Below are 113,085 nucleotides of genomic sequence, written 5' to 3'. Positions count from 1 at the left end.
TGCATCTGCTGGCCACCGCCATCGAGGAGGGCCGGGACCTGTCCTCGATGAGCGGCATCCTGGCCGACAGCTCCTATCGTCTGCTGCCGGCCTGACGGCCCGGCCTCACTTCAGGTGCCGGGCGAAGAACCGGTTCCCGTCGTCCCCCTCGAACTGCGGGACGCCGGTGTGCCCGCCCATATTGGCGTGCAGCGTCTTCTCCTTGGAGCCGAAGGCGTCGAATAGGTCCAGGGCCAGCTGCCGGTCGTTCCCTTCGTCGTCCCACTGCAGCAGGACCTGCAGCGGAATGGTGACCTGCCGGGCCTCCTCGAACATGGTGCGGGGTACGAAACTCCCGGCGAACAGAAGGGCGGCCGAGATGCGTGGCTCGACCACCGCCAGCCGGAGGCCGATGGCGATCACCCCTCCCGCGTACCCGACCGGGCCGCCGATCTCGGGCAGCGAAAGGAGGGCGTCCAGGGCGGCCCGCCATTCCGGGACCGCCTTTTCGACCAGCGGGAGGACGAGCCGGTCGACGACCTCGTCGTCGACCGGCTCGCCGGCCTCCAGCGCCCGGTGCAGGTCGGCGCGGGCCTCCTCTGCGGCGGCGAAACGGGGCCGGTCACCGCCCCCTGGGAGCTCGATGGTGGCCGCGGCGAAGCCCTCCGCCGCGGAGTGCCGAGCCCGGGCCACCAGTCGGGGGTACATCTTGTGCAGTCCGCCGGGGTGGCCGACCAGGATCAGCGGCGCCGATGCGGATGCGGATGCGGATGCGGGCGTCCACAGGATGCCGGGGATCTCGCCGAGGGTGAATTCGCGCTCGAGGACACCGTCGTCGAGGCGCTGTTCAGAAGTGAATCGCACAGTCGTGCCTTTCGGGAGTGCTCTTGAACGGCACTCCCGGACGACCTATCGCCCGACCGTGACCCCGGAGGGGAGCACCCATGTCGATACGTTCACGGGTACCACCTCCTCGGTCTCTCGCACGGCCTCCGGAAAACTAGCAGTGGTCGCCGTGGTCCGCCAACAGGTTTTTGCGGAGGCTCCGTGGCCGGATGCCACGGAGCCACTCGCCTAAAGGCCAAAGCCGTGTAGTTGAGGGCTTTGGGCCTGTGACGTGATCGCAACTTGGCGAAATCGGAACACTACGCAGAGCTACTCGGGGTCTCATCGCAGCTTCCCGAGTGGAGGGCCGTTCAGTGCATGATCCGCTCGTTCGTTGGGGTTCGGCGAAACCTCGTTGGACGGTCCCTGGGTCTGGCTAAGGTCCGGTCGTGTTCGTCGTCCCCGTGCGGACCATCAGCGCGGCGCCATCGCCGAAGTACTTCGGGTTCAAGCGCGGCATCACCTGGCTCAACGCCGTCAAATGGGCCGAGTTGCATCGGATACAACGTGCTGAATGTCCGTTGTGGGGGATGGCTCGGCCTGGTTAAACGTGGTTGTCCTTTGGCTTCGCAGCCGGAACCGGAGGATTGCCCAGGTTCGTCTCAGCCGCTGATAGTTGGCGGCTGAACGGCGAACGCCTGGCCTTGTAGGGGCCAGGCGTTCGGTGCGGCACTGAACTGATGTCAATGCGCTGGGTCAGATCACGCATGACATCAGCTTTCGGGTCGCGATGCAAATTAGACCCGGAGGGGGGTGTTGATCATTCCAAAGAATCCTCGTCAGACCGGCGCAAAGGCTGCTTCAGCCGCTGCTAAGGCCCTGACCAGCGCGAATGCGACCAAGGCGGAGAAGTCCGCTGCGGCCAGCGCACTGTCGCAGGCTCCCAAGAGCACCGGCCAGACCGGCGCGAAGGCCGCTTCGGCCGCCGGCAAGACGCTGGCGAACCCGAATGCGACCAAGGCGGAGAAGGCTGCCGCAGCCAGCGCGCTGGCGCAGACGCCGGTCCGCCCGAAGAAGAAGTAGCACGCGGCTGCTCGGGGCCTACACCCGGGCAGCCGCCCCGCTGAACGCCGTCTCCGACGGCTGCTCCGCATACTCAGAGCTTGCCGTGTCCTTGTCTTTTGATCACATCAACCACAACAATGTTGCGGTGAATACAACGGAAGCTCGTGAGGGTCATGTCAGCCGCTTGGCCGGGTCCGCCGGCTTGGAACTCGTCGATGGAGTGGTCCACCTCGACCCTTCAAGCGCGGTGTTCGAGGCGATGCTGCTGGGCTGGGCACGCCAGCAACGCACTCGTTTCCTCAACGAGGAGGCGACGATCAAACCGCGGATGTCGCTGGTGCGGCGTTTGGCTGACTTCACGAACCAGTACCCGTGGCAGTGGCAACCTGCCGATGGTGAGGCGTTCATAGCTCACCTGCGGTCCCCGAACCGCAAGAAGCCGGTCGTTCTGTCGACAGGGCGGGGCTACGAGACCACCCTCGCTCTGTTTATGGACTTCATCACCGACCGCCGCTACGGATGGGCGGCGGAGTGCCTGGAGCGGTTCGGACAGACCCCGCAGCAGATCTTCCACGAGGACAATCGTGTCGCCCACGTGGCCGAATACGAGGGCCAGCCTGATCGCCGCCCGTTGACCTACGACGAGGTCCAAGCCCTGTTCGACGCCGCCGACAGCCGAGTTGAGGAGGCCCAGACTCGGGGCCGCAAAGGCGCGTTGACCGCGATGCGCGACTCCGCCCTGCTCAAGACGGTCTACGCCTACGGGCTGCGGCGCAACGAGGCGCGGATGCTCGACCTCGCCGACCTTCGGCGGGCTCCGAAAAGACCGCAGTACGGCAAACACGGCGGCCTCTACGTCCGCTACGGCAAGGCCTCCAACGGCAGTCCGCCCAAGCGCCGCACGGTGTTCACGGTCAAGGAGTTCGACTGGATCGTTGACGTGCTCGACCACTGGTGCACCGAGGTCCGCCCCGCCTTCTCACCTGGCAAGCTCGCCGCACTGTTTGTCACCGAACGCTCCAGCCGCATGTCCCTGCGCGGCGTCAACATGGCTTTCACCACGGCCAGAGACGCCGCTGGCCTACCGCCCGAACTGGATCTGCACTGTCTGCGGCATTCGTACATCACGCACCTCGTGGAGTTCGACTATCCCGAGAAGTTCGTGTCCATGCAGGTCGGCCACAGCTACGCCAGCACGACCGCGATCTACACCGGTGTGTCCGACGAGTACCGCAACCGGGTGATCCAGCGCGCCCTGAAGGACCGCCACCCTGACCTCTGGGAGAGTCAATGATCAAGAAAATGGGGATCACCTGGAACCTGCGCAAGCTCATGGCCGACCGCGACATGTTCCAGACGACGGACATGGTCCCGCTACTCGCCGAACGAGGCGTCCATCTCTCCCGCGAGCAGGTCTTCCGGTTGGTCACCCAGCCCCCGCAGCGGCTGTCGATGGACACCCTCGCTGCGCTCTGCGACATCCTTCAATGCACCCCGAACGACTTGATCGAAGTCGAGACGGTCAATGCCCAGGTCAGCAAGGCTGTCGGAGACACGGACCGTCCTGCGCCGCAGGTTCGGCGGACCACGATCCGTCGACCGGGCCAGTGAGCCGCACCCGCGACGAGCGCAGAGTCGCAGAACGCCACGAACGACGCGTCCGGATCATCAATGCGCTCACCACCCGCCTGCCTGACCTGGACGCGGAGGCCGCGTCGGACGCACTGCTGCAGGCGCGGGCCGAACGCGGCGTCGCCCAGCGGGAGCTCGACGAGCACTTGGCCGCGCATCCGGACGCGCTCACCTCCGGCGATCCACGTTGCCCGGCCGTGATCGTGCGCCTCGCGCAGGCCCTGCTCGCCGCCGGACACACCGGTGTCACCTCGCCCGGTTGCTCGGAATGTCGACGCACCGGCATCACGCTGCCCCGCAGCGGCCCGGGCGGCCGGATCTGCCAGGCATGCGCCGCACGAAGCTCCCTGAACAAGAAGCCGTGCGGGCGCTGCGGTCGCACCGCCAGGATTTCCGCTCGGCGCGACGAAGGTGGCATCTGCTATTCCTGCTACCGCAAGGATCCGCAGGTCACCGAGGACTGCGCGGGCTGCGGACGTTCGCGGATGCCCGCCACCCGGCGCTCGGATGGCAAGCCGCTCTGTGAAGCCTGCTGGACTCCGCCCGCGCATACCTGCACCGCCTGCGGTCGCGTCGGCCGCGCCCATTCCCTCGGCTCGGCCGGGGCGCTCTGCCCGACCTGCTACCGCCACCTTGCCCAGCCTCGCCGGACCTGCGGGAACTGCGGCAGGCACCAGCAGATTGTCCGCCGAGCCACTACCAACAGCCCTGACCTCTGCTGGAACTGCGCGACCCCGGCCGCAACCCCGTGCTCAACTTGTGGGCAGGTCCGCCCCTGCACCAAGAACTCTCAAGGGCGGCTCGTCTGCCGCACCTGTCGGCCCCGGCCCACCAGTGTGTGCTCTGCTTGCAGCCAGGTTCGCCCCGTGCACGCCCACTGGCCCCGCGGACCGGTCTGTGGCGCCTGCTATGTCCGCATCCTCGACCACTCCGATGAGTGCCACCTCTGCCACGAGCAGCAACCTCTGATCGCAAGGGACGACAGCGGTCACAACATCTGCGGCCCATGCGCCGGCATGCCCGGCATCTACACCTGCCTGGCCTGCGGCAAGGGCGGACGCCTCTACGCTGATGGCCGCTGCCCCCGCTGCGTGCTCTTGCTCCGCCTCGAAGAACACCTCGCTGGACCCGATGGCCAGGTCTCCTGCCAACTCCGTCCGCTGCAGGACGCGCTGGCCGCCGCAAACGACCCCCGCGGTGTCCTGTGCTGGCTGCGGCGAAGCCCGAACGCACACCTACTGGGCGAACTTGCCGCAAGCGGAAAGCCGCTTAGTCACGACCTTTTAGACGAACTCCCGCCCAGCCGCTACGAGCACTACGTCCGGCAGACTCTGGTTCACACCGGCGTGCTGCCCGAACGCCACGAAGACCTCGACCGGATCCCCGCCTGGCTGGATCAACTCCTGGCCGACCGGCCTACCCAGCACGCCGCCCTGATCCGACCGTTCGTCCACTGGTTCCTGCTCAAACGGGCCCGCCGCCGAGCCGCCCACCGGGGACGACCCGCCATGGCGGGCACCTACGTCCGCACCCGGGTCCGCGTCGCCCTGGAACTGCTGACCTGGCTCGACGAGCACCGACTCGCGCTCGGGGACCTCACCCAAGACCGCCTCAACCAGTGGCTCGCGGACGGCAGCACGCGCAACTACTCCATCCGCTACTTCCTAAGCTGGGCCGCCAAACGCGACCTCCTGCCGGAGATGACCATCCCGTCCATCCCTCGCCAGGATCCAACGCGGATCTTGGACGAGGATGAGCGCTGGCACCAGCTCAGCCTCTTGCTGAACGACGCCACACTGCCGCTGGACGTCCGGGCCGCCGGCGCTTTGGTGCTGCTTTTCGGGCTTCCGACCTCACGCATCCGGCATATCCACACCGGGCACCTGCACGAGCATGACGGTCAGATGCACCTCAACGTCGGCTCACCTGCGTTGCTGATCCCGCCCAAGCTGGCCAGGCTGTTGAGCCAACTCGCTGAAGGCCAGAGCCGACAAGCCAGGATCAAGACCGACGGCCCCGGGCAGCGTTGGCTCTTCCCCGGCCTGCTACCAGGGCGCCCAGCCGCCCCGTCTGGGTTCAGCCGCAAGCTCCTCGACCACGGGATCGACGCTCGGCCGGCCCGCAACGCGGCCCTCATCGCGCTCCTGGAGGATGTTCCGCCCCCGATTCTGGCCGATCTCCTCGGCCTCCACATCAACACCGCAGTTCGATGGGCCAACATCGCCAGACGCGACTGGACCGACTACCTTGCCGCCCGCGACCAGGACACGACGAATACCGCACCCTCTGAATAAGTGCACGTCCCCAGTAAACGACCAGGTCGCGGGCATCGGGCAGATGGTCGTGCCCGGCACCCCGCGCGACTCCCTGCACATCCTGGACGCACTGCTGAACCTGGACGGCGGGGTGAAGCCGGAGATGGTGGCCACCGACAACGCCTCCTATGTTGTTACATGGACACCTCTCGTCCCACAAGCCCAACTAGTAACTGGATTCAGCCAGTTCGCCAGCCGTGTGGGACCTCATCCCTGGAGGTGTCGATGCGGGTCCGGAAGCAGCGTTTGGAGAACGGGACAGTCCGGGTCGAACTGCTCGACGAGGCTGGTGAGCCAGTCGAGATCGTCTCGAGCTTCCTGCGGTCGCTGGCGGCCCGGGACTACTCGCCCAACACACTCGTCGCCTACGCCCACGACCTTCGGCACCTGTGGTGCTTCTTCGACCGCGAGGGCCTGACCTGGCAAGAGTTCGCCGCTCCGCAGGCGCTGCGGTTGCTGGAGCACTTGCGGTCCGTCCCTTCACGCAGGCCTCGGCAGCGGATGACGTTGACCGTCGCCACCGTCGATGAGGACGGGCCGGGCACGAAATTGGCGCCGACCACCGTGAACCGCGTCCTGGCCGCCATCTCCTCCTTCTATGAGTACGTCATCATGGCCGGGCAGTTCGACCGGGCGAACCCGATTGAGAAGCGGCCCGACCCGGCTCTGCAGCGGGTCTCGGAACGACACCGCCCGTTCATGGGCCGGGCCAGTCGACAGAAGCCGATCCGCCGCAGCGTGCGCGTCAAAACCGTGCAGCGGATCCCGCGGCCGCTGGACGAGGACCAGGTCAAAGCGCTGTTAGCGCAGCTCAAGCGGCTGCGTGACCGGGGCATCGTGCTGCTGATGCTCCAAGGCGGCCTGCGTCCTGGGGAAGTTTTGAGCCTGCACCTGGAGGACATCGCCTACGGCCGTCGGCGCGTGATCGTACGCCACAGGACCGACCATCCCAAGGGCGCCCGTTCCAAGTCCCGGTTCGAGCGGGTGGTCGACCTGCACGAACCAGAGACGCTGGCGATGCTGAGCGCCTATGTGATGCAGGAGCGTCCCGCCGACTCTGACAGCCCGCTGGTGTTCCTCATCGGCGGGGGCGGGATGCGGAGGCTGGAGGCGCTCAGCTATGACGGGCTGGTGCGGATGTTCTCCCGAGCGGCCGCCAAGGCTGGGATCCGCCAGCCGTGGGTGACCCCGCACGCCTGCCGCCATACACACGCCACGCGCATGTGGGAAGACGGGATGCGGGAGCTGACCTTGCAAAAAAGGCTTGGCCACGCCTCGCCGGAGTCGCTGCGGATCTATACCCGGGTCTCCGACCCCGAGGTGGTCGCCGACTACAACCGCGCCCTCGGCCAGGGCGAGTCCGGCCTGGGCGTGGGCGAGACACGGTGAGCGCCGGTCACGTGTCGGCCGCCGCTCTGGCAGCGTCCGCGCCGAAGGTCGAGCGCCCCAGCCCAACGCACTGTCCGGTGGCGCACTATGTCGATCATCTACACGATCATGGCCTGCACCCGCAGTATCTGAGGGCGAGGCTGCGCTTCTATCGGGCCTTCACCAACAGGTGGCCGACGTTGGCCGACTGGTTCGACGAACCGTTGGTGGAACGGGTCGGCCGCCTGCCTGGGGAACCGAGCCATCAGCCGTCCTGCCCACTGTCGTTCCGCGCCCGCCGATACCTGATCTACCTCGCACTGCACGGCTACACCACGCTCGACTACCCCTTTACCCTCGCAGCCGGCCAGCTGCGCGTCGTCGACACCGCCGCGGCGCTGGGCATCGACATGGGCGTCGAGGCCCTGGTCGAGGAAGCCGTCACGCTCGGTTTCCACCGCGAATCAGCGCGGCAGGCGATGACCTGGACCGTCGCCCGCATCGCGTTGCGCACGGGCATCCTGCACGCCGACGGGATCACCGAGGAGCACATTAACGAGGCGCTGGAAGCCGTCCGCCTGTTTAGCGAACGCGACGACCTGCGCTTCTTCTATCCCTCGGCGCAGAAATACCGCGACAACGCCCAGAAAATGTGGGTCACCCACCTGCATCAGCTCCACGTCGTGCTCTTCCACCGCGGCCAGGTCCCCACCCGGCCACGCAAGAAGATGCCCGACCGCAAGCCGCCGCTGGCACTACCGCCCCGGATGCAGGCGGTCGCCCAGAGGTGGCTGGCCGCGCGGCGGCTGACCGATGCCCCCTCGACGACCGAGCAGCTGGAGCTGGCGATCCGCAACTTCGGCGACTGGCTCACTGAGCGCCACCCCGGCATCATCTCCTGGACGGAGGTGACCAGGGACCACTGCCTGGAGTGGATCGAGTATCTGGCCGACTCGCCGTCGAAGGTGACCGGCAAGCCGCTGGGCGTGATCTCCCGCAAGCAGCGCGTCTCGGGGCTGTCCCAGCTGTTCCGGGAGACCGCTGCCTGGGAGTACGACGACGTCCCAGGCTACGCCCTCATCAGCGTTGGTGACGCTCCCAAAGCGCCGCAGCGGGTACCGCGATTCATCCCCGGCCACGAGCTCGATCAGCTGATGCCGGTCATCGACGAGCTCACCTGCCCGTTCCAGCGCGCCGCGCTGTTGGCGGTCCGCTGGTCCGGGGCTCGCCGGGATGAGATACGTCGGCTCCCCATCGACTGCCTGGACCGCTACCCCGACGGGACGCCTCGGCTGCGTCTCCCTGCCCGCAAGACTTATAAGGAACGGATGGTGCCGCTCCACCAGGACGCCGCCGGCGCGCTCCAGAAGGTCATCGACCTTCGTAAACAAGGACGCGACCGCCCGCTCACCGACGAGCGCACCGGCGAGCAGATCCGCTACCTGTTCGTCCGCCACGGCAAGCTCATCTCCAGCACCTACCTGTTCGAGGATCCGCTGCAGAAGGCAAGCAAGGCCGTCGGGCTGGTCGGCCCGGGTGGCTGGAACGGCAAACAGCGCGGCACCGTCTCGGCGCACAGATTCCGGCACACCGTCGGAACCCAGCTCGCCGAACGCGGCGCCAAGTTGCACACCATCATGAAGCTCCTTGGCCACTCCTCGGTCTCTATGGCATTGGTCTATGCCCAGGTCAGCGATCGCGAAGTGCTGCGTGACTACAAGTCCGTCCTCGAACCCGGCGCCGTCATTGCGGGCCCTGCCGCTGAGGAGCTGAAGTCCGGGACGCTGCCGGCTGAGGCCGTTGACTGGCTGAAGAGCAACTTCCTCAAGACCGAACTCGAACTCGGCCACTGCCTGCGCCTACCCGCCGAAGGCCCCTGCGAGTGCGACCTCTATCTGACCTGCGCCAAGTTCGTCACCACTCCCGACTACGCCCCGCGCCTGCGAGCCCGGTTGGAGGTCGAGCAGCAACTCGTCCAGGACGCCAACGAACGCGGTTGGACCCGCGAGATCGAACGGCACACCGCCGTGGCCCGCCGTCTCACCGGCCTGCTCACCGACCTCGGCGAGCCCACCGATCCGGGTGACAGCAACTCTTCAGGAAGGTCATCATGCACGTCGACGGACTGGGCGAGCCGCTCAGTCCATTGCACAGCCCACCGCGTGCCCGATGCGCAGCGCCGACGAAGGAGGCGTTGCGCGGCGATCGCCCCCAGCCTGGCAGGCGGGCACCGAAGTGATGGCGATCGGTCGGCATGAGCAGGCGACAGCCCTTGACAGTGTCCATATAAACTCCGACATGGTGTTCGGCCTGTTCAAGATCCTGGGCTACAACTTCTCCCCGCGCTTCCGCGACCTTGACGACCAGCGGTTCTGGCGCGCGTCGATGCCCGGGGTGGAGACGGGGACGTACGGGGTGTTGGAGGACCTGGCCCGCAACCGCGTGAACAGGGACCGCGTTCTGCAGAAGGCGATCAGAACACCATCGCGAGCAGGTCGGCGAACAGCTCCTGTTCGTCGATCTCAAGCCCGCGGTTCGTGAACCACGTGGCCATGTTGTGGCAGTCGCGCATCAGGAAGTCCATGCCCTTCGGGTTGCCGACGATGTCGACGACCTGGGGCAGGTCGATCATCACGATCCGCTCGGCCTGCGCGAGGACGTTGTACTGCGAAAGGTCGCCGTGCGCGAGCCCCGCGCGGGCCAGTTCACGCATGCCGTTGCGGAGCTGCTCGAAGTACACGCCGAGCAGCTCCTTCGACGGCCGGACCTGGGCGAGCCGGGGCGCGGCACCGCCCTCGCCGTCGTCGATGAACTCCATCAGCAGCTCGGTGCCGTCCACCTGCAAGGGATACGGCACCGGGACGCCGGCCTTCCACAACCGGTTGAGGGCGTCCCATTCGGCGTATGCCCACTGACCGGCCGCGACACTGCGGCCGTGCGAGGTCTTCTTCGCCATCGCCCGGCTGTCGCGGCTGTTGCGGGTACGGCGGCCTTCAACGTACGACGTACTGCGGTGGAAGGACCGGTGCTCCTCGGTGCGGTACCGTTTCGCAGCCAGCAGCGAGGACTTCGCCGGGGTGTCGCCGATGGCTTCGACGGCCCGTTCGAGCAGGAAGACGTCGGCTTCCTTACCGGTTTTGAGGACGCCGAGCTCAGTATCGATCGCAGCCTGTTCCGTGACGACCCACGAGGGTCGTGGTTCCGGGCCGCGAGAGCCGCGCTCGACGTCCAGCCAGGTGGACCACCGCTGATCCGGGCCCAGCTCCTCATCGACCGAATGGAACTTGAAGACGAAGGCTGCGGCCGGATCTGGCTGGGACTCGTCACCGGTGAATTCGGACCGGCGGGAGTCGAGGTCGAAGTAGGTATCAGAGAGTTCGTACTCGGAAGACAACGGGTGTGCTCCTGAACAAAGAGGTGGGACTGATGCGGACGTGCCGCAGCGCAGTGATGGCCATCCGTCAGCCCTCCTTAGTCCAGGCAGCGTTCGCCGCCGCTCGATCGACCCAGCATGCCCGCCGGTTCCGGACCCCGCAACGTATTTACCGGAACTGGGACCGCGTGGTCGGGCTCAGCCGGAGCTCCTGCATCGGCTTCGCGGATCGGCAGACCAACTCCGGCAGCACCTGCTCCCGCCAGCCCCAGCGCCTTCCGCTCCCAGTCCCGATCCCTGTGCGGATCGGTGAACCTTCGACGCGCTTCCCGAGGCCTTGGACCATCATGACGTGGGTTCCCGGCGAGCCACTCGACTGCACCTCGATCAGCCGCGGCGACCCACGCGGCCGACACTCTGGCGGGCTTCCTCAGGGCGCTCCATGTGGAGGCGCCCGCCGAAGCGCCGACCAGTTCGGACCGCGCTGCTCACCCCAAGAACTGCACGGACAGCTTCAACACGTTCTTGCAAGCCGTTGCCCTCGGCGGCATCGCCGCCGGTGTCCGGGCCGTCTGGGACGCTGCCGTTGCAGCCCCCGAGTGGGAGGGCCCGCCAGTGTGGCTGCACGGTGACCTCCATCCCGCGGATGTCGTCGTCTCGGACGGCACACTCTCGGGCGTGATCGATTTCGGTGACATGTTCGCCGACGATCCGGCGTGGGACCTCGCCACCGCGTGGGTGCTCCTTCCCCCGGGCACGGCCTCACGATTCTTCGACGCGTACGCGCATGCGGACGGGGCGACGATCCGGCGCGCCGGAGGGTTGGCTGCTCTGAAGAGCCTTTTCCTCGTCCTCATGGGCCAGAACGGAGAACGGGGCCCTTCCGGCTACAGCCGGACAATGATCGTTCTCAGCACCAACGGCTGTACCGATGTTTCCCACGGCCGAGCAGGGCGGCGAGGTCACCACGGAGGATCTCGATGTCGCCGCCGGTGAACTCGCCGGGCATGACCGCCAGCCGCCTGCCGTCCGCGTCGACGATGGTCTGGTCGATCCCGCCGGTCTGGCACCGCCGCACCTCCCGGAGGATTCCCATCCGCTCCAGCACGACGCGGTGGGTCTCGCCCTTGAAGTCCCTGGCCGCCGGGACGGAGCACGGGCGCCTTCTCGACGACGGTGACGGTGTGGCCGGAGCGGCTCAGCCAGTAGGCGAGCGCGGGTCCGGCGATGCTCGCACCGGAGATGAGGACCGTGCTGTTCTGCATGGTCACGAACTTCGGGGAGAGCGCTGACAGCTCACCGACCATCGGCTGACAGTCGGGCGCCCTCGGCGTCGTGCACCGTCAGCCGTCTTCGGCGCCGAACGCTTTCAGCCGCCCTCGGGATTAGGGCCCCGGCGTTGATTCGTTATGTCCAGTTCCGGCATGTTGATCAGATGTTGTAGACGGCGAATGCGGCATCGTGGTCGAGGAGGTCGCGGCGAGCGTGGGCGATGTTGGCTCGATCGGCCAGACGCATGGCGCTGATCGCCAGATTGCGGAAGCCGGCCAGGGCTCCGGGCGCGGTACCTGTCCCGAGCTGGGAGTGATCTTCCTGGAAGGTTACGTTCCGGACCCGGTGGAGACGGTTTTCCACCGACCGGTGCGCCCGCTCGTAATGGTTGAGGTGAGTGGGCCCGGCCATGTCGGCGGGCAGACCGGTGATGCCGTACATGATCTCTTTGTCGGTCCGGGCGCCGTCCAGGTCACCGACGTCGCGGCGGAGCCGGAAGGTCTGTCGGGCGCCGGGGAACAGCGTGTCGTTGGCCTGCACAGTGCGGATGGTCCGGCGTTCGGTGCGGTCGTGCCCGTGATCGTCGTCGATTGACGATCTTCGGATTGGAGACCTGAAAGATCGCCAGAAGTTGCGCTCTTTTGCATTCCACCTGCCGAAACCCTCAACCGCGCCATACCGCATCGGAACTCAGGAACGCCGGGGCACTGCAGGAGACTGGGGGCCTTTCTCGGGTTATGGGGCTAAGGCGGCACCTTGGCCGCCGAAGAGAGGTCGCGTCCGCGCAGGTGGTGTACGAGTGTTTGAGATCGGTACCCGCGTCGGGCCTGGCTGATCGCCGTTGAAAAGCGCGGCGTCGTCCGTGGGGAAAAGCGCGGCGGGGGTGGTGGAGTGGTTGGGGGCCGCGCACCGGTAACGCGTCGTGCGGGGTGGAAGGTCAAAAGCGCGGCGAGGGCGGTGGAGTGGTTGGGGGCCGCGCACCGGTAACGCCTCGTGCGGGGTGGTGGCGGGCGTTGGGCGGGTGTGGGTGACCGGGGGCGGGCCGGTGGAGCTCCGGGAGGGGGCAAAGCGGGTCATGGCGGGCGTGGAGGCGGGGCCGTGGTGGTGACGATCGGGGATTTTCCATGATCTGGATGAGTTGGCACGCTGGGGGCGTGCGGATTCACCCAGATCAAGGAAGGCGCCACTCCCCGCCCCTCGGGGTGGGCCGCTTTTCGTGGTGGAAGGCCCGATTCGTCCCCGCCCCCGGCCGGGGGCGGCCCATGACCGGACGCCCCGCGGACCTTCGTACCCCGCGCGACGAGAGCGCCGCGCGGCGAGAGCGCCGCGCGAGGCGGCGGTGAGGAGCGGCCCCGGATCCTTCCGCACCGCGGCGGACCCGTACCGATGAGCGGTCTGGGGCCACTGCACGGTCCTCGGCGCGCTTTTGACCTTCGACCCCAGTGCCCCGGCGTTCTTGAGTTCTGATGCGGTATGGCGCGGTTGAGGGTTTCGGCAGGTGGCATGCGAAAGAGCGCGACTTCTGGTGATCTTTCAGGTCTCCAAACCCAAGATCGCAGCAGGAGTCGCGCTCGTGTCCCCATCTTCCCCGACCAGCCCCTGTTGCGTCCCGTGTCTTGACCGGCTCGCCGACCTGGCGTTGTGGGAAACCGAACTGACCGCCGACCCGGTCGTGGTGAAATCGGCGTTGCTGGGCCGATTGGCGACAGTGCCCGCTCAGCGTTCGGCCTGCGGGCTACGGCATCCGCTGATGGTCATCTTGACGTTGACCGCGTGCGCGACGCTCGTGGTCGGCGGCGACAGCGTCGCGGCGATCCGGCAGTGGGCCGCCCGGACCTCGCAAGCGGTGCTGGAGCGGCTGGGTGCCTACCGTGACCCGTTCACCGGCCGGTTCACCGTGCCCAGCGAACGAACTTTCCGCCGGGTCCCGGCCGACGTGGACGACGATGCGCTGGACACGGCGATCAGCGGCTACGTGGCCGATGTCGTACGCCAGGCGGCGCCCATCCCGCAGATCCCCGATACACCCGGCCCCGTCGAGCGTGAGCAGCGCCGCGCATCCCGGCGGCAGCTCACTCATCCCACACCATCGGTGGCTGTCGTACGGGGGGAACCTCAGCGGGCTGCTGCCCGGTGCCGCCCTGGACGGCAAGGCCTGTCGCGGTGCCCGGACCGAGCAGGGCGGGCGCGTCTTTCTGGTCGGGGCGATCAGCCACGAGCACGGGGTGATCCTTGGACAGTGCCAGGTCGCCGGCAAGCGGGGCGAGGGCCCGGCCGCCCGCACGCTGCTGCCGCGGCTGGAGGTGGCCGGGACGGTGTTGACTCTGGACGCTCTGCACACCGCCAAGGCCACCGCCCGCCTGATCACCGAGCAGTTGGACGCCCACTACGTCCTCATTTTGAAAGGCAATCATTGCGCCACGAGGCGCTCTTTCGTATCCCCGATGAAGTCGGGAAGGACTCGGAGGAATGTCCTTGAATCGGATGGCTTACCTCAGCTCGAAAGAGTGAGAGGGACAAGAGCATGCCAGGAAATCAGTGAGGTGATCTCAGCGACTTTCACGTCAGGTAGCCATGTTCGAAATGGGTGAGAACAAGCACGGCTTTGACGATGTCGCCGATTCTGCTGGGGCTGGCGGTGATGCGCTGGAGGGTGCGCCAACGTTGTGTGAGCAGGGCGAAGCCTCATTCTCCCAGGCAGCGCAGGGCGCGCAGGAGCGCGTTGCGGGTGCGGGTGTCGACGTCGAGGAACCAGCCGTCGGACGGTTGTTTGACCGGTGTGAGGATGCCGATGCCGGCGCCGTCGTAGCCGGAGTCGGCCAAGGTGGGCAGCCCGTCGGCGGCGGCCTTGTACAGCGCCCCCAGGACGTGCTCGCGGGCGGCTGTCAGATCATGGACCGATCCGGGCTCGACGTCGGACACCCACAGCGGCAGGCCGCAGGGCGCGGACAGGGCCTGGATGTTGCCGCCGTGGTGGTGGGCCTTTCCGGAGTACCACAGGTCGATGGGCTCGCCTTTGACGCTGATGGTCTTCTCCCGGCAGCGGTCGGTGGCGATGACGGTGCCGTCCAGGATCAGATGGGTGAGACCCTCGTCGACGGCGCGCCGCAAGGCCTGGTGCAGGTCGGGTGCCTGGTCGGCCAGGACGTCGATGACCTCGTCGATGTAGCGATAGGCGGTGGCGCGGGAGACGCCGTGGTCGCGGCCGAGGGCGGCCCGGTCGGTGCGGTCGCGAAGCCGGCGCAATCCCATCACCGCCTGCTCGAAACAGGTCAGAGCCCGAGAGGCCGAGCGGGTGCCCCGTCGGCGGCGCTCGGCCGCCAGAAGCAGGGAGAGGTGGCAAACCAGCTCCCGAGGGACGTCGAGCGTGGCACGATAGGTGATCACCTGGGGCTTTCTGGACTGAAGACGGCTTGTGGTGAGACCTCTTCTACCGAAAGCTCCACGCCTATTTCAGGGGCATCGCGATCCATCCCGATTCATGTCTGCCGACGTCGCTTTGAAGGCATCGAATCGCAACTGCCCTTATTGATCTTGCTGAGATCACCTCAATGGCGGTGCGCAGAAGAACTCACATCATTCTCGCCACCTTGGCCGTGCTGCTGGTCGTCATCGGCGGGTACGGCGTTGTCCGGGCCGTCGTCGACACCTCCCCCACCGCGTCCTCGTCGGGCCCGGCCGCCGACAACCCCCAGGACTCCCCGAATTCCTCGGACTCCCCGACCTCCCCGAAATCCCTGGATCCCTCGCAACCCCTGGATCCCTCGCAATCCCACAGACCCTCACGGTCCTCCGCGACTCCGGAACCATCCCGATCCTCGCGTTCACCCGACAACGGAGGAGGGGGCGGCGGATTCGAGGGATCCGGCACGGCCCGGATTCCCGGTCCGACCCTAAACAACGTTTACCCACAGGACAAAGACAACGAGGGGAGATTTTCCGCGACGGGCGGCTGCCTGGTAATGGTTAACACCAATGCCGACATTCCCGTGCAAATCCGGTCAATAATGATGCAAGGGGGTACGCAGGCAAAGATCCCGGATCAACCGTGCGATACACCTGCGGACGGAAGCTCCTGGAACGACGAGACTCTCGGCGTGACGGGCCCGGTGAACCCCTGCTCGCCCGGGATCACGCTGGAGCCCGCGTCGGTGTCTCCACGACATGCGTGCAACATCCGCATCGTCAGAGTGCCCGGCCTCGGCGCCTAGACGGCACTCCTCGACATCGAAGTGGTGGCGCGATGCACCTCGAAGACTCCCCGCCCCTGCTCCCTGCTCGGTGAGAAATACTTCCCGTCCGCCGAGCATCCCGTCACCGCGATCGTCCACATGACATATCCCGCGCTCTTTCAAGCGGACACCGAGAACAACACCCCCGAGGGCGCGACCCCGGAGGAATCGCCCGACACCGAGGAGACGCAGGATCCGCCCACTGAAAACGTTCCGACCGAGACCGACACCCCCCACAACACGACCCCGGAGGAGTCACCCGATACCGGAGAACCACAGGATCCGCCCACGGAGGCCGTCCCGACGGAGGAGATACCCACCGAGAGCGAGACGTGACCCAGACTTCCGAATCCGAATCCGAATCCGGAGCCGCGGCGGCGCCATGGGGGAGCCAGATTCGGGAACGCCTGGGGGCGGTGGCCAACGTCATAGCGCCTACCACCGTGGTGACCACGCTGCTGTTCTACTTCGGCTATGTGGCGACGACGGCGCGCTTCGGGCATTTCGGCGTCTACGCCGGGAACAGCAGGACCCTCGTCGTCCCCTACGACAACACCGTCCGGATCCACCTCATCGCGGGATGACGGCGTTACGTGGTGGAGGCCGTGTACGCGATCGTGGACGTCGTGCGTACCGGCCCTCCTGACCCCGGCTGCCGGGTGGTGTTCGCCGGCCTGGGCTTTGCCGGGCGACCGGCGCCCTGGGCCCGGCAGGTGCGCTGAACCTCATCTCCCGGCCTCCGCAAGAAAGGGCTGTTCCGGGGCGAGTCGATGCCGTACTCGTTGATCAGCACGATCCCGTAAGCACGGAGTCGCGCCACCTGGCGATGCCGTACGGGGTCAGACGGAGACCGGGCCGTAGCGGGCGGCCGGGGCGCCGGTGGTCATGGCCCAGTAGCGGTCGCCGTAGGACCAGTGCCACCACTCGGTGGGGTAGTTGACCAGGCCGGCCGTCTCCAGGGCCGCGCCGAGGATCTTGCGGTGGTGCCGGGCCTCGGCGGACAGGCCGGGGGCCTCGGTGTAGCAGGCGCCGCCGCTCTGCTCGGGGGTGGCGTTGAGCGGGGTGCCCATGTCGAGCTCGGTCCCGTCCTCGGTGGACAGGGTCAGATCGACCGCCGCTCCCGCGGTGTGCGGGGCGATCTCGACGGGCGAGACGTAGCGGCTCGCCGCACTCCGGAGCTCAGCGGGCGACATTTCCGGAAATGTCGCCCGCAACTCCGCCGAGTAGTCATCGAAGATCTTTTTCTGGGTCACCGGTGGCCGGTAGCCTTCCACGACCAGCAGCCGGTATCCCCCGGGAAGCTGCGCCTGCGCCTTCTCCAGCCGGTCCAGCAGTCCGAGCCGCAGGTGGGCGAAGGCCCCCTCGGCGTCGGCGAGCCGCCCGTCCGTCTCCAGCCGCCCCCGCACGTCTATCAAGGGCTCACCGGACTCCTCGACGGGGATCGAGGCGACTCGGACGTCGGAGATCAGCACGATGTCACGCATGACGGCAATTCTTCACCAAATACCTGCCTGCTGGAGCCCCTGTCCTCCAGAGGGGATCACGGACCGGTCGGCGGATCGTCAACTTCGGCCTGCCCGGCAGAGGGGCGCTCCGGAACTCCCCCGGCCGCTGTCGTCGTCCGCTGTCGCCGTCCGGTAAGGAACCCGTGAAGATCGAGAACTGATCGGCCGCCGGCGTCCTCCGGGCGAAAGAACGTCAGACGGTGTCGGAGAACACCTGCTCCCGAGCCTGCTGCAGCGCCGACACCAGCGCGCCGCGCAGTACGGGATTGCCCCTGACCCTTGAGACCACGACTCTGGGCTGGCTCGGGCAGACCCGGGCCACCGCATCCTGCACCCTGGTGGCGAGCGCGTCCCCCCCTGCCCTGCCGACATCGCCGCTGAGCACGATCAATCCCGGGTCCAGGACCACGGCGACCGCGGCGACGCCGACCGCCAGCCGCCCGGCCAGCTCGTCCAGAAAGGCCTCGGCGCCCTCCGCGACGGCCGTACGGACGTGGTCCCCCACCGAGTCCGTGTCGGGGTCGTACGGCCCCGAGGCGGAGCCGATGCCGTGGGCACCGGCCAGCCCGGCCACGGCGTCGCCGCCGACCAGGCGCTGGAACGAGCCCGACTGGGGCTCGCTCACATCCGTGGGGAGCGGCTCGCCGGGAACGGGAAGCCAGCCGATCTCACCGGCGCCGCCGGTGAAGCCCCGGTGCAACCGCCCGCCCAGCATGACGCCGAGGCCCTGGCCGACCCCGGCCCAGACGAGCACGAAGTCGTCGACGCCCAGCGCGGCGCCGTGCGCACGCTCGGCCAGCGCGGCCAGGTTCACGTCGTTCTCGATCGTCACCGGGACGCCGAGGTCACGGCGGAGCTCGGCGAGCACGCCGTTGTGCCAGGAGGGCAGGTCGAAGGAGAACCGCACGTCGCCGGTGCCGGGGTCGACGACGCCCCGGGTGCCGATCACGAAGGCCCGGAGCCGGTCCACCCCGATGCCCGCCGACGCGCACGCCTGGCTCACCGCGCTGCGGACCAGCCGTACCGGGTCGTCGTGCCCGCTGGGGTCGGCCGAGACCTCGGCGACGAGCGTGCCGGTGATGTCTGCGACCCCGGCGCTGATCCGGTCGGGGAGCACGTCAAGCCCGACCACGTAGGCGCACGAGGGCACCACCCCGTAGAGCGCCGCATTGGGGCCGCGCCCGCCGGCCTGCTCGCCGACCACCGCGACCAGGTCGCGTTCCTCCAGTCTGGCGAGCAACTGCCCCGCGGTCACCTTGGAGAGCCCGGTGTGTTCTCCCAGCTCAGCCCGGGTGAGAGGGCCACTGGACAGCAGGAGCTCAAGTGCCGCGCGGTCGTTGAGCTGGCGCAGCAACCGGGGTGTCCCCGGGCGTGTGGACAAGGCCGTCCTCCCCGTCACGATCCGCTAACGATCGTTTCTTTTAAGAAAGTTTCTTGTTAGTTTAGCCATAGTCAGCCCGCAGGCAAGCGATCGGAACCGCGGGTTGCCACAAGTTCCGGCAGCTCCCAGTGAGTGCAGAGGGTCGCGGGGACCCCGGCCATAACAAGACGAGCGCAAACCCCGGCGAAAGCCTGAAAGGGAGAACTCCAGTGAAGTTCGCGAGAATCGCCACCACGACGGCCACCACGGCCGCCCTCGCCCTGGGTCTCGCCGCGTGTGGCAGCAGCGAGCCCGCCACCCCGGCCGCCGGTTCCGACGCGTCGGCTCCCGCCGCGTCCGGGCCCAAGTTCGCAGGTCAGAGCCTGACCGTCTGGCGCCTCGGCGCTCCGGACGAGAAGCAGAACAAGCTCATGAGCGACCTGAACGCCAAGTTCAAGGAGACCACCGGCGCCGACGTCAACCTCCAGTGGGTGCCGTGGCCCGACGCGCAGGCCAAGTGGACCGCCGCGCTCGCCGGCGGTGAGGGCCCCGACGTCACCGAGTTCGGCAACGACCAGGTCGCCGCCTGGGTGGCGCAGGACGCGCTGACCGACATCACCGACATCGTCAAGGCCGCCCCCGACTTCCAGCAGATCCCGCAGAACCTGTGGGGCTACGAGACGGTGGACGGCAAGATCTACGCCGCCCCGTGGGGTGGCGGCACCCGCGCCGTCCTCTACCGCAAGGACTGGTTCGAGGACCTGAAGATCGAGGTGCCCAAGACCTGGGAGGACCTCGTCGCGGCGGGCAAGAAGATCGTCGCCGACAAGGGCAAGGACGTCGACGGCTTCGCCTTCAACGGAGGCTCCGACGCCAACATGTCGCTCTCCCCGTTCGTCTGGTCGGCCGGTGGCGACTTCGCCGCCTTCGAGGGCGGCAAGTGGGTCGGCAAGCTGACCGAGCCCGGTTTCAAGGAGGGCTTCCAGTACTACACCGACCTGGTGACCAAGCACGGCGTCTCCCGTAAGTCCGCGCTGACCCAGAACTCGGTGGACATCGCCACCCGCTTCGCCAACAGCAAGGTCGGCATGTACGTGACCGGCGGCTGGGACATCACCACCATCAAGGAGCAGAGCGGCGGCAAGGTCGACGACGCCAAGATGGCCTTCTTCTCGCTCCCGGCCAAGGACGGCAGCGGCCCGGCCCCGGCCTTCCAGGGCGGCAACGACATCGCCATCTGGAAGGACACCAAGAACGTCGAACTGTCCGCCGAGTACGTCAAGCTGGCCGCCGGCAAGGAGTTCGGCACCCGCTACGCCAAGGAGGGCGGCCTGCTGCCGCTCTACCCGGAGGCCCTGACCGAGTACGCGGCCGACCCGCTGCAGGCGCCGTTCGCCGAGACCTTCAAGGTCGCCAAGGGCTTCCCGAACGACACCAACTGGGCCGAGGCCAACGACACCAAGGCGGTCCTGCAGAGCGCGGCCCGCTCGGTCATCGAGGGTAAGAAGGACGTCGACACCGCGCTGGCCGACGCCAACAAGGAACTCGAAGAGATCCTGAACCAGTAGACATGGCGAACACCTCAACCATCGCCCGGGACGGGGGCTCCCCCTCCGTCCCGGCGCGGGGGCACCGAGGCGCCACGCCCCCGCGCGGGTCCAGCGGGCTGCCCGCCTGGGCGGTCCCCTACGCGCTGCTCGTCCCCGGCCTGCTCGTCATCGCGGGCCTGCTGCTCTACCCGCTCTTCCAGATGGTCGTCATGTCCTTCCAGAACGTGGGACTGCGGCAGATCCGGGGGGTACCGGCCGAGTCCGTCGGCCTGGAGAACTACCAGAAGCTCATCGAGTCCGAGCTGTTCTGGACCTCGCTGCGCAACACGGTGGTCTTCGCCGTCGTCACGGTGGCGCTCACCCTGCTGCTCGGCACGCTGGTCGGCCTGCTCCTGCACAAGCTGGGCAAGAAGATGTCGACCTTCCTGATCATCGGCATCATGGCCGCCTGGGCCACCCCGCAGATCGCCACCGCGATCATCTGGCGCTGGCTGTTCGACGCGGAGTCGGGCGTCATCAACCGGGCGCTCAACGCGCTGCCCGACTGGTTCTCCTCCCTGCTGTTCGGCCGCTCCGACTGGACCGGCGAGCCGTGGCTGAACGACGCGTTCACCATCTACCTGGTGCTGATCATCGCGGTGGTCTGGGCGTCGTTCCCGTTCATCGCGGTCTCGGTGCTCGCCGGGCTGAAGAGCATCTCCAAGGAGTTGTACGAGGCGGCCAGGGTGGACGGCGCCTCCGCGTGGCGGATCTTCTGGAAGATCACCTTCCCGCTGCTGAAACCGGTCTTCGCGGTACTGACCGTGCTCTCGGTGATCTGGGACTTCAAGGTCTTCACCCAGCTGTTCGTGCTGGCGGGCGGCACCTCCAACCGGGAGGCGTTCAACCTGTCGCTGTACGCCTTCACCCAGGCCTTCAGCGCGCCGCCCAAGATGGGCATGGGCGCGGCCATCGCGGTGGTGCTGACGCTGATCCTGCTCGTCATCACCTTCTTCTACGTCCGCCAGATCGTGAAGACGGAGGACGTTCGATGACCACCTACGACATGCGCCACCGGACGAAAAAGGCCAGGAAGCGCAGGCGGCTCGGCAAGGTCGGCCTGAACACCGCGGCCATGGTGGTGTTCCTGTTCGCGGTGTTCCCCGTCTACTGGATGGTGACCACCGCCTTCAAGAGCAGCGAGCAGATCTTCACGACGGACTTCATCCCGTTCCCCACCGACCCCACGCTCGAACACGTGCGGCGGGTCTTCACCGAGGGCGTCGCGGGCCATTCCATCTGGCGCTACCTGCTCAACAGCTCCATCGTGGCCCTCGGCACCGTGCTCGTCGGCGCGGTCTTCTCGCTGCTGGCGGCGACCGCGGTGGCCCGCTTCCGCTTCCGCGGGCGCACCTCGTTCCTGATCCTGCTGCTCATCGTGCAGATGGTCCCCGGCGAGGCGCTGCTCATCCCGCTGTTCATGATGGTCAGGCGGGCCGGACTGTACGACCAGCTTCTCGGCCTCGTCGTGGTGAACGTCGCGATGACGCTGCCGTTCGCCATCTGGATGCTGCGCACCTTCGTCGCCGCGGTTCCCAAGGAACTTGAGGAGGCGGCCTGGATCGACGGCGCGAGCCGGTTCGCCACCTTCTGGCGGGTGCTGTTCCCGCTGGTGGCCCCCGGTCTCGTCGCGACGAGCATCTTCTCGTTCATCACCGCGTGGAACGAGTTCGTGTTCGCGCTGACGCTCATCGGCGACCAGGGCAGCTACACCATGCCCGTGGCGCTGCGCTACTTCGTCAGCCAGCGGTCGGTGGACTGGGGCGCCATCATGGCCGCCTCCACCCTGATGACCATCCCGGTCATCGTCTTCTTCCTCCTGGTGCAGCGGCGGATGGTCTCCGGACTCGTCGCGGGCGCCGTCAAGGGCTGATCCCCCATCGGTGCTGGTACGGCTCGCACCCACAAGCGCGGGCCGTACCAGCCCTACCTGTTCCCTTCATGTCCCACCCCCACATCTCAGGTAAGGAACACCTACCGCCATGTCTGAGCTCATCGCGAATCGCGGCGATCAGGGGCTGCGTCGTCTCGCGGTCGGCACACTGCTCGCCGCGTTCCAGGGCACCGAGGCGCCCGAGTGGGTCCTGCGGGAGCTGGAGAACGGTCTCGGCGGCGTCACACTCTTCGGCTTCAACGTCGCCGACGCCGCGCAGCTGTCCGCCCTCACCTCCCGGCTGCGCGAGACCGGCGACCCGGTCATCTCGCTGGACGAGGAGGGAGGCGACGTCACCAGGCTCGCCTACCACGTCGGCAGCCCGTATCCCGGCAACGCCGCCCTCGGCGCCGTGGACGACGTCGAGCTCACCCGGCGCGTCTACCGGTCCATCGGCGACGACCTGGCCCGGTGCGGCGTCAACCTGGACATGGCCCCGGCCGCGGACGTCAACACCGCCGACGACAACCCGGTGATCGGCACCCGCTCGTTCGGGGCCCAGGCCGCGCTCGTCGCCCGGCACACCGTCGCAGCGGTCCACGGCCTGCAGTCGGCGGGCGTGGCCGCCTGTGTCAAGCACTTCCCGGGCCACGGCGCGACCCGGCAGGACTCCCACCTGGAGGTCCCGCTCGTCGACGCCTCCGCCGAACTGCTGCACAAGCGCGAACTCGTGCCCTTCCGCGCCGCGATCGAGGCGGGAACCAGATCCATCATGACCGCGCACGTGCGGGTCCCCGCCGTCACCGGCGGGCTCCCCGCGACGCTCTCCCCCGCCACCCTGACCGGCCTGCTCCGCGGCGAGCTGGGCTACGACGGTGTGATCGTCACCGACGCCCTCGACATGCGGGCCGTCACCGACACCTACGGCCTGGCAGGCGGCTCGGTGCTCTCCCTCGCCGCCGGAGCCGACCTGCTCTGCCTGGGCCCGATCCCCACCGAGGACGACGTCCACCTGATCGTGGACGAGATCATCGCCGCCGTACTGGACGGGCGGCTGCCCGTGACCCGTCTGGAGGAGGCGGCCGAGCGGGTGTCCGCCCTGCGCGCCTGGTTCGGCACGCCTCGCACGGGTGAGGCCGAGCCGGACGTGATCGGCCTCACCGCCGCCCGCCGCGCGGTCAGCCTCACCGGCTCGGCGCCTCCCCCGGTCGACCCGCTGGTGGTCGAGGTGGACACCCCGCCGACCATCGCGGTCGGCGACGTACCGTGGGGTTTCACGCCGCTGCCGACGCGGGCGGAGGTGCTGCGGGTCAAGCCGGAGGCCGCCGACGTGCCGGGCATCCTGGAGCGCGCCTCGGGCCGCTCCCTGATCGTCGTCGTCAAGGACGCCCACCGCTACGAGGCCAGCAAGTCGGTGATCTCCGCGCTGCTGGCCGCCCGCCCCGACGCCACGGTGGTCGAGATGGGCCTGCCGATCTGGCGCCCCGAGGGCGTGACCTACGTGGCCACCTACGGCGCCGCCCGCGCCAACGCGCAGGCCGCCGCCGAACTCCTCGGCGTCTGACCGCCCCCCGTCACGACGCGGCCCGCCCCCCGTGGTTCTCACGGGGAGCGTGCCGCGTCCTCGTTCTCAGGACGCGTTCGCGGGCACAAGTCCGTAGCGGTCGGCGACGGCCTGGACCTCGGCCCTGAGCGCGGCCGGCGGGCGATCGCCGAAGCGTTCCAGGTAGGCCGCGACCTGCTCGGGATCGTCGCGCAGGAACGGGAAGCCGGTGGGGACCATGTGCCGGATCGCCAGCAACGGGACCGGGCTGCCCAGCGGGAGGTAGAAGGTGCCGCGTTCCAGCGCGGTCTGGGTGTACGGGCAGACGGGCCCCTTCCTGCCCAGTTCCGCATGGGGGCGGCAGAGATACTCCCGCGCCCAGGTGACGATCTGCGGAGGCGGCTCGCCGAAGGGCTCGGCGGGGTCGCGCTCTACTCCCGGAACCTCGTGGACGGCGAACAGGTCAGAACGCTGACCGCCGCCCTGCGCGCGGAGAACCCCGATGTGGTGATCGCCACCGACGAGGAGGCGGGCGACGTCACCCGGCTGGAGGCGCTCACCGGCAGCTCGCGCCCCGGCAACCTCGCACTCGGCGCGGTGGACGACCCCGAGCTGACCGAGCTCATCGCCCGAGAGGTCGGGCTGGACATGGCCGCCGCGGGCATCGACCTCAACTACGCCCCCGTGGTCGACGTCAACTCCGGCCTGGACAACCCCGTCGTCGGCACCCGCGCGTTCGGCACCGACCCCTGGCTGGTCGCCCGGCACACCCGCGCCTGGGTCACCGGCCTCCAGTCCGCCGGGGTGGCCGGCTGTGCCAAGCACTTCCCCGGCCACAGCGCGACCGCCGCCTCGGGCCGGGCCGCCGCCGAACTCCTGGCCGGCCACCGCTGACCGGGGGAGCAGGCCGTCCCCCTGGATCCACGGCGCCGCGGCGCCGCCGGTCACCGCGGCTTCCTCCCCCTCCCGCGAGGCGCCGTCCACCGCTCCTCGCCACGGCAGGATCCGCAGGACCGGGCCTAGGAGGCGAAGATCTCCTCCCGGGCCTGCTCCAGAGCGGCTATGACGGCCCCGCGCAGCACCGGGTTGCCGGTCACCTCGCTGGCCACCACCTGCGGCCGGACCGGACAGATCCTGGCCACCGCCTCCTCGATCCTGAAGGTGAGCGCGTCACCTCCGGCCCTGCTGACCTCACCGGCGAGCACCACGAGCCCGGGGTCGAGCACAACGCACACCGACGCCACGCCCAGCGCCAGCCGCCCGGCGATGTCGTTGATCAGAGGTTCTCCCCGCTCCCCCGCCGCGACCGCCGCCGCGACACACTCGGCGGCGTTCTCCCCCTCGAAGCCGTACGTCGCGGCGAGTTCGACGACCGCCTCGGCGCTGATCAGGGACTGCAGGCCACCGGCGAGCGACGGCAGCCTGCCGGGCACGGCCCGCACGTCCTCGGCCAGCGGCACGCCGGGCACCGGCAGGTAGCCGATCTCACCCGCGCTGCCGGACCGGCCGCGGTGCAGTCGCCCGCCGAGCACGACGCCGAGGCCGATACCGCGGCCCACCCACAGGAGCACGAAGTCGTCGGCCTCGCGGGCGGCACCCAGGGTGCGCTCGGCGATGGCGACGAGGTTCACATCGTTCTCTATCTTGACGTCGCGACGCAGGTCACGGGCGAGCGCCTCATGGATGCCCTCGTGCCAGCCCGGCAGGTCGAAGGAGAATCGCACGTCGCCGGTGCGGGGGTCGACCACGCCCGGAGTGCCGATGACGACCGAGCGCAGTTTGGAGAGCGCGACCTTGGCAGACCGGCAGGCCTTGACCACCCCGCTGTGCACGAGGGCGACCGGATCCTCATGCCCGTTCGGCGCCACCCGCACCTCGACGATGATCTCCCCGTGGATATCCGCGATGGCGGTCGCAACGAATTCCGGACCGACATCCAGGCCCGCCACATAGGCCGAGGAGGAAATAATCCCATAAAGCGCAGCATTAGGCCCACGACCCCCCGCCTGCTCCCCCGCCACCTCCACCAGGCCGCGCCCTTCCAGACGGGCGAGCGTCTGGGACGCCGTCACCTTGGAAAGACCTGTGAGCTCCCCGATCTGCCCCCGTGTCAGCGGCCCGGAGGCGAGTAACAACTCCAGGGCGGCCCTGTCGTTGATCTCCCTCAATAGCCTGGGCACGCCAGGACGTCGCTCCATACGCATGCTCTCTTGTTCGCCGTTTCCCCGTCGCAATTACATTCAAGCAAGAATAACGGTTCTATTCATTAATAAGACTTCCTGATAGTTTAGCCCGGCGGCGGCCCGGCGGCGGCCTCGCTTCCCGCACACCTCGTGCTCTGGGCCGACCGGCTGGAGGAGGTGGTGGACCTGACACTCTGGATCGATCCGCGAGTGATGAACCGGGAGCAGGCGGAGGGCTTCGGGACCGGGCTCGCCCGGCTCCTGATCGCGGCCGGAGACGGGGACGTCCAAGCTTGCGACATTACGAATATATCGGGAATTTCGCCTATCGAGCGTGATGCGGACTGGATCTACACCGACTCCTGCTGGGTGAGCCTCCGCGCGGTGGAGCGGCTCGTCGGTGAGGCGGTCCAGGGAAGGCCCCATCTCGTGACACGCACTCCGGATGGGCTCCTGACCTGCCACGTCACCTCAGAAACCGCCGAGGAGATCCACGCGGCCTGCCTCGCCCTGCTGCCGGGCCGCACCTCCGCGATGGCCCCCCACCGCTATGTCGTGCACGCGCCGGAACCCACCGGCGTGTCGCCGTACGGCCCCGTCCTCACCGAGGGCGACGGACGTCGTTCGACGTCCCAGTACCCCTCGCGCGTAAGTAGCCAATAGCAGGCGGGATAATCGGTTACATGCGCCTATCTGCTCGTGTCGACTATGCCCTCCGTGCCGCCGCCGAACTCGCCGCCGCGGGTGACGGCCCCACCACGGTAGGGGAGCTGGCCAAAGAGCAGGACATGCCTCCCAAGTACCTTGAGAACATCCTGCTCCAAATGCGCCGCGCCGGGCTGGTGCGCGGCCAGCGTGGCCCCGAGGGAGGCTACGTGCTGGCCCGCCCGCCCGCCGAGATCAGCCTGGCCGATGTGATCCGTGCCGTTGACGGCCCACTCGCCAACGTCAGGGGGGAGCGGCCCGAGCACGTCGGCTACCGGGGCCCCGCCGAGTCGCTGCAGCAGGTCTGGATCGCGCTGCGCGCCAGTGAGCGGGCGATCCTGGAGGAGGTCACGCTTGAGAACGTGGCCACCGGGGCCCTCCCCGAGCGGGTTCGCAGCCTGTCCGCCGACCCCGCGGCCTGGGACTGACCGTGCCCGCCGTGACGTCCGCCGTGATCGTGCCGGTACCGCCCACCCGGAACCGGCACGTATCTCATGGCGGGTGCCATGCCCGAGGGTGATGTCGTCCACCGAGCCGCGCTGCGGCTCGGCCGGGCGCTCGACGGACGGACGCTGACCCGCTCGGACTTCCGTGTGCCGCGCCACTCCACGGCCGATCTCACCGGGCGTGCGGTACTGGAGACCGTCTCACGCGGCAAGCACCTGCTCACCCGTGTCGAGGGCGGCCTGACCGTCCACACCCATCTGAGGATGGACGGGAGCTGGCAGATCTCGCCCTCGGAGCGGGGGCTGCCCCGAGGCGACGTCGTCCGCCTGGTGCTGGCCAACGCGGAGTGGCAGGCCGTGGGGGTCCGGCTGGGCATGGTCGACCTGGTCGGAGCAGAAGAGGAGTGGCGGCTCGTCGGGCATCTCGGACCCGACCTGCTCGGAGAGGACTGGGACGCGGCCGAAGCCGTACGACGGCTGGCACGGCGGCCTGAGACGAGCATCGGGGTCGCGCTGCTCGATCAGCGCAACCTGGCGGGAATCGGCACCATCTATCGCGCCGAGACGCTTTTTCTCACCGGGGTGTGGCCGTGGCGACCGGTGGGGGCGGTAAAGGATCTGGAAGCGATCGTGTCGCTCGCGCGGCGGTTGATGGACGCGAACAAGGAACGCCAGAGCAGGACCACGACGGGTGACCTCCGTCCAGGGCGGAGCACCTGGGTCTACGGCAGGGCCGGGCGGCCTTGCCTGCGCTGCGGGCAGCGGATAAGTCACGGGGAGATGGGCGCACAGCCGCAGGAACGGCTGATCGTCTGGTGCCGTCACTGCCAGCCGGAGGAACCGACCGGCTAGGCGGCGACCATGTCGTTGACTTCGGGAAAAACGGAATCGGGCACGGTCTCGGGAATCGGCAGACGCTCCCGCTCGGGGACATCGCCCGCCAGCACCGGAGCGTGCTGGAGCTCGGCCAACGCGAACTGGTCGGAAACCTCACGGAGAACCTGTGAAAGCGGCACGCCCAGGGCACCGCAAATCGACGCGAGCAGCTCTGAAGAGGCCTCCTTCTGGCCACGCTCCACCTCGGACAAGTAGCCAAGAGAAACCCGAGCCAGTGTGGACACCTCACGCAGGGTGCGACTCTGCCGCACCCTCAGCCGCCGCAGCACGTCACCGAGCAGCTGACGCAGCAGGACCATCTGTCGCTCCCTCCCCGGCGCGGATGCCTTCGCGACACTCCGCGCTATCGGTTCGTGCCGCCCGTTCTTCGAACGCGACCCTTGGTACATACTCCTCGCCGTCATCATCGCTTGACCTTTACCTCACTCACAGTTCCACCGTACCTGTATCCACCGATGCCGCGGCAGACCATGGGGAGCATGTTCGCTGGGGACGTAACGCGGTAATCACCCGGAATGTTCCCCCACGTTCGCCTCCAGCACACCTAGAAGAAGGTCCACAGCCTCATTCACCGTCGATTCTCGAATCTGCTCACGAGTCCCCGCGAGTTGCGGATCCCGGTGCCATACCCGTCCGTCCGGACCACTAACGGCGAGGTGAACCGTACCGGCCTGTTTACCGTCCTGTGGGTCGGGACCGGCCACACCGGTGACGGCCAGACCGTAGGTGGAACCGGCCAGGAGACGCACCCCGGTCGCCATGGCGGCGGCGACCTGCGGGTGCACGGCGCCCTCGCGGTCGAGCAGGTCCGCGGGGACGCCCAGCAGCCGCCGCTTGAGCTCGGTGGAGTAGGAGACGACCCCTCCCACGAAGGCCGCGGAGGCTCCCGGCGGATCGGTGAGGGCCGCCCCGATCAGCCCGGCGGTCAGTGACTCGGCCACCGCCACCGTCTCTCCCCTGCGGATGAGGAGGGAGAGGACCGTGGTGGTCGCGAGCAGGCGGTGGCTCATACGGCCCGCGCCCGCTTCGCGACCTGCCGGAGCTTGATCGCCCGGATCACGTAGTCAAGGCCGGTGCCGACGGTGACGACGGCAGCCGCTCCCATGACGACCCAGCGGATCACCTCGGGCACACCCGGCCAGATGTATGAGACTATCGCGGCGATCTGCAGGACGGTCTTCACCTTCCCACCGTAACTGGCCGGGATGACGCCGTGCCGGATGACCGCGAACCTCAGCGCGGTGACGCCCAGCTCCCTGCCCAGGATCACGATGGTGACCCACCAGGGCAGCTCCTCCAGCACCGACAGGCTGATCAGCGCGGCACCGATGAGGGCCTTGTCGGCGATCGGATCGGCGATCTTCCCGAAATCGGTGATCAGGCCGTAGCGGCGGGCCAGCTCGCCGTCGAGCAGGTCGGTGAACGAGGCCACCATGAAGACCACCAGCGCGGCGACCCTCCAGCCGGATCCCGGCAGGAAGAGGCAGGCCGCGAAGAAGGGAACCATCGCCAGTCGTATCACCGTCACGACATTGGCGATGTTCCACGCGCTCACCTTGGGGCGCACGGGTGCCGCTGTCGAGTCGGTGCCGGTCTCTGGCGTGTTGGTCATACGCTCTCCCGGCCCGGTGGCGCGCTCATGGGGCCGCCTTGATGCGGGCGATCAGGTCGACCCCCTCCGAGTCGACCACGACGGCCCGGACGATCTGGCCGGGGACCAGCCCGATGCCCTGGACCGTCACCGAGCCGTCGACCTCGGGCCCCTGATGGGCTGCGCGGCCCTCGTAGCCGCCGTCGCCCAGGTCCTCCTCGATCAGGACGTCGACCTCGGTGCCGATCCGCTCCTCGGCCCGCTGGGCCATGAGCTCCTCGGCCAGCTCGGTGAGCGCGGACAGGCGGGCGTCGACGATCTCCTGGTCAAGCTTGCCGGGGAGTGCGGCCGCCTCCGTGCCGTCCTCGTCGGAGTAGCCGAAGATGCCGATCACGTCGAGCCTGGCCTTCTCCAGAAAGCCCACCAGCTCGCCGAACTCCTCCTCGGTCTCGCCGGGGAAGCCCACGATGAAGTTGGAGCGCACGCCCGCCTCCGGGGCGTGCGCGCGGATCGACTCCAGAAGGTCGAGGAAGCGCGCGGGGTCACCGAAGCGGCGCATCCGGCGCAGCACCGGACCGCTGGCGTGCTGGAAGGACAGGTCGAAGTAGGGGGCAACCCCCTCGGTCGAGGAGATGATCTCCAGCAGCCCCGGGCGGAGCTCGGCGGGCTGCAGGTAGCTGACGCGCACCCGTTTGATGCCCTCGGTCGCGGCGAGCGAGGGCAGCAGCTTCTCCAGCGCCCGCAGGTCGCCCAGGTCCTTGCCATAGGAGGTGGAGTTCTCACTGACCAGCACCAACTCCTTGACACCCTGCTCGGCCAGCCACGCGGCCTCACCGAGGAGTTCCTCGGAGCGGCGCGAGACGTACGCCCCGCGGAAGGCGGGGATGGCGCAGAACGTGCAGCGCCGGTCGCAGCCGGAGGCCAGCTTCAGCGAGGCCACCGGCCCTTCGCCCAGGCGCTTGCGGAGCGGCCGGGGGCCGCTGGCGGGTGCCAGGCCCTCGGGCAGCTCGCCGTGGCCGGGAATGGCGGTCTTGGGGGCGGCGGCGCGCTCCACCGGCGAGATGGGCAGCAGGGTCCTGCGGTCACGAGGGCTGTGCGGGACGAGCGGCCTGCCCGCCAGCACGTCGTCGAGGCGGGGGCCGATCTCGGTGTAGTCGTCGAAGGAGATGACCGCCGCGGCCTCGGGCAGCGCGTCGGCGAGCTGGTCACCGTACCGCTCGGCCATGCAGCCCGCGGCGACCACCTTGGCCCCGGAGTCGGCCGCGGCGAGCAGCGTGTCGATGGAGTCCTTTTTCGCTGAGTCGATGAAGCCACACGTGTTGACGACGACGACGTCGGGATCGTCGTCGCCCAGCTGCCAGCCGGCAGCCTCAAGACGAGCGGCGAGCTCTTCGGAGTCGACCTCGTTGCGTGCGCAACCAAGTGTGATCAGCGATGCGGTTCGGCGGGATGACATGGTGAACACTACGGTATCGGGAGTTGGCCACTACCCGATGCACCTCCCCCGCTCCAGCACCGCGCATCCCCGTCTCGCCCCGGCCGTCCCGACGTGCGGGCGGGGAGCCCGAGAGGCGAGGCCCACCGCGCCGACCAGGGACGTTCGCCCTGCTGGACGATCCAGGAACCCGGCCGGAGCCGTTGCCGCGGCCCCGGCGAGAACTCCCGGTCGCCGCGTCAGCGCTTCTTGGCCGCGGGAGCCTCGTAGGAGCGGTTGATGATCTGCCCCGGAGTTCCCGGGGCTCCCAGGTTCTTGCCGTTCACCTTCAGCGAGAACGCTCCTCCGTCGCCGAAGGTGACCCTCATCTTGTCCTTCGCCTTCCAGGTCGAGGTCTTGCCCGCCTTGAGCGTTCCGGAGAAGAGCCTCTTGCCGCCCGCGTCCTCCACGTCGAGCCAGGACGTGCGCTCCGCCCTGACCTGGAGGACGACCATGTCCTTGTGCCTCCCCTCGGCCAGAGACGCCGCCCGGCCCGGTGAGCCGGGACCGCCGTCGGCCGGCGGCGGCAGCGCGGCGGGCACCGGAACGGGATGGACGTCCATCATGGGCGCGTCACCCCCGCCCATGGTCCGCACCACCCCGAAGATGACCACGATGCCCAGCGCCACCGCCATGGCCGTCGTCCAGTTGGGCGAGCGGCGCTCACGGATCTTCAGTGGCATGTCGGCCTGGAAGACGCTGGACGCCCGGACCGGCAGCGGGACACCCCCGTGCTGCTCGTCGTAGCGGTGCACCAGCGTCTCCGGATCAAGCCCGACGACCTTGGCGATGTTTCTTATATGGCCCCGCGCGTAGAAATCACCCCCGCACTGGGAGAAGTCGTTCCTTTCGATCGCCTGGATGAGCACCTCGCGGATGCGTGTCCGCGCGCTCAACTGCCCAACGGTCATCCCCATCGACCGCCTGGCATCCGCCAGATCGCTTCCAATGCCCATGGCGCACGCCCCTCAGCCCCCGACGTTGCGTAGCGATCCCCATTCAATCAGTAACCGGACGGAAGGTGTGCGGCGGGGGTCCGTTCCCTCCCGGTGTGTCATCCTCCACGCAGGTCGGCCAGCAGGCCGGGGAGTTCGTCGGGCTTTACCATGACCTCCCGCGCCTTCGAACCCTCGCTGGGCCCGACGACGCTCCTGCTCTCCAGCAGGTCCATCAGACGGCCCGCCTTGGCGAAGCCGACCCTGAGCTTGCGCTGGAGCATCGAGGTCGAACCGAACTGGGTGGTCACGATGAGCTCGGCCGCCTGGATCAGCAGGTCGAGGTCGTCGCCGATGTCCTCGTCGATCTCCTTCTTGGAGGCCGCCACGGCGGCCACGTCGTCGCGGTACTCGACGGCCATCTGGGCTTTGCAGTGCCCGACGATCTCGCCGATCTCCTTCTCGGAGACGAAGGCGTTCTGCAGCCGCATGGGCTTGCTGGCGCCCATCGGCAGGAAGAGCGAGTCTCCCTGGCCGACGAGCTTCTCCGCGCCCGGCTGGTCCAGGATGACCCGGGAGTCGGCCAGCGAGGAGGTGGCGAAGGCCAGCCTGGAGGGGACGTTGGCCTTGATCAGCCCGGTGACCACGTCCACCGAGGGGCGCTGGGTGGCGATGACCAGGTGGATGCCGGCGGCGCGGGCCAGCTGGGTGATGCGGACGATGGAGTCCTCGACGTCGCGCGGGGCGACCATCATCAGGTCGGCGAGCTCGTCGACGATCACCAGCAGGTAGGGGTAGGGCTGGTAGACCCGCTCGCTGCCCGGCGGCGGCACCAGCTTGCCGGCACGCACCGCCTTGTTGAAGTCGTCGACGTGCCGGAAGCCGCTGGCGGCCAGATCGTCGTAGCGGCGGTCCATCTCCCCGACGACCCAGTCCAGGGCCTCGGCGGCCTTCTTGGGGTTGGTGATGATCGGCGTGATGAGGTGCGGGATGCCCTCGTAGACGCTGAGCTCGACCCGCTTGGGGTCGACCAGGACCATGCGGACCTCGTCGGGGGTGGCCCGCATCAGGATCGAGGTGATCAGTCCGTTGACGCAGACCGACTTTCCGGCGCCGGTGGCACCCGCGATGAGCAGGTGCGGCATCTTGGCGAGGTTGGCCACTATCGTGCGCCCCTCGACGTCCTTGCCCAACCCGACGATCATCGGGTGGTGGTCCGCCTGGGCCACCGGGGAGCGCAGGATGTCGCCCAGCGAGACGAGGTCCTTGTCGGTGTTGGGGATCTCGACGCCGATCGCCGACTTGCCGGGGATCGGGGACAGGATCCGGACGTCGGCCGACTTGACCGCGTAGGCGATGTTCTTGGTGAGCGCGGTGACCTTCTCGACCTTGACCGCCGGGCCGAGTTCGATCTCGTAGCGGGTCACCGTCGGCCCCCGGGTGAAGCCGATCACCTGGGCGTCGATGGTGAACTGCTCCATCACGCTGGTCAGCGCGTTGACGACGACCGTGTTGGCCTTCGTCTGCGGCTTGGGGGCGGTGCCGGGGCGCAACAGTTGCGACTCGGGCAGGGTGTAGGGACCCGCCTGCGGGGACAGGACGAGCTGCTCGACCTTGCGCGGCGCCGGGGTCGGCTCGGGAGGCTCGGGCGCGTCGTTCCTGACCTGCGAGGGCTCGGACTCGTCCACCAGGCCGGGCACGATCTCCGGTGAGTGGCCTCCGAGCCCGCCCGGCGACTCGGCGACCACGGGCGTGTCGTAGGGCTTGACGTGGTCGCCCAGCTCGGCCCCGCCGGATTCCGGCTTCTTGCGGGTGGTGGGCCGTTTCCTGGACGCCCTCGGCGCGGAGGGCAGGTCACGGTTGAAGAGCATGTGCCTGATCTCGGCCAGCCGCTCGGGGACCCGGTGCACCGGGGTGGCGGTGATCACCAGAACGCCGAAGCCCGACAGGATCAGCAGCAGCGGGATGGTGACGAAGGAGGGCAGGATGCTCGCCGGGGGCGCCGAGACGATGAAGCCGATCATGCCTCCGGCGGCCGACACCTTGTCCATGCCGTCCGAGGCGCCCCCCGAGGGGTAGGGCGTGTCGTGGACGACGTGCACGACGCCGAGCACACCGACGGTGAGGGCCGACCACCCGATGATCATCCGGCCGGTGTCGGCGTTCTGGTCGGGGTGGCGCAGCAGCCGCCAGGCCAGCAGCACGAGAAGGATAGGGACCAGCCAGGTCAGCGATCCGAAGACTCCGCGCATGACCTCGTAGACCACGGTGGAGACCGTGCCGGTGCTCTCCCGCCATGTCATGGCCGCCAGCACGATCGCCCCGGCGAACACCGCCAGGCCGAGCCCGTCGCGGCGGTGGACGGGGTCGAGTTCGCGCGCGTTCTGCCCCAGTGCCCGCGCGGCGCTGCCGATGCCACCCGCGAGGAGCATCCAGATGCCCATGAACAGTTTGCCGATCATGGTGAGAACCCAGCTGATCGGGTCGTGCTGGGGCGAGGCCGGCCTGCGGGCCGCACCCGCACCCTTCCCCCGGTTGGCGGACGCCCGCCGCGCGGGGGCCGTACGGGCCTGGGAGGCGCCCGAGCGACCGGGGGACCCCTTGCCGGGGGGCTTTCCTGAGGAGCCTTTAGACGTACGGGTGGCCATGCTAGGGAGGTTAACGAGACGGGTGGTGGATTGCTCGGCGACTCGCCGGGGGAGCGTCCCCTCACCGACTTTTCACGAAATCGGTTGATACCTCGCAAGCAGTAACGCGCCACCTTCGAAGCCCTCCCCGCGCACCCACCACCGGCGCCCGGAAAACGATTCCCTCCGGAGCCAGAACTTTCCCCGCCCGACCCGGGTCCCACATGTACCGGATCACCACGCCCTGGTGATCTACCACCATGGGGGGCGAGTACCACAGCGAAGTGAGCGACGCCCAGTTCGCCAAGCAGCTGAGGGACGCCAGGAGGATGGCGGTCAAGGTCTGCTCCCTGCCCGGCGTCTGCTGACCGTACGCGACGGGGGAGTCCGTATGGCGACCGGGACACGGTCGCCATACGGGACGGGGGTCACACCTCGATGACGACCGGAACGATCATCGGGCGGCGGCGGTAGGTGTCGCTCACCCAGCGCCCCACGGTCCTGCGGACCACGCGGCGGACCTGCTGGATGTCCACCACCCCGTCGGCCGCGTTCTCCTGCAGCGCCCGCTCCACCTGCGGCAGGATGTCGTCGAACAAGGCCGGGTCGATGCCGGATCCCCTGGCGTGGATCTCCGGGCCTGCGGCGAGCTTGCCGGTGGCGGTGTCGACCACGATGACGATGGAGATGAAGCCCTCCTCGCCCAGGATGCGGCGGTCCTTCAGCGCGAAGTCGGTGACGTCTCCCACCGAGGTGCCGTCCACGTAGACGTAACCGGCGGGAACCGCGCCCACGATCTTGGCCCGGCCGTCGACCAGGTCCACCACGACGCCGTCCTCGGCGATCACGATGTGGTCGTCCGGCACCCCGGTCAGCGCGGCGAGCTTGGCGTGCGCCCGCAGATGGCGCCACTCGCCGTGCACCGGCATGAAGTTGGACGGCCGCGTCAGGTTGAGCACGTACAGCAGCTCGCCCGCGGCGGCGTGCCCGGAGACGTGCACCTTCGCGTTGCCCTTGTGCACCACGCGGGCGCCCCAGCGGGACAGGCCGTTGATCACGTTGTTGACCGCGGTCTCGTTACCCGGCACCAGCGAGGAGGCCAGGAGGACCGTGTCGCCCTCGGCGATCCGGATCGGGTGATCGCGGTTGGCCATCCGCGACAGCGCCGCCATCGGCTCCCCCTGGGAACCGGTGCAGATCAGCACCACGTCCTCGGGCGGCCAGCCCTCGATCTCCTTGGAGTCGACGATCAGGCCCGGCGAGACCCTCAGATAGCCCAGGTCGCGGGCGACGCCCATGTTGCGCACCATCGAGCGACCGACCAGCGCGACCTTGCGACCGTGCTTCTCCGCCGCGTCGATGACCTGCTGGACACGGTGGATGTGAGAGGCGAAGCTCGCCACGATCACGCGCTTGCCGGCCGTGCGGACGACCTCGTCGATGACCGGCGCGATCTCCCGCTCACTGGTGACGAAGCCCGGTACCTCGGCGTTGGTCGAGTCGGACATCAGCAGGTCGACGCCCTCCGCGCCGAGCCTGGCGAACCCCCCCAGGTCGGTCAGCCGCCCGTCACTGGGCAGCTGGTCCATCCGGAAGTCACCGGTATGCAGGACGATGCCCGCGGGTGTCCTGATCGCGACGGCCAGCGCGTCGGGGATGGAGTGGTTGACGGCGAGGAACTCGCACTCGAACGGCCCGAACCTGTGCCGCTCCCCCTCCACGACCTCGCGCCTGGCCGGCTGGATTCGGTGCTCGGTGAGCTTGGCCTCGATCAGCGCCAGCGTCAGTTTGGACCCCACGATCGGGATGTCGCGACGCTCGCGCAGCAGGTACGGCACGGCACCGATGTGGTCCTCGTGCGCGTGGGTCAGGACCACGGCCTCGATGTCGTCCAGGCGGCCCCGGATGTACTCGAAGTCGGGCAGGATCAGATCGATGCCGGGCTGGTCGGGCTCGGGGAACAGCACCCCGCAGTCGACGACCAGCAGACGGCCCTCGTACTCGAACACGGCCATGTTGCGGCCGATCTCGCCAAGGCCGCCCAGAGCGACGATGCGCAGGGCGCCTTCGGGCAACGTGGGCGGCGGCCCTAGCTCGGGATGGGGGTGACTCATCAGGCCACACCTCTCTCAGCGGTCTCACATGTGACAGAGGCTCCCGTGGGCAGCAGGACTACTCCCTCGCCGAGCACTCCGTCCTCCGGCGGACCAACATTTCTTCTTTCTCGCAAACTCTCGTTCCTCCTGGATGCGGCCGGTCAGGGCCGCGGTCGTCTCTCTCATGTCACAACCTCGTCGGACAGCTTCACACCGCCCGTGATCAAGTCTTCGCGCAGCCTGGTGAGCTGCTCATCGGTCGCCTCCACCAGGGGCGGCCGCAGCGGTCCCGCGGACTGTCCCACCAGGCTCAACGCCGCCTTCGCCATGATCGCGCCACCGGCCTGCATCATGATCGCGGAGACCACGGGGAGCAGCCTGCGGTGGATGGCGAGCGCGCCCGCCGCATCCCCCGAGTGGTACGCCTCGATCATCGCGGCGATCTCCGCGCCCGCGACGTGGCCGATCACGCTGACGCACCCCGCCGCGCCCACCGACAGCCACGGCAGGTTGAGCGCGTCGTCACCCGAGTAGTAGACAAGGCCGGTGGACGCGATGACCTGCGAGCCCTCGAACAGGTCGGCCTTGGCGTCCTTCACCGCGACGATCCGCTCGTGCCCGGCGAGCCGTTCCAGCGTCTCACGCTGGATCGGCACTCCGCTACGGCCGGGGATGTCATAGAGCATGGCCGGTAGAGCCGTTGCGTCTGCCACTGTACAGAAGTGACGGTAGATCCCCTCCTGGGGAGGCTTGCTGTAGTACGGCGTCACCAGCAGGAGACCGTGGGCCCCGGCGCGCTCGGCGGCTCGGGCCAGTTCGACGCTGTGGTGCGTGTCGTTGGTACCGGCTCCGGCGACGACCGTGGCGCGGTCACCGACCGCCTCGACGACGGCGCGCAGCAGGCGCTCTTTCTCCTCGTCGGTGGTCGTCGGGGACTCCCCCGTCGTGCCGCTCACGACAAGGCCGTCATTGCGCTGCTCGTCCACCAGGTAGGTGGCCAGACGACGCGCTGTCTCGTAGTCGACTGCTCCGTCACTTGTGAACGGCGTGACCATGGCGGTCAGCATGCGGCCGAAGGGGGCGTCGGAGGTTCCAGTTGGCGCTGCCATAGACCGAACGCTACCTGGATCCGCTGAAACGGTGGACCCCGCCACCCCGCCTAACCTCCGTCCACCGATGGGCCCAAGAGCGAACATCCCCCCGAGGCGCCCGCTGCACACCGTACACGCGGATATACGACGCCGAGGCGAAGGACTCGGATCCGCCCGTCACGGGGCCGGCTACGGCGATCGGGGCCGTCCACGCCGATACGCGCCGATGCGCGCCGATCCGGGTCGACGCGAGATGACCGGGGGAGATCAGCTGCCGGGATCGACATCCGAGACTCCACGATCAACGCCCGACTACATGGGTTAACGATGTTTTTGTCCGCTTTGGCGATGGTGAAGGATTCCTTGAAGGAAAAAGAGGCCGCCGATATGTGCTCGGGGGTACACACATCGACGACCTCTACCGTTGAATCGGCGGCCCTTACCCGGGCGTTACACGGTCTCTGAGATATTTTTGGACACTTCTGGGAGCGGCACGCAAAGTTGGAGTTCCAAATCTTCGCCATCACCCTGTGTCGCGCATTGAATACGACAGGATGGGACAACGCCCCAGAACCCAGGGATGAACACGTGGCAAGCTCCGATCCTGTCTACCTGCGCGTCGTCGCCGACATCCGGCGCCAGATCGTCGACGGCACCCTTCCCCCAGGCTCCTCGATCCCCTCGCGCGCCCAGCTGACCAGGAAGTACGGCGTGGGCGAGACCGCCGCCAGGCACGCGCTGCGCGTGCTCACCGCCGAAGGCCTGATCGTCGGCCGCGTCGGCTCGGGCCACTACGTGCGGGAGCAGCCGCTGCTGCTCCCGCTGCACCGCTGGCGCTTCCACGACCACCACGCCCCCTTCGGGGCCGACGTCCAGTCGCAGGGCACCCGGGCCACCTGGGAGTGGCGGGCCGAGCCCACCGACGCCACCCCCGACATCGCCCACCGCCTCCGGCTGGACGAATCCGCCCCGCTGACCCGCACCCGTTACGTCTTCCGCGGCGACGGCAAGCCGATCCAGCTGGCCACCTCCTACGAGCCCGCCGAGTTCAGCGAGCCCGTCACCGAGGAGAACCCCCGCAGCCTGATCGCCCGCCTGTCCGCCTTCGGCGTCAAGATCACCGATATCGTCGAGCAGGTCCACACCCGCGTCCCACAGCCCGCCGAGAGCGACGCCCTCGCCCTGCCCGCGGGCGTCAACGTCCTGCACGTCGAGCGCACCCACTGGGCCGGAGACCGCCCTGTGGAGACCAGCGACATCATCATTCCCGGCGACCGCTTCCGCCTGGTCTACTCCCACCCTCTGCACCCCTGAGAGACCTCGGCCACCGCCCTGCCGGCGCCTTCCTCCGCACCCCTGAGAGACCTCGGCCACCGCCCTGCCGGCGCCTTTCGCCCGAACGAACGGGCGGTCACAGGCGGGGACGGGAACGAAGAACCTCCAGGGCGCGGTCCGCGTGGGCCTCCATGTGGGTCTCGCTGTGGATCACTTCCAGGAGGCGGTGGTCCACGTCGACGACGAAGGTCATCCGTCGGGTGAGGAAGGGGCCCACCGCGATGGTGCGGCGGGCGCCGAGGCTCCGGGCGACCGCGCCGTCCGGGTCGGAAAGCAGCGGAAAGCCCAGCTGGTTGGCCTGGGCGAACCTCGCCTGCCTGGCGACCCCGTCCCGGCTGATTCCGATCCTGGTCGCTCCCTCGGCGGCGAAGTCCGCCGCCAGGTCACGGAAGTGGCAGCTCTCGGCCGTGCATCCCGACGTCATGGCCGCCGGATAGAAGAAGAGCACCACCGGCCCCTTGACCAGAAACTCGCTGAGCCGCCTTTGCGTGCCCGTCTCGTCGAGAAGCTCGAAGTCCTCGACCATGTCTCCCACCGCGAGGCTCATGCCCACGAATTGTCTCCCTACGCCATCGGAGGACCTCCGCCGCGGTCGTCGTATCCGGCGAGGGCGGAAGTCGATGTTCCGCCCCATTCTCCGGCGATCCGCCCGCGGCACAACAGGGCCGCGCCTCACCTCGGTTCTCAGGAGCGGGATCGCTGCGTCAGGGCCACGCACGCGAGGACCACCAGTGCCGCCGCGATCGTGACCGGGCCGAACAACTCGTCGAGCAGCAACCAGGCCCACAGCAGCGTCAGCAGCGGCTGGGCGAGCTGGGTCTGCCCCGCACGGGCGATCCCGCCCATGGCCAGGCCCGCGTACCAGGGGATGAAGCCGAGGAACATCGAGACCAGGCCGACGTATGCGAACCCGGCCAGCGAGGCGGCGTCCGGCCGCACGTCGGTGGTCAGCGCCAGCACCACCGTGATCGGCACGGTCAGCGGGGCGGCGAGGACGAGGGTGTGGGAGATGACCCGCCAGCCGGGGGTCTCCCGGGCCAGGCGCCCACCCTCGGTGTAGCCGACGGCGGCCGACAGCAGCGCGCCGACGAGCAGCACGTCGGCCCCGGTGATGTGACCGCCCCCCATGCTGAGGGTGAAGGCCGTGATCGCCACGGCGCCGAGGCCGCAGGAGACCCAGAACAGCGCCTTGGGCCGCTCCCCCGCCCGCAGCACGGCGCAGGCGGCGGTGGCCGCGGGCAGCAACCCGATCACCACGGCGGCGTGTGAGGTGGAGGCCCCCGCGTTGAGCGCCAGGCCGCTGAAGACGGGGAAGCCGAACACCACGCCCGCCACGATGACGAGGTAGGACCGGAGCTGGGAGCCGGGCGGCAGCAGCGGCACCCTGGCCGCGAGCAGGAACGCGGCCGCCGCGACCGCCGCGATGGCGGCCCGTCCGACCGCCACCAGATAGGGGTCGAAGCCCTCCATCGCGAAGACCGTCGCCGGGAACGACCCGGAGAACACCAGCACCCCGAGCCCTGCCAGCAGGGTCCCCCGCCACGCCATGCCCGCCGGCCCGGACGGCACCTTTCCAAGGACCTCGGGAGCTCTCCCGCCGGCGCTGACCGCTACTCGATCCGATACGATAGCGCTACTATTATCCCTCATGAATGACGATAGCAGTATCGTCCGATTGGCCGCCACGCTCCGCGAGGAGATCGGGCGGCTCCGCCCGGGCGACAGGTTGCCGTCGAGCCGCGAGCTGGTCCGGCTGTACAACGTGAGCCCCGTGACCGTGTCGCGCGCGATCGGCAGGCTCTCCGCCGAGGGACGGGTGATCACGAAACCCGGTAGCGGCGCCTACGTCGCCCCGGCGGTCACGCACGGCGCCGACAGCGCCGACCTGTCCTGGCAGACGGTGGCGCTCGGCGACCGGGTGGTGGACGACAGCGAGGTCAACGGCCTGCTGACCCCTCCGCCGGACGGGGTCATCCCGCTCACCGGCGGCTACCTCAACCCGGCTCTGCGCCCCTCCAGGGCCCTGTCGGCCGCCGCCTCCCGCGCGCTCCGCCGCCCCGACGTCTGGGAGATGCCGCCGCTGGCGGGCTCCGCCGAGCTGCGCAGGTGGTTCGCCCAGGAGCTGGGCGGCGACGTCACCCCCTCGGACGTCCTCGTCGTCAGCGGCGGGCAGGCGGCGCTCACCCACGCCTTCCGCTCCCTCGCCGCCCCCCAGACCCCCGTCCTCGTCGAGACCCCCACCTATCCGGGCGCGCTGGCCTCGGCGCGGGCCGCCGGACTCCGCGCGACGGCCGTGCCCATGGACCGCGACGGGGTCAGGCCCGAACTCCTCGCGGAGGCGTTCGCCGTGACCGGCGCGCGGGTCTTCCTCTGCCAGCCGACCCTGCACAACCCCACCGGCGCGACCCTGACCCTCGAACGACGCGAGCAGGTGCTGGCGATCGCCCGCGCCGCCGGAGCGTTCGTGATCGAGGACGACTACGCCCGTTACTTCACCACGGCCCCCGTCCCGCCGCCGATGGTCGCGCTGGACACCCACGGCACGGTCGTGCACATCAACTCCCTGACCAAGGTCCTGTCGCCCAGCATGCGGGTCGCCGGAGTCGTCGCCCGCGGCCCCGCCGCCCGGCGCCTGAGGGCGAACCAGCTCGTGGAGTCGTTCTTCGTGGCCAGGCCGCTCCAGGAGACCGCCCTGGAGTTCGTCAGCTCGCCCGCCTGGCGGCGCCACCTGGCCACGCTGGGCACCGAGCTGACGCTCCGCAGGGACACCCTCGCCGCCGCCCTGACCGCCCGGATGCCCGCCGCCGGGATCCACCTGGTTCCCCGCGGCGGCCTGCACCTGTGGGTACGGCTCCCCGCCGAGGAGGACGAGGACGCCGTGGTCGAGGCCGCCAGGAGGGCGGGCGCCCTGGTGAGCCCCGGGCGCATCTACTACCCGGCCGAGCCTCCCGGCCCTCGCATCAGGGTGACCCACTCGGCGGCCGTCCACACGGCCGAGCTCGTCGAGGGCGTCCGCAGGCTGGCCACGGCACTGGACGCCTCCTGACCCCACCCTCTGACCCCACCCGCTCCTTAAAACACCGCCTATCAAGCTATGACAGTGTCGGAAGGAGTACAACCTCCTAATGGCATACAGTGGTTGCGGAGAGGTGAGCTACGACATGGACAACCCCGCCGACCTGGTGATCGACTTCGTCAACACGTACGACGTCGAGAGCGACGCCGACTCGATCCCCTCTCCCGCCGCGCTGACCGCCTGGCTCGCCGGGCGGGGCCTGATCGGGCCAGGAGAGGTGGCCGACGAGACGGATCTGGCGACGGCCGTCGACCTTCGCGAGGGCCTCCGCGCGGCGCTCCGCCACAACCACGGCCGCCCCGGCGGCGAGAACGGGGACAGGCACGAGGACAGGGACAGGGACAGACGCCGGGACGGGGACGGGCTGCCGCGGGCGTTCGCCGCTCTCCCGCTCCGGGTCGCCCTGACCACCGACGGGCCGGTGCTCGAACCGGTCGCGACGGGAGTGCCCGGCGGGCTGGCCGGCATCGCCGGCGCCGTGATGAGCACCCGCGCGGGCGGGATGTGGCCGCGCCTGAAGGTCTGCACCGAGAGCACCTGCCAGTGGGCGTTCGTCGACTCCTCCAAGAACCGTTCACGGTCGTGGTGCTCCATGAGGGTCTGCGGCAACCGCACAAAGACAAGGGCATATCGGGCCCGTCGGCAGACGGAGCCGGGTTCACGTCATCTCTGAGTCGGATTCCCCGATACGGTGTAAGAGCCTGACTCACGGATCCACCCGCCTGATGCCCGCTCGCGTGGCACGAGATCCGCGAGACAGCGCGTTCCGAGGCGACGGCAGAGAAGGAGCGGGCCGAGATGGCAGACGTAGGCGTGCGGGCGGCTCGGCACGAGGATGTCGCCGCGGTGACGAGCACCCAGATCCGCGCCTGGAAGTACGGCTACCGGGATTTCCTTCCCGAAGGACCGCTGGAGCAGATGACCGGCCCGGCGGCCGAGAACATGTGGCGGCAGCAGTGGGACGACGCGATCACCTCGCCGCCCAGCTCCCGGCACCGCGTGCTGGTGGCCGTGGAGCAGGTGGTCCTCGACACCGACGCCTTCCCCGCGCTCGGCCCCGGCGGCATCGAGGCCATGGCGGCGATGCAGGGCGCCGAGAAGGTCGCGGGCCTGGCCTCACACGCCCCGGCCGAGGACCCCGACCTCGACCCGACCATCGCCGGCGAGATGCTCACCTTCCTCATCGACCCCGACCACGTCCGGCGCGGTCACGGCAGCCGGCTGCTCAACGCCACCGTCGACTACCTCCGTGACGACGGCTACCACACCATCGTGACCTGGGTGTTCGCCGACAACTACGCGGTGCTCGGCTTCCTGGAGTCCGCCGGTTGGGGTGCCGACGGGGCCGAACGGGTCATCGACATGGGCCGTACGGTGCGGATGATCCGCCTGGCGACCGACATCAGCTAGAGCCGGAGAGGAACACCGCACCCCCATGGCCACCCCGAGCCAGTGGATCGCCGGAGCACGTCCACGCACCCTTCCCGCCGCCGTCGTCCCCGTCGCCATCGGCACCGGGGTCGCGATCGGATACAGCGGAGGGGTGTGGTGGCGGGCCCTGCTGGCTCTGTTCGTGGCTCTCGTCCTCCAGGTGGGCGTCAACTACGCCAACGACTACAGCGACGGGGTGCGCGGCACCGACGAGGGCCGGGTCGGCCCGATGCGCCTGGTCGGCTCAGGTGCCGCCCCGCCACGCCAGGTCCTCGCCGCGGCCCTCGCCTGCTTCCTCGCCGCCGCGGTGGCGGGACTGGTGCTCGTCGTGTCCACCGGGACGTGGTGGCTGCTGCCGGTCGGCGCGGCGGCGATCGCCGCCGCCTGGTTCTACACCGGCGGCTCCAGCCCGTACGGTTACCGCGCACTCGGCGAGATCTCGGTGTTCGTGTTCTTCGGCCTGGTGGCCGTGACGGGCACCACGTACGTCCAGCTCGAACACCTGCCCCCGCTCGCGGTGGCGGCGGCCGTCCCGGCGGGCCTGCTGGCCTGCGCGATGCTCGTGGTCAACAACCTGCGCGACATCGTGACCGACGGCCCGGCGGGCAAGCGCACCATGGCCGTGGTGCTCGGCGATCGCCGCACCCGTGTCCTCTACACCCTCTGCCTGGTCCTGCCCCTGCTGATCGCGCCCGCGCTGGCGCCCTGGCAGCCGTTCGCGGCGTCGGCACTGCTCGCCGCCCCACTCGCCGTCGCCCCGGTCAAGGCGGTCCGGGCAGGCGCCACGGGCCCGGCGCTCATCGCGACGCTCCAGCAGACGGGCCGCTTCCAGCTCGTGTACGGGCTACTGCTGGCCGTAGGCCTGGCTCTTTGAACGGTCCCCCTCCCGAACGAGGGGATTCTTCCCTTATCCGGCTTTCCTCCCCGTCTTCGGAGAGACAGCCCCGCCAGAGGTGGGAGGTACCTGTCAGAGGTCGAGAAGGGGCTCCAGGCCGATGGTCAGGCCGGGGAGCTCGCGGACCCGGCGCACGCCCAGGAGCACGCCAGGGGTGAACGACGAGCGGTTCATCGTGTCGTGCCGGATGGTCAGGATCTCGCCGTCGCCGCCCAGGATGACCTCCTGGTGGGCGATGAGCCCGGCCAGCCGCACCGCGTGCACCCGGACCCCGTCGACGTCGGCGCCGCGGGCCCCGTCCAGCTCCGTGCTGGTGGCGTCGGGCATCGGCGCGGAGCCCGCCTTGCGCCGGGCCTCGGCGATCAGCTCGGCGGTGCGGCGGGCGGTGCCCGAGGGCGCGTCCGCCTTGTTGGGGTGGTGCAGCTCGACGATCTCGGCGGACTCGAAGTAGCGGGCGGCCTGCTGGGCGAAGTGCATCATGAGCACCGCCGCGATGCCGAAGTTGGGGGCGATCAGCGCGTTGACGCCGGGGTTGGCCTCCAGCCAGCCCCTGACCGTCGCGAGCCGCCCGGCGTCGAAGCCCGTGGTGCCGACCACCGGGTGGACCCCGTGGGAGATGCACCACTCGAGGTTGCCCATGACGACGTCGGGGTGGGTGAAGTCGACCACCACCTCGGCACGCTCCAGCTCCTCGATCGGGTCGCCCTGGTCGACCGCCGCGACCAGTTCCAGATCGTCCGCCGCCTCGACGGCCTTGCACACTTCGACACCGACGCGCCCTCGGGCGCCGAGAACTCCAACCCTGATCACAGCCCCAAGGCTATACCGTACGAGCCCGCCTGGATGTCACGGACCACCCCGGGCCCCGGGTCCCGGGAAGGCCGGACAGAGGGCCTGGAGACGCGGGCCACCCCGGGTGCCCCAGGTCACGGGAAGGGCCCGGACAGAGGGCCTGGAGGACACGGCCCCCCGGGTCACAGGAGAGCCGGACAGAGGGCCTGGAGACGCGGACGGCCCCGGCGGGGAACGCCGGGGCCGCTCGCATTCGGGATCGTCAGCTGACCAGGGCCGCGCTGAAGTCCTTGTCATCGTCGTAGGGGCCGATGACCGCGAGGGACATCGGGCGGTTGAGGACGTCCGCCGCGACCTCGCTGATCTCCTCCGAGGTCACCGCGTCGATCCTGCCGAGCAGGTCGTCGACCGAGAGCAGCTCGTCGAAGACCAGTTCGCCCTTGCCGATCCTGGACATCCGGGAGCCGGTGTCCTCCAGGCCGAGCACGAGACCGCCGCGCATCTGCCCCTTGCCCCGGACGATCTCCTCCTCGGTGATGCCGTCGGCGATCACGCGGAGCACCTCCTCGCGGCAGATCTTCAGCACGTCGTCGATCTTCGACGGCAGGCAGCCGACGTAGATGCCGAACTGGCCGGTGTCCGCGAGGGCGGAGGTGTAGGAGTAGGCCGAGTAGGCGAGGCCCCTCTTCTCCCTGATCTCCTGGAACAGCCGCGACGACATGCCACCGCCGAGCGCCGCGTTGAGCACGCCGAGCGCGAAGCGGCGCTCGTCGGTGCGGGTCAGCGCGGTCGTACCCAGGACCAGGTTGGCCTGCTCGGTCGGCCGGTGCACCACCCGCGTACCCGAGCGGGTCTCGACACCGGGCCCCGACACGCGCGGAGGCACCGGCGAGGCGTCCCCGCCCAGTGCCCCCGCCCGCTCGTAGGCCGCGGCGACCAGGGCCACGACCTGCTCGTGGTCGACGTTGCCCGCCACCGACACCACCGTGTGGGTGGGCAGGTAGTAGCGCCGGTAGTACTCGGCGATCCGGTCGCGGGTGACCGCGGTGATCGAGTCGACGGTGCCGAGGATCGGCCTGCCGACGGGCGTGTCGCCGTACAGCTCGGTGGAGAACTGCTCGTGCACCACGTCGGAGGGGTCGTCGTCGTGCATGGCGATCTCCTCCAGGATCACGCCACGCTCGGCCTCGACGTCCTCGTCGGTGATGAGCGAGGAGGTCACCACGTCGGCGAGCACGTCGATCGCCACCCGCAGGTCCTCGTCGAGGACCCGCGCGTAGTAGCAGGTGTACTCCTTGGCGGTGAAGGCGTTGATCTCGCCGCCGATGCCCTCGATGGCCGCGGAGATCTCCAGCGCGTCCCGTGTGGGGGTCCCCTTGAACAGCAGGTGCTCAAGGAAGTGGGAGGAGCCCATGTGCTGGGGGGACTCGTCTCTCGATCCGATGCCGACCCACATGCCGACCGCGACGGAACGCACGGTCGGCATGGACTCGGTCACCACCCGGAGCCCACCGGGGAGGACGGTGCGCTTCACGACCCCGGCGCCGTCCTTGCCGGGGTGCAGAGTGGTGGTGATCACGAGTTGCGGTCTTCCCCTCCACCGCGGTTGCCGCCACCACCACTGCTGCTGCGGGTGCGGGTGCGGCGGGGCCGCTCCTCGCGCGGCCGGTCGTCGGCGGGTGCCTCAGCGGGCGGGGCCGCCGAGGTGTCGGAGTCGCCGGCCTCCGCCTTGGCCGCGGCCTCCTTCTCGATGACCTCGACGGGCACCAGGGAGAGCTTGCCGCGCGAGTCGATCTCGGCGATCTCCACCTGGACCTTCTCGCCGACGTTCATGACGTCCTCGACGTTCTCGATGCGCTTGCCGCCGTGCAGCTTGCGGATCTGGGAGACGTGCAGGAGGCCGTCCTTGCCCGGCATGAGGGAGACGAAGGCGCCGAAGGCGGCGATCTTGACGACCGTGCCCAGGTAGCGCTCGCCGACCTCCGGCATGTGCGGGTTCGCGATGGCGTTGATCGCCGACCTGGCCGCCTCGGCGGACGGGCCGTCGGTGGCGCCGATGTAGATGGTTCCGTCGTCCTCGAGGGTGATCTCGGCGCCGGTGTCGTCCTGGATCTGGTTGATCATCTTGCCCTTCGGGCCGATGACCTCTCCGATCTTGTCCACCGGGATCTTGATCGTGATGATGCGCGGGGCCGTGACGTTCATCTCCGCCGGGGAGTCGATGGCCTCCTGCATCACGTCGATGATGGCCAGACGAGCGCCCTTGGCCTGCTTCAGCGCGGCCGCCAGCACGGAGGCCGGAATGCCGTCCAGCTTGGTGTCGAGCTGGAGCGCGGTGATGACGTCCTTGGTGCCGGCGACCTTGAAGTCCATGTCGCCCATGGCGTCCTCGGCCCCGAGGATGTCGGTCAGCGTGACGTACTGGTCGCCCTCGTTGATGAGGCCCATCGCGATGCCCGCGACGATGCCCTTGAGCGGGACACCCGCGTCGAGCAGCGCCATCGTCGAGGCGCACACCGACCCCATGGAGGTCGAGCCGTTGGAACCCAGCGCCTCGGAGACCTGGCGGATCGCGTACGGGAACTCCTCGCGCAGCGGCAGGACGGGCAGCAGCGCCCGCTCGGCGAGCGCGCCGTGGCCGATCTCGCGCCGCTTGGGAGAGCCCACCCGGCCGGTCTCGCCGGTGGAGTAGGGCGGGAAGTTGTAGTTGTGCATGTAGCGCTTGGTGCGCTCGGGGTTGAGCGTGTCGATCATCTGCTCCATGCGGAGCATGTTGAGGGTGGTGATGCCCAGGATCTGGGTCTCGCCACGCTCGAACAGGGCCGAGCCGTGCACCCGGGGCACGACGTGGACCTCGGCACTGAGCTGCCTGATGTCCTTGACGCCGCGGCCGTCGATACGGACGCCCTCGGCGATGACGCGCTCACGCATGAGCTTCTTGGTCAGCGACCGGAACGCGGCGCCGATCTCCTTCTCGCGGCCCTCGAAGTCGGGTCCGACCTTCTCCAGCGCCAGGGCCTTGACCCGGTCGAGCTCGGCCTCGCGCTCCTGCTTGCCCGCGATGGTCAGCGCGGCGGCGAGCTCGCTCTTGACCGCGCCGGTCACGGCCTCCAGGACGTCGTCCTGGTAGTCGAGGAAGAGCGGGTACTCGGCGGTCTCCTTGGCGGCGACCTTCGCGATCTTGGCCTGTGCCTCGCAGAGCACCTTGATGAACGGCTTGGAAGCCTCCAGGCCCTGCGCCACGGTCTCCTCGGTCGGCGCCACGGCTCCCTCGCCGACGAGCCTGAGCGTGTCACGGGTGGACTCGGCCTCGACCATCATGATCGCGACGTCGCCGTCGTCGAGCACGCGGCCCGCGACCACCATGTCGAAGGTGGCGTTCGCCAGCTCGGAGTTGGTCGGGAAGGCGACCCACTGGCCCTCGATCAGCGCGACGCGGACGCCGCCGATCGGGCCGGAGAACGGCAGCCCCGCCAGCTGGGTGGAGAGGGACGCGGCGTTGATCGCGACGACGTCGTACAGGTGCTCGGGGTGGAGCGCCATGATGGTGGCGACCACCTGGATCTCGTTGCGCAGGCCCTTGACGAACGAGGGGCGCAGCGGCCGGTCGATCAGGCGGCAGGTGAGGATGGCGTCCTCGGAGGGACGGCCCTCACGCCGGAAGAACGAGCCGGGAATGCGGCCCGCGGCGTACATTCGCTCCTCGACGTCCACCGTGAGGGGGAAGAAGTCGAGGTTCTCCTTGGGATTCTTGGACGCGGTGGTCGCGGAGAGGACCATCGTGTCGTCATCGAGGTAGACGACGGCGGAACCCGCCGCCTGGCGCGCGAGCCGCCCGGTCTCGAACCGGATGGTACGCGTGCCGAATGAGCCGTTGTCGATAACGGCTTCGCTGCTGTGGACACCCTCCACGGGGACCTCCTTGTGGGTCGGTCGCCCGCGTCCGGCCAGACGCACGTGTCGCGCCTGGTTCGTCGTGTTTGCCGGCTCCCCGTAGGTGCAGCGCCGGTCTTCGATCGAAGCGCCCGGTTCCGTATGGCTTGTGCCAAGATGACCGGGGGCCACTACCGAGGACCGGCCCTCCGACGCCGTGGGGCGCGCTTGCTTGCGGACGCGGGGCACTGTCTCGGCTATTCAGTTTGCTCACTGGGACGGCGTCTTCATGGCGCGACGCGCCGACACCGAGCCATATGAGATGAGGGAGCGGCGCGAGGCCGCTCCCTCATGACTCTATCGGCGCAGGCCGAGCCGCTCGATGAGCGAACGGTAGCGCGCGATGTCCTTGCTCTGCAGGTACTTCAGCAGCCGGCGGCGGCGGCCGACGAGCAGCAGCAGACCGCGACGGCTGTGGTGGTCGTGCTTGTGCATCTTCAGGTGCTCGGTGAGCTCGCTGATGCGCTTGCTCAGCAACGCGATCTGCACCTCGGGGGAACCGGTGTCGGTCTCACCCTTGGCGTAGTCACCGATGATCTGCTTCTTTGCGGCGGTGTCGAGCGACACTTCTCTCCTTGAACCTCTACGGGCACGCGCAGTTCCGACTCCCCGAACGACCGTGCGTGCCTACAGTCGCCGTGGCGAGATCAGCGCCGGGATCGTGAGAACACGGTTACAGAGCTGACATGCCAGGCTACCACCGGCCTCGTCGCCCCCGCACATCATGCGGCAGCCCCATGAATCCGGCCCCCGTGGACCGCCTGGACGGCGTGTCGGCTCACGAGAGCCACGCGTGGCTCGGCGGGACGACGGGTTCGGCGAGTTCAGCGGGACGGCGGGTTCGGCGGGCGCTCGAACGGGCCATACGGCCCCTGTGGCGAGGAGCGCGCGGGAGAGATCAGCCCGTCAGGCGCCGTACCTCGTCCACGTCCGCCCGGATCTGCTCGACGAGCGCCGCGATCGAGTCGAACCTGGTGTTGCCGCGAAGCCTCGGCCCGAAGTCGACGGCCACATGCGCACCGTAGAGGTCGAGATCGTCACGGTCGAGCGCGTACGCCTCGACGGTGCGGGGCACGCCCTCGAAGGTCGGGTTGGTACCCACGGAGATCGCCGCGGGCCAGCGCTCGCCGCCGTACACGGCGGGCAGGTTGCCGGTCTCGACGCCCTGCAGCCAACCGGCGTAGACGCCGTCGGCGGGGATCGCGGTGAACTCCGGCGACTCCAGGTTGGCCGTCGGGAAACCGAGCTGCCGGCCGCGCTGGTAGCCGCGGACCACCACGCCCTCGACCCGGTGCGGGCGGCCGAGCGTCAGCCTGACCGCCTCCATGTCACCGGAGGTGATCTGCTCGCGGATCAGCGTGGAGGAGATCGTCTCACCATCGCTGACCAGCGGGACCGCCTCGGCCACGAAGTCGTACTTCTCGCCGAGGGTGCGCAGTGTCTCCACGTCACCGGAGGCCTTGTGGCCGAAGCGGAAGTTCTCCCCCACCACGACCCCGGCGGCGTGCAACCGGTCGACGAGCACGGTCTGCACGAACTCGTCGGGGCTCATCCGGGAGAACTCCAGCGTGAACGGCAGGACGCACACCGCGTCGACGCCCAGCCCGGCGAGAAGCTCGGTGCGGTGCCTGGCCGTCGTCAGCCTCGGAGGATGCGTGCCGGGCCGCACCACCTCCTCCGGATGCGGGTCGAAGGTCACCACCACCGAGGGCACCGCAAGATCCGCGGCCATCGCGACGGCTCTGGCCACCATCTGCTGATGCCCGCGGTGAACGCCGTCGAAGACGCCGATCGTGACGACGGACCTGCCCCAGTTCTCGGGCACGTCGTCCAATCCGTGCCAACCTCGCACCGCAGCCTCTTCCCCTTGTAGCGGATCGACCCCTAAAGCCTGCCATGCTCCCCGGTCATCTCTCCAACCGGGGAGCGTATCGGAAAGTGACAGGCCACCTGACGTCCGCCGACGAGGCTCGGCGCGGGACGTTCGGTACGGCACCGCTCCTGGGCGATCGGGCAGCGGGGGTGGAAGGAACAGCCGGTGGGCCGGTCGATCGGGCTGGGCACGTCGCCGGTCAGCACGACACGCTCGCGGCGTGGCGCTCCCGACCCGTCGTCGATCTCCGGAACCGCCGAGAGCAGCGCGTGGGTGTAGGGGTGGGCGGGGGCGGCGTACAGCGCCTCGGCCTCGGCCACCTCGACGATCTCCCCGAGGTACATCACCGCGATCCGGTCCGACACGTGCCGCACCACGCCGAGGTCGTGCGCGATGAAGACGTAGGTGAGCCCGAGCTCCTCCTGGAGATCGGCGAAGAGGTTGAGCACCTGCGCCTGCACCGACACGTCGAGCGCGGAGACCGGCTCGTCGGCCACCACGAGCTTGGGCGACAGGGCGATGGCCCTGGCGATGCCGATCCGCTGGCGCTGGCCACCGGAGAACTCGTGCGGGTAGCGGTCCAGGTGGCTCTTGGCCAGGCCGACCAGGTCGAACAGCTCACCGACCCGGTTCCTGATCGCGCCGGCGTCGCCGTACCCGTGGATCCTGAGCGGCTCCGCGACGGCGTCACCGGCCGTGCGGCGCGGGTTGAGCGAGGCGTAGGGGTCCTGGAAGACGAGCTGCAAATCCTTGCGGACCGGGCGGAGGCCGCGCCGGGACAGGCCGGTGATGTCCTGCCCGTCGAACTCCACCCGGCCCGCGGTGACATCGGTCAGCCGGACCAGGCAGCGGCCGAGCGTGGACTTGCCACACCCGGACTCACCGACCACGCCGAGGGTCTCCCCGGCGCGGACCTCCAGCGAGACCCCGTTGACGGCCTGTACGCCCCGGCCTCCACGCGCCCTGAAGTGCTTGACCACGTTGGTGGCCCTGAGCAGGGCGTTCATCGTCGTGTCCGTTGTGTTCACGGGTCGCTCAACGCTCCTCATCCGCCGCGAGGGCGGTCTGTCGTGCCGGGGACGCCACCAGGCCGTCGCGGTCGCCGCGACGGATCCGCTCCCTGCCCTCCCGGGGCAGCAGGCAGGCGTCGAGGTGGCCGGCCACGCCGACGAGCGGGGGGACCTCGTCGCAGGCGTGGTGGCGGTGGACGCAGCGGTCGGCGAAGGGGCAGCCGCCGCCCGAGGCGCCGGGGGCGCCCGGGATCGTGGGCAGCCGCCGGACGCGCGGGCCGCCCACCCGGGGCACCGAGTCGAGCAGGCCCCAGGTGTAGGGGTGGCGGGGGGCGTGGAAGACCTTTCCGCGGGGACCGCGCTCGACCGCGCGCCCGCCGTACATGACCAAGACCTCGTCGGCGATCTCCGAGACCACGCCCATGTCGTGGGTGATCATGACGATCGCCGAGCCGTGGTCGGTGCGCAGGCGGCGCATCAGGTCGAGGATCTGCGCCTGGGTGGTGACGTCGAGCGCGGTGGTGGGCTCGTCGGCGATCAGCAGCCCGGGGTTGCACGACAGCGCCATGGCGATGACCACGCGCTGGCGCATGCCGCCGGAGAACTCGTGCGGGTAGGAGTCCACCCGCTTGCCGGGGGCCGGGATGCCGACCTCGTCGAGCAGCTTGACCGCGCGGTCGCGGGCCTGCCTCTTCGAGATCCTCTCGTGGGCGCGGATCTGCTCGGCGATCTGCCAGCCGACCGTGTAGACGGGGGTGAGGGCGGTCATCGGGTCCTGGAAGATCATGGCGATCTCCCGCCCCCGGACGGCCCGCATCTCCTTGTCCTTCAGCGACAGCAGGTCACGGCCACGGAAGATCACACTTCCAGAAATTTCGGCATTAGGGGTACGGATCAGCCGGAGCACGCCGAGCATCGACACGCTCTTGCCCGAGCCCGACTCCCCCACGATGCCCAGCACCTCGCCGGGCCGTACGGAGAAGGACAGCCCGTCGACGGCCGTGAACCGGCCCCTGCCGGTGCGGAAGCGCACCCGCAGGTCGTCGACTTCGAGAAGCGGTTGGTCAGGCACGGCGCACCCTAGGGTCGAGCCGGGCGTACAGGACGTCCACCACGGCGTTGGCCAGTACGACGAAGAAGGCGGCGTAGAGGACCGTGCCCATGATCACGGGCAGGTCGAGGTTCTGCAGCGCCTGGTAGGTGAGTTTGCCGATGCCCGGCAGGCCGAAGACCACCTCGGTGAGCAACGCCGCGCCCCCGACGAGGGCGCCGAAGTCCAGGCCGAACAGCGACACGATCGGGATCAGCGAGCAGCGCAGCGCGTGCCTGATCAGGATGCGCCACTCGGACAGGCCCTTGGCGCGGGCGGTGCGCACGTAGTCCTCGTTCAGCGCCTGGATCAGCTCGCCGCGCAGCAGCCTGGCGTAGATCCCGGCGTACAGCAGGGCCAGGGTGAGCCAGGGCAGCAGCAGGTGCAGCGCCCACTGTCCAGGGCTCTGCGAGAGCGGGACGTAGCCGAGCGGCGGGACCCAGGAGAAGACCGAGTCGTGCAGTTCCTTCTGGGTGATGAGGTTGACCACCTCGCCCAGCCAGTAGACCGGCAGCGAGACGCCGAAGACGCCGAGCAGCATGACCAGCGGGTCGACCACCGTGCCGCGCATGGCGCCGGCGAGGGTGCCCATCGCCACGCCCAGCACCATCCAGATCACCGCCGCGCCGGCGACGAGCGAGAGCGTGACCGGGACCGCGGCCATGATCTGCGGGATCACCAGCGTGCCCCGGTTGACGAACGAGGTGAGGTCCTGGGTGACGAACAGGTGCTTCATCATCATCAGGTACTGCACGGGCAGCGGCTGGTCGAAGCCGAACGACGCGCGCACCTGCTCCAGCGTGGCCGGGTCGGCGTTCTTGCCCGCGATGCGTGCCGCCGGGTCCACGCCCGGCGTGGCGAAGAAGATCAGGAAGACCAGCACGCTGATCGCGAAGAGGACGAGCAGCGCGGCACCGAAGCGCCGCAGGATGTAGCCGATCATCAGGCGCCTCCCCGCAGCCGGGCGTTCGGGTCGAGCGCGTCGCGCACGCCGTCGCCGAAGACGTTGAGCACGACCGCGGTCAGCGCGACGAACAGCCCCGCGGCGATAGTGATCATCGGCCGGGTGTAGAGCAGGGCGAGGCCGTCGTTGATGATCGTGCCCCAGCTCGCGTCGGGCGACTGGACACCGACCGACAGGAACGACAGCGCCGACTCGGTGAGCATGCTGAGCGCCGTCATCAGCGGCAGGAACACCACCACTGTGGGCAGGATGTTCGGCAGCACCTCACGGCGCATGATCCGCAGGTCGCTCGCGCCCAGGCCGACGGCGGCGTGCAGGAACTCCTTGTCGCGCAGCGCCATCACCTGGCCCCGCAGTGGCCGGGCCACGTAGGGGACGTAGATGATCGCGATGATGACGATCGGCAGTGCGAGGCTGCCCGCGTCGATGTGGACCGGCCCCAGGTGCAGGCCGCTGGTGAGCAGCACCACCGACAGGCAGATGGCCAGCAGGTAGACCGGGAAGGCCCAGATCACGTCGAAGAACCGGGAGAGCACGGCGTCGATCCAGCCGCCGAAATAGCCGGCGACCACGCCGAGCACGGTGGCCAGCGCACAGCAGAGCAGCGCCGCGGAGACGCCGATCAGCAGGCTGTTGCGCCCGCCGTACAGGAGCCTGGCCATGACGTCGCGGCCCTGGTTGTCCGCCCCGAGCAGGTAGTGGCCGGGGTCGCCGGTCGGGCCGATCGGGGTGACGCCCAGACCGAGGCCCTCGGTGCTCTGCTGGAGGACCTGGACCTCCTGGCCGTCCACGACCGTGGTGCCGGAGATGTTGGAGACGAACGGGTCGGTGTGCGCGATCGAACCCGCGTAGACCGGGGCCAGCAGGCAGACGAGCACGATGAGGAGCAGTCCGGCTCCGGCGATCATCGCCGAGCGGTTGCGCAGGATCCGGACGGCGGCCTGCCGCCACGGGCCGGCACCGGGCCGGACCGTGGCGGCGACCGCGGGGATGGTCTCCGCCCCGCTCATCGTGCTCACCTACTTGACCCAGAGCTGGGAGATGAGCATGAAGAACTGCTTGTGGAACTGGTAGTTGCCGACCCTGCTGGAGACGAAGTCGACCTGCTTGGGGGTGAACAGCGGGATGATCGGGCTTGCCTTGGTCAGGTCGCGGTCGATCTCGCCCCACTTGGCGTTCGCGGCGTTCTTGTCGGTCCGGTCCAGCGTCATGGCCTCGGCCATCCGGGCGTCGATGTCCTTGTCGCAGAAGCCGGAGATGTTGATGCTGGAGTCGCTGCCCGGGCGGAAGGACGCGCAGGACAGCAGCACGTTCAGGAAGTCCGAGGCGGCGGGGTAGTCGGCGTACCACTGGGAGACGCTGGCCTGGACCTTGTTCTTGTCGTTCTGGATGTAGGTGAAGTGGATGTTCGTCGAGATGACCTTGAGCTTGGCCTGGTAGCCGATCTGCTCCAGGGTGCTGCGGACGTACTCGCCGATCTGCTTGCTCACGTCGTCGTCGGCGACGACCAGGGAGACCTCCTGGCCCGCGGTGCCCGACTGCTGGACGAGTTCCCTGGCCTTGGCCAGGTCCTGCTTGGGGAAGTCACAGAAGTCGGCGTGACCGGGGATGCCGGGCGGCAGGAGTGAGCAGGCGGGCTGGGCCACGTTGGCCCCGCCGAACATCTTCACCACGGCCTGGCGGTCGATCGCCCAGTTGAGCGCCTGACGGGCCTCGGGCTTGTCGAACGGGGCGAGGTTGACGTTGAGCGGGAGGTACCAGAAGGCCGAGAGCTGGTTCACGTGCGCCTGGGAGGCGTACTTGGTGCCGATCTCGCTGAGCCGATCGGCGGGCAGCGGGTCGAAGACCCAGTCGGCCTGGCCGTTCTGGACAGCGGTGACCGCGGCCTCGGCGGTGAGGCCGTAGGAGTAGACGATCTCGTCCGGGTACCCCTGCGGCTGCGCCTCGCGCGACCACTCGGTGAAGTTGGGGTTGCGGACGAGCTTGAGCTCCTTGTTGGGGTCGTAGGAGGCCGCCGTGTAGGGCCCGGTGCCGCCGATCGGCTTGGTGCCCTGGTCCTTGTCCGGGGTGTCCTTCGGCAGCACCGCCGCGTGCGGCAGCGCGAGCTTGAGCGGGAACTCCGAGTCCGGCTCGACCAGGTTGATCGTGACCGTGTTCTTGGCCTTGTCGGCGACCACGCCCGCCTCGAGCGTGCAGCCCTTCGGCTTCTTGACGCAGTCTTCGGCGCCGACGATCCCGGCGTAGAAGGTGCCGGAGGTCGGCCCGGAGACCTTGTAGATCCGCTCGAAGGAGGCCACCACGTCGTCGACGGTGACCTCGCCGCCGCCGGCGAACCTCACGCCCTTGCGGAGGGTGAAGGTGTAGGACCTGCCGTCCTGACTGACCTGGGGCATGGCCTCGGCCAGGTCCGGGACCAGGTCGTAGGAGGCCTCGCCACCGACCTTCTTGAAGGCCAGCAGGCCGTCGTACATGGCCTGGAAGACCTGCCAGTTGCCGTTGCTGTAGTTGATGTGCGGGTCGAGCGTGCCGTCGCCGGCCTTGGCCTGCAGGCGGAGCGTGCCGCCCTTGTGCTGCTCCTGGAAGCCCGCTGAGCCCGCCTGGGAGGATCCGGCCGGGCCGGCCTGCCCTGCGGACCCGGCCGGGGCGGAGGCGCCGGAACAAGCGGCGACGGACAGGGCGAGCAGGGCCGCGCCCGCTGCGATCGGGATGTTGCGCTTCATGGGGGTCCTAGTCCGTGGAGTCGAGGAATGAGCCGACCACCTGCAGGAAGAGCTCCTCTTCCTCGATGTGCGGCATGTGACTGGAGTGCTCGAAGATCTGCCATCGGACGTCGGGGATGTGGTCCGCGAAGGGCTGCACGGTGCGAGGGGTGGCCTCGTCGTGCCGCCCGGAGACGAGCAGGGTGGGCGCGGTCACCTGGTGCAGCCTGTCGACCACCGACCAGTCCCGCAGGCTGCCGACGACGTGGAACTCGGTCGGCCCGTTCATCGTGTGGTACACGGTCGGGTCCTCCGCGGTCTTGGCGTCGCTGGCCAGGACCTCCGGCGGGTTGGGAACGATCATGCAGACGTGGCGGGCGTTGAACACCTTCTCCGCCGCGCGGTACTCGGGGCTGCCGGTGGTCCCGGCGGCCTCGTGCTCGCGGAGCGTCCGCTCGACCTCGGCCGGAAGCTCGGCGCGCAGCCGGTCGCACTCCTCGCGCCAGAGCCCCATCGAGGCGGGCGAGTCGGCGATGACCAGCCCCTTGAGGCCCTCGGGCCGGAGTACCGCGTGCTCGGCGGCCAGCATGCCGCCCCACGACTGGCCGATCAGGTGGTATCCGCCGGCGATGCCGAGATGGGTCAGCAGGTTGTCCAGTTCGGCGAGGAAGAGCTCGACCGTCCAGAAGTCGGCGCCGCGATCGGGCAGGTGGGTGGAGAGCCCCACACCGAGCTGGTCGTAGTGGACGACCGCCCGGTCCTGCTCGGCCAGCCGCGCCATACGCAGGGTGTAGTCGTGGGCGGCGCCGGGGCCGCCGTGCAGCACGACGAGGGGGGCTTTGCCCGCGTTCAGGTCTCCCGTGACGCGGTACCAGGTATGCCAGTCCTTGAAGGGGGCCAGGCCCTGGGTGGTCGGTTCGGGGATCGCCACCGCAGTCCTCCATACAACAAGTGGGCATATGCCACTAGATGAGCCGAATGTCCATGTCGTGGACATCATATGGATTAATGGCCTGAACACAATACCTTTTTTGGAATCGTAAGGTTGTGTAACGTGCCGGGTGTGTACCCCGACGCGACGTCCCCCGGCACCGACGATCTCTCCCGCATGCTGGGCCAGGTGCTGGGCGACGCCACCCAGTCCTCCGTGCTCAGCCCCGTCAGGGTGCAGTCGGTGGCCACCGAGGTGGCCGATCGGCTGATGACCGCCGTCGCGATAGGCGACTACCTGCCCGGCGAACGCCTCCCCGGAGAACGCGAGCTGGCCACGATCCTCGACGTGAGCCGCGCGACGGTCCGCGAGGCCATCGGCCGGCTCCAGGCGGTGGGCATCGTGGAGATCAAGCGCGGCCGGACCGGCGGGGCCTACGTCAGGACGAGCTGGACCGAGGCCACGGCCTCCGCCGTGCGCCGCACGCTCCTGCCCCGCTGGCCCGAGCTGGAGCAGCTGTTCGACCTGCGCTGCCTGGTGGAGGGGCTGGTCGCGCGGACCGCCGCACTCCGCCGTACGGACGAGGACCTGTCGGCCATGCGCGTGGCGCTGGACGGCTACGCGACGGCCGGCACGCTGGGCCAGGAACAGGCGGCCGACGCGGCCTTCCACGGCGCCATACTGGCCGCGACGGCCAACCCGAAGATCAGCGCGCTCAGCCGGGACCTGCTGACGCGGGTGAGCCTCGGATTCCCCGTCGAACCGTACGGGGAGGACGATCCCGATGATTACCAGCGGGCGCTGACCGAGCACCGGAAGATCTACGAGGCCATCGCGGCCGGCGACGCCGAGCGGGCAGGCTCCCTGTCGGAGCAGCACTTCGCCCTGACCTCCGACATGATGCGCGCCATGCTCGAACGCGCCCAGGAACGGGCCTCCGGATAGCCCGCACCCGCCCGGCGACCAGATCCCGGGCAGCCCCGTCCCCCCCGGCGACCGATCCCCGGACAGCCCCGGCCCACCCGGCGACCGATCCCCGGACAGCCCCGGCCCCGTTCGGAGACCGGTTTCCCGGACAGGACCGTCCGGGAAGCCGCGGTCCAGGCTAGGGGCGGGTCTCCAGATAGCCGATCAGCGTGCGGACCATCGCACCGGTCGCGCCCACCGGGCCCAGGTCGGTGGGCTTGTCCAGGTAGGCGGTCGTGGCGAAGTCCAGGTGGGCCCAGGGCAGGCCGGCGGTGAACGGCCGCAGGAACAGCGCGGCGATCGTCGCGTCGGCCAGATTGCCGCCCTCGTTCTTCGCGTCGGCCACCTCGGAGGCGAGCCTGTCGGCGTACGGCTCCCAGAGCGGCAGCTCCCACATCGGCTCACCGGCCCGTGAACCGGCCGCGATCAGCTCGCCGACCAGCCCCCGGTCACTGCCGATCACCCCGGTGATGTCCTCACCGAGCGCGTGCATCACCGAGTAGGTCAGCGTGGCCGCGTCGATCAGCACGTCGGGAGAGCTCTCGGCCAGGTAGGCGAGCGCGTCGGCCAGTACCAGACGGCCCTCGCTGTCGGTGTCGGTCACCTCGGTGGTCCGCCCGTTGCGGTGCCTGAGCACGTCCCCGGGCCGGGTGGCGGAGCCGCTGACCATGTTCTCGGCCGCGGGCACCACGGCGGTGACCCCCACCGGCAGCCCCAGCCTGGCGGCGGCCTGGACGACCGCGAGCATGGTCGCCCCACCCGCCATGTCACACTTCATGGTGGACATCGCCCCGAGGCCCTTGATGGCGAGACCGCCGGAGTCGAAGGTGATGCCCTTGCCCACGAGGCCGACCGTGCCGCTCGCGCCGTCACCGGGGTGGCTCACCTCGATCAGGCAGGGCGGGTTCGCGCTGGCCGCGCCGACGCCGAGGATGCCGCCGAAGCCGCCCTCGCGGAGCGCACCGGTCTCCAGCACCCGCACGCCCAGCCCGCACGCCCCGGCCATCTCCCGCGCCCGCTCGGCCAGATCCATCGGGACCAGGTCACCGGCCGGGGTGTTGACCAGGTCGCGGGCGAACGTCACCGCGTCGGCGACGATCCCGGCCCGCACGACCCCCGCGGGGTTCTCAGCCGCCAGGATGATCAGTTCGCGTACGGCATGCCCGGATGGCTCGCTCTTGTAGCCGTCGAACCGGTAACCGCCCAGCCGCACGCCCTCGATGACCGCCTGGGCGTGGGGGAAGGCGATGGCCACGGTGGGGAACTCGGCGAGCCGTGGCGCGACGCGGCCCACCGCCCGCCGTACCGCGTGCTCGCCGTCGTCGGTGCCGAGCCCGACCAGCAGGACCGCGGCCGCGCGGAAGACGTCGCCGTCCCGGCGCGGCAGCAGCAGGTCCTGACCGGCCCTGCCGGTGAACCTGACCTGGCCGAACACGCCGCCGAGGCCGAGCCCGGGGTCGTGCCCCTCGCGCACCGGCAGGACGAGCAGGTCCGCGGCGATCTCGGCGGCGGGCAGGGAGGAGAGGGACACCTCCATGAGACGACTCCTAACAGGACTAAATGGTTCGGTTCACGAACCTTAAAGCACTGCCAGGTCACGCGGGTCACCGGGTCACCGGGTCAGGAGACGAACACCGCCAGTGACCTGGTGATCTTGTCGTGCTCCTCGACCAGTGCCAGCAGGGTGCCGTCCGGGCCGAACACGCCGATCGGCCCCTTGCCCAGCCCCAGCGAGGGCAGCCGCCCGCCGTGCGAGACGGTGCTCGCATCCTCGGCGGTCACGTCGCGGCGAGGGAAGGCCGCCGCGACCGCGTCGGCCATCGGCAGGATCGAGCACTCGGCGGAGAGCTGCTCGACGGTGCGCGCCATCGACAGGTCGTAGGGCCCCACGCGGGTGCGGCGCAGGTAGGTCAGGTGGCCGCCGACGCCCAGATCGGCCCCCAGGTCACGGGCCAGCGCGCGGATGTAGGTGCCGCTGGAGCAGGTCACCGAGACGTCGACGTCGATCAGGTCGCCGTCGCGGCGGATGCCGATGATCTCGAAGCCCGACACGGTCACCGGGCGCGCCTTCAGCTCGACCTCCTCCCCCGCCCTGGCTCGCTTGTAGGCTCGCTCGCCGTTCACCTTGATGGCGCTGACCTGCGGCGGGATCTGCATGATCGGGCCGGTCAGTGCGGCGACCCCCTTTCGGACGTCCTCCTCGGCGACACCCGCCGCCGACGCGGTCGCGATGATCTCCCCCTCGGCGTCGTCGGTGTTGGTGGCCTGGCCGAGGCGGATCGTGGCATCGTAGCCCTTCTCGGTGAGCGCGAGGTGGCCGAGCAGGCGGGTGGCCTTCTCGACGCCGACCACCAGCACGCCGGTGGCCATCGGATCGAGGGTGCCCGCGTGGCCGACCTTGCGGGTGCCCGCGATGCCGCGGAGCTTGGCCACGACATCGTGCGAGGTCCACTCGGCGGGCTTGTCGACGATGATCAGGCCGCTCGGCGGCGGGGTGCGCTTGGCGCGAGCCGTGCTCAATGGGATTCCTTTGACAGACGTGCCAGGAGAGTTCTACAGCAGTGCCCGGAGACTGGCGATCGTCTCCTCGACGGGCAGGTGGGAGGTGAAACCCGCCGCCCTGGCGTGCCCGCCGCCGCCCAGTTCGGCGCAGACGCGCGAGACGTCCACCCCTCCCTTGGACCGCGTCGAGACCTGCCAGGCACCCTCGTCGTCCTCCTTGAGGATCGCGGCGACGTCCGCCTCGTCGGTGCGCCGGACCACGTCGATGATCCCCTCCACCTCGTCGTACGGCAGCCCGTGCGCGGCCCGGTCTGCCCGGGTGACGAACGTCCAGACCAGGCCACCGCCCACCTCCGGCTCCAGCCGGACCCTGTCCAGCGCGGTACCGAGCACCTTCAGGTAGCCGAACGGGGAGCGGTCCCACAGCTCGCGGGCGAGTTCCTCGGGGTCAAGCCCGCATGCCACCAGCCGGGCGGCCATGGCATGCGCCCGCGGGGTGGTGGAGGAGTGCCGAAACGAGCCGGTGTCGGTGACGAGCCCGACGTACAGGCAGGTCGCGATGTCCCTGTCGATCGGCAGGCCGAGCCTGTGGATCAGCTCCTCGGCGAGCACGGCGGTGGCGGCGGCGCCGGGGTCGACCAGGTTGAGCGTGCCGAACCCGGTGTTGGACGGATGGTGGTCCAGCACGATCAGCTCTCGCGCCCCGGCCGCGTTTCCGGCCAGGGTGCCAAGGCGCTCAACGGTGGGGAGGTCGAAGGTGACCATCACCTCGGGTACGGCGGGATAGTGCGCGGGGTCGATCAGCAGGTCCTGCCCCGGCAGGAAGCGGAGCAGCCTGGGCACGTGGAAGCTCCGGTCGCCGAAGGACGCGGTGACCCGCTTGCCCGCCGCGCGCAGCGCGAGCCCGACGCCCAGCATGGAGCCGAGCGCGTCACCGTCGGGCGAGACATGGCAGGCCAGCGCGACCTCGTCCGCGGCCGAGATGATCCGGGCGGCCCGGTCCCAGTCCTGACCGGGCACCGGGCCGTCGTCACGCGGGTCGGGCGTCACGTCGCGGAATATCCCGCGCGCTCCGAGGATTCGTCCTCTTCGTCCTCGGAGTCGCCGGCCCTGTCCTCGGGCTTGCGGTAAGGGTCGGCGTCCCCCGCGTGCAGAGCCCCCTCGGCCCGCTTGGCGATCTCCACGTCCCTGGCCTTCGCCTCGGCGAGCAGGTCCTCCAGATGACGGGCGGTGTCAGGGAGCGGGTCGTGGGTGAACGTCAGCGTCGGCGTGTGGCGCAGACCCGTCTGGCGGCCCACCTCCGAGCGGATGAGCCCCTTGGCGCTCTCCAGCGCCAGTGCGGAGTCGGCCCGCTCGGCCTCCGAGCCGAAAACGGTGTAGAACACCGTGGCCTCACTCAGGTCGTTGGTGATCCGTGTGTCCGTCACGGTCACGAACCCCAGCCTGGGGTCCTTGATCCGGCGCTCCAGCATCTCCGCCACGATCTGCTGGATCCGGTCGGCGATCTTGCGTGCTCGCGCGGCGTCCATAGCTCCCCCCTTCTTGTGGGGACGGCCGGAGCGGGAGGGGTGCTTCCGCCACCGGCCGTCCCCCCATCTAGTCCTCGTCCTCGTTGTAGAGCCGGTGTCTGGCGGACAGCAACTCGATCTCCGGCCGGAAGGCGATCAGCCGCTCGCAGTCGTCCAGCACCGCACCGCAGTTGGCGGCGCTGGCGGAGACGACCGCGATCCCGATCTCGGTACGGCGATGCAGATCAAGATGACCGGTCTCCGCGACTGCCACACCCGGGAAGCGTCGCTGCACCTCGGCGACGATGGGACGCACCACCGAGCGCTTCTGCTTCAGCGAGTGGACCTCGCCGAGCAGGATGTCCAATGTCAGGGCACCTACATACATAGTGGATCACTCGCCACGGTCGTCACCGTGCCATCGGGAGGGACGGACCGCCCGCCGACGCCCCCAAGGGGGCGACCGGCGGGACGGTCCTCCTGCCTGTCCGAGGCATCAGGCGCGCGGCTTCTCCCGCATCTCGAAGGTCTCGATGACGTCATCGATCTTGATGTCGCTGTAGCCGACACCGATACCGCACTCGAACCCTTCACGCACCTCGGTCGCGTCGTCCTTGAAGCGGCGCAGCGAGGAGACGGTGAGGTTGTCGGAGATGACGACCCCGCCGCGGATGATACGGGCCTTGCTGTTGCGGACGATCGTGCCCGAGCGGACCAGAGCACCGGCGATGTTGCCGATCTTCGGCACCTTGAAGACCTCGCGGACTTCGGCGGTGCCCATCTGGACCTCTTCGAACTCCGGCTTGAGCATGCCCTTGAGGGCCGCCTCGATCTCCTCGATCGCCTGGTAGATGACCGAGTAGTAGCGGATGTCGACGCCCTCGCGCTCGGCCAGATCGCGCGCCCTGACCTCGGGACGCACGTTGAAGCCGATGATGACCGCGTTGTCGTCGGCGACCGCCAGGTTGACGTCGTACTCGGTGATCGCACCGACGGCGCGGTGGAGCACCCGCAGGCGCACCTCGTCGCCGACGTCGATCTTGAGCAGCGCGTCCTCCAGAGCCTCGACGGAACCGGAGACGTCACCCTTGATGATGAGCTTGAGCTCGTCGACCTGGCCCTTCTCCATCTCGCTGAAGAGCTCTTCGAGGGTGCGGCGACGGCCGGACTTGGCCATGTCCGCGATGCGCTTGCGCGCCGCGCGCTGCTGGGCGATCTGGCGTGCCATCCGGTCGTCGGTGACGACGATGAAGTTGTCACCGGCGCCCGGCACCGCGGTCAGACCGAGGACCGCCACCGGGCGGGACGGGTCGGCCTCCTGAATCGCCTCGCCCTTGTCGTCGAGCATCGCCCGGACGCGTCCGAAGGCCTCGCCACAGACGATCGAGTCGCCGACCCGGAGCGTGCCGCGCTGGACCAGCACGGTCGCGACCGGGCCGCGGCCCTTGTCGAGGTGGGCCTCGATGGCGACGCCCTGCGCGTCCATCGTGTCGTTGGCCCGCAGGTCGAGCTCGGCGTCCGCGGTGAGCAGGATGGCCTCGAGAAGGTTCTCGATGCCGGTCCCGTTCTTGGCGGAGATGTCGACGAACATCGTGGTGCCGCCGTACTCCTCGGCGACCAGGCCGTACTCGGTGAGCTGGGCGCGCACCTTGCTCGGGTCCGCCCCCTCCTTGTCGACCTTGTTGACCGCGACGACGATCGGCACGTCGGCCGCCTGGGCGTGGTTGAGCGCCTCGATGGTCTGCGGCTTCACGCCGTCGTCGGCCGCGACGACCAGGACGGCGATGTCGGTCACCTTGGCACCTCGGGCACGCATGGCGGTGAACGCCTCGTGACCCGGGGTGTCGATGAAGGTGATCTTCCGATCCTCGCCCTCGTGCTCGGTGGCGATCTGGTAGGCACCGATGTGCTGGGTGATGCCACCCGCCTCCTGCGCCACCTCGTTGGTGTTGCGGATGGCGTCGAGCAGCTTGGTCTTACCGTGGTCGACGTGACCCATGACGGTCACCACCGGCGGGCGCGCGACCAGGTCGGACTCGTCGCCCTCGTCCTCGCCGAACTCGATGTCGAAGGTCTCCAGGAGCTCGCGGTCCTCCTCCTCCGGGCTGACCACAAGCAGGTTGTAGTCGAGCTCGGCGGCCAGAAGCTGGAGCGTCTCCTCGTTGACCGACTGCGTGGCGGTCACCATCTCGCCCAGGTGCAGCATGATCTGCACCAGGGACGCCGGGATCGCACCGATCTTGTCGGCGAAGTCCGACAGGGAGGCGCCGCGCGACAGGCGGATCGTCTGCCCGTTGCCGCGAGGAGCCTGCACGCCGCCGATCGCCGGGGCCTGCATGTTGTCGAACTCTTGACGCCGCTGGCGCTTGGACTTGCGACCGCGGGTCGGGCGTCCTCCGGGACGGCCGAACGCGCCCGCGGTGCCTCCACCGCGGCCACGGCCACCGCCACCGGGACGGCCGGCGAAACCGCCGCCACCGCCGCCACCGGGACCACCGGTTCCGGTACCGGGACGACCGGCGCCGCCACCGCCACCCGGACGGCCGGCGAAACCGCCGCCGCCACCGGGACGACCGGCACCGCCACCGGGACGGCCCGCGCCGCCACCGGGACGACCGGCACCCGCACCGCCACCGGGGCGGCCTGCGCCGCCACCGGGACCGGCGGGCCGGCCCTGCGGCATCATCATCGGGCTGGGACGCGGACCACCGGGACGCGGACCACCGGGGCCACCGGCACCGCCACCGGGACGCGGGCCACCCGCGCCGGGACCCGGACGCGGACCGGCCGCACCGGGCGGACCGGAACGGGCGCCGGGCGGACGGGGACCGGCGCTGTCGCGACCCTCGCGGGGACCGCGATCCTCGCGGGGACCGGGACGCGGCCCTCTGTCGCCGGGGCCGCCCTCACGGCCGGGGCCGCCTCCGTGGCCACCGGGACCGCCGGGACGCGGCGGACGGGCCTGGCCCATGCCGCTGGCGTTCGACGAGAACGGGTTGTTACCGGGGCGCGGACCACGCGGGCCCGGACGCGGACCCGGCTTGGGCGCACCCGCGCCGGCACCGGACCTGGGGCCCGAGGGCGCTCCTCCGGGACCACCCGAGGGACGGCCCTCCGGACGGCCCTCCGGACGCCCCTCGGGGCGCGCCGCGGGACCAGGGCGCGGAGCGGGCCGCGGACCCGGCTTGGGGCCGGAGGCCGCCGGACGGCCGCTGTCGCGGGGCGCCTCGAAGCGCGGCGCCTGCACCTGCGGCGGCTGCTGCCGCGGCGGCTGCGGGGGCTGCGCCTGCTGGGGCTCCGGCTGGGGAACGACCGGCGGGGCCTGCGGCGCGGGAGCCGCCGGACGAGCCGGCATGGGACCCGGTCGCGGTCCCGGCCGAGGGGCCGGTCCCGGCTTGGGGATGGATGTCGACGCCGAAGGGGCGCCGTTTGGCTGGCCGTCACCCGGCCGAGGTGCCGCATGAGGCGGCCTGGGGCCTCTGCCCCTGTCGGACGAACCCTTACTGGGGCCGCCCAGCGCTTCTGTGAGCCTGCGGACTACCGGTGCTTCGATAGTCGAGGACGCCGAACGCACGAACTCGCCCATCTCCTGGAGCTTGGCCATGACGACCTTGCTCTCCACACCGAACTCCTTGGCGAGCTCGTATACCCGGACCTTCGCCACTGCACTCCCTTGTCTTGGCCCGGGAGGCGGTGCCGCCGGACCGTCGTTACGTTGACGTACTCATCGCCGCATGCTCATCAGGCGCTCATAGCTATCTGACCAGCCCATCAAATCGGCGTCCTACATGACAGTCGGTAACCATTTCACCCGATCCTTTCAGCCTGTTGCTCTTCCAGGTGGCCACGCAGCCGCGACAGGTCGAGCGGAACCGCGACGCGAAACGCGCGCGGAAACGCTCGGCGACGCTCTGCGAGTTCGAGACAGCTCAGGGTGGGATGCAGTGAAGCACCACGCCCCTGGAGCCGTCTTCGCAGGTCAGGGAGTATAACGCCCTCGACCACCACCAGGCGGAGCAGCTCGGAGGAAACCGTGCGAACCCGGCACCCCACACATGTTCTCAGTGGGACAGCCTGGCCACCATATTCCAGCTTACCGTGTGGGCGCATCTGCGGAACCTGCCGCGTCCCCCGGCTGGGTGTCGGGACGGATGTCGATGCGCCAGCCGGTGAGGCGATTGGCCAGTCGGGCGTTCTGCCCCTCCTTGCCGATGGCGAGGGAGAGCTGGTAGTCCGGCACGGTCACCCGCGCGGCACGGCCGTCGAAGTCGATCACCTCTACGTGAGAAACGCGGGCCGGCGACAGGGCATTCCCCACGAACTCCGCGGGATCCTCCGACCAGTCGATGATGTCGATCTTCTCACCGTGCAACTCGGTCATCACGTTGCGCACGCGCGAGCCCATCGGCCCGATGCAGGCGCCCTTGGCGTTCACCCCCGGGCGCCGCGAGCGGACCGCGAGCTTGGTGCGGTGACCGGCCTCGCGGGCGATGGCGGCGATCTCGACCGTGCCGTCGGCGATCTCCGGCACCTCCAGGGCGAAGAGCTTCTTCACCAGGCCTGGGTGGGTGCGCGACAGGGTCACCGAGGGGCCCTTGTGCCCCTTCTTGACCTGGACCACGTAACAGCGGATCCGTTCGCCGTGGACGTACTCCTCACCCGGGACCTGCTCGCTGTGCGGCAGCACCGCCTCGATCTTGCCCAGGTCGACCAGGACCACCCTCGGGTCCTTGCCCTGCTGGATGACGCCCGCCACCAGCTCGCCCTCGCGGCTGGCGAACTCGCCAAAGTTGATCTCGTCCTCCGCGTCACGGAGCTGCTGCAGGATGACCTGCTTGGCGGTGGTCGCGGCGATGCGGCTGAAGTTGCCCGGGGTGTCGTCGAACTCCCTGAGCACCTCCCCGCTCTCGTCGTCGAGTTCGGCGGCGAAGATGGTCACGTGCCCGGACTTGCGGTCGAGCTCGGCGCGCGCCTTGGCCGCCGCGCCCTCGCTCCGGAAATATGCGATCAGCAGCGCGTCCTCGATCGCCTTGACGACCAGGTCGAAGGAGATGTCCTTCTCCCGCTCCAGGCTGCGCAGGACGCTCATGTCGATGTCCACGAGGCTTCCCCCTTAGCCCTCGTCGCCGTCTTCGCCGTCGTCTTCGGCGTCGTCGAGCCGGCGGAATTCCACCTGAACCCGTCCTCGGGTCAGGTCCTCATAGTCGATGCGGCGCGGCGCGCCGTCGACGTCCAGCTCCACGCCGGTCTCGTCGGTGGCGACGATCCGGCCCTCCACGGCGGTGCCGTCCCGCAGGTCGGCCTTGACCAGCCTCCGCACCGCGCGGCGCCAGTGGCGCGGCTCGGTGAGCGGACGGTCGACTCCCGGAGAGGAGACCTCCAGCACGTACGGGGTGGTTCCCATCGCGTCGTCGGCGTCCAGCGTCGCCGAGACCGCGAGGCTGACCTCCGCGACGTCGTCGAGGCTCACGCCGCCGTCACGGTCGACGACGACACGCAACAGCCGCCGCTTGCCCGCGGGGGTGACCGTGACGTCCTCCAAGTCGAGCCCCTCGGCTCCGACGACAGGTTCCAGAAGCTTGATCAGGCGGTCGCGGGATGTGGCGCTGCCCATGCCGACCTCCCATTGTCACGATCTCAGCCGGGCGGACCTCGCCCATGCGATTAACCAGCCTATCCACACCAGGGCGTGGAAACAGCGCCACTCGGTGTGGCGGAGCCGCCCGAGAAGCGAGGTGAGTGCCATTATTCCAAGCCCGTACGATGCTAGGAGCGTCAGCTGTCGACACAGAACCGGAGGTCGTCCGTGCGTTCCGTCTCCCGGCGCGCCCTGCTGCGGGGCGGCGCTCTAGGGGCGGCGGCCGTGACCGTCGCGGGATGCGCCGCCGAGAAACGGGTGCCTCCGGTGGCCGAGCGTCCCGATCCCGAGACCGTGCTCCTGCGGGAGCTGATCGCCGGCAAGGAGCGGGCAGTGGCCCTGTACGCCTCGGCCGCCTCGGCCAGGCTCGCGCCCTTCAGGCAGCGGCACGAGGCCCATCTGGCCGAGCTTCGCCGCCGCCTCCCGCCCGGCGCCGTCTCCGGCTCCGCGACGCCCACGCCCTCGCCCTCACCCACGCCATCCGGCGGCGCGTCCGCGGGCGGCAAGGCGTCGGTACGGGCCCTTCGCGATCTGGAGCGCAGGGCGGCGGCGCTCCGTACCCGCCAGGTCGAGGGGGCCTCGCCCCCGCTGGCCCAGCTGATCGCGTCCATCGGCGCCTGCGAGGCCGCGCACGCCCTGGCCCTGTCGAGATCACTGTGAGGGCCGGCCAGGGGCTCGGCGCGGCGCTGGCGGCCGAGCACGCCGCCGTGTACGCGTACGGGGTCATCGGGGCCAGGAGCACGGGCAGGTTGCGCACCGAGATGACGGCGGCCTACAACGCCCACCGCGCCCGCCGTGACCGGCTCCGCGCCACGATCATCACCATGGGCGGCACCCCGGCCGAGCCGACCGCGGCCTACGAGCTCCCGGTCACGCCGTCCACGGCGGCGCAGGCGGTGGAGCTGGCCGTGCTGGTCGAGCGGAGGGTGACCGGCGCCTATCTGGAACTGGCGGCCTCCGCCGACACGGCGCTGCGCAAGATGGCCGCGCTGGCCATGCAGGAGTGCGTCACCCGCTCCTACGACCTGCGCCCGGAGATCGACACCTTCCCCGGCATGCCGCCCGCGCCCGCCGCCTCCCCCAGCACCTCACCCACCGTCTCCCCCACGGCGACCGCCACCGAGTGACTTTCACGGCCAGGGCTGGTCAACGCGGGGCTTCAAAGCGCGTTACCGCGCCTCAAGCCCCCTCCTTCAGGAGGGGGTCGTTGACCGATGGCCGCTTTCCCGGAGTAAGGATTTCCCGGAGTGACGGGCTGGTCGGCGCGGTATCGACGCCCGACGACGGTGACTGTTCAGGTGCCCTTTCCTCGTGAGGTTGGGCGTGGCATGGGCATGATCGGACTCATGGGATGATCTTCGGGTGATTCCGGCTGAGGGCGAGCGTCCGTCATACGGCGAGCTTGCCGCTTTGGTCGTGACGCTGACCGCCCGGCTGGATGTGCTGGAAGCGCGGGTCGTCGAGTTGGAGGCGGAAAACGCCCAGCTCAAAGCGGAGAACGCGGAGTTGCGGGCTGAGAATGCCGAGCTGCGGCGGCAGGTAGGGCGAAACTCGCGTAATTCCTCGCAACCTCCGTCGGCCGATGGCCTGGCCAAGCCACCGCCCAAGTCGATGCGGGGTAGGAGCGGACGTCGCCCCGGTAAGCAGCCCGGCACGTCGGGGACGGCGTTGATGCAGGTGGACTGCCCGACATGGACGGTGCCGCACCTTCCATCTGCGTGTGGCGGGTGTGGCGGGGACCTGACCGATGCAACCCCGGCGGGCGTTGCGGTGATTCGGCAGGTTTTCGACATCCCCGAGGTCAAGGCCGAGGTCACCGCGCATAAGTTGCACGCCCTGGCCTGTGGCGGTTGCGGGACGGTGACCCGTGCTGCGGCTCCGGCGTTCGCCACGGCCCCGGCGGTATACGGGCCACGGGTGAGCGCGCTGGCCGCCTACCTGTCCGCCCAGCACCACATCCCGGTTGGGCGGGTCGCCGAAGTCCTCGCCGATCTGGCCGGGATCGAGGTGTCGACCGGGTGGATCAGCGACACGGTCACGAAGGTGGCCCAGGTCCTGGCGCCGGTCAACGCACGGATCCGTGACGCGATCGCCGCTGCGAGCGTCGCGCACTTCGATGAGAGCGTCACCCGCGTGGGCGGCAGGAACCACTGGCTGCACGTGGCCGCCACACCTGCGCTGACCGCCTACCACATCGACGCCCACGGGCGCGGCACCGAGTCGATCACCGCGTTCGGGATCCTTCCCCGCTTCACCGGCGTGGCCGTCCACGACGCCTACCGCTCCTACCAGGCATTCGAGGGCTGCACGCACGCCTTGTGCAATGCGCACATCGTCCGGGAGGCCGCCGGGATCGGCGAGTACGACCTTCGCGCGCGGGCCGATGGCTGGGCTGAGGCGCTGGTGCTGTTACTCGGTGACGGATACCGGTGGGTGGCCGCCTGGCGAGACAAAGGGCATGACCGCCTGCCGGACTTCAAGCTGAAGGACCTGTCCCAGCGCTTCGACGACCTGGTGGAACGAGCGTTGACCGCGCATTCCCCACGCGGAACGGGCAAGCAGAGCCCTGCACGTAACCTGGCGCTACGCCTGCGAACCCGAAAGAGTGAGGTGCTGCGGTTCGCCACCGACTTCACTGTGGCGTACTCCAACAACGTCGCGGAGCAGGCCATCCGTATGATCAAGACGAAGACCAAGGTCAGCGGTGGTTTTCGCACGCTCAAGGGCGCCCAGACTTTCCTGGCCATCCGCGGCTACATCTCCACCGTCCGAAAGAACGGTCTCCGCGCCGCTCACGCGCTGCACGACGCGCTGCTCGGCAATCCCTGGATGCCCGCACTCACGCGATGACCTGAATAGTCACCGACGACGGTCTCCGCGTTCATGAGATGAGATTCAAAACCGCTTTCGAGCATGTTTGTACGGTGCCTGCCGGGTAGCTGAATCTCCGTGAAACCGCCTAAGGAGGAGCAATGGGCTGGGGATATCGGAAATCCATGAAGTTCGGTCCGTTCCGTCTTAACCTCTCGCGGAGTGGAGTGGGTCACAGCTGGGGAAACCGCGCCTTCAGGGTCACCAGGACGGCAGATGGGCGCCGCACGCTGAGCGTCAACCTGCCCGGCGGTTTCCACTGGCGCAAGACGCTCGGCAGCGGTGCGCGTCGCTGACGGCGTTTCCCGGGAACCGTTCGCGAACGCCGGTCGTTCTTCTGACACGGCACGAGGCTCGGGGAGAGAACAATGGGCTGGGGATACAGAAAGTCAATCAAAATCGGTCCCTTCCGGATCGACCTGTCTCCACGAGGGGTCGGCCACAGCTTCGGCAATCGCAGATTCCACGTCGCGAGAACTCCCGACGGCCGCAAACACGTGACCATCAACCTGCCCGGCGGATTCCACGTGAGCAGGACGATCGGCCGGAGTTCCCGTTACCGCCGCTACTGAGACGGGGCCACAGACGGGAAGGAGCGGCCCACCCGCCGCGGGTGGGCCGCTCCTTCACATGCGTGGTGGCGCGGGACGAGATCGTCGCCTCCCGGCCCGCGGGTTCACTCCTGGCAGGCCGCCACGACGCGGTCTGCCGCCTCGGCGAGCGGGATCTCCTCCTTGGCGCCGGTGGCTCGGTCGCGCAGCTCCACGACGCCCTGGGTGAGGCCTCGGCCGACGATCAGGATCGTCGGCATGCCGAGCAGCTCGGCGTCCTTGAACTTCACCCCCGGCGAGACACCGGGGCGGTCGTCCACCAGGACGCGCAGGCCGCGGCCCGCCAGCTCCTCGGCGATCCGGAGGGCGGCCTCGATCTGACCGTCCTTGCCGGTGCCCACGATGTGGACGTCGGCAGGGGCGATCTCGCGGGGCCAGAGAAGACCGAGCTCGTCGTGCCGCTGCTCGGCCAGCACCGCCACGGCACGGGAGACGCCGATGCCGTAGGAGCCCATGGTGATGCGGACCGGCTTGCCGTCGGGGCCGAGGGCGTCGAGCTTCGCGGCGTCGGCGTACTTGCGGCCGAGCTGGAAGATGTGGCCGATCTCGATACCGCGGTCGATGGAGAGGCCGGAGCCGCAGACCGGGCAGGCGTCGCCCGCGCGGACCTCGGCGGCCTCGATGGTGCCGTCGGCGACGAAGTCACGGCCCGCGACGACGTCCGCGGCGTGCTTGCCCGGCTCGTTGGCGCCGGTCACCCAGGCGCTGCCGTCGACCACGCGGGGGTCGACGAGGTAGCGGATGCCGAGATCCTTGAGGACCTGCGGGCCGATGTAGCCGCGGACCAGGCCGGGGTGTCTGGCGAAGTCCTCGGCCTCGAAGATGGCGGGCTCGCCGGGGGCCAGGGAGGCCTCCAGCCGCTTGAAGTCGACCTCGCGGTCTCCGGGCACGCCGACGACCAGGGTCTCGGTCTTGCCCGAGCCGGGGACGGTCACCTTCACCACGATGTTCTTGAGCGTCCGGGCGGCGGTGATGCCGAGGCCGTGGTGCTCGTTGACGTGGTTGACCAGCGACTCGATGGTCGGGGTGCCGGGGGTGTCGAGCACCCGCATGGCGGGACGCTCGCCGGCGCCCTCGGCGGCCGGGGCGGGGGTGACGACGGCCTCCGCGTTGGCCGCGTAGCCGCAGGCGTGGCAGGCCACGAAGGTGTCCTCGCCGGTGGCCGCGGGGGCGAGGAACTCCTCGGAGGCCGACCCGCCCATCGCACCTGACGTGGCGAAACAGATCTTGTAGGAGATGCCGAGCCTGTCGAAGGTCTTGATGTAGGTCTCGCGGTGGCGCTCGTAGGAGTGCTTGAGACCCTCGTCGTCGAGGTCGAAGGAGTAGGAGTCCTTCATGACGAACTCGCGCCCGCGCAGGATGCCGGCCCGAGGCCGGGCCTCGTCGCGATATTTCGTCTGGATCTGGTAGAGGGTCACCGGATAGTCCTTGTAGGAGGAGTACTCCCCCTTGACCATGTCGGTGAACATCTCCTCGTGGGTGGGACCGAGCAGGTAGTCGGCCCCCTTGCGGTCCTTGAGGCGGAAGAGCGTGTCCCCGTACTCGGTCCAGCGGCCGGTCGCCTCGTAGTACTCACGGGGCAGGAGAGCGGGGAAGAGCACCTCCTGGCCGCCCATGCGGTTCATCTCCTCGCGCACGACGCGCGTGACGTTCTCCAGGACCGTCTTGCCGAGTGGCAGCCAGGAGTAGACGCCGGGGGCGACGCGGCGGACGTAACCGGCGCGGACGAGCAGCTTGTGGCTCGGCACTTCCGCGTCTGCCGGGTCGTCCCTCAGCGTTCGAAGAAACAGCGACGACATGCGCAGCAGCACGGCTACTCCTAGCTAGTGGGGATCGATGCTCTACAGGCTATCGAGTCCGGCAAGCCGATTGTCTGCCGTCGACCGCTTCAGAGCCCGGTGAGGAAGACGAAGTGGAAGGCCCCGAAGGCCAGCGCGACCAGTGTGGAGCAGATCCGGTCACACCTGCGGGCCAGTGCGATCAGCATCCCCGCCGCGAGCGCGGCCACGACCACCGTTCCCCACGGCCAGAAGCCGGGAACGTACTCGGGGCCGCCGGGCACCATCTTGTCGATGCCTTCGAACAGGGACAGCCCGGCCGCCCCTCCGGCCGCGAGACCTCCCCAGCGGTCGGGGCGCTTGGCCAGGTAGGAGAAGACCCCGATCGCCACGAGGTTGACGAGCGTGAGGTTCATCGTGGCGACGTCGTCACCGAGCCTGGTGAACGAGTCCTCCGGCTCGAAGAGGGTGGCGGCCAGCACCGAGAGCAGCGGCCCGAACGCGGCGAGCATGCTGGAGAGCACCGCCCAGCCGAAACCGGCCGCGGTCCGCCCCACGACGACGACGAGGAGGATGTACGCGCACGAGTTGTAGATGGCGTAAGGCAGGTCGGGCCCGTAGGCCAGCAGCGCTCCGACGCCACCCAACAGCATCCCCACGAAGAGCGAGAGGACCATGTGCCGGAGAATGGCGCGATCCCGCCGGTCCCCCGCGACGAAGTCAAGCGTGTAGTTGCGTTCCACCGAAGCCACCGATCCCCCGATCACATGTACTCGTGGCCACCGGCAGTATATCTGACCTGTGCTAACGTCCAGGGCAAGGTAAATTTCACAAGACAAGCGATCGCTTGGTTATAGTGTTGCCGTGAGTCCTTTCCCGAGCGTTTCCCCAAGCCTTTCCGAGGAGCGTGTGGGGCTCCGTGACGCCGTCCGCTCCTTCCTCTCCCGGCACCCGGACGCCCCCTGGGGCCGGTTCGCCGCCGAGCTGGGCGTGGCCGGCCTGGCGGTCGGCGAGGAGTACGGCGGCGCGGGCTGCGGCATGGTCGAGGCGGCCGTCGTGTGCGAGGAGGTCGGCCGCGTCCTGTCGCCCCACCCCTATCTGCAGACCGCGGTACCGGCCGTGGAGGCGATCACTAAGGACCTTCAGACTGGCCCGGCGGGCACCGGTACTACAGAATCGCGTTATGACAGCCAGTGCCCTGGGAGGCGATATGTCGCTGCGAGTCGCGATCGTGGGGTCGGGGCCGGCCGGGATCTACACGGCCGAGGCCCTGAGGAAACAGGCCACCGTGCCCCTGCGGGTGGACGTGCTGGAGCGGCTGCCGACCCCGTACGGGCTGGTGCGCTACGGGGTGGCCCCCGACCACACCTCGATCAAGTCGATAGCGGGCTACCTGCGCGGCGTGCTGGAACTTCCTGACGTGCGGTTCCTCGGCGGTGTCGAGTTCGGCAAGGATGTCGGCGTCACCGATCTGCTCGACTGCTACGACGCCGTGGTCTACTGCACCGGCGCGATGGTGGACCGGCGGATGGGCATACCCGGCGAGGACCTGCCGGGCAGCGTGGCCGCCACCGACTTCGTCAACTGGTATTGCGGCCACCCCGACGTGCCGGGCGACCGCTTCGTCCTCGACAGCCCCGAGGTCGCGGTGATCGGCGTGGGGAACGTTGCGGTCGACGTGGTGCGCATCCTGGCCAAGACCGCCGACGAGCTGCGCGCCACCGACGTGCCACAGGAGGCGCTCGACCGGCTGGCCGCCAGCGAGGTGAAGGCCATCCACATGGTCGGCCGCCGGGGACCCGAGCACGCCAAGTTCACCCTGAAGGAGCTCAGGGAGCTGGGCGAGCTGACCAACGCGGACGTGCGGGTGCGGCCCGAGGAGAGCGTCGCGGACGTCTCGGCGGCGTCCCGGCAGATCAGGGGCAACGTCGAGGTCCTGCAGAGCTGGGCGGCCCGCGGCCTGACGGGCCGTCCCCGGCGGCTGGACGTGCGGTTCTGGATGCGCCCGGTGGAGATCCTCGGCGAGGGGCGGGTGGAGGCGCTCAAGCTGGAGCGAACCCGGCTGGTGGAGGGCCGGGTGGTCGGCACCGGCGAGTTCGAGACCCTCCCGGTCGGCATGGTGCTGCGCTCGGTCGGCTACCAGAGCGTGCCGCTGCCCGGCGTTCCCTTCTCCGAGGCCACCATGACCGTGCCGAACGAGGCGGGCCGGGTCCGCGACCGCGAGTACGTGGCGGGCTGGCTCAAGCGTGGTCCCAGCGGTGTGATCGGCACCAACAAGTCCGACGCCGCCGAGACGGTCCACACCCTTCTCGCCGATCTCGCCGGCCACGAACCGGTACGCCGCACGGACCCGGACGACCTCCTCGCCTCCCGGGGCGTCTCACCGATCACCTACGAGCACTGGCTGTCCATCGAGGCCGCCGAGGCGGCACTGGCCAGGTCCCTCGACCGGGGCGAGCGGGTGAAACTCCTCGGACTCGCCGCCATGCTCACCGCCTGCGGCCGTCAATGACGCGGCCGCGGCCACGCCCGGAGAACCGGGGCGTGGCCGCGGCCAGGGCGCTGTTCGCGCTATTCGCCGTTCCCGCTCTCGGTGCCGCCCTGCTCGCCACCCGGACCGTCGGGGCCCTGCCCCTCCGCCGGGCCCTGCGGGTCGACGCCGCCGTCACCGCCGTCACCGCCACTACCGCCGTTACCGCCGCCGTTCTGCGGCGCGCAGGAGATCGTGAAGTTCGCCTTCTTGGAGACGACCTTGCGCGGGCTCAGCACCTGAAGCGCCTGCCAGCCCTTCAGGTTGCCGCGGAAGGTGGCGCGATCCTTCAGGATCTTCGTCCCGTTCACCTTGACGGTCTTCACCGCGCTCTTGGAGCCGTCGCCCCTGAGCCAGCGGTAGGCCACCACGGTGGGCCCGCTTACCTTGATCTTCGCCGTGAAGCCGACGGTCACCGGGCACTTGCCGGCGTGCTTGGCCGGGCTCGCCTTCACCGACACGGCCACCTTGGGCTTCGCGGGCGCGGACGCCGCGGCGGCCGGAGACGCCTGCGTCATCAGCAGTACGGCCAGCAGGGACCCGGCCAGCGCGGAGAGCCCCTTGAGTCTGTTCATGTCATCCCATCGACGAGTGATCGAACTGCGGTGGCAAAGTTTAGCCATGGTGACTTGTGCTCCGGTTGGGACCGGCTGAGTCCGCTGGTCAGCATGGGGCGGCGGTGACGGCGATGACGGCGATGACGGTAGTGACGGCGGTGATCAGCGGCGATCGGTGGCGATCGGCGATCATCTGCGGTGATCGGCGGCGAGGAGCTGGGGCTAAGGTGCGTTCAAAACGGCGCGTCCGGTTCGAACCGGCACGTCCATACCGGCACGTCCATACCGGCACGTCCATACCGGCACGTCCCCGGCGTCCATACCGGCACGTCCTCAAAGGAGCATCAGCATGCGCGTCACGCTCGCCGACCCGTCCGCACTGATCCCGGGCTTCGAGCGGACTCATCGCGAGCAGTCCGCGCTGTACCCGTACGGGCCGGTCGGGTGGCAGCCGGTGCACACGGTCTACGTCCCCGCGGACCGGTTCGACGCCGGGACGGTGCGGGCGTGGGGTGACGCCGCGCTGGAGCTGATGCGGCGGCACCTGCCGGAGGGCGACCTGGCCGCGATCCTCGGCGTGGACGGGGACGTCGCCGGAGCCGTCCACGGCAGGGTGCTCGCCAAACTCGGTGAGGAGCCCGTCGAGGACCTGCGCGTCGACTTCGAGGACGGGTACGGGCCGCGTCCCGAGGAGGAGGACGGCCACACCCGCGGCGCCGCCGAGGCGCTCGCGGCCATGCACATGGCTGGAACACTCCCTCGCCGCTGGGGGCTACGGGTGAAGTCGTTCGCCGACGGTGACCCGGTCCGCTCCCTCAGGACGCTGGACGGCTTCCTCACCGGCGTGGTCGAGCGGGTCGGGCACCTGCCCGAGGGATTCGTGGTCACCTTCCCGAAGGTGCTGATGAGGGCCTATCTCCACCAGTTCGCCGACTGCCTGCGAGCGCTGGAGGACGGGCTGGGCCTTCGTGAGGGCACGCTCCGGTTCGAGATCCAGGTGGAGGCGCCGCAGACGGTGCGCTTCCTCGACTCCGGCCTGGTCGCCTCCCTGCGGGGCAGGCTGGCCGCGGCGCACTTCGGCGTCTTCGACTACACGGCGAGCTGCGCCCTGCCCCCGCACGAGCAGCGGCTGGACCATCCCGCCTGTGACCACGCCCGGCACGTCATGCAGACGGTCTTCGCCGGGACCGGCGTGGAACTTTCGGACGGCTCGCTGGCGGCCTCTCCCGCCTCGGATGACCGGCGGGCCGTGCAGGAGCTGTGGCGGCGCCACGCGGAGCTGGTCGGGCACTCCCTGGGCCACGGCTTCTACCAGGGCTGGGACATGCACCCGTCACACCTGGTCAGCCGGTACGCGACGGTCTATGCCTTCCACCTGTCCCGCTACCGGGAGTACGCCCATCGGGTGCGTGCCTGGCGGGAGCGGCGCGAGGCGGGCGAGGGCGTGATGGACGAGCCCGCCACGATCAAGACCATGACCGCCGCCCTGCGCCGTGCCGACCTGGCCCTGGACCCCACCCCGGCTCCGTCGACGCCCTGACCTCGATCGCCGGTCCGCCCGGCCGGCGGTGACGCCTGATCGGGGCGACCCGGCAGCGGCTCCCTGCGCGCCTCAGTCGACCAGGGCGCGCCACTCGCGGACCCTGCGGGTGTCGACCGGGTCCGACCAGGACGCCCGCACGGCGCTGCCGACATGGAAGGCCCGCACGCCGTACTCCATCAGTGCCCCGACATGGCCCGGCCTCAGCCCGCCCCCGGCCATGATCAGCGGGCCGTCGCCGGCCTCGCACCGGGCCTTGAGCAGCGGCAGCCCGTCCGCCACGCCACCGGGCGCGCCAGAGGTGAGCACGGTGGCGAGGTTGGGCAGCAGCCGGACGGCACGCCAGCTCGCCTGGATGTCGGCCGCATGGTCCACCGCCCGGTGGAAGGTCCAGGGCAGCGGCGCGACCGCGTGGATGAGTACCTCGGTGGCGGCCAGGTCGACCACCCCCGCCCGATCGAGGAACCCGAACACGAACCCGGCCGCGCCCGCGTCGGTGAGTGCCCTGGCCTGGCGGCTCAGGGCCTTCAGCGACTCGGGCGTGGCCAGGAACGAGGCCTCGCCGCGCAGCATCACCATCTGCGGCAGCGCGCACTCCTTGGAGATCGCCGCGACCGTCTCCGGCGCCGGGGTGAGCCCGCCTACGGCCATATCGGCGACGACCTCCAGGCGATCGGCGCCACCGGCTTCGGCCGCGACGGCATCACGCACGTCAAGCGTGATCACCTCAAGCAAGGATCCGGTCATGAATGGAGGCTATCGGATGGGTTTGCCCTGAGATCGCCGTGGTTCAGACATGCTCGGGGACGGATGACCCTCGCCGGTCCGAGAAGGGCAGCGCGAGACCTGATCCGTGGGCGCGCAGGCCACCCGGCCGCTGGAACAGGGCGCCGGAGGCGCGATGCGACAGGTCGACCGTGCGGAGGTGCGCGAAACGCTGCCCCCGATAGTAGTCCTGAAGTCTTGAGTTGTCCTTGGAGCAGTCAAGCCTGAGCCATCTTCTCCCCAGGGCCAGGACCCGCAGGCCCGCCCAGTCCAGCAGCACCTCTCCCAGCCCCCGGCCGACGTGGGCGCGCGCCACGGCCAGTTTGTGGACGTAGAGCGCCGAACCGGGCTCGTCCTGCGGAGCCCAGAACTCGGGGTCGGCGTGAGTGTCCAGGGCGAGGGTGGCGGCGAGCCCGTTCTCCCCGTCCAGCAGGTACATGACGCCCTCGCCGATCAGCGGGGTGATGCGCTCGGCGGGAAAGCCGGCGGCGGGCCACTGCCGCACGCCGCGGCGGTTCAGCCACCCGGCGGTCTCGGCGAGGAGCGCGAGCACCTCGTCCAGATCACCGTCCGTGGCCCTGCGCAGCGTGAACGGGCGCGCGGTGGTGGGACTGGCGGTGTTCGAGTGCATGGTTCATCCCTTCGTTGCGTTCGGTACGCGAGTTAACACGGAGCGTGACCGCACGATGGCGCACGGCACCCGTGTCGGGCTAGGCGGATGCCTAGGGGCTTGGGGCGAGCGGCGAGGAGACGCCGGCTGGTGCGACAGGCACAAGAGGCGCAGCAGGCGCAAGAGGCGCAAGAAGCATGAGAAGCGCAGGCGGGAGAGGCGCAGGCGGGAGGGCGACGAGCGGGGGGACCTCGGGCGAGACTGCCGGGACCGGGGAAGACACGGACCGGAGGGCGCCGAACGGGAGGAGCACGGGCGGGTGGGGAAGGCGGGACCCGGCCGCCCGGCGGACGCGGCCCGGTGGTCGCCCGCGACGCGAGCGGGGCGGAGGCCGGCCCGTCAGGGCGGTTACGGAGATGTCAACGGCTTTCCAGCTCGTACCTGATCAGGTGCTTGTCCGCGGGCAGTACCGACACCGCCACGCGCACGGGGGTGTCCTCCTCGTCGTAACCGACCCGGATGTAGACGACGACCGGCGTGCCGAGCTGGAGCTGGAGCCGCTCGGTCTCCGCGCTGTTGGGCATCCGCGCCCAGATGTCGTCCACCATCCGCACCTGCCGGTGGCCGAGCTCCTCGAGAACCTTGTTGGCCCCGCGCCTGATGTCGCCGGGGCGGGTGATCTCGGAGTCGGCGACCAGGGCCAGCGGAAAGTAGGAGTCGTTGGTGTTGTAGGGCTGGCCGTCCACGAAGCGCAGCCTGCGGCGGACCACGGCGAGCTCGTCGTCCGAGAGCTCCAGCCTGCTGGCGATCTCCTCGGCCGGTTGCACGATCGAGACCTCGATCTCCTGGCTCGGCGCGCGCCCCTCCTGCGAGACCGCCCAGGCGAAGGCCTCCAGGGTCTCCTCACGCCGCGGCTGCAGCTCGCGCTGGGGGTGCATGAGCAGCGGGCGGCGCTCCCGCACGACGGTGCCCCTGCGGGGGGTGCGGGTGACCAGGCCCTCGTTCACAAGCTCGCCGAGAGCGAGCCGCACGGTGTTCCGGCTCACCTGGTGCACGATCATGAGCTCCGCCTCGGTCGGCAGCTGATCCCCTGGTCCGAGCGCACCGGAGTAGATGGTCCTCCTCAGATCGGAGGCCACCAGTTGATACAGCGTTGACCGCGCCATTAAGTCCCCTTTGTGCCAACAAAACTAGACGATCTGGTTCTAGTGGGGAACAGCCCCTTGACCCGACCTCCCGAGACCCGCATTATCCAATCGTTGGTACAAATCCATCGAAAGGTCAGCGAGGGGGTGGAGGCCGGTGCTGTCGGTCCGTGCGGATACGCCGCATCTGCCCTGGTGCGACCCCAGCGAGGCAACACGTTTACTGCGCTACGCGTTGCACCGCCAGGGATTCACCCACACCTACCAGAGCAACGGGCGCGGGATGTCCGTGCTCTCGGTGCTGACCGATCTAACCGTCTGGTGCAAGAACGGGCTTTTTGTCTGGAACGAGGATGGCGTTCAGTCCTCGCATCCGGCCGAAGACCCGGTCGGGGCGGCACGCCTCATCTCGCGGCACTACCGGCGGCCCATGCCTGACGACGATCTCGCGGTGGAGGAGGCGGGCCACCGGGTCCGCGCCTTCGCCGACACAGACTCCGCGCGCGACTAGCCGGCGGAGGACCCCACCCCTCGCCGGGGTCCTCCGCCATCGCGCCGGAGCGGAACGCGTCCTGGCGGGTCCCCCACGCCCGCCAGGGCGCGCTCCCCATCTCCGGAGCGCGGCCCGGCGGGACGGGACCCGCCGGGCCGCTACCGTGGCGCGACCATGACGGCGATCCTCAGCCGAGCGGGCACCAGTCGATCGGCGAGAGCTCCTCGTCCACCACCCTGGGGCACGCCCGGACGGCCAGACCCGCGACCGGCGGCTCCGCACCGCGCCAGTTGCCGTACATGACGCACACCGGCGCCTCGTCCAGCCGCACCATCACCACCGTGTACGGCTCGCTCACCCCGGCCAGGAAGGGCTGGTGGCTGACGATCCAGCTCTCGACGCGACCGGCGGGGGCGATGGGCTCCCAGTGCCACTCGCGGGTCCTGCAGCGGTGACAGTAGGCGCGGGCGGGGAAGCGCGGCGTGGCGCAGGAGTCGCATCTCTGGAGCACGAACTCCCCTCCGGCGGTCCGCTTCCACCACTCCGCCGAGTCACGATAGACCGGCGCCGGACCGAGGGCGGCGGGCACGGGCCGAGCTGAGTGGGGTCAAGCCGCTCGCGGTGCCCTGCGACGTCACCTCCGAGGCCGAGGTGCGCGCCATGTTCGACGCGGTGACCGAGGCGCACGGGCGGGTGGACGTGGTGGTCAACAACGCGGGCCTGGGCGGTACGGCGCGACTGGTGGAGATGACCGACGAGTAGTGGGACGCCGTCCTGGGAGTGCCCCTCACCGGCACGATGCGCTGTACCAGGGCCGCCCTGCGGCTGATGGTCCTCCAGGGTTCCGGAGTGATCGTCAACAACCCCTCGGTGATCGGCTGGCGCGCCCAGGAGGGCCAGTCGCACTACGCGGCCGCCAAGGCCGGGGTGATGGCCCTGACCAGGTGCGCCGCCCTGGAGGCCGCCCCGCACGGCATCCGGAGTCAACGCGGTGGCCCCCTCTCTGGTCATGCACCCCTTCCTGGCTAAGGTCACCACCGACGAACTGCTCACCGAGCTGACCTCCCGCGAGTCCTTCGGCCGCTCGGCGGAACCGTGGGAGGTGGCCAACGTGATCGTCTTCCTGGCGAGCGAGTACTCCACGTACATGACCGGCGAGGTCGTCTCGGTCTCCAACCGGCACCCTTAGCCGGGTCGTACGACGTACGCGGAGGGTGCGCTTCCCCGAGGCTCCCCGACTGCGGGACGCGATGCGGGACGCCCGGGACTTCTACTTCGACTCGATCAGCCAGGTCCACATGGACCGCTGGCCCCAGGGCCGGTCGGTGCTGCTCAGGGACGCCGCGAGCGAAGAAGGCGAGTATCGGGGCACCACTGCCGCATACTCCAGCTTTCCCGCACAACCTTGGCGAGACTGAGAATTTTTCCCTATTTGCCGGTATGTAGATGCAGGAAGTCAGCAGATCCGGGACAACCAACAGCTCTGGCCATGACGACAAGCAAACACCGTACAGCAAAACCAACAAAACGGTAATTCACCGCGAACTTGGATTTTCCAAGCCTCGATGCCTGGAATCCACCCACGCTCCCCACCTACTCCGGCTATCCTCCCTCAGGCTCATCGAGTTCAAAACTCGTCAGGCGTATCGAAGCGAGGCCCACGGAGGGGTACTTGGAGATCTGGGAGCGTTCGTCGATTCGTTTCATGCTCAATGCGAAGCTCGACGAACTTCACGGTGAAGGGTTCGAGGATTTCTTCCATGAAGTTATGCATGTTCTGAACCCTGGCTTCCTAAATGTCCGAACCGCTGGACGTCTCGGCGACCAAGGGGCGGACGGCCTTCTCCTGATCGGGAAGAAGCTGTACGCGTGCTACGCGCCACAGACCGTCGCTCCCTCTAAGATCGCCCGCAAGTTCCGGACCGACCTCGCCAAGGCCATCGCGAAGCGCGATGGCGAGTTCGGCACCTTCGTCTTCGTACACAACGACCGCAGAGGCATACATCCCGAGTTGACATCGCTACTCGCGACCGCACGCAACGATCATCCCGAACTTTTTTTCGAGAACTTCGGCCGGCGGCACTTCTATACCGAACTCTGCAGGATGGAGAAGTGGCAGGTCGAGGACTTCCTTGGCCCGTTTCCCGCAGAGCCGGTGGTTGTCAGCGTCGTGCTTGAGGAGCTGATCCCGCTCCTGGATCACCTCGCCGAATACCGACGCCCCCTCGAAGACCTACCGGCCATCCCCAGACCTCCGCTCAAGAAAATGGAATACAACGGGTTCTCCTGGGATATTCAGCATCGCATGAAGCTCGCTCTGTCCTACGTCAACCACGTGGAGGACTACTACCGGAGCAGGCTCGATCCCAACGAGAGGGACGAGGTCGCGGCGGGCTTTCGCGAGCACTACGAGATGATCGCCCAGACGTGTGAGGACTCCGACAACATCCTCTGGCGGCTTGAGCGACACGTTCTCGGCAATGCCTCGCAACAATCCCCTATGGAACTGAACGCGCTCGTTGTCCTGATGTACTTCTTCGGTGAATGTGAGATCTTCAAGGTGCCGCCCACGGGTTGGGTCCCGGAGGCCGAGATGGGAGTGACCACGTGATCGTGCCGACCAAAGGGGTCGCTCCCCAGCGCGCCCTGCTGGCTGTGGGGGCTCAGATCGTGATGGCCACCGGGCGTCAGCCCGTGACCGTCACCCAGGCCTGGCGCCGCCTGTTGACCTGGCGCGAGGACAACGACCATCGGGCGCCCCTGACGTTCTGGTGGTTCGCTCTCGCGCTCGACCTGCTCTACGCCCTGGGCCTGGTCGAGCTTGAACAGGACATGTTGATTTTCCGGGCTCGTGACAATGCTGCGTAGCCTGACCTCTGACGACGACAGGTTCCGGACGATCCACTTTGGGGCGGGGCTGAACCTCCTGGTCGCCGAACGCACCGACGCCTCCACCGACACCGACAGTCGCAACGGTGCCGGCAAGTCGAGCATGGTCGAGTTACTGCATTTTCTGCTGGGTGCCCGCAACGAACCCAAGGCGGTCTGGGCCGGCGAGAAGCTCCGCGACCACACATTCAGGCTGAAACTTGACTGGCCGGGCCGGCCGGAGCCCTTGACGGTGACGCGCTCGGCGACACGGCCGAACAGAGTGACACTCGATCCGGACATAACACGGAGGTCCCCCAGGGTCCTGTTCGAACACGCCGCCGAGGTGTCGACGAAAGACTGGCAGTGGGCGATGGAACGGGATCTCTACAGGGTCGACTCCGAAGGAGCGGAAGTCAGCGGCCGGACGCTGTTGTCATTCGCGATCCGCCGTGTCGATGCAGGAGGCTTTCTTGAGCCCACCAGGACATTCGCCCAGCAGTCGCCTCACGACGCGATGGTCAACCTGTGCCATCTCTTCGGCCTGGACGTCGGCCTGGCAGCACGGTATCGCCTCCTGTCCAATCAGGAGGCCACGAGAAAGAAGCTCGTCGAAGCCGCGAAAGATCCTGTCTGGGGGAAAATCGTCGGCCGTTCCGCCGAACTCCGAGGGGAAATCGGCGCCATAGAACAGCGGGTGAGCGAACTTGAGCGCCAGATCGCGAGTTTTCAGGTCGTCCCCGAATACGAGAACATTCGCCGGGAGGCCGACGAGCTCGATCGGCGCATCCGGTCAATCCGGGCATCCGAAGCGGTAGACCGACGCAACCTTCAGGACATGGAACAGTCCGTCGACGAGGTAGCCGAGCCGGATGACCGGTATCTAGAATCGGCCTACAAGCAGTTGAACCTGATTCTCGGCCAGGAGGTGCGCCGCCGGTTCGACGATGTGCGCGCCTTCCACGAGACCGTGGTCCGAAACCGTGAGAAGCAGTTACACGAGGAGATATCCCGGCTCCGTCGACTTCTGGAGGAGCGCACCCGGACGCGCGCGCGACTCGGCGAGCGACAAGCCGCCCTCCTGCATACGCTGAACTCGGGTGGCGCGCTTGACGCGCTCAACTCCCTGCAATATGCCCTGGCTCGCGAACAGGCGCATCTTGAGTCTCTCCGTCACCGGTTCCAGGCCGCGCAGGCGCTCGAGGCGAGCCGACGGGAGATCGAGGCGAAACGCCTTGAGCTCGAACAGGAGATGGTGACCGACCTTGAGGACCGGGACACCATCACTTTCGAAGCGAGCAGCCTTTTCAACACGTACGCCCGGCGCCTGTACGGAGACGGGAAAAACCCCTATCTGACCTTCAGCCCGGGTAAGCAGCGAATGCAGATCGAGCCCAAGATCGAGGACGACGGGAGCAGGGGAATCCATAACATGGTGATCTTCTGCTTCGACCTGACCGCCGCCGTCATCGCCCACCGTGCCGGCCGGGGTCCGGACTTCCTTGTTCACGACAGCCATCTGTACGACGGTGTGGACGAACGTCAGGTGGCACGAGCCCTCCAGTTGGCGGCCGAGGTTACCAAGACCGAGCGGATGCAATACATCGTCACCATGAACTCCGACGATCTGAACAAGGCGGTTTCAATGGGGTTCGACGCGAATCCTCACATCATCGAGCCTCATCTGACCGACCAGCCGGATGGCGGACTGTTCGGCTTCAGATTTTAACGGTCACTCCCCGTTCTGGATCGACCCCTATCCGTCATGTCAAATTCGTCGGGGCCGCCCTGGCGGCTCTGGCTTCCGACCGAGAGTCAGCCCGGGGTGCTCCGCGACACGAGTTCGGGGCACCGAGGAAGACCGTCTTCGCGACATCGGACGCCGCGAAGACGATCCTCCGGAATGGTGACCTTCAGACCGCCTCAGGAGTGGTCACCCTGGGAACGCCGCCGGAACGGTTACCTCAGACCCGCGTCCAGGGCGGTGGTCAGGGTGCCGGTGTCACCGGACATCTCCCAGACCATCGCGCCGAGCAGGCCCTTGCTCCGGAGCCACGCGGTCTTCTTCCCGATCAACCAGACCTCGTCGAAGGTCCACGACTGACCGCCGTTGCCGGTGTAGCAGTAGGTCGCCACCGACTGCTCGTCGTGTCTCACCGTGCATCCCGGCACGGAGGCCAGCAGGTTGGCGTACCCGCGAGTGCCCGCCTCGTCCGGGAACTGCCCCGGCGCCGCACCGGTGGCCGCCTGCCACTCGCCGAACCTTCCGCCGTCGGCGACGCCCTGCCAGCCTCGGCCGTAGTACGCGAGACCGATGGTTATCTTGCGCGGGTTCACCCCCGCCTGGAGATAGACGTCGACCGTGTTCTCGACGCTGAAGTGGAACGGGTACGGGTACGGGTCCTCGGCGTCGGCGTACAGGTTGCCCTGGTGTCCGGCCCGGTTGGGCTCCCAGGAGTTGTCGCTGCCCGCGCCGTGGAAGTCGTAGCCCTGGACGTTGAAGATGTCCAGGGACCTGGCGACCTCGGGCAGGTCCCACCCGGCGGCGATCTTCGCCGGGTCGGCGGGGGTGAAGGCGGTGAGCTGGTAGCGCTTACCGGTCTCCTGGGTCAGCGCGTCGAGCTGCCTGCGGAACTCGGCGATCAGCAGCGTGTTGTTCGCCTTGTCGTTCGGGCCGATGTGGTTGCCCGCGTGCCCCTCCGCGCCCGGCCACTCCCAGTCCAGGTCGATGCCGTCGAAGATCCCGGCGGCGCTGCCGGGGCCGCCCGCGCCGTTGTAGACCGGCAGGTTCCCCTTGATGTACGTGTCGATGCAGGAGCTCACGAACTTCTTGCGCGCCGCGTCGGTGGCCGCCACGTCGGAGAAGTACTTCGAGTACGTCCAGCCGCCGAGCGAGATCAGCACCTTGAGGTTCGGGTACTTCGCCTTGAGCTTGCGGAGCTGGTTGTAGTTGCCGCGCAGCTTCTCCCAGCCGTAGCCGGCGACGCCGTCCACCGACTGCGCAGCGCTCATCGGCCTGCCGTAGTCGGCGTCCGCATCGCCGGCGGTCGCCCTGGTTCGGGTCCTGCGGGTTGGCCGCGGTGCCCTTGGTGACGCCCTGCAGGCACGTCAGGTTCACCGGGTCGATGTTGCCGAAGGCGTAGTTGAGGTGGGTCAGCTTCGCGGCGGCACCGGTCGTGTCCAGGTTGCGCACGAAGTACTGGCGGCCGTAGATGCCCCACTGGACGAAGTAGCCGATCCTGGCGTATCCGCTGCCGATGATGTCCGTCGGTGCTCACCTTCAGCGCGGTGCTCGCCGCCGACATGTTGTCGTACAGGTCGCGGGCCTTCACGGTGAAGGTGTACTCGGTGGACGGCGACAGCCCGCTCACCGTGGCGGAGGTGCCGGTCACCGTCGCGGCCAGGGCCGCGCCGGTGTAGACCTCGTATCCGGCGATGCCCTTGTTGTCGGTCGAGGCGTCCCAGGTGAGCGAGACGGTCTTGGTGGTCTTGACCGGTGAGCGCAGGTTGCCGGGCGCGCCGGGCGGCGTGTCGGCGGCGCCGTCGCACCTGACGTCGTTGATCCTGCAGTTCTCCGGCTCTGCGGACGCGCTGCTGAGCGTGAACGCGGGGCTGTACGGCTCGGTGGTACCGCGTGCCGCCACGGTCGTGTTGTAGTGGGCCGGGCTCAGCGTGACCTGGCGCCCGCTCTGGTTCAGCGATCCGTTCTGCGCGGCGCTCGCGGTGACCCCGGCGGGCAGGTCGAAGGTGATCGACCAGCCGGTGACCTGAGTGGTGCCGGGGTTGCTCACCACGAACTTCAGGCCACCGACGGCGGGCGGCGGTCAGTCGGAGTGGCCGGCAGCAGGCGCGAACCGCACAGGAAACAGACCTGGCCATTGGTGCGTTCCAGATCTGTGATGTTTCGGAACTGGCGGAGTTTCGGTCGTACGCCCTAGCGTGCGGACCATGACCATCGATGGGCGCTCGGCGCACATTCTCGACGTCCTGATCACCGAGTTCGGCGATTCCATGAAGCGCGACCCCGCGGCCTTCCGGCGCAAGTTCCGGAAAATGGCCGCCTCGCCCTTCGCCTTCTACCGAGGCAGCGCCTGCCTGTTCTACGCGGACATGACCGGCGAATTCGCCGACGACGCGTTCCTGGACGACCAGACCAGGCGGGTCTGGATCCACGGCGACCTGCACGCCGAGAACTTCGGCACCTACATGAACGCCTCGGGCGTGCTGGTCTTCAACGTCAACGACTTCGACGAGGCCTTTGTCGGACCGTACATCTGGGACCTGCGGCGCTTCTCGGCCAGCATCGCGCTCATCGGATACGCCAAGGCGCTGTCCGACGACGTCATCACCGCCCTGGTGACCGAGTTCGCCGGCGCCTACCTCACCGAGCTGGCCGGCATCTCGGAGGGCGGGGACGACGCGATCGGCTCGCTGACCCTGGAGACCACCACCGGCGTGCTGCACCGGGTGCTGCAGCACGCCCGGCTGAACACCCGGGTGGCGCTGCTGGAGACGGAGACCACCATCGAGAACTTCGACCGCAGGTTCGCCCTCATGGACGGCCGCTACCCGGTCGACGAGGAGACCCGGCAACTGGTGGAGGCGGCCTTCCAGGACTACCTGACGACCCTTCCCACCGTCTCGACGGTCCAGCACAAGATCAAGGACTTCGCGCTCCGCACCGGCATCGGGATCGGCTCGGCCGGGCTGCCCTCGTACAACATGCTGCTTGAGGGTCACACCCAGGCCCTGGAGAACGACGTCATCCTCTACATGAAGCAGGCCCAGGTCCCGGCCGTGGCGCGGCACGTCACAGACGAGAAGGTGCACGGCTACTTCAAGCACCAGGGCCACCGCACCGCCGAGTCGCAGCGGGCCCTGCAGGCGTACGCCGACCCGTGGCTCGGCTACACCACGCTGAACGGCGTCGGCCAGATGGTCGCCGAGGTCTCCCCCTACACCGCCGACCTGGACTGGGGCGACGTCAACGAGCCGGACGAGCTCTCCTCGGTCATCCGTGACCTGGGCCGGGCGGTGGCCAGGATGCACTCGGTGGCCGACGACGAGTCCAGCCACGACCTGGTCGACTTCTCCACCGAGGACGCGATCGTGGCCGTGATCGACGGCGACGTCGAGGGCTTCACCCGCACCCTGGTCGGCTTCGCGCACGCCTACGGGGCGCGGGCCAGGGCCGACCACGGGCTCTTCGTCGACCTGTTCAGGAACGGTCTCCTCCCCGGCCTCTGAGATCGGCTTCCCAACCCGGCCCCCGGGCCCTGCCTCCGAGACCGGCCCCTGTGATCGGTCTCGGAAGGCGGGCTCCGGGAACGTCCTCGGTGAACGCCCTTCGGGAACGTCCTCCGTGAACGCCCTTCGGGAACGTCCTCCGTGAACGTCCTCCGTGAACGTCCTTCGGGAACGTCCTCCGTGAACGTCCTTCGGGAAGGACCGTGCCCGGGTGCGGTCCGCCTCACTTCACAGTCGCTCCGCCCCCGTTTCCGCCTCCGCCTCGTACCGGGCGGAGCGGGCCTCAGCGTGGTGGCAGGCGACCTGGGCCCCGGCCGAGGACGGCAGGACGGGCAGTTCCCCGGACGCGCACAGCCCGTCGACCCCCGCCTCGGCCGCCGCGCCCGAGGCCAGGGTCTGGCAGCGCGGGTGGAAGCGGCAGCCAGCCGGGATCCGGGTGGGATCCGGCGGCTCGCCGCCCAGCACGACGGGCGACGGCGACTCGGGCAGGACCGACAGCAGTGCCTGGGTGTACGGGTGCGAGGGCGAGGTGAGGATCCGCTCCACCGGCCCCGACTCGACGATCCTGCCGAGGTACATCACCGCGACCCGGTCGGCGATGTTCCAGGCCAGCCCGAGGTCGTGGGTGACGACCAGGGCCGACAGGCCCAGCTCCGCGCGGAGGCGGAGCAGCAGGGCGAGGATCTCGCCGCGTACCGACGCGTCCAGCGAGGCCACCGGCTCGTCGGCGACCAGCACCCTGGGCTCCAGCGCGAGAGCTCCGGCGATGACGACGCGCTGGCGCTGGCCACCGGACAGCTCGTGCGGGTGCCGGTCGAAGAAGCGCTCGGGAGGACGCAGCCCGGCCCTCGACAGGGCCAAGGCGACCAGGTCGCCCTCGCCGGGCAGCCGGTGGATGCGCGGCCCCTCGGCCACCGCCTCGTAGACGGTGTGCCGTGGGTTGAGCGATCCGGTGGGGTCCTGGAGCACGAGTTGCACCTCGCGCCGGTGGGCCCGCAGTGCCCGCGAGGAGTAGGTCAGCGGGGCCCCGCCGTAGCGAACCGATCCCGAGGTGGGCCGCTCCAGACCGAGCAGGGTCCTGGCCAGCGTCGTCTTGCCGCAGCCCGACTCGCCGACCAGCGCGACGATCTCCCCCTCGCCCACCGTGAGGTTCACCCCGTCCACCGCGCGGGCTCGGCGTCCGCGCGAGACGAACTCCACCCGCACCTCCCGTGCTTCGAGCAGGGTCATCGGGTCTCCTCCCCGACGTGGACGCACGCGGCGGTGTGCGGCGCTCCGGTACGGTCACCCGCGGCCCGCAACTCGACCGGCTCCGACGCGCACGAGGCGAGCGAGACCGGACAGCGGGGGTGGAAGGAGCAGCCCGCGGGCAGGTGCGCGGGGTCGGGCGGATCACCGCCCAGTCCTCTGGGCGCCATCCTGGAGGCGGGGTCGCCGACGGTGGGGAACGCCTCGGCCAGCGCCCTGCTGTAGGGGTGTCGCCCGCCGGTGAAGACCTCGCGCGCGGGACCGGACTCGACCACCCGGCCCGCGTACATGACCGCCAGCCGGTCACACGTCGCCGCCAGGACCGACAGGTCGTGGGAGATCATGATGAGGCCGATCCCGTGCTCGGCGATGAGCGAGCGGATCAGCGAGAGCACCTGCGCCTGGATCATCACGTCCAGCGCGGTGGTCGGCTCGTCGGCGACGATCAGGCGGGGTGAGCAGGCGAGCGCCATGGCGATCATCACGCGCTGGCGCTGCCCGCCGGAGAGCTCGTGCGGGTAGCCCCGCGCCCGCCAGGCGGGCAGGCCGACCTGCTCCAGCAACTCCGCCACCCTGCGCCGCGCCTCGGCCCCGGTCGCCATGCCGTGCACCCGCAGCGGCTCGGCGATCTGGTCGCCGATCCGGCGCACCGGGTTCAGCGCGTGCTGGGCCCCCTGGAAGACCAGCGAGGCCGACGCCCACCGGACCGCGCGCAACCGCCCCCAGCTCATCGTCAGGACGTCCTCGCCGTCCAGCAGGATCTCCCCGGACACCGACGCGTCCCTGGGCAGCAACCGCAGCAGGGACATGGCCAGCGTCGACTTGCCCGACCCCGACTCCCCCGCCACACCGAGGGCTTCGCCGGACGCCAGGCCGAGCGAGACACCCCGCACGGCGGGCACGTCCCCGGCCGCGCCCCGGTAGGTCACCGCCAGGTCGCGCAGTTCGAGCAGGGTCACGAGGCTCCCCTCAGCCGCGGGTCGAGTACGGTCTCCAGGTCGCGCAGTTCGAGCAGGGTCACAAGGCTCCCCTCAGCCGCGGGTTGAGTACGGTCTCCAGGGCGCGCCCGCAGAGGGTGAACGCCAGGACCACCGCCACGATGCACAGGCCGGGCGGCAGCACGTACCACCAGGCTCCCGAGGTGGCCGCGCCCCAGTCGTAGGAGCCGCGCAGCATGCCGCCCCACGACACCTGGCCGGAGCCCGCGCCGAGAAAGGCGAGAGTGGACTCGGTGACAATGGCACCGGCCACCATGAGCGTGGTGTTGGCCAGGACCAGCGGCGCGACGTTCGGCAGCACGTGCCGGGTCATCACGTGCCAGTGCCCGGCGCCCAGTGCCCTGGACCTCTCGATGTACGGCCTGGCCTCGACCGCCAGCGTCTGTGCCCGGATCAGCCTCGCCGTGGACGCCCAGGAGGTCACCCCGATCGCCAGGATGATCGTGGACGGGCCGCCGCCGAGGATGGCCGCGAGCACCATGGCCAGGACCAGCGACGGCAGCACCAGGAACCAGTCGGTGACGCGCATCAGCACGGCGGCGATCCAGCCCCTGAAGTGCCCGGCCGCGATGCCGAACACCGTGCCGATCACCATGCTGAGCAGCGCCGACATGAATCCGATAAGCAGCGAGACCCGCGCGCCCCACAGGAGCATGAGCAGGACCGAGCGGCCGGACTCGTCGGTGCCGAGCGGGAAGTCCGTGCTCGGCGGCGCCATCCTGGCCCCCGTCGCCTTCGTCACGTCCATCCCGGACGGGTCGGTGACCAGCGGCGTGAGCAGGGCCGCCAGGACGGCGACCAGCAGGATCACCGCCCCGTACAGCCCTGCTCGCTGCCTGGTGTACCGGCGGCGGAGCCGCGCCAGAGCGGCGCGGCGGCGGGTGCGGGCCACCGCGCTCATGTCGCTCAAGCCGACCTCACTCTCGGGTCCAGGACGTGGTAGACCACGTCGGCCAGCGTGTTCATGACGATCACCGCGACGCAGACGAGCATGAAGGTGCCCTGCATCACCGCGTAGTCGGGTCCCCTGATCGCCTCGACGAACAGCAGCCCGAGGCCGGGCCAGGAGTAGACGAACTCCACCGAGACCGCGCCGCCGACCACGAACCCGATCTGCATGAACACCAGGGTCACCGTCGGCAGCAGCGCGTTCGGCACCGCGTGGCGGCGCCGGACGGCATCGTCGCGCAGGCCCTTGGCGCGGGCGGTGGTCACGTAGTCCTGGCCGATCTCGTCGAGGAGCGAGGAGCGCATGACCAGCAGGTACTGCGCGTAGACGACGGCGACCAGGGTGAGGCAGGGCAGCACCAGGTGATGGGCGACGTGCAGCAGGTAGAGCGGCCCGTCGGGGGCGTCGACGTCCTGCATGCCCCGGGTGGGGAACAGGCCGGGTATCGGGCCGATCCCCGCGGCGAGGACCATGAGCAGCAGCAGTCCCAGCCAGAAGGTCGGCACCGACCACAGGGTCAGCGCGGTCCCGGTGGAGAGGCGGTCGAACCGGCCGCCGTGGTGCCAGGCGGCCCTGGTGCCCTGCCACATGCCCAGGCCGACCGCGACGGCCAGCCCGGTGCCCACCAGCAGCAGCGTCGGCCCCACCCGCTCGCCGATGAGCCCGGCGACCGGCCTGCGGTACTCGTACGAGGTGCCCAGGTCCAGCCGGAGGGTCCGGCCCACGAAGTCCAGGAACTGCGCGCCCAGCGGCCGGTCCAGACCCATCTGCCGTCTGAGCAGGGCGAGCTGTTCGGGGGTCACCGGCACGTCGCGGGTGTAGGCGATGGTGGGGTCGCCGGGGATCAGGCGGAACAGGAAGAACGTGGCGACGATCACCAGTCCGATGCTGAGCAGTGCCCCGCCGAGCTTGACCAGCGCGTAGCGCGCCACGGCCCGGCGGGCAACGCCCTCCCCGGTGTCGTCCCTCATCTCCTGCGGTGCTGTGAGCATCGGCCGCTACTCGCGGTCGTCGGCGGAGGCGCGGCGGCGGCGCAGGAGGATGATCCCGGCGCCGAGAACCAGCACGACGGCCGCCGCGACGGCCACCGCGGTGCCGATTCCCGAACCGCTTCCGGCCGGGGTGGCGGCGCGCTCCACCGCACGCAGCGAGTAGACCGGCCAGTAGCCGCTTCCGCCGTACAGGATGCCGTTGTCCTCGGGGATCGGGGTGATGGAGGCGATCCGGTCCTTGCGGTAGCCCTCCAGATTGTTGGGGTAGTAGAGCGCGACGACGGGGGCCTCGGTGTAGAGCCGCTCCTGCATCTGCTTGATCAGCTTGACCCGGGCGGCCCGATCGAGTTCGGCCAGCTGCGCCTGGTAGAGCCGCTCGAACTCCTTGTCACAGAAGAACGACTCGGTGCCGCCGCCCTGACCGCTCGCGGTGGGCCTGCGGCTGCACAGGTGGGTGGCCAGGACCTCCTCCGGGTCCGGGTTGACGGACCAGCCGCTGATCGCGATGTCGTAGAGCGCCGTGCTACCCGTCTCCTCGGTGAACTTGTTGGAGTCGAGCCTGCGGGTGGTGAGCTGGATGCCGATCTCCTTCAGCCAGCCGGTGAGGAACTGGGCGAGCTTGTCCTCGACGGGCTCGTCGGTGTGGATGCTGAAGCGCATCTCCAGCTTGCGCCCGCCGTCGGGCATGGTGCGGATCCCGTCGGCGCCCTTGGCGTAGCCGGCCTCGTCGAGGATGCGGTTGGCCTCCTCCAGGTCGAAGGTGACGGCTTTGTCGCCCTCGGCCTTCCAGAAGAACTCCTGGTACATCGGCGGGATGATCGAGCCGTCCGCCGGTACGGCGAGACCGTTCTGCACCTGCTCGACGAGGGTCTTCTTGTCGATCGCGTGGTGGATGGCCCGGCGGACCCTGACGTCCTTCAGCGCGGGGTGCCCGTCGCCGATCGGCTCGCCGCCGGCCGTCGCGGCGCCCGGGTTGAACTGCAGGTAACCGGCCCTGCGGCCCTGGGTGTTCCACTGCGTGATGTTCGGGTCGCCCGTGAGGGCCCCGAACTGCGGGCCCGCCAACCGGCCGATCCAGTCGATGTCGCCCTTCTTCAGACCGGCGATCGCCGCCTCGGGGTTCTCGTAGAAGATGACGTGCAACTCGTCGATGCCGGGTGCGCCGCGCCAGTACGACGGGTTGGCCTTGAGCCTCACATAACCGTTCTTCCTGTGCTCGACGGCGATGTAGGGCCCGCTGCCGACGGCGGGGTACGTCTCGTTCTGGTACGTGCCGATGTCCGGGACGCTCTCCCAGACGTGCTTGGGCATGATCGGGATCGGCAGCTCCAGCATCGAGGCCTGGGGCTTCTTCGTTGTGATGACCAGGGTCCGGTCGTCGGGTGCCGTCACGGTGTCGAAGTTCTCGACGGCGGGGCCGTTGGCCGTCTTGGCCCCGTCATCCGTCATGATCTTGTTGAAGGTCCACGCGGCGTCCTGGGCGGTGACGGGCCTGCCGTCCGACCAGGTGGCGCCGGCGCGCATCGTGAAGGTCCAGGTCAGCTTGTCCGGTGAGGTCTCCCACGACTCGGTGAGGTCGGGGCTGGGCTTCAGGGTCTTGGAGTCGGGCACCGTGAGGTAGCCGTACATCCAGCGGTGGATCGACGTCGAGACCACCCGGACCGCCAGGAACGGGTTCATCGAGTCCATGCTCTGCGTCGCGCCCAGCCGGACGATGCTCTTCTCGGTCCGGGGTGCCCGCGCGGCCGTCCCCTGGGACGTCCTCGCGGCAGAGGGGGATGTGTGCGCCACGAGAAGTGTCGCCATCGACAGCGCCAGGCTCATCGCCGCCAGGCGCGCCCCTGCTCTGGCCATGGTGTGCCCCACCTTCGGATCGGTGCTCCATTGACAACGAAGGCACACCATATAAACAGCACGTGTCAACACACGATGGAAGATTGCTTCATTCTTGTTTTTCTTGCCGACATTATTTTTCAGGCCCTTTATCACAAAACGACCCCAGCGGCTCGCCAGGGAGTCGATCACGGTCAACGCGATCGCCCCCGGGCCGTTCGAGTCGAAGATTGATGGCCTTCGCGCTCCAGGACGAGACGATGCGCGCGGCGGTCGCCTCCTACGTCCCGCTGGGCAGGATCGGCCGCCCCGACGACATGGCGGGCACCGCGATCTTCCTGTCCTCGCGCGCCGGCGCCTATCTCACCGGGACCGTGATCCCAGTGGACGGCGGCATCTCCGGCCACGGGTAGCTCCCGGACTCTTCGCCCACGACCGGAGCATCCGCCCCTTCGGTCACAGTTTGCCCCAAAAGCACTATTCATAACGCAAGTGTAAAATTTTACCTCTTGCCATCATTTCTCCCAGATAACAGCTTTACCTCATGCTGAAGCGCTTCAAGGTGATGGCACCGGCCGTTCTGGCCGTCGCCATCGCCCTTCCTGCCGGTGCCGCCCAGTCTCGGTGAGACCGGTCGTGCTGCACTGCGCGACTGGGTCAGTGGCGGCGGCCGATACGTCGGCTGGGCCGGCGGCACCCAGCTGGCCGTCCTGGCCAGTGTCTCCAGCGTGACCCTCACCGAGCCGACCTCGGACATCCCCGGCTCGCTCTTCCGCGCCAACGTGGCCCAGGGGCCGCTGAGCAAGGGCGTCGGGTCGAGCGTCATGCAGTTCACCGAGTACGACCTGGTCATGCGGGCCTCCAACCCGGCGCACGTGGTGTCCTCCTACCCGGCCGCCGACTCGCCCGACTGGTTCATGTCCGGTTTCGCACTGGGCGCCGAGGAGCTCAGCGGGACCGCCGCGACGGTCGACGAGCCGGTGGGCGCCGGCCACGCGGTGCTGTTCGCCGCCGACCCGAACTTCCGCGCCCTCACCGACGGCACGGCGAAGATCCTCGCCAACGCGATCACCGCCGACCTGTCGTCCTCCCGGGCTCGGGCGCTCGCCCCGGCTCCCGACGCCTCCAGGGCCGCGGTGGCCATCCCGGACCGCGAGTCGCCGATCCGCGTCACGATCCCCGCGTCCGACCATGACAAGGTCATCGCGGTGCTGAACGGCTTCGGCGCCACCTGGACCGAGAAGGCCGCCGCCGGCGGTGCCGTCCGGTTCGTCGTGGCCAACCCCGAAGGTCTCGACCTGCACGAACACACCTGGGCACGGAAGCTCCCGGACGCGCTGCGCGCCGCCGGGGTCACCCCGCTCGCGGTGGCAATGCCGCAGTAACCCAACGCGGCGCGCGTCCCTTCGTGGGACGCGCGCCGCTTCCGGTACGTTTTCGCGGTTCTGTTTCCTGCGGCCCTTTTCTCTGTGGGCCTTTTCGCTGCGGGCCTGCTCTCTGCGGGCCTGTTTCAGGGGCCGTCAGATCATCTTGGCCAGGGCGGTCGCCAGGCTGGCGTCGGCGCCGGGCGCGTAGCTCAGGAACAGGTAGGGCTCGGTAAGCTCGATCTCGATGAGGGCCGGGCTGCCGTCGGCCAGCCGGACCAGGTCCACCCGGGCGTAGAGCAGTTCGGGAAACTCGCCGAGCACCCGCTCGGCCAGGGCGAACTGGTCGGGGTCGGGGGTGCGGAGCTCCCCGTGCTCGTTGCCCTGTCCCGGCTTGGTGGCGCTCTCGGTCAGCATCGGGTTACGCCGGACGGCGTGGCTGAACCTGCCGCCGAAGTAGAGCATCGAAGTCTCCCCCTCGCCCTCGACCATGTCCAGGTACGGCTGGATCATCGCGGTCCGGCCGTTGGCGGCCAGCTTGGCGGCGTGTTCCTCGGCCTGTTTGCGGTCCGCGGTCCTGATCGTGTCGCGGGCTCCGGCCGAGATCGAGGGCTTGACCACGTACTCGTCGAGGATCGGGAAGTCGGCGGCCTCGCCTGGTCCGACCCAGTAGGTGGGGATGATCGGGGCCTTCAGGTCACGCAGGTAGACCTTGTCGGTGTTGCGCTCCAGCACGGCGGCCGGGTTGAGCAGCCGGGTGACGGACTCCACCCGGCGGGCCCAGTCCAGGAACTCCGCCCGCCTCGTCACGTAGTCCCAGGTGGTGCGGACCACGACGGCGTCGAACGCGGCCCAGTCGACGCTGGGATCGTCCCATTGGGTGATGTGGCCGGTGATCCCCGCTTCGGCCCAGGCCGCGATGGCGAGCTCCTTCTCGTCGTCGATCTTGTCCGGGTCCGCGAAGGTCACGTACGCCGCAGAGGCGGTCATTGCTTGTCCCCTTGTGTCAGCACCAATCAGACATAGAGCACCTTACCGATAGCCGCGTGCTCGACTGCGGGGTGGCCTCTGTGGATCGTCGCGTTCCCGAGGCTCGGGCTGCACGACTTACGGGCGGGTCGAGTGTGCGCTCCAGCTGTCTCGGTCGCGTTCTCATCGCTCACGACCTATGGGCGAATCGATGTACGCGCTCTGGCTGTCTCGGTCGCGTTCTCATCGCTCACGACTTACGGGCGAATCGATGTACGCGCTCTGGCTGTCTCGGTCGCGTTCTCATCGCTCACGACTTACGGGCGAATCGATGTACGCGCTCCGGTGGGCGGGTGCTCCGGCCGGCCGTCTCAGTCGCTCCCTGGTGGTTCAGGCCTCCGGCCTGCTCGGGCGCGGTGGTTGCGGGCTTTTATACGCCGGCCGGAACACCCACCCACCTCCGCGCCTTCCACCCCGCCGTACCGCGTGCGGACCGTAGTCGCTCACTCTCCGGCCGCCCAGTTGGCTCTCCGATGCTGAAGCTTTCATGGCGAGGCCGCTCAGAACAGGGCGCCGTAGCTGAAGCGTGTCTTTCCGACACAGCGCAGGGTCGATGCCGTAGGGGTTGGCAGGGCATCGGCGAAGTACGAGAAACGCTCGGCCGGGGACCGGCCGAGCGTTCAGGGATTACCTTCACCTCGGATTGCGAAAACCGCTCTTGAGACTGTTCACGAAGGTTTTCCACTGGTCGGAGCCCAGAATCAGGGCCGGGCCGTCCCTGTCTTTTCTGTCGCGTACGCCAAGGTGCCCCTGAGGTAGCATGGCGACCTCGATGCAGTTGTTCTGACCGTCGCTCCGGTTGCTTTTATGCCAGGTCGCACCTGATAGATCGATCTTATTCATAGTTCCTCGCCATGTAAGAGATCAGGTACGGCCTTCGGTGAAACAGCGATGTCACTCCCGGGTTGGCGGGTCAGGACAGATCGCTGAATTTATCGTCTCTCACTCCATCGAGAAAAGCATGCCATTCTCCGGGAGTGAACGTCAGGACTCCACCGTCCGGGTTTTTGGAGTCGCGGACAAGGAAGAGTCGGATCGCGTGGCTCTTGTGGCTGTCGGAGCCGTTGACAACGGCGACCTGGACGCAGTCGGCGCCGTTGGCGCTCAGGCTGCTCGTTCGCCACACGACGTGAGGTTGCTCGGGCATCCGGTGGCTCCTTCCATTGAATCGATGCTCACAGTTCGTCGGCCACGGAAGCAATGAAGGAGAAAGACTCCTCGACCTCGTATGCGGTCGCGCGAAGGTGATCAAACGCAAGTGTATAGCGGTGAACGTCCCTTTCATCTTCCACCCAGAGGTTGCTGGTGAGCGTCTCGACGTACACGACGTCATCGTCATACCGGGCCGGAAAGCTGAGGATGGAGAAGGTTCCTGCCGTTGCGGGATGGGTGCCGGAGGTGAAGGGCAGGACCTGAACGGTGACGTTCGCGGTTCGGCTCAGTTTCATTAGGTGATGGCACTGGGCTCGCATGTCCTCGGGAGAGCCGACCCTGTTTCGCAGGGCGGCTTCGCTCAGGATGATCCAGTAGTCGAGGGGGGATGCTGCTCGGCTGAGGAGTTGCTGGCGGGTCTTGCGTGCCTCCACGCGGCGTTCGACCTCGCCTCGAGGCAGAAGGTCCATGAGTCCGGCGCGGATGACGGAGCGTGCGTACTCGTCAGTTTGGAGCATCCCGGGAATGATCTGCGCCGAGAAGCCGCGAATTGATGCGGCTTCGGCTTCGAGGGCGATGTAGGAGGCGAGTTCGGTGGGCAGGGTGTCGCCGTAGGCGTCCCACCATCCTTTGAGGCGTGCGTTGCGTGCCAGATCGACGAGGGCCTGTCTTCTGTCATCAGGGACCGCGTAGAGGTCGAGAAGTACCTGCAGATCCTTGGGTTGGACGCGTCTGCGGGCGGTTTCGTAGCGGCTGAGCTTGGAGGGGTCCCAGCCCAGCTGTCTGGCCGCCTGGTCGCCGGTGAGACCTGTCACCTCGCGTAGGCGTCGCAACTCACCCGCGAGTCTGCGGGTTCGTATGGTGGCCGGTTGCTCGGCGCTCACGCTGGTTCCCCCTGTGTTGAGATCGCTTCAGTCTGCCGTCACCGAGGGTGGCGGGCAAGCAAGACCAAAGATCTTTTCTGGCATTCATGTTGTCAATATTGCCAATCGTATTGCCAGTCACTTCGAGTTGCCCACATGATGGCGGTGCACCAAGCGTGGATCGGGCCACGCCCCAGGTGAGAGCCCCAGTGCGTCTACACCTGCGATCTCGCAGCGCCACCACGCTGACGATCACACCCGTGGAACCTGCCGTATGTCAGCGAACTCGGGAGCCGAGCCATGGACGTGCGTGATCCGCAACAAGTGCAGTACATCCACCTCGTACGACTCGGCTGGGACCTGCGGGTTCTTGGGGTGGCTACCTCGGTGGTCGTTCCCGCTGCCGGGGCGCCGTTGCTGGAGATCATGTCTCCCAGCGGGGTTCGGGTTCGGATTCAGGTCGCCCGCCGGGCCTGCGGCTGGGTCTTCGTCTGGCGGCCCTGGTGGTCGGTGACCTGGCGGCGTGACTGGATCTGGGCCGAGGCCGACAACGCGGCCGACATGATCGCGTCGGCGGTGACCGCGTGAGCGCGCGGGGACAGGACGGCCCCAGCACGGCGGAGGCGGCGATCAAGCACTGGGACGGGCTTCGGATCGTGGGTCAACGTGACTTTCCCGGCATCGCGCAGTCGTCGGGGGCCGCCCGCAAGTGGGTGCTGGGAATCCTGGACGGTCACGCGACCTCGTTGGGGAACGCTCGTCGTCAACAAGGTCCGAAATTAGGTCAGACTCCACCGGGAGGTGCTTATCAGCATCATCGCGGTCAGTCGTCGAGGTAGCACAGGATGGCCAGCACCCTGCGGCTGTAGCTGGGGTCGCGGGGTAGGTCGAGCTTGTCCATGATGGCGTTGATGTGCTTTTCGACGGTGCTGAGCAACACGTGCAGGCGTTCGGCGATCGCCGCGTTGACGTAGCCCTGCGCGAGGTGTCGCAGCACCTCCGTCTCGCGCCTGCTCAGCCTGCTCAACGGGTCGGCGTGGGTGGTGCGGGCGAGCAGTTGGCGGACCACCTCCGGATCGAAGACCGTGCCGCCGGCGCGTACCCGCTCCAGAGCGTCGCGGCGACCTTGGTGGGGCCGCCTTCCGGACTGTCGACGGTGAACACTCCGTCGAGCGCCAGGACTCGCCTGGCCAGCCCGGAGAGCCCTCCCCCCGAGGGGTCCGCGCCGCCCCTGCCGTCGTCCGAGATCGCCACGCTCACCGTCCGCTCGTCCTCTGTCAGCATGACCAGGATGTCACGGGCTCCCGCGTGCTTGATCGCGTTGGTGATCGCCTCACGGGCGGTGAAGTACAGGGCGGTCTCGACTGCGGAGACGGGCCGGTCGGCCAGCCCGTAGTGCACGGTCACCGGCATGCTCGACCGTTCGGCGATGCCCGCGAGCGCGGCGCGCAGGCCCAGCTCGTCGAGTGCGGTCGGATAGATCCGCCAGGCCACACTGCGTAGCTCGTCGAGGAGCCGACGCGACTCGGTGTAGGCCTGGCCCACCAGCTCGGCGGTCCTGGCCTGGTCGGGGCTGTGCTGGGCACGGCCGAGCAGCATGGCCAGCGCCACCCCCCGTTGCTGCACGCCGTCGTGCAGGTCGCGCTCGATCCTGCGCCGTTCGTCGTCGACGGCCCGGACGATGCCCGCGCGGGTCGCGGTCAGTTCGGCGATGCGCCTGCGCATCAGCTCCTGCCTGCCCGGTCCGAGGAAGTGGTCGGCCAGCCGCCGTGCGACCGCTCCCACGGCGAGGACCCCGAGCGTGACCAGAGCCAGTAGTGCCCCCGCGCTGGTCAGCCCGAGGATTCCGCTGGTGGTGACCAGCTTCACGCCGGGCAGGTTCACCGGCACCGCCTCGGACTCGCCCCAGAGCAGGTCCCACAGTCCCCCGAACAGGAGCAGGCCGCCAAGGAACAGACCCGCCGCGCAGCCGTACCCGCCCAGAACACCCAGGGCGGCGCGAGCGGCGAGAAAGCCGTAGCCGCCGGCCGTCCGCGTCGTGTCGTGGCCCAGCCACCTGGCCAGCCGAGCCCGTTCGAGTGCCACCAGCCGGGCCAGGCCCCGGTCGGCTGCGGGCCGCGTGGCCGCGATCAGGGAAGTCGGCCAGGCCAGGCAGAGGAAGGCCAGCTCGACGACCCCGAGGACCATGCCCACGAGTACCCCCACCAGGGTGCGCGCGATGCGGTTACCTGACACGGCCCGAAGTCTAGGCATCACGCCGGCGCAGCACGACATGGCCGGCCGCCACCGCCACCGCCGTCCATGCCAGCAGCCAGACCAGACCTTCTCCCGCCCCGTAGGGCATCGGGCCGCCGGTCAGGTTGTCGGTGCTGCCCATGAAGGCCAGGCCGGCGAACAACGGCATGCGCAGGGACACCTCCAACGCCGCCGGACCGCCCGCCATCAGCAGCATCAGCGGCAGGCCCATCAGCAGCATGAACACCACGGTCAGGGTGCCCGCCGCGCTGCGCACCGCGGTGCCCACGCCGAGCGTCATCACCGACACCAGGGCAAAGAAGGCACCGACCCTCAGCAGGTCGAGCGCGACCTCGGCGAGCGGCAGCGTCACATGGCCGCCGAACAGGTCGGTGGACAGCACCGTGTAGACGACCGCTGTGGCCACGGCCCCGGACAGCACTCCGGCGGCGAACATCACCGGTCCCACCACCAGCGCCTTCGCGGCAAGCACCCGGCCGCGGATCGGCGTGGCCTGCAACGTGCTCCGGATGCCGCCCGACGCGTATTCCGAGGTGATCGTCAGCATCGCCAGCGCGACCAACGCGAACTGGGCGAACGACGTCGCCGAGATCACCGGCTCGCTCGCCGGAAAGGGGGTTCCGCCGCCCTCGGCACGGAGCATGTTCCTGGCCGTCGCCCCGCCCAGCATCAGCGCGCTCGCCACCATGAGCATCGCCGCACCGGCCAGGCACAGCCAGGTGGAGCGGACCGACCACAGCTTCGTCCACTCCGCGCCGACCGCCTGGCCCAACTCTCTGGTCCGCATGTTCACACTCCCGCTTCCCGTGTTCCGTACTCCACGCTGCTCGCGGTCAGCTCCTGATATGCCTGCTCCAGCGAGGCCTCTCGGGTACGCAGCTCGTGCAGCCGGATGCCCGCCTCGTACGCCAGGTCGCCGACCTGCTCGATCGTGGCACCGGTAGCGACGAGCTCGTTCTCGCCGAGCCGTTCCACCGTGATCCCGGCACCGCTCAGCCGTGCGGACAGGTCGGCCGCGTGCGGGGTGCGGACGACCACGGCGGTCAGGGAGTTGCGTCCGATGACCTCCGCCAGCGGCGCGTCCATGATGAGCCGTCCCCTGCCGATCACCACCAGATGGTCGGCGGTGAGCTGCATCTCGCTCATCAGGTGGCTGGAGACGAACACCGTGCGGCCCTCCTCGGCCAGCGAGCGCATCAGATGGCGCACCCAGCGCACACCGTCGAGGTCCAGGCCGTTGACCGGTTCGTCGAACATCAGCACCTCCGGATCGCCCAGTAACGCGCCCGCGATACCGAGCCGCTGGCTCATGCCCAGCGACAGCCCACCGGCCCGCTTACCCGCCGCATCCGCCATCCCGACCTGCTCCAGGACCTCCGTCACCCGGCTCCGGGCGATGCCGTTGCTGCGTGCCAGCGCCACCAGATGCGCCCGCCCGCTACGCCCGGGATGCAGCGCCCGCGCGTCCAGCATGGCGCCCACCGTCCGCAGCGGGTTCCTGATCTCGCGGTACGGGACGCCGCCGATCAGCGCCGTGCCCGCGGTGGGGTGGTCGAGCCCGAGGATCAGACGCATCGTCGTTGACTTGCCCAACCATCGAATTAGGCACTTCTTTTAGATAGGCTGTGATCAGGCGATCAACCAAGGGGAAGGGGCAAGGGATCATGAGCAACCGAGCGGTTTTGCTGGCGAGGATCAGCGACGCGGAGAAGATCAAGGCCGACGACGGCACGGCCCAGCTCGACACGACCGGCGTTGACGACCAGGTCCAGCGACTCACGGCACTCGCCACCGGCAAGGGATGGACCGTGGCGAAAGTGATCATCGAGAACGACATCAGCGCGTTCAAGCGCCGTATCGTCATGCTTCCCAACGGCCGCAGCGAGATGCGCACGGTACGGCCCGGCTTCCGGGAAGCTCTCGACTACCTCACCAGCGACCGAGCCGACATCCTGGTTGCTCTCGACCTTGACCGCGCCATGCGCGACCCGCGCGACCTCGAAGACCTTATCGACGTGGTGGAGAGCAACCGGCCACGGGTCCGCGCCGAGAGCGTCACGGGATCTTTGCGGCTCAGCAATGACGCCGATGTGACCATGGCGCGTGTGATGGTCGCGATGGCGAACAAGAGCAGTCGTGACACCGCACGGCGCGTCAGTTCCGCCCGTGAACGCCAGGCCGCAGCCGGAGAGTTCGGAGGCGGACGACGCCCCTACGGTTTCGAGGCGGACGGGGTCACCGTACGGCCCGACGAAGCGAAGATCATTAACGGGATGGCCGATGTGGTTCTCCTGCCGACGTTCGGCCAGCCCAAGGGACCGAGCATGAAGAGCATCGCGCGTGATCTGCGAGAGAAGAACGTGCCGACCGCCGACGGCAAGCCATGGCGACCCACCTACGTGCGTGATGTGCTCATGCGCCCCCGTAACGCCGCCCTCATGGTCCACAGGAAAGGCACTGGCCGTAAGACCTACACCCCCGCCGACGTGGTTGGACAGGCCCCATGGGAGCCGATCATCTCTCCGGAGATCTATTGGGCGGTCGTGGCCAAGCTCGCCGACCCCTCTCGCCGGACCAACCCCGGACCCGCTCCCAAGTGGTTGGGCAGCGGAATCTACCGGTGCCCATGTGGTGATGTCTTGCGGGTCCACAGTGCGGGTGACAAGGCCGACCGGCCCGTCTACCGATGCCAGAGCACCGGCAAGGGACACGCCACCTGCCCGCAGGCCGAGCTAGACGACCTGGTCGAGACCCTGGCGATCGTGATCCTTGCCAGAGACGCCGCCGACCTGATCAAAGCGCCGACGACCGACGTGGACGTGCCCGCCCTTCGAGCCGAGGTGATCGCGACGCGTCAGCGCAGGACTCGACTTGTCGAGGACTACGCCGAGGAGGTGATCGAGCGCCCCGAGTACCTCGCAGGGGTGAAGCGCGTCAATGCCAAGATCCAGCGCCTCGAAAGCCGCCTGAATGACGTGACCGACACGTCCCCGCTGGCACCGTTCGCGGGCGTCGAGACCGAGGCCGAGGCCCGCAAGGTCTGGGAAGGTCTGGGCATCGGTGCCCGCCGGGTGATCATCGCGGCGATCATGACCGTTACCGTCCAACTGGTAGGACGCGGCAAGCGCCCGCGCATCACCGAGCGTGTCACTATCGAGCCGGTGAAGCCCGCCATGTCGTGATGATCCCCGCACGCGCGAAGATGCCCCCGCCGAGTCGTTCACCGGCGGGGGCATCCCCGTTTCCTACAGACCGTTACGCAGCGTCAGCGCTACCAGGTCCCGCTGATCTTGTGTCAGCCGAGGCCACCCCTCGACCAGTGCCCTCGCGTACACAACAAGATCATCTTGGGGTTCCGGCGTGCTCCCACCACCGAGCCCCCCACCGTCTCGCCCTGACGACCGTTCCCCGTGCCCACGTCCCGCCGCAGCCGCTACCCCTGCCCCCTAATCTCTTTGACCCGCCCGCCCACCCAGACGGAAAGGTGCCTTCGGCGCGCTCTTCCCGATGCGACTCTCCGCTACCCGCTTGAGACCCGTCCCGCAAGCCAGGCATACACGACTCTTCCCGTTCACCCCCCTTCCCCCCGAATCAACATACGCATATAACGAATAAGCCCCATATCGCGCTCCATGCGGACAACCATTAAAAGCCATTTGGCCAGCCGTAACGCGGCGCTTGATTGGTTCGTCAACACCCAGCGATCCGCCCTCAGCCACTCCCGACACGGCTCCCCGAGTTGCCGAATTAATTCACGGCACGCCAGATCCCAGGTGACACCGACCCGCCGAGCCCTCAGCCCCAGCTCACACCCCACGACGCCCACGCCCCGGATGAGTTGCCGAATTAATTTCAAGTCCCCAACCCAGGTGATCCGCACGACCAGACCGGCCATCCAGACCGGCCACCGAGGCCACAGCACGTCCCGAGTTGGCTCAGAGTTTCTTTACTGATTCAAGGCGCCAGCGCTCCGCGCCGCCGCACCCCGAGCCGCCCGACAAGTTGCCGAATTAATTGGCGACCCTCACGACACCCCGCCTCAGACCGTCCCAGCAAGTTGCCGAATTAATCTTATATAGGTCAAGCAGGCGGCAGCGCTCCGCGCCGCCGCCCGGCGGGGCATGCCCGCCCCCGCCGGACGGACATCGGGACCGGGCATGCGGCCTGGAGGCCGGTCCCGCCCCGCGCCCGCCCAGCGGGAACGGGCAGACCCCGCCGCCCGCCGCACCCAGCTCCCGCCGCACCGAACGCACCCGCCGACCACCAACGCGCAGCCGCCCAGGCCCACGACGACGAGATGACGTACACACGGCCAGTACGTCATTTCGGTGACGTACCGATCACCAGAGCCCTTGAGATTCACCCGCCGGTAAGCCGCTCCGACCACCGGCCCCAACCGCTACGCGGCCCCTACGGGGTCCTTCGGATTGGCGCCGGCCGCTCCGCTCCGTAATGATCATGAAAGGCCCCGCGGACACCATAAAAATGATCTTGACCGCAAAGCCCCCGGCCAGTCACCGCACCGGGGGCCGCACCTCTCTAGCGGGCCAATCGGCTACCTAACAGCCGAACTACCCGATCCCGAACACGTCTCGCGAGTTCCCAACTTCTGATGCATCGGAACTGTTTGCCCAGGGTCCGCACTCACCCTTGCGCCACACGTTGGACACCTTCCACTAGCCATTAGACAACCTCCAGCACGTTGAACTCCGGATGGAAATTCGTCTCCTTCCCATTGGGAAGCGTATACAGGAAGTGAATGTAGCAGTTTGCCCCGCTATGGAACCCGACATTGATTCCATACTTCTGCCCCTTACCCACGAACGGGCGAAGACTCTTGATCTCTCTGTTGCCACTGTTGGTGAGCAGCACGGTTAGATAGCGCTCGACACTTTCGACGTTCAGCTTCCCGCCGGTGATCAGCACATCTACGCCGGGAACCGGCTCAAGCGCCTCACCTTCAATAACCTTCTCGTCTTGCCCGAAGTCCTCACCGCCAGGAGGAGAAGAGCGAACGATTTGAAGCATCACCCGCGCGCCCGTCACAAACTCGATTTGCAAGCCACACGGCTTAGACGTGAACGCGATTTCATCGAACGTGGCAACGCTCTTTATCGAATCGCTCCCACTACCGGTGAGCTGATCTTTCATGAACATCTCAAAGCGTTTGGGGCGCATCGTTCCTTTTCTCCCTGCTGAACCGCTGGCGATGAATGAAGGGTCAGAGTCTACTCCCGCTCATCGTGCGGTCATGAAGCCTCTATCTACCATGGACAGGATCAGGGCATATCCTCATCAGTCCTGATACAGGGTCGTAGACGCTGCTCCTTCCCTCGCATGTGGGGCAATTCGGGTTAGGTACCCAGGCCACCATGATCTCCTTTCGAGTGCTGTGCGTCCCCGAGACAGACGGGACGACGACACGGGTGGGGCTGACACCGCGCCGCCAGCAAGGCGATGCTCGGAAGGTGGGAGGGGCAGCCGCTGTCGACCACCCCTCCCCTTACGTCCCATCCGGCGCCCCGTCCTGAGCACCATCACGCGATGGGAGACACGGGCGAATCACGTCTTCCCCCGTACCTCACACCACCCATGGGGCTCACAACTCCGGCGGACAACGGGGAGATCTCCACGAGCGCCCTCAAAACTCAGGAGACCTCCCCGGCCAGGTGCGACGGCCAATCAGCGTGGGGATGACGCACCGCCGCACCAGCTCTGAAGATCAGCTAGCGGCTAGGACACCACCCGCAATGGCACACGGCGCCAGGGCTGGCGTTCCAACCGTGCCTCAGCCTCCAGATTGCGGGCCAGCTCCGCCAAGGACGCCCCACACCGCACATTGGACAGGCCATGCTCAAGTCCGTAGGACGAGAGGACAACGCGCCGTACGGCATACCAGCCACCCCCCACCGCCTCCGAGATGCTCCAGGTCCGCCCATGGAGCATCACCAACTCCGCCACGCTCACGACCGCTCACCCGACCGAGCGGCGATGATCAGCGCGACCACCTGTTCCGGGTGCTCGCTTCTCACCGTCTGGAGTGCAGGACCTCCACGGACGGCCAGCATGTAAGAGCCCGAGCGCTGCCCCACGGTCACTGTGGCATCGCGCCATCCCTGCGGACCGATCACGGCCAGCTCAGGCGGGTGCCGCTCCACCGACGACCTCACCGGGGGGTCAGGCCACGGTCTGTCACGGTTGACAGACAGTTCCAGATTGATCGTGTTGTGACGGTGGGCGCGGACTCCCTGCTCTAGCAGGAGCTTTTGAACGACGGCCAACGCCCTGTCCTGATTCTCCGCTGCGGCCTCGTCAACAAGAGGCGGGATGCCTCTAGAGTGATCCACAGATCGCACCTCCGATGTGCGGTTTAGGGACCCGTACGGCGTGTCAGCGCCTGCGGGTCTCGCTTTTTCTGTGCTCTCATCACATCGCCGAGAAGCATGCACGGACAGGACGGACTAGAGGAGACTGGAGGAGACAGACAGTCCTCCTACCTCCCAGAGGTAATGCGATGGTTAATGTCCCAACTTGGGCGTTGCGGCTACGTGCCGAACGGCGCAACAGGCTCTGGTCTCAGCGGGACATGGCGCGTGCGCTTACGGAGGCTGCCGACGAGCGCACTCGTGACTACTTGCCAAGGCGAGAGTCCATCGTGCGAATGATCAGAGATTGGGAGGCAGGCAGGCACAAGCCCAAAGATCCCTATCGGCTGCTGTACTGCCGTGTGTTCGACGTAGACGAGGCCGAGCTGTTCCGGAGCGGTGCCACAAGTCTTGCACAGCGCGATCCATCCGCAGAGATCGATCTCAACGAAGACCCGTCGAACGGATATCAGCAGCTCCAGCCTCTGCCAACACCTGTTACCGCGATCCATATGAGTAATGAGAAGCTCAACCCACTCGTACTTGCATGGACTGTGGGAAGGCTTGACCAGCGCATGGACCGGCGTGCTCTACTGCAACTTGCTGCGACCGTCACAGCGAGCGCAGCACTTGACCCAACAGAACGTCTCCTGCGTGCACTCACCGGAGACCACCGACCCGACAGCGTAACTGTGAGCCATCTCGAAGCCCGGACGAGGGGATTCCACCGGCTAGAAGAGCACTTTCCCGCGCATGTCCTGAATCCAGCGCTCATGACCCATCTAGGCGAAGTTAGCGCACTCCTTGAAAGCGGCCCACCTGAGGCTCTACGGCAGCGCCTTGCCGTCACCGTGGGAGAAAGCGCAGTACTCGCTGCCTGGTTCGCTTGGGAGATGAGGGACGCGAAGCGGGCCGCCTCGATCTCACGTCTAGCCGGTTTGGCCGCCAAGCACGGCCACGATCCAGCGATAGCAGCAGTGTGGACGGGATATCGCACCTACATGACCGGAAGCGACAACGCCCATGGTGTACGGCTGGCGGCAAATGCACTTGAACGACTTGGGGACGCTGCCCCGGCAACACAGGCTTGGCTCCTTGCTCGGATGGCCGAAGAAGCCGCATTGGTCGATGACCGGAATACTGCACTAACTGCCATTGCCAGAGCCGACGAGGTTTACGCCGAAGCCGACATTAACGCCCGACCTTGGACATGCTTCCTAGATGCGGCCCGTTTCGCCTCGATGAAACTCGCAGTTTACACCCGTGTGCACCATGAAGAGAAATCCGTCACCGCTTTGGACGCCATCATGACACATCTTGGCCCAGAGCCAGAGATCAAAAAACTATGCGTCGTCAAAGCCGATATGGCCATCGCTCGCATTAGGCTAGGCGATATCAAAGAAGGCGTAGCTTACGCTCGGTCCTCGCTGGCTGCCACCGATGCCATGGCTTCACCGCTTGGTTGGGATCGGCTCGACCAGGTGGCCAAAGAACTCAGAGACTCCCGCGCCACTGCTGCCCGTGAGTTTCGGGCCGAATACATCGCTACCCGGCCAAAGGTGACTCCGCCGTCTCTGACTTAATCCAGGTCAAGTAGTCCGCCAATCCGCCCTCAATTGGGATGGCTATAATTTCTGGCGTCTCATAGGAATGTTCAGCCTTCACCACTGAGATGAGTTCGTCCAGACGATCCTTGCTGGTCTTCATAAGGATCAGGAACTCTTCATCCCGCTGAACCTTGCCCGCCCACCAGTAGACGGAACTGACCGGTCCGGCGATTTGCGCGCACGCCGCCGCACGCCCCTGCACAGCAGCATTACAGATCTTTTCCGCCTCTTCCCGGGTTCCAGCGGTCACGTGTACCTCAAGGTAAGGGGTCATGTGATCAGCTTACGTGTGGCTGCCCTCCTCAGCCATCACCTCAAAATGCCTCCGGCGGGGGCGCTCAGCTCCGGGATGAGGAGGAGCGCGGTGCGCGGGTTTGGTGGTGGCTGAGGTCTGCCTGATCATCCCGTCCGCCACGACCCAGGCAGAGCCCAGCAGCCCGACTCCTACGGATCAAGCCCGTCTGTGACCGATGGCATCCGATGATCGAGGAACGGCGACCAGTGAAGGGACACGCAAAGACGGGCTTGACCCTCCGTCCCCGGCCCGCTGCCGCTTCGCGGTTGGGTCGAGGCAGACGGGATGATCAGGCAAAGGGGAAGACATGCGGGAAGGTGTGCGGTCAGGCTTAAAGCTGGGGCAGACTACCCAAGTCGAAAAGAACTGTCACAATTCGGCGTCGGTCTTGCCCGCCCCGTTCGGCCCGAGGAAGCCGGTGACCATGCCGGGCCTCACCTCCAACGACAGGTCGTCGACGACCATCCGGTCCCCGTAGCGTTTGCATAAACCTTGAAGTCTGATCACGTCGGCCAACGCTAGGCAACCGACGGCCACGGCCACCATGGAGACGAACCGCCGACTTCAATGGCGGGAAACCGTAAAGACCTGTGTCTCGATACGCGCGCCCTCTCAGTCGTCCTCCTCGGAGACGAAGCTCAGGATCTGCTCCACCACGAGATCCGGCCGATCCATCGGCAGTGCGTGCCCCGTCCGGGGCACGATTTCGACCCGGGCGGCCGGTACGAGGCGCGTCACCCCCTCCGCTGTCGTGCGGGACTTGTGCAGGGCGCTACGTGCGGCGAGCAGGCACAGGAAACGGGTCCGCAGGGTCCGCAGGGTGCGCAGCTCGTCGTCGCCGAAGACCAGGGCGTCCGGCAGCCGGCGGCGGTATCGGGCGACCGCCGGAATCAAGCTCATGATCTCTGTCTCCAGGATCGTGCCGTTGGCAACCAGGCGTGCCAGGCGCGGACGGAGTGCGCGAGGAGCCAGACCCGCGAGCGCCCACCCGTAGAACCGCGGCCCGGGTAGCGCGAAACCGGCGGGATCGAGCAGGACAAGGGAGGCGATCCGGCCAGAGGTGTGGAGCCATTCGCGGGCATCTCGGTCATGGCCAAGGTCGGTATGCGCCGCCCCGATCAATCCCGCGAGGCGAGCCGCGGTGACATGCAGGTCCCGCTGATGAGGATGGGTCCGGCACAGTTCGGCGAGCGCGGCTATGTCCGGAGTGAGGCCGGTCAGTAGTTCAGCCGGTGGAGTGTGGCCGTAGGTGCTGGCATGACCAATAACGACATCATGCCAGTGATCCACATCGGCAGTGCTGATAGTGACGCCGAGGTGACTGTCGAGCCCTTTGCGGACATCCTCCAAGGTGATCATTGGGACTGCTGCTGCAAGGCCCAGGAACGTGCGTCGCTTCAACAAGATCTAGCCAGGAATCCCGGCCGTTCAGGGCCAGGAGGAATGGCTTCCCTTCCTGGCCCGGACGCTAGTCCGGGCGGTTCTGGCTCTCGATGTACTCGCTGATGATCTCCAGTGGTGCGCCGCCGCACGAGCCGGCGAAGTACGACGGCGACCACAGGTGACCGTGCATGATGTGCCGGTCGATCCGGCCGGTGAACTCCTTGCGCAGGTAATGCGCCGAGACGCCCTTGAGCCGGTTGACCAGAGTCGAGATCGACAGCTTGGGCGGGTAGTGCACAAGCAGGTGCACATGGTCTTCCTCGCCGTTGAACTCCCGCAGGGCCGCGCCGAGCTGGGCGCACACCTCCCGCATGACCTCCTCGCAGCGGACGAGCATCGCATCGTGAAGGACATCACGCCGATACTTAGTGACGAAGACAAGATGAACATGAAGGTTGTAGACGACGCTACGACCCCTCCTCACATCAGGGTCTGGCTCCCATCGAGGTGACATAGATAAGATGATACCCATCATAAAATCCCAGGGATGAAGCTGGTCGTACAGGTGAAGCTGCTCCCCGACGCCGCCACGGAAGCGGCGCTGCGGGAGACGCTGACCCTGTGCAACCGGGCCGCCAACCACGCATCCCGCCGCGCCTTCGACACCGGCACCAAGAACAAGACCTCCCTTCAGCGCCTCGTCTACGGCGACCTGAAGGCCATGGGCCTGTCCGCGCAGCCCGCCATCCACATCACGCGGAAAGTCGCCGGGGCCTACGCCACCCTGAAGGCCAACCTGAAGGCCGCAAACCACGGCCCGAACGGTTCCACGCGGCGCACCAAGGCCGAGAGCAAACCGATTCGGTTCCGCAAGGACGCCGCGCAGCCCTACGACGACCGGTGCCTGTCCTGGCAGTACGACGCCCGTACGATCTCGATCTGGACCGCGCGCGGACGCTTCGGCCGCATCCCCTTCGCCTGCTCGCCCGAACAGATGAAGTTGCTGACCGCCTACCGCAAGGGCGAGTCCGACCTGGTGTTTCGGGGCGGCTCCTGGTACCTGTACGCCACCTGCGAGGTGCCCGAACCCCAGACCTTCGAGCCCGACGGGTTCCTC

General features: G+C 68.7%; 109 protein-coding genes and 8 pseudogenes (2 of these 117 running past the window's edge). 50 read left to right on the top strand and 67 right to left on the bottom strand.

Annotated elements, in window-relative coordinates:
- A protein-coding gene (locus OG884_RS26255) for a N,N-dimethylformamidase beta subunit family domain-containing protein (RefSeq protein ID WP_326637192.1) crosses the window boundary here: on the top strand, positions 1-51 show its 3' end. It extends 1,392 nt beyond the left edge of the window; 51 of the gene's 1,443 nt are visible here — the last part of the coding sequence; its start codon lies off the left edge, out of view; its stop codon occupies positions 49-51.
- A 54-nt stretch (positions 52-105) separates the two neighbouring features.
- Here the strand turns inward: OG884_RS26255 and OG884_RS26250 are convergent, their stop codons facing one another.
- A complete protein-coding gene (locus OG884_RS26250; protein WP_326637191.1) occupies positions 106-843 on the bottom strand; it encodes an alpha/beta hydrolase in 738 nt (245 codons plus the stop codon).
- Between the two features lie 774 nt (positions 844-1,617).
- Between OG884_RS26250 and OG884_RS26245 the strand changes: the two genes are divergently transcribed.
- The 8 genes and pseudogenes from OG884_RS26245 (at position 1,618) to OG884_RS26210 (ending at position 9,725) form a co-directional block, all read left to right on the top strand.
- A complete protein-coding gene (locus OG884_RS26245) occupies positions 1,618-1,887 on the top strand; it encodes a hypothetical protein (protein WP_326637189.1) in 270 nt (89 codons plus the stop codon).
- Between the two features lie 184 nt (positions 1,888-2,071).
- Positions 2,072-3,163: a tyrosine-type recombinase/integrase gene (locus tag OG884_RS26240; RefSeq protein ID WP_326637187.1), complete on the top strand. Its 1,092-nt coding sequence runs from the start codon at positions 2,072-2,074 to the stop codon at positions 3,161-3,163.
- Positions 3,160-3,480 (top strand): helix-turn-helix domain-containing protein, encoded by a 321-nt coding sequence (locus tag OG884_RS26235; RefSeq protein WP_326637185.1) that lies wholly within the window; start codon positions 3,160-3,162, stop codon positions 3,478-3,480. Before OG884_RS26240 ends, OG884_RS26235 begins: the two co-directional genes overlap by 4 nt.
- Positions 3,477-5,795, top strand: coding sequence for a hypothetical protein (locus OG884_RS26230; protein ID WP_326637182.1), 2,319 nt, complete (start codon positions 3,477-3,479; stop codon positions 5,793-5,795). The genes OG884_RS26235 and OG884_RS26230 overlap by 4 nt, the downstream gene beginning before the upstream one ends.
- 13 nt (positions 5,796-5,808) lie before the next feature.
- Positions 5,809-6,084, top strand: a pseudogene (locus tag OG884_RS37645) (Tn3 family transposase); the annotation flags it as partial.
- Positions 6,042-7,205 carry a tyrosine-type recombinase/integrase gene (locus OG884_RS26220; RefSeq protein ID WP_326637177.1) on the top strand — a complete coding sequence of 388 codons (1,164 nt, stop codon included), beginning with the start codon at positions 6,042-6,044 and terminating at the stop codon, positions 7,203-7,205. The pseudogene OG884_RS37645 and the gene OG884_RS26220, both read left to right, overlap by 43 nt.
- A 77-nt stretch (positions 7,206-7,282) precedes the next feature.
- On the top strand, positions 7,283-9,442 hold the full coding sequence (locus OG884_RS26215; protein WP_326637176.1) for a site-specific integrase: 2,160 nt from the start codon (positions 7,283-7,285) through the stop codon (positions 9,440-9,442).
- Complete coding sequence (locus OG884_RS26210; protein ID WP_326637174.1) at positions 9,354-9,725, top strand: Tn3 family transposase; 372 nt, start codon at positions 9,354-9,356, stop codon at positions 9,723-9,725. The genes OG884_RS26215 and OG884_RS26210 overlap by 89 nt, the downstream gene beginning before the upstream one ends.
- On the opposite strand, the gene OG884_RS26205 is transcribed toward OG884_RS26210, so the two are convergent.
- Positions 9,658-10,578, bottom strand: coding sequence for a serine protein kinase RIO (locus tag OG884_RS26205; RefSeq protein WP_326637172.1), 921 nt, complete (start codon positions 10,576-10,578; stop codon positions 9,658-9,660). The genes OG884_RS26210 and OG884_RS26205 overlap by 68 nt on opposite strands.
- 423 nt (positions 10,579-11,001) lie before the next feature.
- On the opposite strand from OG884_RS26205, the gene OG884_RS26200 reads away from it, so the two are divergent.
- Positions 11,002-11,553 carry a phosphotransferase gene (locus OG884_RS26200; protein ID WP_326637170.1) on the top strand — a complete coding sequence of 184 codons (552 nt, stop codon included), beginning with the start codon at positions 11,002-11,004 and terminating at the stop codon, positions 11,551-11,553.
- Entirely contained in the window at positions 11,538-11,849 is a 312-nt protein-coding gene (locus tag OG884_RS37640; RefSeq protein ID WP_442811531.1) for a hypothetical protein, read from the top strand. The genes OG884_RS26200 and OG884_RS37640 overlap by 16 nt, the downstream gene beginning before the upstream one ends.
- A gap of 139 nt (positions 11,850-11,988) precedes the next feature.
- Here the strand turns inward: OG884_RS37640 and OG884_RS26185 are convergent, their stop codons facing one another.
- Positions 11,989-12,513, bottom strand: coding sequence for a hypothetical protein (locus tag OG884_RS26185; protein ID WP_326637168.1), 525 nt, complete (start codon positions 12,511-12,513; stop codon positions 11,989-11,991).
- Positions 12,514-13,327: 814 nt separating this feature from the next.
- Between OG884_RS26185 and OG884_RS37635 the strand changes: the two are divergent.
- Positions 13,328-13,792: pseudogene (locus tag OG884_RS37635) on the top strand (transposase family protein); the annotation flags it as partial.
- Positions 13,776-14,420 (top strand): ISAs1 family transposase, encoded by a 645-nt coding sequence (locus OG884_RS37630; RefSeq protein WP_442811530.1) that lies wholly within the window; start codon positions 13,776-13,778, stop codon positions 14,418-14,420. The pseudogene OG884_RS37635 and the gene OG884_RS37630, both read left to right, overlap by 17 nt.
- Here OG884_RS37630 and OG884_RS26175 read toward each other — a convergent pair.
- Positions 14,389-15,216 (bottom strand): annotated as a pseudogene (locus OG884_RS26175) (transposase family protein). The gene OG884_RS37630 and the pseudogene OG884_RS26175 overlap by 32 nt on opposite strands.
- Before the next feature lie 184 nt (positions 15,217-15,400).
- Complete coding sequence (locus OG884_RS26170; RefSeq protein WP_326637164.1) at positions 15,401-15,664, bottom strand: hypothetical protein; 264 nt, start codon at positions 15,662-15,664, stop codon at positions 15,401-15,403.
- A 400-nt stretch (positions 15,665-16,064) separates the two neighbouring features.
- Here OG884_RS26170 and OG884_RS26165 point away from each other — a divergent pair, with 400 nt between their 5' ends.
- Together OG884_RS26165 and OG884_RS26160 are read left to right on the top strand one after the other, a co-directional pair.
- Positions 16,065-16,397, top strand: coding sequence for a hypothetical protein (locus OG884_RS26165; protein WP_326637162.1), 333 nt, complete (start codon positions 16,065-16,067; stop codon positions 16,395-16,397).
- Between the two features lie 80 nt (positions 16,398-16,477).
- Positions 16,478-16,645, top strand: a complete 168-nt coding sequence (locus OG884_RS26160) for a hypothetical protein (protein ID WP_326637160.1) — start codon at positions 16,478-16,480, stop codon at positions 16,643-16,645.
- 255 nt (positions 16,646-16,900) lie between these two features.
- Here OG884_RS26160 and OG884_RS26155 read toward each other — a convergent pair whose 3' ends face one another.
- Together OG884_RS26155 and OG884_RS26150 are read right to left on the bottom strand one after the other, a co-directional pair.
- Positions 16,901-17,545, bottom strand: coding sequence for a M15 family metallopeptidase (locus tag OG884_RS26155; protein WP_326637158.1), 645 nt, complete (start codon positions 17,543-17,545; stop codon positions 16,901-16,903).
- A 214-nt stretch (positions 17,546-17,759) separates the two neighbouring features.
- Positions 17,760-18,947: an ROK family transcriptional regulator gene (locus OG884_RS26150; protein WP_326637157.1), complete on the bottom strand. Its 1,188-nt coding sequence runs from the start codon at positions 18,945-18,947 to the stop codon at positions 17,760-17,762.
- A gap of 209 nt (positions 18,948-19,156) precedes the next feature.
- Between OG884_RS26150 and OG884_RS26145 the strand changes: the two genes are divergently transcribed.
- The 4 genes from OG884_RS26145 (at position 19,157) to OG884_RS26130 (ending at position 23,952) form a co-directional block, all read left to right on the top strand.
- Entirely contained in the window at positions 19,157-20,494 is a 1,338-nt protein-coding gene (locus OG884_RS26145) for an extracellular solute-binding protein (protein ID WP_326637155.1), read from the top strand.
- Positions 20,495-20,496: 2 nt separating this feature from the next.
- A complete protein-coding gene (locus tag OG884_RS26140; RefSeq protein ID WP_326637153.1) occupies positions 20,497-21,510 on the top strand; it encodes a carbohydrate ABC transporter permease in 1,014 nt (337 codons plus the stop codon).
- On the top strand, positions 21,507-22,388 hold the full coding sequence (locus tag OG884_RS26135) for a carbohydrate ABC transporter permease (RefSeq protein ID WP_326637151.1): 882 nt from the start codon (positions 21,507-21,509) through the stop codon (positions 22,386-22,388). Before OG884_RS26140 ends, OG884_RS26135 begins: the two co-directional genes overlap by 4 nt.
- 109 nt (positions 22,389-22,497) lie before the next feature.
- Complete coding sequence (locus OG884_RS26130) at positions 22,498-23,952, top strand: glycoside hydrolase family 3 protein (protein WP_326637149.1); 1,455 nt, start codon at positions 22,498-22,500, stop codon at positions 23,950-23,952.
- A 66-nt stretch (positions 23,953-24,018) separates the two neighbouring features.
- On the opposite strand, the gene OG884_RS26125 is transcribed toward OG884_RS26130, so the two are convergent.
- The gene (locus OG884_RS26125; RefSeq protein WP_326646997.1) at positions 24,019-24,276 is read right to left on the bottom strand and encodes a DUF6875 domain-containing protein; all 258 of its coding nucleotides are present in this window, start codon (positions 24,274-24,276) and stop codon (positions 24,019-24,021) included.
- Positions 24,277-24,282: 6 nt separating this feature from the next.
- Here OG884_RS26125 and OG884_RS26120 point away from each other — a divergent pair, with 6 nt between their 5' ends.
- The gene (locus tag OG884_RS26120) at positions 24,283-24,825 is read left to right on the top strand and encodes a glycoside hydrolase family 3 N-terminal domain-containing protein (RefSeq protein ID WP_326637148.1); all 543 of its coding nucleotides are present in this window, start codon (positions 24,283-24,285) and stop codon (positions 24,823-24,825) included.
- A gap of 125 nt (positions 24,826-24,950) precedes the next feature.
- On the opposite strand, the gene OG884_RS26115 is transcribed toward OG884_RS26120, so the two are convergent.
- Positions 24,951-26,129: an ROK family transcriptional regulator gene (locus tag OG884_RS26115; protein WP_326637146.1), complete on the bottom strand. Its 1,179-nt coding sequence runs from the start codon at positions 26,127-26,129 to the stop codon at positions 24,951-24,953.
- A gap of 135 nt (positions 26,130-26,264) precedes the next feature.
- Here OG884_RS26115 and OG884_RS26110 point away from each other — a divergent pair, with 135 nt between their 5' ends.
- The 3 genes from OG884_RS26110 to OG884_RS26100 all read left to right on the top strand — a co-directional run bounded on the left by OG884_RS26110 (position 26,265) and on the right by OG884_RS26100 (position 28,117).
- Entirely contained in the window at positions 26,265-26,777 is a 513-nt protein-coding gene (locus OG884_RS26110) for a hypothetical protein (protein WP_326637144.1), read from the top strand.
- 20 nt (positions 26,778-26,797) lie between these two features.
- Positions 26,798-27,247: an RrF2 family transcriptional regulator gene (locus tag OG884_RS26105; RefSeq protein ID WP_326637143.1), complete on the top strand. Its 450-nt coding sequence runs from the start codon at positions 26,798-26,800 to the stop codon at positions 27,245-27,247.
- Between the two features lie 78 nt (positions 27,248-27,325).
- Positions 27,326-28,117 carry an Fpg/Nei family DNA glycosylase gene (locus tag OG884_RS26100; protein WP_326637141.1) on the top strand — a complete coding sequence of 264 codons (792 nt, stop codon included), beginning with the start codon at positions 27,326-27,328 and terminating at the stop codon, positions 28,115-28,117.
- Here the strand turns inward: OG884_RS26100 and OG884_RS26095 are convergent.
- The 8 genes from OG884_RS26095 to dapA all read right to left on the bottom strand — a co-directional run bounded on the left by OG884_RS26095 (position 28,114) and on the right by dapA (position 37,994).
- Positions 28,114-28,461: a helix-turn-helix domain-containing protein gene (locus OG884_RS26095; protein ID WP_030904158.1), complete on the bottom strand. Its 348-nt coding sequence runs from the start codon at positions 28,459-28,461 to the stop codon at positions 28,114-28,116. The two genes, OG884_RS26100 and OG884_RS26095, sit on opposite strands and share 4 nt — an antisense overlap.
- Before the next feature lie 207 nt (positions 28,462-28,668).
- A complete protein-coding gene (locus OG884_RS26090; RefSeq protein ID WP_326637137.1) occupies positions 28,669-29,172 on the bottom strand; it encodes a CinA family protein in 504 nt (167 codons plus the stop codon).
- On the bottom strand, positions 29,169-29,774 hold the full coding sequence (pgsA, locus tag OG884_RS26085) for a CDP-diacylglycerol--glycerol-3-phosphate 3-phosphatidyltransferase (protein WP_326637134.1): 606 nt from the start codon (positions 29,772-29,774) through the stop codon (positions 29,169-29,171). The genes OG884_RS26090 and pgsA overlap by 4 nt, the downstream gene beginning before the upstream one ends.
- Before the next feature lie 25 nt (positions 29,775-29,799).
- Positions 29,800-31,209 carry a 30S ribosomal protein S12 methylthiotransferase RimO gene (rimO, locus tag OG884_RS26080; protein WP_326637133.1) on the bottom strand — a complete coding sequence of 470 codons (1,410 nt, stop codon included), beginning with the start codon at positions 31,207-31,209 and terminating at the stop codon, positions 29,800-29,802.
- Between the two features lie 218 nt (positions 31,210-31,427).
- On the bottom strand, positions 31,428-32,183 hold the full coding sequence (locus OG884_RS26075) for a helix-turn-helix domain-containing protein (RefSeq protein ID WP_326637131.1): 756 nt from the start codon (positions 32,181-32,183) through the stop codon (positions 31,428-31,430).
- Between the two features lie 98 nt (positions 32,184-32,281).
- Positions 32,282-34,810: a DNA translocase FtsK gene (locus OG884_RS26070; RefSeq protein WP_326637130.1), complete on the bottom strand. Its 2,529-nt coding sequence runs from the start codon at positions 34,808-34,810 to the stop codon at positions 32,282-32,284.
- 407 nt (positions 34,811-35,217) lie between these two features.
- Complete coding sequence (locus OG884_RS26065; protein WP_326637128.1) at positions 35,218-36,903, bottom strand: ribonuclease J; 1,686 nt, start codon at positions 36,901-36,903, stop codon at positions 35,218-35,220.
- A gap of 164 nt (positions 36,904-37,067) precedes the next feature.
- Positions 37,068-37,994 carry a 4-hydroxy-tetrahydrodipicolinate synthase gene (dapA, locus tag OG884_RS26060; protein ID WP_326637126.1) on the bottom strand — a complete coding sequence of 309 codons (927 nt, stop codon included), beginning with the start codon at positions 37,992-37,994 and terminating at the stop codon, positions 37,068-37,070.
- 570 nt (positions 37,995-38,564) lie between these two features.
- Here dapA and OG884_RS26055 point away from each other — a divergent pair.
- Positions 38,565-39,290 (top strand): GntR family transcriptional regulator, encoded by a 726-nt coding sequence (locus tag OG884_RS26055; RefSeq protein WP_326637125.1) that lies wholly within the window; start codon positions 38,565-38,567, stop codon positions 39,288-39,290.
- 97 nt (positions 39,291-39,387) lie between these two features.
- On the opposite strand, the gene OG884_RS26050 is transcribed toward OG884_RS26055, so the two are convergent.
- Both OG884_RS26050 and OG884_RS26045 read right to left on the bottom strand, forming a co-directional pair.
- A complete protein-coding gene (locus tag OG884_RS26050; protein ID WP_326646996.1) occupies positions 39,388-39,858 on the bottom strand; it encodes a peroxiredoxin in 471 nt (156 codons plus the stop codon).
- 137 nt (positions 39,859-39,995) lie between these two features.
- Positions 39,996-40,880: a DMT family transporter gene (locus OG884_RS26045; protein ID WP_326637124.1), complete on the bottom strand. Its 885-nt coding sequence runs from the start codon at positions 40,878-40,880 to the stop codon at positions 39,996-39,998.
- Between the two features lie 79 nt (positions 40,881-40,959).
- Here OG884_RS26045 and OG884_RS26040 point away from each other — a divergent pair, with 79 nt between their 5' ends.
- The 4 genes from OG884_RS26040 to OG884_RS26025 all read left to right on the top strand — a co-directional run bounded on the left by OG884_RS26040 (position 40,960) and on the right by OG884_RS26025 (position 44,692).
- Positions 40,960-42,357 (top strand): aminotransferase-like domain-containing protein, encoded by a 1,398-nt coding sequence (locus tag OG884_RS26040; protein WP_326637123.1) that lies wholly within the window; start codon positions 40,960-40,962, stop codon positions 42,355-42,357.
- 79 nt (positions 42,358-42,436) lie between these two features.
- Entirely contained in the window at positions 42,437-43,060 is a 624-nt protein-coding gene (locus OG884_RS26035) for a CGNR zinc finger domain-containing protein (protein ID WP_326637121.1), read from the top strand.
- Positions 43,061-43,185: 125 nt separating this feature from the next.
- Positions 43,186-43,797 carry a GNAT family N-acetyltransferase gene (locus tag OG884_RS26030; RefSeq protein ID WP_030904184.1) on the top strand — a complete coding sequence of 204 codons (612 nt, stop codon included), beginning with the start codon at positions 43,186-43,188 and terminating at the stop codon, positions 43,795-43,797.
- 25 nt (positions 43,798-43,822) lie between these two features.
- Positions 43,823-44,692: a 1,4-dihydroxy-2-naphthoate polyprenyltransferase gene (locus OG884_RS26025; RefSeq protein ID WP_326637115.1), complete on the top strand. Its 870-nt coding sequence runs from the start codon at positions 43,823-43,825 to the stop codon at positions 44,690-44,692.
- Positions 44,693-44,785: 93 nt separating this feature from the next.
- Here OG884_RS26025 and dapB read toward each other — a convergent pair whose 3' ends face one another.
- The 11 genes from dapB to OG884_RS25970 all read right to left on the bottom strand — a co-directional run bounded on the left by dapB (position 44,786) and on the right by OG884_RS25970 (position 58,005).
- Positions 44,786-45,523: a 4-hydroxy-tetrahydrodipicolinate reductase gene (gene dapB, locus OG884_RS26020; protein ID WP_326637113.1), complete on the bottom strand. Its 738-nt coding sequence runs from the start codon at positions 45,521-45,523 to the stop codon at positions 44,786-44,788.
- Positions 45,524-45,767: 244 nt separating this feature from the next.
- Positions 45,768-47,081 carry a M16 family metallopeptidase gene (locus OG884_RS26015; protein WP_326646995.1) on the bottom strand — a complete coding sequence of 438 codons (1,314 nt, stop codon included), beginning with the start codon at positions 47,079-47,081 and terminating at the stop codon, positions 45,768-45,770.
- Positions 47,081-49,417, bottom strand: coding sequence for a polyribonucleotide nucleotidyltransferase (locus OG884_RS26010; RefSeq protein WP_326637111.1), 2,337 nt, complete (start codon positions 49,415-49,417; stop codon positions 47,081-47,083). Before OG884_RS26010 ends, OG884_RS26015 begins: the two co-directional genes overlap by 1 nt.
- A gap of 318 nt (positions 49,418-49,735) precedes the next feature.
- Positions 49,736-50,005, bottom strand: a complete 270-nt coding sequence (gene rpsO / locus OG884_RS26005) for a 30S ribosomal protein S15 (protein WP_326637109.1) — start codon at positions 50,003-50,005, stop codon at positions 49,736-49,738.
- A 331-nt stretch (positions 50,006-50,336) separates the two neighbouring features.
- Positions 50,337-51,290, bottom strand: coding sequence for a bifunctional riboflavin kinase/FAD synthetase (locus OG884_RS26000; protein WP_326637107.1), 954 nt, complete (start codon positions 51,288-51,290; stop codon positions 50,337-50,339).
- 32 nt (positions 51,291-51,322) lie between these two features.
- Positions 51,323-52,339: an ABC transporter ATP-binding protein gene (locus OG884_RS25995; RefSeq protein ID WP_442811529.1), complete on the bottom strand. Its 1,017-nt coding sequence runs from the start codon at positions 52,337-52,339 to the stop codon at positions 51,323-51,325.
- Between the two features lie 7 nt (positions 52,340-52,346).
- Positions 52,347-53,393, bottom strand: a complete 1,047-nt coding sequence (locus OG884_RS25990; protein ID WP_326637103.1) for an ABC transporter ATP-binding protein — start codon at positions 53,391-53,393, stop codon at positions 52,347-52,349.
- Positions 53,386-54,354 carry an ABC transporter permease gene (locus OG884_RS25985; protein ID WP_326637102.1) on the bottom strand — a complete coding sequence of 323 codons (969 nt, stop codon included), beginning with the start codon at positions 54,352-54,354 and terminating at the stop codon, positions 53,386-53,388. Before OG884_RS25985 ends, OG884_RS25990 begins: the two co-directional genes overlap by 8 nt.
- The gene (locus OG884_RS25980) at positions 54,354-55,385 is read right to left on the bottom strand and encodes an ABC transporter permease (RefSeq protein ID WP_326637100.1); all 1,032 of its coding nucleotides are present in this window, start codon (positions 55,383-55,385) and stop codon (positions 54,354-54,356) included. The genes OG884_RS25985 and OG884_RS25980 overlap by 1 nt, the downstream gene beginning before the upstream one ends.
- Before the next feature lie 9 nt (positions 55,386-55,394).
- A complete protein-coding gene (locus OG884_RS25975) occupies positions 55,395-57,095 on the bottom strand; it encodes an ABC transporter substrate-binding protein (RefSeq protein ID WP_326637098.1) in 1,701 nt (566 codons plus the stop codon).
- A gap of 7 nt (positions 57,096-57,102) precedes the next feature.
- Positions 57,103-58,005, bottom strand: coding sequence for a proline iminopeptidase-family hydrolase (locus OG884_RS25970; protein ID WP_326637096.1), 903 nt, complete (start codon positions 58,003-58,005; stop codon positions 57,103-57,105).
- 123 nt (positions 58,006-58,128) lie between these two features.
- Between OG884_RS25970 and OG884_RS25965 the strand changes: the two genes are divergently transcribed.
- Complete coding sequence (locus tag OG884_RS25965; RefSeq protein ID WP_326637094.1) at positions 58,129-58,950, top strand: FadR/GntR family transcriptional regulator; 822 nt, start codon at positions 58,129-58,131, stop codon at positions 58,948-58,950.
- 160 nt (positions 58,951-59,110) lie between these two features.
- On the opposite strand, the gene OG884_RS25960 is transcribed toward OG884_RS25965, so the two are convergent.
- The 9 genes from OG884_RS25960 to rimP all read right to left on the bottom strand — a co-directional run bounded on the left by OG884_RS25960 (position 59,111) and on the right by rimP (position 68,595).
- A complete protein-coding gene (locus OG884_RS25960) occupies positions 59,111-60,508 on the bottom strand; it encodes a leucyl aminopeptidase (protein WP_326637092.1) in 1,398 nt (465 codons plus the stop codon).
- 83 nt (positions 60,509-60,591) lie between these two features.
- Positions 60,592-61,491 (bottom strand): tRNA pseudouridine(55) synthase TruB, encoded by a 900-nt coding sequence (gene truB, locus OG884_RS25955; protein WP_326637090.1) that lies wholly within the window; start codon positions 61,489-61,491, stop codon positions 60,592-60,594.
- A gap of 33 nt (positions 61,492-61,524) precedes the next feature.
- A complete protein-coding gene (locus OG884_RS25950; protein ID WP_326637088.1) occupies positions 61,525-62,523 on the bottom strand; it encodes a DHH family phosphoesterase in 999 nt (332 codons plus the stop codon).
- On the bottom strand, positions 62,520-63,002 hold the full coding sequence (rbfA, locus tag OG884_RS25945; RefSeq protein ID WP_326637087.1) for a 30S ribosome-binding factor RbfA: 483 nt from the start codon (positions 63,000-63,002) through the stop codon (positions 62,520-62,522). The genes OG884_RS25950 and rbfA overlap by 4 nt, the downstream gene beginning before the upstream one ends.
- A 67-nt stretch (positions 63,003-63,069) precedes the next feature.
- A complete protein-coding gene (locus OG884_RS25940; protein WP_326637085.1) occupies positions 63,070-63,369 on the bottom strand; it encodes a DUF503 domain-containing protein in 300 nt (99 codons plus the stop codon).
- A 108-nt stretch (positions 63,370-63,477) separates the two neighbouring features.
- Positions 63,478-66,645, bottom strand: coding sequence for a translation initiation factor IF-2 (gene infB / locus OG884_RS25935; protein ID WP_326637083.1), 3,168 nt, complete (start codon positions 66,643-66,645; stop codon positions 63,478-63,480).
- 143 nt (positions 66,646-66,788) lie between these two features.
- The gene (locus tag OG884_RS25930) at positions 66,789-67,091 is read right to left on the bottom strand and encodes a YlxR family protein (protein ID WP_326637081.1); all 303 of its coding nucleotides are present in this window, start codon (positions 67,089-67,091) and stop codon (positions 66,789-66,791) included.
- Positions 67,075-68,082, bottom strand: coding sequence for a transcription termination factor NusA (nusA, locus tag OG884_RS25925; protein ID WP_326637079.1), 1,008 nt, complete (start codon positions 68,080-68,082; stop codon positions 67,075-67,077). Before nusA ends, OG884_RS25930 begins: the two co-directional genes overlap by 17 nt.
- A 12-nt stretch (positions 68,083-68,094) precedes the next feature.
- The gene (gene rimP / locus OG884_RS25920) at positions 68,095-68,595 is read right to left on the bottom strand and encodes a ribosome maturation factor RimP (RefSeq protein ID WP_326637077.1); all 501 of its coding nucleotides are present in this window, start codon (positions 68,593-68,595) and stop codon (positions 68,095-68,097) included.
- A 192-nt stretch (positions 68,596-68,787) separates the two neighbouring features.
- On the opposite strand from rimP, the gene OG884_RS25915 reads away from it, so the two are divergent.
- From OG884_RS25915 to OG884_RS25895, 5 genes are all read left to right on the top strand, one after another.
- Entirely contained in the window at positions 68,788-69,279 is a 492-nt protein-coding gene (locus OG884_RS25915; protein WP_326637075.1) for a hypothetical protein, read from the top strand.
- Entirely contained in the window at positions 69,276-69,746 is a 471-nt protein-coding gene (locus OG884_RS25910; RefSeq protein ID WP_326637073.1) for a ferritin-like domain-containing protein, read from the top strand. Before OG884_RS25915 ends, OG884_RS25910 begins: the two co-directional genes overlap by 4 nt.
- 235 nt (positions 69,747-69,981) lie before the next feature.
- The gene (gene tnpC / locus OG884_RS25905; protein ID WP_326637071.1) at positions 69,982-71,469 is read left to right on the top strand and encodes an IS66 family transposase; all 1,488 of its coding nucleotides are present in this window, start codon (positions 69,982-69,984) and stop codon (positions 71,467-71,469) included.
- 122 nt (positions 71,470-71,591) lie between these two features.
- Positions 71,592-71,786: a DUF4236 domain-containing protein gene (locus tag OG884_RS25900; RefSeq protein WP_326637068.1), complete on the top strand. Its 195-nt coding sequence runs from the start codon at positions 71,592-71,594 to the stop codon at positions 71,784-71,786.
- Between the two features lie 72 nt (positions 71,787-71,858).
- On the top strand, positions 71,859-72,062 hold the full coding sequence (locus OG884_RS25895; RefSeq protein WP_326637067.1) for a DUF4236 domain-containing protein: 204 nt from the start codon (positions 71,859-71,861) through the stop codon (positions 72,060-72,062).
- Between the two features lie 104 nt (positions 72,063-72,166).
- Here the strand turns inward: OG884_RS25895 and OG884_RS25890 are convergent, their stop codons facing one another.
- Positions 72,167-73,912 (bottom strand): proline--tRNA ligase, encoded by a 1,746-nt coding sequence (locus OG884_RS25890; RefSeq protein ID WP_326637064.1) that lies wholly within the window; start codon positions 73,910-73,912, stop codon positions 72,167-72,169.
- 77 nt (positions 73,913-73,989) lie between these two features.
- Entirely contained in the window at positions 73,990-74,622 is a 633-nt protein-coding gene (locus OG884_RS25885) for a hypothetical protein (protein WP_326637062.1), read from the bottom strand.
- A 121-nt stretch (positions 74,623-74,743) separates the two neighbouring features.
- On the opposite strand from OG884_RS25885, the pseudogene OG884_RS25880 reads away from it, so the two are divergent.
- Both OG884_RS25880 and OG884_RS25875 read left to right on the top strand, forming a co-directional pair.
- Positions 74,744-74,959 (top strand): annotated as a pseudogene (locus OG884_RS25880) (acyl-CoA dehydrogenase family protein); the annotation flags it as partial.
- Between the two features lie 103 nt (positions 74,960-75,062).
- Positions 75,063-76,391, top strand: a complete 1,329-nt coding sequence (locus OG884_RS25875; RefSeq protein WP_326637060.1) for an FAD-dependent oxidoreductase — start codon at positions 75,063-75,065, stop codon at positions 76,389-76,391.
- A 59-nt stretch (positions 76,392-76,450) separates the two neighbouring features.
- Here OG884_RS25875 and OG884_RS25870 read toward each other — a convergent pair whose 3' ends face one another.
- Positions 76,451-76,984 (bottom strand): hypothetical protein, encoded by a 534-nt coding sequence (locus tag OG884_RS25870; RefSeq protein WP_326637058.1) that lies wholly within the window; start codon positions 76,982-76,984, stop codon positions 76,451-76,453.
- Positions 76,985-77,315: 331 nt separating this feature from the next.
- Here OG884_RS25870 and OG884_RS25865 point away from each other — a divergent pair, with 331 nt between their 5' ends.
- The gene (locus tag OG884_RS25865) at positions 77,316-78,506 is read left to right on the top strand and encodes a DUF6986 family protein (RefSeq protein ID WP_326637057.1); all 1,191 of its coding nucleotides are present in this window, start codon (positions 77,316-77,318) and stop codon (positions 78,504-78,506) included.
- Positions 78,507-78,578: 72 nt separating this feature from the next.
- On the opposite strand, the gene OG884_RS25860 is transcribed toward OG884_RS25865, so the two are convergent.
- The 3 genes from OG884_RS25860 to OG884_RS25850 all read right to left on the bottom strand — a co-directional run bounded on the left by OG884_RS25860 (position 78,579) and on the right by OG884_RS25850 (position 81,047).
- On the bottom strand, positions 78,579-79,253 hold the full coding sequence (locus tag OG884_RS25860) for a copper homeostasis protein CutC (RefSeq protein WP_326637055.1): 675 nt from the start codon (positions 79,251-79,253) through the stop codon (positions 78,579-78,581).
- A gap of 43 nt (positions 79,254-79,296) precedes the next feature.
- Complete coding sequence (locus OG884_RS25855) at positions 79,297-79,902, bottom strand: GNAT family N-acetyltransferase (protein WP_326637053.1); 606 nt, start codon at positions 79,900-79,902, stop codon at positions 79,297-79,299.
- Between the two features lie 398 nt (positions 79,903-80,300).
- Positions 80,301-81,047 carry a GntR family transcriptional regulator gene (locus OG884_RS25850; protein WP_326637050.1) on the bottom strand — a complete coding sequence of 249 codons (747 nt, stop codon included), beginning with the start codon at positions 81,045-81,047 and terminating at the stop codon, positions 80,301-80,303.
- Positions 81,048-81,183: 136 nt separating this feature from the next.
- On the opposite strand from OG884_RS25850, the gene OG884_RS25845 reads away from it, so the two are divergent.
- Positions 81,184-81,537 carry a hypothetical protein gene (locus OG884_RS25845; protein WP_326637048.1) on the top strand — a complete coding sequence of 118 codons (354 nt, stop codon included), beginning with the start codon at positions 81,184-81,186 and terminating at the stop codon, positions 81,535-81,537.
- A gap of 169 nt (positions 81,538-81,706) precedes the next feature.
- Here the strand turns inward: OG884_RS25845 and OG884_RS25840 are convergent, their stop codons facing one another.
- Complete coding sequence (locus tag OG884_RS25840; protein ID WP_326637047.1) at positions 81,707-82,108, bottom strand: Zn-ribbon domain-containing OB-fold protein; 402 nt, start codon at positions 82,106-82,108, stop codon at positions 81,707-81,709.
- 29 nt (positions 82,109-82,137) lie between these two features.
- Between OG884_RS25840 and OG884_RS25835 the strand changes: the two are divergent.
- From OG884_RS25835 to OG884_RS25815, 5 genes and pseudogenes are all read left to right on the top strand, one after another.
- Positions 82,138-82,708, top strand: a pseudogene (locus OG884_RS25835) (SDR family oxidoreductase); the annotation flags it as partial.
- 25 nt (positions 82,709-82,733) lie between these two features.
- Positions 82,734-82,937 (top strand): hypothetical protein, encoded by a 204-nt coding sequence (locus OG884_RS25830; protein ID WP_326637045.1) that lies wholly within the window; start codon positions 82,734-82,736, stop codon positions 82,935-82,937.
- Between the two features lie 254 nt (positions 82,938-83,191).
- Entirely contained in the window at positions 83,192-84,130 is a 939-nt protein-coding gene (locus OG884_RS25825; protein WP_326637043.1) for an ABC-three component system protein, read from the top strand.
- Positions 84,127-84,387, top strand: a complete 261-nt coding sequence (locus OG884_RS25820) for an ABC-three component system middle component 6 (RefSeq protein ID WP_326637041.1) — start codon at positions 84,127-84,129, stop codon at positions 84,385-84,387. The genes OG884_RS25825 and OG884_RS25820 overlap by 4 nt, the downstream gene beginning before the upstream one ends.
- The gene (locus OG884_RS25815; RefSeq protein WP_326637039.1) at positions 84,377-86,116 is read left to right on the top strand and encodes an ABC-three component system protein; all 1,740 of its coding nucleotides are present in this window, start codon (positions 84,377-84,379) and stop codon (positions 86,114-86,116) included. Before OG884_RS25820 ends, OG884_RS25815 begins: the two co-directional genes overlap by 11 nt.
- Before the next feature lie 230 nt (positions 86,117-86,346).
- Here OG884_RS25815 and OG884_RS25810 read toward each other — a convergent pair whose 3' ends face one another.
- Together OG884_RS25810 and OG884_RS25805 are read right to left on the bottom strand one after the other, a co-directional pair.
- Entirely contained in the window at positions 86,347-87,399 is a 1,053-nt protein-coding gene (locus tag OG884_RS25810; RefSeq protein ID WP_326637037.1) for a glycoside hydrolase family 18 protein, read from the bottom strand.
- Complete coding sequence (locus OG884_RS25805; protein ID WP_326637035.1) at positions 87,396-88,181, bottom strand: fibronectin type III domain-containing protein; 786 nt, start codon at positions 88,179-88,181, stop codon at positions 87,396-87,398. The genes OG884_RS25810 and OG884_RS25805 overlap by 4 nt, the downstream gene beginning before the upstream one ends.
- A 154-nt stretch (positions 88,182-88,335) precedes the next feature.
- On the opposite strand from OG884_RS25805, the gene OG884_RS25800 reads away from it, so the two are divergent.
- Positions 88,336-89,634 (top strand): DUF2252 domain-containing protein, encoded by a 1,299-nt coding sequence (locus OG884_RS25800; protein WP_326637033.1) that lies wholly within the window; start codon positions 88,336-88,338, stop codon positions 89,632-89,634.
- Positions 89,635-89,862: 228 nt separating this feature from the next.
- Here the strand turns inward: OG884_RS25800 and OG884_RS25795 are convergent, their stop codons facing one another.
- The 5 genes from OG884_RS25795 to OG884_RS25775 are packed head-to-tail and all read right to left on the bottom strand — an operon-like array spanning position 89,863 to position 95,675.
- Positions 89,863-90,864 (bottom strand): ABC transporter ATP-binding protein, encoded by a 1,002-nt coding sequence (locus OG884_RS25795; RefSeq protein WP_326637031.1) that lies wholly within the window; start codon positions 90,862-90,864, stop codon positions 89,863-89,865.
- Complete coding sequence (locus OG884_RS25790) at positions 90,861-91,841, bottom strand: ABC transporter ATP-binding protein (RefSeq protein WP_326637029.1); 981 nt, start codon at positions 91,839-91,841, stop codon at positions 90,861-90,863. Before OG884_RS25790 ends, OG884_RS25795 begins: the two co-directional genes overlap by 4 nt.
- 58 nt (positions 91,842-91,899) lie before the next feature.
- On the bottom strand, positions 91,900-92,781 hold the full coding sequence (locus OG884_RS25785) for an ABC transporter permease (protein ID WP_326646994.1): 882 nt from the start codon (positions 92,779-92,781) through the stop codon (positions 91,900-91,902).
- A gap of 5 nt (positions 92,782-92,786) precedes the next feature.
- Positions 92,787-93,800 (bottom strand): ABC transporter permease, encoded by a 1,014-nt coding sequence (locus OG884_RS25780; protein WP_326637027.1) that lies wholly within the window; start codon positions 93,798-93,800, stop codon positions 92,787-92,789.
- 27 nt (positions 93,801-93,827) lie between these two features.
- Complete coding sequence (locus tag OG884_RS25775; RefSeq protein WP_326637025.1) at positions 93,828-95,675, bottom strand: ABC transporter substrate-binding protein; 1,848 nt, start codon at positions 95,673-95,675, stop codon at positions 93,828-93,830.
- 212 nt (positions 95,676-95,887) lie between these two features.
- Between OG884_RS25775 and OG884_RS25770 the strand changes: the two genes are divergently transcribed.
- Positions 95,888-96,067 carry an SDR family oxidoreductase gene (locus tag OG884_RS25770; protein ID WP_442811528.1) on the top strand — a complete coding sequence of 60 codons (180 nt, stop codon included), beginning with the start codon at positions 95,888-95,890 and terminating at the stop codon, positions 96,065-96,067.
- Between the two features lie 195 nt (positions 96,068-96,262).
- Positions 96,263-97,039: a hypothetical protein gene (locus tag OG884_RS25765; protein ID WP_326637023.1), complete on the top strand. Its 777-nt coding sequence runs from the start codon at positions 96,263-96,265 to the stop codon at positions 97,037-97,039.
- A gap of 135 nt (positions 97,040-97,174) precedes the next feature.
- On the opposite strand, the gene OG884_RS25760 is transcribed toward OG884_RS25765, so the two are convergent.
- From OG884_RS25760 to OG884_RS25745, 4 genes are all read right to left on the bottom strand, one after another.
- Positions 97,175-98,008, bottom strand: a complete 834-nt coding sequence (locus tag OG884_RS25760; RefSeq protein ID WP_326637021.1) for an ATP-grasp domain-containing protein — start codon at positions 98,006-98,008, stop codon at positions 97,175-97,177.
- Between the two features lie 672 nt (positions 98,009-98,680).
- Positions 98,681-98,890: a DUF397 domain-containing protein gene (locus OG884_RS25755; RefSeq protein WP_326637019.1), complete on the bottom strand. Its 210-nt coding sequence runs from the start codon at positions 98,888-98,890 to the stop codon at positions 98,681-98,683.
- 70 nt (positions 98,891-98,960) lie between these two features.
- Positions 98,961-99,194, bottom strand: coding sequence for a DUF397 domain-containing protein (locus OG884_RS25750; protein ID WP_326637017.1), 234 nt, complete (start codon positions 99,192-99,194; stop codon positions 98,961-98,963).
- A gap of 28 nt (positions 99,195-99,222) precedes the next feature.
- Positions 99,223-100,083, bottom strand: coding sequence for a helix-turn-helix domain-containing protein (locus tag OG884_RS25745; protein ID WP_326637014.1), 861 nt, complete (start codon positions 100,081-100,083; stop codon positions 99,223-99,225).
- A gap of 279 nt (positions 100,084-100,362) precedes the next feature.
- Between OG884_RS25745 and OG884_RS25740 the strand changes: the two genes are divergently transcribed.
- Positions 100,363-100,650, top strand: a complete 288-nt coding sequence (locus OG884_RS25740) for a hypothetical protein (RefSeq protein ID WP_326637012.1) — start codon at positions 100,363-100,365, stop codon at positions 100,648-100,650.
- Positions 100,651-100,885: 235 nt separating this feature from the next.
- On the opposite strand, the pseudogene OG884_RS25735 reads toward OG884_RS25740, so the two are convergent.
- The 4 genes and pseudogenes from OG884_RS25735 to OG884_RS25720 all read right to left on the bottom strand — a co-directional run.
- Positions 100,886-101,179, bottom strand: a pseudogene (locus OG884_RS25735) (response regulator transcription factor); the annotation flags it as partial.
- A complete protein-coding gene (locus OG884_RS25730; protein ID WP_326637010.1) occupies positions 101,086-102,297 on the bottom strand; it encodes a sensor histidine kinase in 1,212 nt (403 codons plus the stop codon). The gene OG884_RS25730 and the pseudogene OG884_RS25735, both read right to left, overlap by 94 nt.
- Positions 102,298-102,307: 10 nt before the next feature.
- Positions 102,308-103,105, bottom strand: coding sequence for an ABC transporter permease (locus OG884_RS25725; protein ID WP_326637009.1), 798 nt, complete (start codon positions 103,103-103,105; stop codon positions 102,308-102,310).
- A gap of 2 nt (positions 103,106-103,107) precedes the next feature.
- Positions 103,108-103,908, bottom strand: a pseudogene (locus OG884_RS25720) (ATP-binding cassette domain-containing protein); the annotation flags it as partial.
- A gap of 74 nt (positions 103,909-103,982) precedes the next feature.
- Between OG884_RS25720 and OG884_RS25715 the strand changes: the two are divergent.
- A complete protein-coding gene (locus tag OG884_RS25715) occupies positions 103,983-105,500 on the top strand; it encodes a recombinase family protein (protein ID WP_326637007.1) in 1,518 nt (505 codons plus the stop codon).
- 1,501 nt (positions 105,501-107,001) lie between these two features.
- Here the strand turns inward: OG884_RS25715 and OG884_RS25710 are convergent.
- Positions 107,002-107,496 (bottom strand): hypothetical protein, encoded by a 495-nt coding sequence (locus OG884_RS25710; protein WP_326637005.1) that lies wholly within the window; start codon positions 107,494-107,496, stop codon positions 107,002-107,004.
- Positions 107,497-108,281: 785 nt separating this feature from the next.
- The gene (locus OG884_RS25705) at positions 108,282-108,665 is read right to left on the bottom strand and encodes a hypothetical protein (RefSeq protein WP_326637003.1); all 384 of its coding nucleotides are present in this window, start codon (positions 108,663-108,665) and stop codon (positions 108,282-108,284) included.
- A 380-nt stretch (positions 108,666-109,045) separates the two neighbouring features.
- Here OG884_RS25705 and OG884_RS25700 point away from each other — a divergent pair, with 380 nt between their 5' ends.
- Positions 109,046-110,266, top strand: a complete 1,221-nt coding sequence (locus OG884_RS25700; protein WP_326637001.1) for a hypothetical protein — start codon at positions 109,046-109,048, stop codon at positions 110,264-110,266.
- On the opposite strand, the gene cutA is transcribed toward OG884_RS25700, so the two are convergent.
- The 4 genes and pseudogenes from cutA to tnpA all read right to left on the bottom strand — a co-directional run bounded on the left by cutA (position 110,229) and on the right by tnpA (position 112,482).
- Positions 110,229-110,564, bottom strand: a complete 336-nt coding sequence (cutA, locus tag OG884_RS25695) for a divalent-cation tolerance protein CutA (protein WP_326637000.1) — start codon at positions 110,562-110,564, stop codon at positions 110,229-110,231. The two genes, OG884_RS25700 and cutA, sit on opposite strands and share 38 nt — an antisense overlap.
- A gap of 405 nt (positions 110,565-110,969) precedes the next feature.
- Positions 110,970-111,092: pseudogene (locus OG884_RS25690) on the bottom strand (ABC transporter ATP-binding protein); the annotation flags it as partial.
- Positions 111,093-111,197: 105 nt separating this feature from the next.
- On the bottom strand, positions 111,198-111,944 hold the full coding sequence (locus OG884_RS25685; RefSeq protein ID WP_326636998.1) for a hypothetical protein: 747 nt from the start codon (positions 111,942-111,944) through the stop codon (positions 111,198-111,200).
- Between the two features lie 109 nt (positions 111,945-112,053).
- Positions 112,054-112,482, bottom strand: coding sequence for an IS200/IS605 family transposase (gene tnpA, locus OG884_RS25680; RefSeq protein ID WP_326636996.1), 429 nt, complete (start codon positions 112,480-112,482; stop codon positions 112,054-112,056).
- Positions 112,483-112,515: 33 nt separating this feature from the next.
- On the opposite strand from tnpA, the gene OG884_RS25675 reads away from it, so the two are divergent.
- Positions 112,516-113,085, top strand: partial view of an RNA-guided endonuclease InsQ/TnpB family protein gene (locus tag OG884_RS25675; protein ID WP_326636995.1) — the 5' portion only. 582 nt of this gene lie beyond the right edge of the window; 570 of the gene's 1,152 nt are visible here — the first part of the coding sequence; it begins with the start codon at positions 112,516-112,518; its stop codon lies off the right edge, out of view.

Source organism: Streptosporangium sp. NBC_01755 (assembly GCF_035917995.1).
Classification (GTDB): domain Bacteria; phylum Actinomycetota; class Actinomycetes; order Streptosporangiales; family Streptosporangiaceae; genus Streptosporangium.
Note: the sequence above shows the minus strand (reverse complement) of the source record. Positions and strands in the feature narration are given on the sequence as shown.

What these genes read in the sequence shown, in the direction of transcription:
- OG884_RS26235 (WP_326637185.1), top strand. Translation starts at nt 3,160, where the DNA reads ATGATCAAGAAAATGGGGATCACCTGGAACCTGCGCAAGCTCATGGCC.
- OG884_RS26220 (WP_326637177.1), top strand. Translation starts at nt 6,042, where the DNA reads ATGCGGGTCCGGAAGCAGCGTTTGGAGAACGGGACAGTCCGGGTCGAA.
- OG884_RS26210 (WP_326637174.1), top strand. Translation starts at nt 9,354, where the DNA reads ATGCGCAGCGCCGACGAAGGAGGCGTTGCGCGGCGATCGCCCCCAGCC.
- OG884_RS37640 (WP_442811531.1), top strand. Translation starts at nt 11,538, where the DNA reads ATGTCGCCGCCGGTGAACTCGCCGGGCATGACCGCCAGCCGCCTGCCG.
- OG884_RS26185 (WP_326637168.1), bottom strand. Translation starts at nt 12,513, where the DNA reads ATGCGGTATGGCGCGGTTGAGGGTTTCGGCAGGTGGAATGCAAAAGAG.
- OG884_RS37630 (WP_442811530.1), top strand. Translation starts at nt 13,776, where the DNA reads ATGCGCTGGACACGGCGATCAGCGGCTACGTGGCCGATGTCGTACGCC.
- OG884_RS26155 (WP_326637158.1), bottom strand. Translation starts at nt 17,545, where the DNA reads ATGCGTGACATCGTGCTGATCTCCGACGTCCGAGTCGCCTCGATCCCC.
- OG884_RS26140 (WP_326637153.1), top strand. Translation starts at nt 20,497, where the DNA reads ATGGCGAACACCTCAACCATCGCCCGGGACGGGGGCTCCCCCTCCGTC.
- OG884_RS26135 (WP_326637151.1), top strand. Translation starts at nt 21,507, where the DNA reads ATGACCACCTACGACATGCGCCACCGGACGAAAAAGGCCAGGAAGCGC.
- OG884_RS26130 (WP_326637149.1), top strand. Translation starts at nt 22,498, where the DNA reads ATGTCTGAGCTCATCGCGAATCGCGGCGATCAGGGGCTGCGTCGTCTC.
- OG884_RS26120 (WP_326637148.1), top strand. Translation starts at nt 24,283, where the DNA reads ATGGGGGCGGCAGAGATACTCCCGCGCCCAGGTGACGATCTGCGGAGG.
- OG884_RS26115 (WP_326637146.1), bottom strand. Translation starts at nt 26,129, where the DNA reads ATGGAGCGACGTCCTGGCGTGCCCAGGCTATTGAGGGAGATCAACGAC.
- OG884_RS26105 (WP_326637143.1), top strand. Translation starts at nt 26,798, where the DNA reads ATGCGCCTATCTGCTCGTGTCGACTATGCCCTCCGTGCCGCCGCCGAA.
- OG884_RS26100 (WP_326637141.1), top strand. Translation starts at nt 27,326, where the DNA reads ATGCCCGAGGGTGATGTCGTCCACCGAGCCGCGCTGCGGCTCGGCCGG.
- OG884_RS26095 (WP_030904158.1), bottom strand. Translation starts at nt 28,461, where the DNA reads ATGGTCCTGCTGCGTCAGCTGCTCGGTGACGTGCTGCGGCGGCTGAGG.
- OG884_RS26090 (WP_326637137.1), bottom strand. Translation starts at nt 29,172, where the DNA reads ATGAGCCACCGCCTGCTCGCGACCACCACGGTCCTCTCCCTCCTCATC.
- pgsA (WP_326637134.1), bottom strand. Translation starts at nt 29,774, where the DNA reads ATGACCAACACGCCAGAGACCGGCACCGACTCGACAGCGGCACCCGTG.
- rimO (WP_326637133.1), bottom strand. Translation starts at nt 31,209, where the DNA reads ATGTCATCCCGCCGAACCGCATCGCTGATCACACTTGGTTGCGCACGC.
- OG884_RS26075 (WP_326637131.1), bottom strand. Translation starts at nt 32,183, where the DNA reads ATGGGCATTGGAAGCGATCTGGCGGATGCCAGGCGGTCGATGGGGATG.
- OG884_RS26070 (WP_326637130.1), bottom strand. Translation starts at nt 34,810, where the DNA reads ATGGCCACCCGTACGTCTAAAGGCTCCTCAGGAAAGCCCCCCGGCAAG.
- OG884_RS26065 (WP_326637128.1), bottom strand. Translation starts at nt 36,903, where the DNA reads ATGAGTCACCCCCATCCCGAGCTAGGGCCGCCGCCCACGTTGCCCGAA.
- dapA (WP_326637126.1), bottom strand. Translation starts at nt 37,994, where the DNA reads ATGGCAGCGCCAACTGGAACCTCCGACGCCCCCTTCGGCCGCATGCTG.
- OG884_RS26050 (WP_326646996.1), bottom strand. Translation starts at nt 39,858, where the DNA reads ATGAGCCTCGCGGTGGGAGACATGGTCGAGGACTTCGAGCTTCTCGAC.
- OG884_RS26040 (WP_326637123.1), top strand. Translation starts at nt 40,960, where the DNA reads ATGAATGACGATAGCAGTATCGTCCGATTGGCCGCCACGCTCCGCGAG.
- OG884_RS26035 (WP_326637121.1), top strand. Translation starts at nt 42,437, where the DNA reads ATGGCATACAGTGGTTGCGGAGAGGTGAGCTACGACATGGACAACCCC.
- OG884_RS26030 (WP_030904184.1), top strand. Translation starts at nt 43,186, where the DNA reads ATGGCAGACGTAGGCGTGCGGGCGGCTCGGCACGAGGATGTCGCCGCG.
- OG884_RS26025 (WP_326637115.1), top strand. Translation starts at nt 43,823, where the DNA reads ATGGCCACCCCGAGCCAGTGGATCGCCGGAGCACGTCCACGCACCCTT.
- OG884_RS25985 (WP_326637102.1), bottom strand. Translation starts at nt 54,354, where the DNA reads ATGATCGGCTACATCCTGCGGCGCTTCGGTGCCGCGCTGCTCGTCCTC.
- OG884_RS25980 (WP_326637100.1), bottom strand. Translation starts at nt 55,385, where the DNA reads ATGAGCGGGGCGGAGACCATCCCCGCGGTCGCCGCCACGGTCCGGCCC.
- OG884_RS25975 (WP_326637098.1), bottom strand. Translation starts at nt 57,095, where the DNA reads ATGAAGCGCAACATCCCGATCGCAGCGGGCGCGGCCCTGCTCGCCCTG.
- OG884_RS25960 (WP_326637092.1), bottom strand. Translation starts at nt 60,508, where the DNA reads ATGGAGGTGTCCCTCTCCTCCCTGCCCGCCGCCGAGATCGCCGCGGAC.
- rbfA (WP_326637087.1), bottom strand. Translation starts at nt 63,002, where the DNA reads ATGGACGCCGCGCGAGCACGCAAGATCGCCGACCGGATCCAGCAGATC.
- OG884_RS25940 (WP_326637085.1), bottom strand. Translation starts at nt 63,369, where the DNA reads ATGTATGTAGGTGCCCTGACATTGGACATCCTGCTCGGCGAGGTCCAC.
- OG884_RS25930 (WP_326637081.1), bottom strand. Translation starts at nt 67,091, where the DNA reads ATGCGCCCACACGGTAAGCTGGAATATGGTGGCCAGGCTGTCCCACTG.
- rimP (WP_326637077.1), bottom strand. Translation starts at nt 68,595, where the DNA reads ATGGGCAGCGCCACATCCCGCGACCGCCTGATCAAGCTTCTGGAACCT.
- OG884_RS25900 (WP_326637068.1), top strand. Translation starts at nt 71,592, where the DNA reads ATGGGCTGGGGATATCGGAAATCCATGAAGTTCGGTCCGTTCCGTCTT.
- OG884_RS25895 (WP_326637067.1), top strand. Translation starts at nt 71,859, where the DNA reads ATGGGCTGGGGATACAGAAAGTCAATCAAAATCGGTCCCTTCCGGATC.
- OG884_RS25875 (WP_326637060.1), top strand. Translation starts at nt 75,063, where the DNA reads ATGACAGCCAGTGCCCTGGGAGGCGATATGTCGCTGCGAGTCGCGATC.
- OG884_RS25870 (WP_326637058.1), bottom strand. Translation starts at nt 76,984, where the DNA reads ATGAACAGACTCAAGGGGCTCTCCGCGCTGGCCGGGTCCCTGCTGGCC.
- OG884_RS25865 (WP_326637057.1), top strand. Translation starts at nt 77,316, where the DNA reads ATGCGCGTCACGCTCGCCGACCCGTCCGCACTGATCCCGGGCTTCGAG.
- OG884_RS25860 (WP_326637055.1), bottom strand. Translation starts at nt 79,253, where the DNA reads ATGACCGGATCCTTGCTTGAGGTGATCACGCTTGACGTGCGTGATGCC.
- OG884_RS25855 (WP_326637053.1), bottom strand. Translation starts at nt 79,902, where the DNA reads ATGCACTCGAACACCGCCAGTCCCACCACCGCGCGCCCGTTCACGCTG.
- OG884_RS25850 (WP_326637050.1), bottom strand. Translation starts at nt 81,047, where the DNA reads ATGGCGCGGTCAACGCTGTATCAACTGGTGGCCTCCGATCTGAGGAGG.
- OG884_RS25815 (WP_326637039.1), top strand. Translation starts at nt 84,377, where the DNA reads ATGCTGCGTAGCCTGACCTCTGACGACGACAGGTTCCGGACGATCCAC.
- OG884_RS25810 (WP_326637037.1), bottom strand. Translation starts at nt 87,399, where the DNA reads ATGAGCGCTGCGCAGTCGGTGGACGGCGTCGCCGGCTACGGCTGGGAG.
- OG884_RS25800 (WP_326637033.1), top strand. Translation starts at nt 88,336, where the DNA reads ATGACCATCGATGGGCGCTCGGCGCACATTCTCGACGTCCTGATCACC.
- OG884_RS25795 (WP_326637031.1), bottom strand. Translation starts at nt 90,864, where the DNA reads ATGACCCTGCTCGAAGCACGGGAGGTGCGGGTGGAGTTCGTCTCGCGC.
- OG884_RS25785 (WP_326646994.1), bottom strand. Translation starts at nt 92,781, where the DNA reads ATGAGCGCGGTGGCCCGCACCCGCCGCCGCGCCGCTCTGGCGCGGCTC.
- OG884_RS25780 (WP_326637027.1), bottom strand. Translation starts at nt 93,800, where the DNA reads ATGAGGGACGACACCGGGGAGGGCGTTGCCCGCCGGGCCGTGGCGCGC.
- OG884_RS25775 (WP_326637025.1), bottom strand. Translation starts at nt 95,675, where the DNA reads ATGGCCAGAGCAGGGGCGCGCCTGGCGGCGATGAGCCTGGCGCTGTCG.
- OG884_RS25770 (WP_442811528.1), top strand. Translation starts at nt 95,888, where the DNA reads ATGGCCTTCGCGCTCCAGGACGAGACGATGCGCGCGGCGGTCGCCTCC.
- OG884_RS25760 (WP_326637021.1), bottom strand. Translation starts at nt 98,008, where the DNA reads ATGACCGCCTCTGCGGCGTACGTGACCTTCGCGGACCCGGACAAGATC.
- OG884_RS25755 (WP_326637019.1), bottom strand. Translation starts at nt 98,890, where the DNA reads ATGAATAAGATCGATCTATCAGGTGCGACCTGGCATAAAAGCAACCGG.
- OG884_RS25750 (WP_326637017.1), bottom strand. Translation starts at nt 99,194, where the DNA reads ATGCCCGAGCAACCTCACGTCGTGTGGCGAACGAGCAGCCTGAGCGCC.
- OG884_RS25740 (WP_326637012.1), top strand. Translation starts at nt 100,363, where the DNA reads ATGGACGTGCGTGATCCGCAACAAGTGCAGTACATCCACCTCGTACGA.
- OG884_RS25725 (WP_326637009.1), bottom strand. Translation starts at nt 103,105, where the DNA reads ATGCGGACCAGAGAGTTGGGCCAGGCGGTCGGCGCGGAGTGGACGAAG.
- OG884_RS25715 (WP_326637007.1), top strand. Translation starts at nt 103,983, where the DNA reads ATGAGCAACCGAGCGGTTTTGCTGGCGAGGATCAGCGACGCGGAGAAG.
- OG884_RS25710 (WP_326637005.1), bottom strand. Translation starts at nt 107,496, where the DNA reads ATGCGCCCCAAACGCTTTGAGATGTTCATGAAAGATCAGCTCACCGGT.
- cutA (WP_326637000.1), bottom strand. Translation starts at nt 110,564, where the DNA reads ATGACCCCTTACCTTGAGGTACACGTGACCGCTGGAACCCGGGAAGAG.
- OG884_RS25685 (WP_326636998.1), bottom strand. Translation starts at nt 111,944, where the DNA reads ATGATCACCTTGGAGGATGTCCGCAAAGGGCTCGACAGTCACCTCGGC.
- tnpA (WP_326636996.1), bottom strand. Translation starts at nt 112,482, where the DNA reads ATGTCACCTCGATGGGAGCCAGACCCTGATGTGAGGAGGGGTCGTAGC.